The organism is Niallia oryzisoli (genome assembly GCF_036670025.1).
In the GTDB taxonomy this organism is placed as follows: domain Bacteria; phylum Bacillota; class Bacilli; order Bacillales; family Cytobacillaceae; genus Bacillus_BD; species Bacillus_BD oryzisoli.
Window position 1 is genome coordinate 5,503,015 of sequence record NZ_CP137640.1, and the last position, 115,343, is coordinate 5,618,357.

Below are 115,343 nucleotides of genomic sequence, written 5' to 3' on the forward strand. Positions count from 1 at the left end.
TAAGACATTTGAACATTCTTCTGAGACGGTCACAATATAATCTAGTTGACCAAAATATTGCATATCAAGGGCTGGGTCCATCCCTAATTTATTGTAATCATTATGAATAAAACCAATTTTTTTCTTTGCCCTAACCTTTTCAAGGCAGTAATAAATGGGATTCTTTTCTAGATATCCAATCGCTACATCATACTCTTTATTCAGCTGTTTCAAGGATTTTGAAATATATTTCCATACCCTTTGTTCACATCTTGCGTTATTTTCTTCAGTTTTAAAAATAAATCCCGCACCTATTCTTGAAGATGTAATATCTAACCTGCCTTTTTTTAGAGCATCAATAATCGCCGCTTTTATAGGCATATCAAAATATTTAAACTCTAGTGGTTCATCTAATAGATTTACCTGTTCAGGTATTTTATTAAAAAATAACCCTTCATGTTTAAATAAAAGCAAATCCACATTATACACGGTATAGTCAATTGTCTCAAGCAAGGAAATTAATGCCTTCTCGGCACCACCACAGTTTAAATTATTAATGACAAATAATAAATCTTTTTTCATGTATGAACCACCTACTAAATAATCTCATAAAGCTTATTTATTTCATTTTCGGTTCCTAATTGTTCATTAGACAAATTATTTATAAGACTTCGCTTGAGATCTTGTTTTTGTATGAGTCTTTCAATTCCTTCTGATAGACCTTTTTCAGTCATATCTACAATTAGTCCATTTATCTCATTCGTTATTTGGTCTTTTGCTGTTTCATAATTTGTCACAATGATAGGTTTATGAAGGATTTTAGCCTCATCAATTGCAATTGATTTGCCCTCATACCTCGATGGCTGAATATATATATCTCCCATTTTCACATATGGATAGGGGTTTTCTCTTAATCCCAGAAGTATAAAATGATCTTCTAGCCCCTTCTTTCGTATCATTTCTTCTAATCTATCTCTTTCATTCCCTTCCCCTAGAACATGCCATTTTATTTTATAACCTTTATTAACCAATTTTTCACATGCTCTTATAGCAATATCTATCCCTTTTTCGTAGCTTAATCTTGCAATTGTAATTAAACTAGTCTCATTTGGTCCTGCGGACAAAGAGTCTTTAATTGGATTATCTGCTAGTTGATGAATAAGAGTAGGCGAAACGATATTATAGATTACCTTCACCTTATCGTCTATTCCCTTAAAATTTTCATTTAACGATCTAGCACACTCTTCAGAAACAGTGACAATTTGATTTAATTGATTAAAATAAGGCTGATCAAAGTAACCGTCCATACCCGAATTTGTATAGTTCGTGTGTATCCAGCCAATTTTTCTTTTAGATTTCACTTTATCGACAACAAAATAAATAGCTGACTTTTCAAGATAACCTATCGCTGCATCATATTCTTTTTCAAGAACATTTATGGATCTACTTTGATATTTCCAAGTATACTGTTCTGCCCTCGATGTATCTTTAATTGCCCTGTTTTTCAGGGCAAATATAAGTCTTCCTAATGCTAGATGAAATTTATTTTTTTTAATAAATTTACGAACAGCATGATTTAATGGATATTTAAATGTTGTGTAATCCCCGAGAGGTTCAATAACATTTACTTGTTTAGGTAGCAAATTCAGAAAAATACCATTTTTATGAAATAACAATAAATCCACATTATAAGAATTATAATCCACTTGGGATAATAGGTTGACTAAACTCTTCTCCCCACCACCTGCTGATAAACTAGGCATAACAAATAATAGATTTTTCTTCATCATTTTCCTCTACTTATGAAATTAACTCATTAAGGTAGTCTGCTGCCTTATAACACATTTTCTTTATCTTGGGCATAGACTGTTGTAGTTTTTTTCTTATCTCATTTTCTTCACTAACCATCTCATTAAAACTAGAGATTAGCAATTGACTATCAGATATTTGTTCTATCCCAAGAACTAGTTTTTCTTCCCCAAACAAGTCCTTTGCTATTCCTTTTGACTTTACACTATATCCCAATACCATTGTCGGTATACATTGTGAATAAGCAGCAATGGTCGCATGGGTTCTAGCACCTATAAAAAATTTCATTCTAGCAATATATCCCTTATATTGAGTAGCATTGAGGTGATCCGGTAAGATAATTACTCTTCCAGTATCTTTATACATGTCGAAATAATTAGATAAAAGTTGATAATCATTATTTCCATTCTCCATAACATGTGGAGTGAGCGCAATCGTTAGGTTAGTCTCTTTTAATATATGATTGATAAGATCATGAATGGCCACTTTTGATTTTGGATTTTTCCCCTCGACTAATGGACTAAAGTTAAGACCTACTGTATTGCCTTCTTGCCATCCTTTGGGTAACTCTAATTCTTCTTTTTCTAATGTAAATGCAGGATCTGCACATAATTTGACATTATTTAATCCCTTATTTTTTAACATATTATACGTTAACGTTTCACGAGCAAGAATTAAATCAAATAATTTAAGATCATCTAATTTCCTTTCGGACATATCCTCTTCTCCAATTGAACATCCCCATAGGACTAACTTTTTCTTTTGCTGTTTTACCCTTTTATCTATTTCATACCAGCCAGGCTGCTCGCCATAACAGTAATTATCTCCACCAATTGACAAACAAACGTCTACATCCCGTATCCTATTAATGATATTATGATGAATTTTCCGTAATGCATAGGATTCATCCTTAAAGAACTTTACGTTTAACAAGGATATTACCCAGGAAAATGAATATTTTTTTATTTCATTTTTTGATCCATCATAAATTCCATCTAATTGTGTGATCATCTGATCTGTTTCTGGCAGTCCTGAAGCCAAATATATCTTCGTACCATTTATTTTTTCTTTTATTAAGTTAGTAGAAGATCTTACAATTGCTTCACATCCTCTGTTTAAACTCCCATTATGAGCAAACATCATGATATTCATACATAATCCTCCGGTTTATTTATTTCTTAACCTACTATACGAAGTAATGCAGTACAAACCCATAGTCATTTTTTTAAGTATCATTTTTATCAGTAACTTCTCATATCTTCCTAATAAGTGATACTTTTCAGGATAATAAATAATTAATGCCTCTTGCAATTCTTTATTTGAGATCATATCTCGTACATATTGGTACCTTCTTCGAAAAGCTAGATCCTTAGTTGGTGTAAAATAAATATAAATATAAGCTAAGACACTATTTACTAATTTAATAGCCTTAAGTTTTTCAATCTTTTTTTTCTTAATTCTATCTGCAAAAACCCTTGGTAATTCGGATGAATAAACTTCTAGTGCCCGCTTAAAATAGTCCTTTTGTAGAATATCTCTTGTTGCACTTCCCTTTACTTCTCGATAATGATATCCCATATATTCAATGTACTTTACCGTAGCTGCATAACTAAAAGCATCCATATTAAAAATTCCATCTTCACCTAAAGCTACATTGCATGGGAATATAACATTATTATCCTTTATTATCTTTTTCCTATAAATTTTATTCCAAGCAGTATTTAAATTATCTTCCATAATAAAGTGTGGTAAGATCTCTTCTTCTATATAATTTTTATGTAAACGTTTATTAACGGGAAATGGATAACTTGTTATCACCTTATGACCATCCATTTCGCTTTCAAAATTAGATATTACAATATCGCAATCATCTTTAATTGCCGAATTATATAGTCTTTCATACATGTCTTGTTTAATATAATCATCAGCATCAACAAAACCAACATACTCTCCTCTTGCAGCATTTAGTCCATTATTTCTCGCCATGCTGACTCCTTGGTTTTCTTGATTAATGAGGATAATCCGTCTATCCTTTTCCTTAAATTCATTAATTATATAACTGCTACGATCTTTTGACCCGTCATTCACAAAAATAAATTCACATTCTTCAAGTGTCTGATTAATAAGTGATTCAATACATTCGGTAATGTACTTTTCCGCATTGTAAACAGGGATAATAACACTTACTTTTATATCCATATATTGCTCCTATCAGCCAATTAAACTATATAATTTCTTTAGTTCGTCAACATTACTATGATTACAAGTCATATTATGATCAACAAATTTATTTCTTAACTGTTCATTTTTGTATAAATCTTCAATTTCAACCGCAATTGACTCAACACTTAAATCCTCACAAATAATCCCATCTTCCCCATTATCTATTTGGCTAACTGCAGTGGAATAATTTGAAACTATTATAGGCTTGGCTAAGATCTTAGCTTCTGTTACCGTTACCGCTTTTCCTTCATAACGCGAGGGTTGTACGTATAGGTCACATGCTTTCATAAAAGGATATGGATTCGTTTTCTTACCTAATAAAATAAAATTATCATCTAAATTATTCTGCCTAATTAACTCTTTAATCTTTACTTCTTCTCCACCATAACCCACAACATACCAAGAAATATCAGTGTAACCCTTATCCTTTAATAATCTTAAAGCTTTTACAGCTTTATCTATCCCCTTAGCATGTGATAATCTAGCTACAGTTAATAGTTTAAATCGTTTATCATTAACCATTCGATTATCTAATTGTTCCTGGCTCATCTTTTGAATAAATTCCGGTGAAGTAATATTCTCAATAACAGAAACTTTTGATTCTAGATCTTTATATTTTGCAAGGAATGCATTTTTGCATGCTTCAGAGACGGCTATAATATGATCAAACTTTTTCCACATTTTTAAATCCATCTCTATATCCGTTTCAATTATCGAGTAATCCGTATGAATCCAAGCAATTTTTTTTCTCGCCTTTACCTTTTCAGCTACAAAATAATGTGGCCATAAATAACTAATAGCAACGTCGTACTCTTTTTCCATTTTTGGTAAAAATGGAAGAGTATATCTCCACATCATTTGCATTTGATAATATCCAGGCTCAGCTATTTTTGTCCTTTTATGATAGTAGTTAGTATTTACTTTCGCTAAGATTCTTGATAACCCCAGAACAATATAACCTTCTTTAATTGTTTCGCTTATTGACTTTCTAAAGGTTGTGTATTGGGGAATTTCTTCTAATAAGTTGGGCTTACTTGGCAGTAATTTCATAAAGTCCCCTTGATGTCTATATAACATCAGATCTACCTTATAGTTACCGTAATCAAAGCTCTCCAACATATTGATCAAGCTTCTTTCAACTCCCCCAACTTCCATATCAAAAGAGGCGATTAATACTTCCTTCATTATGATCACCTATGTTCTTGAAACTATTTTTCTTAACTTTGCAATATTATTTCCACCGATTACACTTGCTACAGTCTTTTTTACATAACCTTTCATTCTTGCTTTCGGAGGCAGCCAGCTTTTATAAAAATAGTGCATGGCATATGTTTCGTCGGTTTTGAAGGACCGGCAGTTTATATAGTCAAATGGCGAAAAATACGTTTGTGGATAAAACACACCCAAACCATCTATTTCCTGATACTTTCCATCTGGCTTCATGCCTAAACCTTCTAGCATCTTCGTAATAATCGCTACATTGGTTAATTCATTGAAACTCCCATCCTCATGTAAAAACTTCTTGTCAGAATAGGAAACTAGGAACTGTTTAATCAGCTTATTTCCCTTTGCGGCACCAATTGTACTTGTAGCAATAAAGTTCTCCTGCTCAAAACCCCAAAAGGACTCATGATGTAATAAATTATCAAAAGGCTTGAACACTTCCACATCTGTATCCAAGTAAATGCCGCCAATATGATAGAGTGCATGGACTCTGGCATAATCACTAACAAAGGCAAATTTCCCCGCCTCATAGGACTGTCTTACATAGTCATTACAGTTCACATTAAAATTTTGTTCGTTCCACTCTACAATCTCATAATCTCTTAAGTTTTGCTTCCAGCTCTCGATACATTTCTTAACAAGCTCGGGCTTTTCTTTTCCACCAAACCAGCAATAATGAATGATTTTTGGAATCTTAATTGGTGTATTCATGTTTTCCCTCAAGACAACAAGTTTTTGTTTCATCAGTTTGATCGTTTTTCCATTTAATAAACTCGATTAATGTTTTGTATTCTTGAATATGTTCTTTCTTAATACCTGACTTTTTCATTTGTGTAATTAAATCAATCCACTCTTTATCGATCTTTTCTGACTCTACCTTTTCACCGTCTATAATCGTTTTTACATCCACACATAAAACTTGGGCGATTTTTTCGACAAATTGAACAGAAGGATTTTTATTAATGCTTCTTTCTATATTACTTAAATAAGATTTTGCCACATTGGCTCTTTCTGCTAGTTCTGACAATGTTATTCCTTTTTCCTTCCTTAATAAATAAATATTTCTCCCAATCATCCTTTTAACCAACCTTAATTTATATGACTTCATTCAGCGTTTTTGATTCTATACTATTTTTTATACTTTCAATAACCCTCATTTGTTCTTCTTCGGTCATATTTGATCCGGAAGGGAGACAAATTCCTTGATGAAATAATCTTTCCGATACATTTTCCTGATCATTATGTGAATAATGAGTGACTCCATCAAAAAGTGGCTGCATATGGAGCGGCTTCCATACAGGACGAGCTTCAATATTCTTTTCAACCAAATCTTTTAATATGACATCCTTTGAAACTCCTAACTGGGCTTCGTCAATTAACATAGCCGTCAACCAACGATTTGAATAAGTTCCCTCTAACTCCGGCATAAATTGAATCCCTGTTATGGTTGAAAGACAATCATAATAACGTTGAAAAATTGCTCTTCTTGCCTCGACTCTTTCATCTAATACCTCTAATTGACCTCTTCCAACGCCTGCTAGAATATTACTCATCCGATAGTTATAGCCCTTTACACTATGCTGGTAATGCACGGCTTCATCACGTGCTTGTGTGGCTAAGAATCTTGCCTTCTTTATTGCTTCCGCGTCATGTGAAACAAGCATTCCGCCGCCGGACGTGGTAATGATTTTATTTCCATTAAAAGAAAACACTCCAAATTTTCCAAACGTACCGCTAGCTTTCTCTTTATAACGGGCGCCAAGCGACTCCGCTGCATCTTCAATTACCGGAACCTGATAGTGTTCACATAGTGATAACAGTTCATCCATCTTCGCACTTTGGCCATAAAGGTTCACAATAATAACCGCCTTTGGCAACTTTCCTTCAGCTGCAGCATCATTCAAGGCCTTCTCCAGTGCTTGCGGCGACATATTCCAAGTCTCAGGCTCTGAATCAATAAAAACAGGCTCAGCACCTTGATAAACAATCGGGTTTGCACTGGCAATAAAGGTTAAGGTAGAACAAAATACCTGATCACCTTTTTTTACATCTAATAAAGAAAGAGCCAAATGAATCGCTGCCGTACCAGAACTTACCGCCGCAGCTTCATTGACTCCTACATATTGGGCTATTTCTTTTTCAAAGGCATCCACATTCGGTCCGAGTGGGGCAATCCAATTGGATGCAAATGCCTCACGAATATATTTCTGTTCATTCCCGCTCATATGTGGGGAAGACAAAAAGATTCTTTTATTTGACAACCTGTCCACCTCCTATTAATTTCTTACCTACTTTAATCCTTGCCGGGGTTCCTATAGCCGTACAATCATTTGGAATATTTTTAGTAACTGTGGCACCTGCCCCAATCGTGGACCATTTTCCAACCGATATCTGTGGGACGATGGTAGCACCTGCTCCAATATGGACTCCTTCTTCTACCGTGACATTGCCTGTTAAGGTAGCTTTAGGTGAGATATGAGCAAAATCTCCCACTTTTGTATCGTGTTCAATAACGGACCCTGTATTGATAATGGTATGTTTTTGAATTACTGCATCGGCATTCACTACTGCATTCGCCATGACGACAGAGCCGTAACCGATCGTTGCACTTGGACTGATAATGGCTGATGGATGGATTAAGACGGCATAACGAGGATCTAATAGATTTAGACTTTCCACGATCATCTTTCTTACTTTATTATTTCCTATCGCAACCACGAATTTGATATCATCAATATGATCCAGCATGTTCTTTGCTGAAAGCACTCGACCGTATTGAATCCCTTGATGCATATAACTTTGATCATATTTATCATCAAAATAACCAACAATTTCAATTCCTTTTATCGCTTTAACGATATCATGAATAACCTTACTGTGACCGCCTTGACCAATAATAGCTAATTTCATATATGACCCTCTTTTTTATCGACCTTACTTCCCTTAAAAGTTTCCGTTGTGACATGATTAGCCTGATTTATGCCCTCAGATTTAATCACCTTTAAGAAGGTTAATAATAAGATCTTGATATCAAGAAAGAATGTGCGATTTTCCACATACCAAACATCCAATTTAAATTTTTCTTCCCATGTAATAGCATTTCTTCCGTTTACTTGTGCCCATCCTGTCATTCCTGGCCGAACTTGATGCCGCTTTGCTTGTTCCTTTGTATATAAAGGGAGGTATTCCATTAATAAAGGCCTTGGTCCTACCAAACTAAGATCTCCTTTTATCACATTCATTAGCTGCGGCAGCTCATCCAAACTGAACTTTCTCAATAACTTACCAAAAGGAGTTAGCCTAATATCATCAGGCAGCATTCTTCCTTGGGAATCTCTTTGATCAGTCATTGTCCGAAATTTATAAAGATAGAATAGCTTTTCATTTAAACCAGGCCGTTGTTGTTTAAAAATAACCGGTGATCCCAATTTAACTTTTACCAATATTGCGACTATAAAAAGGATCGGAATGGCTAAAGTAAATAATATAATGGAAGAAATGAGGTCAAAACATCTTTTCATGCAAGGCAGCTCCCATTAAACACTTTGACTCTCTTTTTCTCATAAAAAAACCTCGCCTTTACTTAAGCGAGTTTCTTTCATTTCGTTATCTTGATATCCATCCGGATTATTTGATTGCCATCTCCATGCATCTTCACACATTTCATTTATTCCTTTTTCCGCCACCCACCCAAGCTCTTGTTTTGCTTTTGTTGGGTCTGCATAACAAATCGGGATATCACCCGACCTTGGTTCAACGATACGATAAGGAATCGCTCTACCAGATGCTCTTTCAAAGGCAGAGACTATTTCCAACACACTATATCCTTTTCCTGTTCCTAAATTGTAGGCTTCAATTCCAGGTTTCTCTGAAATCTTTTCAAGTGCTTTAAGATGCCCTTTGGCAAGATCTACAACATGAATATAATCTCGAACTCCTGTTCCGTCATCTGTTGGATAATGATTTCCAAAGACACTTAGTTCCTTTAGTTTTCCAACGGCTACTTGTGAAATATATGGCATTAAGTTATTCGGTATGCCACACGGGTCTTCACCTATTAGTCCGCTTGAGTGTGCTCCAATTGGATTGAAATAGCGTAACAGGGCAATATTCCAGCTTGGATCAGATTCATATAAATCTTGGAGAATTTCTTCAATCATCAATTTAGTCCGACCATACGGATTCATCGCAAATAGGTCCGAATCTTCTGTAATTGGAAAGCGTTCTGGTTCACCATAAACAGTGGCGGACGAGCTGAAAACTAACTGTTTTACATCATATTTCTTCATGACTTCGCAGAGAATGACCGTACTAGTAATATTGTTACGATAATACCAAAGTGGAAGATTAACAGATTCTCCAACTGCCTTAAGTCCGGCAAAGTGAATAACTGCTTCTATGTTGTTTTCTTTAAATACCCTTTCCAGTTTTTCCTCGTCCATTAAATCAATCGGATAAATTTTAAAGCTTTTTCCTGTAATTTGTTTTACACGTTTTAATGATTCTTGATTGCTGTTTGAAAAATTATCGACTACGACAACTTCATGGCCTTTGTTTAATAATTCGACGCAGGTGTGGGAACCTATGTAGCCTGCTCCGCCTGTTACAAGGATTTTCATTCAAATGCTCCTTTTATATCTATATTTATTTCATAAAATGAAGTTTTTTAAGTATATTGACTCTATTTCCTTTGTAGTATTTTTAATGTTATATTTTTTCAAATGTTCACTTATAATTCTATTATTATAAGTTTTACTATTGATATATTGATTAATTTTTTTTGCCCAACTTTCAGCATCCTCGTCAAGGGACAAAACTGTACATAATCCTAAGTCTGCCTCTTTTGGAATTGTATTTGATATAAAACAAGGAATTCCTGACGCCTGGGCCTCTATTAAAACTATCCCTAATCCCTCCCATTTGGAGGGAAATAACATAAAATCCATTAGCGATAGAATTTCTGCTACATCATCCCTTGTTCCTAAGAAAGAGATATATCCCTCTAATTCGTATTGGATGACTAACTGTTTAACTTCCTTTTCTAAACTTCCTGTACCAATCCAATAAAGATGTATATTACTTTTAATTTTCTTTAATTCTTTAATTATTTTTACAATAAATAATGGGTTTTTTGGAGGATCAATACGTCCTATCGTAATAAAATTTATTCTGTCTGCATCGAGCTTTAAATTATCTTTTAACTTAGTATGTTTTTTATCACCCGAAAATCTATTTAAATCTATTCCATTAAATATTACTTTACTTTTATTTTCCATCCATTTTAGGTCGTTCATATATTGATTTGCCTCTACTGAGCATCCTATCTTTAAGCTAGAAAATGTACTTATCAATAACTTCATAGTTATATTATATAATTTCTTAAATAAAGGTGTATTCTGGTCAGTTACTGATACGTGCGCATGTGAAATTCTAACAGGTACACCTGCAATGAAGGCAGCCAAAACATTTATTCCATTAAAAAAATCCATATGACTATGAACTACATCAAATGGACCCTCTTTTTTTAGTATTTTTATCAAATTAATGAAATGCTTAATTATTCCAGGTAGACCTTTACCAATTTCAGCTGTCCGATAAATTTTTCCACCATAATCTATTATTCTTTGCTCATGATGCTGCTTCCAATCTGTTGCTAAAGCAAAACTTACATCAAAGTTTTCTTTATTCATATTCTCATACGTATTTAAAACAAAGGTTCCTATACCCTCCGTAGATAATCCAGATGAAATTTGCATGACCTTGATCCTATGTCCCATACATACTCTCCCAATAATCAATATCAAAGTATATTAATTCTTATGAAATGGCAATGTAGAAATATACAAAACTCCTCATCTTTTACCATTTCAAATAATCACTTCTATAAACGATTGCTAGTGATATCACTTGTTCATAAATAAAAAAGATAAAATAACATATTAATATACCATAATATACGAATCTCCTATCCTGTTTGGCCATTAAAACCACTAGCCAGGAAACAAGAATCACACTATAAAGCCCAAAATATATATTAAACCTTGCAAAAATCCAATTTTTTGTCGCAATAATAATAAAAACTACTCCTAAAGTCACTAAATTTACAACATAATCACTTTTCGACCATAGCTCTCGTAACTTTTCCCTCCCAAAAAAAGCTATCACCAACGGAAATGCATTCACAGCAACCCTTAATAAACTGGATCCTCCTTCATTAACACTGCTATAAACTCCATATTTAGTATCCTCAATAGCCGAAAATAATAGTTGGGAAAATTCATTAAACCCAATTACAATTAATACTCCAGCACCCAGAATAATATATGTATCCCTTGTCCATGCCTTTCTTCGAACAATAAAGTAAACAGGAATGAATATTAATGCTGATTGATGAATGGTTGAAGCTAATAAAACAACTAATAAAAACTTTTTAAAGTTTCCGTCTAATAAATATTTGGTTGCTAAAAAAATCATTGCCGCGGCCAAACTCTGTCGGATTCCATTCATAGATACAGTAAATAAGCCTGATGCAATATAAACATACAAACTTATTTCAATCATTCGTGAATATTTATATAAGGCAATAACAATTAGTACGTTTGTGATACACGCCGTTGTAAAAACAAGTAATTGCGGATCTTTTGAAATATTATGCAAAATAATTTGCAATATATTAAAGCCAAATTCATCCTCAAATTTTATGTCTAATAAGCTCGTATCTTTCATTATGGAATAACTATGCATATAAAAAAAAGTATCACCAATATTATTCCTAAGCCCAGAAACTAATACTAATGAAAGCATAGCAATAAAAATCAAGAATTTATTTGGTTTCACATAAGTAATTTCATGTACTGCTGGTTTTGAATAGTACCTTGCGAAAAAGGATGAAATAAAGACGACAAAAAAATTAATCCAAAGGATTTCCATTGTTTAGTAATCCTTTCATTTAACTAATCAATTTTTAATACAGTTGATTTGTCAGTATTCTTTATATAAAAATACAATGCTATTCCAATGGGTGTAGCTAGAAGAGTCGTCCATTTACGTGGCGACTCAAATATAAATTTATAATTATTAATCATCATATTACTAGAGACATAGTGAATGGATTCTCTTAATCTATCTTTATAAGTCGGAGCATATCTCATTGCTGTTTTTCGAAAAAAAGAGAAGCCTTTTGGATTTTTTCGATATTGTTTAATAATATTTAAACTTGACCCATCCGCCAGATATTCTACATGACATAAAACTTCATTCATTAAGAGCAATCGACATTCCTGGTCAATCAAAATATATTTATAGCTTAGCGGACAATATTTTTCCCCATGAAATAAGGGATAGGGTGGAACTTTCTTGGTCAACTCTGTTCGATAAACTAATTTCTTATCACCTTTAACTTTATGTTTTCCATGTAAATCTGATAAAGTGGAAGCTGATAAGTGATTGGGTAGCCGGGTTCCTATAATTTTTCCATCCGGTGTTGCATCTAATCCGACTAATCCAGCATATCTATTACTGCCAAACGCTTTCCAAAATGATACGATCTTCTCAACAGCATCATCGGGCACATAATCGTCTGAATCGATACAAACATTCAATTCCGTATCAATTTTTTCATACGCTGTATTGTGCGCTCCGTGCATTCCTTGATTTTCCTGATAATAATAGCGAATCTTTACTTTATTTTCTGCTATCCAACCATCTACTATTTCTTTTGTATTATCCGTAGAGCCGTCATCAATAATTAGCCATTCAAAATCATTAGATGTCTGTCTAGTAAGACTCTCATAACATTTATGAAGGGTATATGCACGATTAAACGTAGGCGTAAAGACTGTTAGAGTTGGCTTCATCGTGATCTCCCCCATTTTTCATAATAGTGATCAAGCTATTCAGAACTAGTCTGTCAGGTCTAACATATTGATGGTAATAGTTGAAATTATTTACCATCATTTGATATCTATAGTCATCGTCCATTACTAATTTATATATTTGATTGACACATTCTTCAGGTGTTTTGAATGTGAGGTAATTTATACCATTTTGGAAATCCCCGGGTACCTCATAATGCAGTTCTTCCGTTACAATTGCTCTACTAGCGGAAACGTACTCTGCAAACTTCCAACCAATTGACTCATGTAAACCCATAGTAGCTATACAAATGGACGATTCCTTTACTTTCTTTAAATAATTATTTCTTTTCGTTACCGTTTTGTCTTCTATAACAATGTCTGTATAATGTTCATTTGAAAAATTTGATGGTGAAACACCGCCAAAGAATTGCTTTCCAAATTCTTTTCTGCATAATCTAATACATTTTGCACGAACTTCATTAATATAAACACGTTCTTCGCTTTTTGATGGTGGTATATTTAATCCTGCATCTCCTTTTGTGTCCCACAGTCTAGCCATAAAAAGAATTTTAGGATCCCTGTCCTTAATAGGTGCATTTTCAAATGATTCTACATTATAAAGACCGTTATAGTATTCACTAAACGGCAGCATACGGTAAAGCTTTTTTAACTTTTCTTTATTCGGATCGTTACCGGTCGGCACATGGGAAATGTTCCCTCTTATCGTGACCATGTAATTCAATCCAAGTGGATATATCTTATTACTGTATTTCAGCTTTGCATTATACTCCTTACTAAAACTCCTTTTGAAACAAATATCATAATCTATTAAAAGTGTATCCATAAAATTAACGTAATTCTGCCCACTTGTTAATAGATTATCGTATCCATCATTTAAGTCATATAAAACTCGTACTTCATCATTTATAATCACTTCCATCATGTTGTATGGCAGCTTATTTTTATCGTGTTTAGATAATCGTTCAATTTTTAAATCGATAATCCCTTGTCTCTTTAGCATGAGAAACCCAGCAGTTACATGGTAGAGATGAAGTGGAACTTCACCAAGTCTTATACAACATGATATTTTTTGCATTTTATTGCTCCTTCATTTTGAATCCCTAAACCCTCATTATTGTTTCTTTTAGATTGCTAATGAGAAAACTTAAATAATAATCTTGAAGTTCTATAGATGATTTTCGAATATCAAATCCGCTTTTTTGGATATACTCAACTGTATTCTTTCTTTCATGAGTGTTGTCCAAAACCTTCTTTGCCCATGCCTCTGGTGAACTTTTTAGATTTTCATACTGTATTAATCCAGCCCCAATATCAACTTCCGTCGTAATAACATCAGAGATGATACAAGGTAAACCAGCTGCTTGTGCTTCTACTAAGGTTACTGGTAATCCTTCATGTAGGGAAGGAAACAACATAACATCACATGCTTGAAGGAGCTGGTGGACATCACTTCTGACACCTAAAAAAAAGACTTTATCAACCAACCCTAACTCACTGACTTTTCTTTGAATTTCATCCTGCAGAGGACCTTCCCCTACTAATAAAAGATCAGAATAAGGATTCTTTTTTGCAATCTCAGAATAGATATCAATTAGAAAGGAATGGTTTTTCTGATGATTAAATCTTCCTACATGGCCAACAATAAAACTCTCCTCAGGAAGATTTAGCTCTTTTCTTTTCTGCTTTCTAGTTGTTTGTGAGTAGGACAATTTATCACATTCAATTCCATTTTTTAAAATCATTGCCTTACTTGCTTGGTATGAAAACAACCATTTTGCAGCAGAAGTTGAACAGGCTAATAAATGTGTTGCAGAAGCTGCAATATATTTTCCAGCATAGGATTTATATGCTCTAGCTACCGTTCCACCTTCACTACTCGTATTATGACTATGGGCAATCCTAATTTGTATCCCTGCTTTTTTAGCAGCATGGAGTACAAATCCACTCATTTTGTCCATATGTGAATGAACAATATAATAATCCTTGTTTTCTTCAAAAAATTTGTTTAATTCTTTTCTATAACGAAAGTGCCCAATATCAGAAATATAAGGAATCCTATATATCTTTCCTCCTAATTCCCTGATTTCCTCATCAAACACACCCGGCTTACATGTTAAAAAGTCAAACTGCACTTTAGAGCGGTCAATATTGCGGTATAAATTCATAAGAAGTGTTTCAGCACCGCCTCTATTCATATTGACAACAACATGCAATACTCTTAACGGATTATCCACTTCACATCCTCCCTATCTTATATATACGCCTCATAAATATGGCTCTTTTCCTCTAATATCTTATTTGTACTGTATGTCGATTGGATCATTTTTCGACCATTCGAACCTAACATCTTTTTCAATTCTATATCTTTAGCAATTAATTTCATTTTCTTCGCAAACCCTTCAGCATCATGCGGAGGAATAATCCAACCGTTTTTATGATTAACTATCAACTCCCGATGCCCCCTGTTATCCGTAGCAATAACAGGCAACCCGCAGGCCATTGCCTCCATCACATTCACCGGAAGCCCTTCACGAAGACTCGAAGCAACGGCAAGATCAGACATTTTCAATAGATTCTCAATATCATTTCTAAAACCAAGGAAATCGACCATTTTTTCAATCTCCAGTCGTTCCGCTTGTTTTTGACATTCCTCTAGTAAGGGGCCTTTACCAGCTAGTAATAATTTGGCATTTGGAACGTTATCCTTAATCCTCGCAAGAGATTCCAGCAGTAACTGCTGATTCTTATTTTGATTAAATTCCGCTGCATAAAAAAGCAAAAACTCATTCTCACTGTACCCATATTGCAGACGCAGCTGGTTTCTTTGCTCTTCTCCTATCGGTTTGAACCGCTCGGTATCAACCCCGACACCATGAACATGTTCAATTTTCACTGCGGGAAGTCGTTCTTTGGCCAGTTGATAATCTTCCGAATTAATCGTGATCAGACAGTCCGTAAAACGAGCAAGAGTCTTTTCAATTGGATAATAGAGAAGCCAATTGGCTGCAGGTGCTCCTTTACAAAAATGAAATCCGTGGGCTGTATAGATTACCTTCGTACCAGACTTTCTTGCTGCCCTTGATGCTAGGCGGGCTAGGACTCCTCCCATCGGTGTATGACAGTGTATGATTTGATATTGATGCTCATCAATTATTTTTTTCAGCTGTTGATAGGCTAGTAGATTCTTACCTTTAAACGGCGACCGTTCAATCGGAATATTGAACTTTTTATCCGTAAAAGGGAGGTCCATGTCACCAAATGCAGCAACATGGACCTCCCATCCCTGGTCTTTAAACCATTTCATATATGGCAAATGAAAACTGCTGAAATGATAGTCAACAGTCGCACATAACAATACTCTTTTCTGCATTTGGCTCATTCCATTCACCCTATTTGATGAATTCCTTTTCCACGATAGTAGAAAGATAGTTTAATAGATTTTCTCGCAAATCTTCTCTCTGCAGAGCAAATTCAAGTGTCGTCTGGATAAAGCCAAATTTCTCACCAACGTCATAACGGGTTCCTTCAAAATCATATGCATATACAGCTTCATGTTCATTTAAAGCGGCAATGGCATCGGTTAATTGAATTTCACCGCCTGCTCCTGGCTTTTGAGAACCTAATATATCAAATATACGCGGGTTTAGAATATAACGCCCCATAATGGCCAAATTGGATGGCGCATCCTCTTTCTTTGGCTTTTCAACCAGATTCCTAACACTGTGAAAACGATCGCCAATTTTATACCCGTCCACAATTCCATAACGGGAAACTTCTTCTTCATTAACCGTTTGAACACCAAGAACGGACGCATTGTATCGTTCATATTGTTCAATCATTTGCTTCAAGCACGGCTTATCAGCTTGAACAATATCGTCTCCCAATAGAACCGCAAACGGCTCATTTCCAATAAACTTTCGTGCACACCAAATGGCATGTCCTAGCCCTTTCGGTTCCTTCTGGCGAATATAATGAATATCCACCATCTTTGAGGATTTTTGCACTTCATCAAGTAATTGAAATTTCCCTTTTTCAAAGAGATTTTGCTCTAATTCAAATGAATGGTCAAAGTGATCTTCGATCGAACGTTTCCCTTTTCCGGTAACTATAATGATGTCTTCGATTCCAGATTCAATTGCTTCTTCTACAATATATTGAATCGTTGGTTTATCAACGATTGGCAGCATTTCCTTTGGCATAGCCTTTGTCGCCGGCAAAAATCGTGTACCGAGTCCGGCTGCTGGAATAATGGCTTTTCTTACTTTCTTCATTTAAACACTTCCTTTATCTTTATAGCGACAGTACTTTCTCTGATGGTTTTGAAGCCTGCTGATTTGCAAGGTTAAGTAATTTATTTCTTAAAGCTTTTCGATCTAACACTGCATAGGTAGAAATAATTTCATTAATTTCTTCTATATACAATTCAGACGTTTTGCCAATGTAAATCTTCGGAAAGACCTGCTTGTCATTCACTTCATCTTTATTCAATAGTTCCTCAAACAGCTTTTCTCCCGGTCGGATACCGGAGAATTCAATGCCGATTTCCTCTATTGAATTTCCTGACAGCTTGATTAGATTTTTAGCTAGATCGACTATTTTTACAGGCTCGCCCATATCAAGGACAAAAATCTCTCCGCCTCGCGCAAGTGCTCCAGCTTGAATCACAAGCCTTGAAGCCTCCGGAATGGTCATAAAATATCGCACCATATCCGGATGTGTTACCGTTACCGGCCCACCATTTTGAATTTGCTTTTTAAAAAGCGGGATCACGCTGCCCCTGCTTCCGAGTACGTTTCCGAAGCGGACTGCAACAAATTTGGTAGAGCTTGTCCTATCCATATGCTGAATAATCATTTCAGCGAGTCTTTTCGTTGCCCCCATTACACTGGTCGGATTAACAGCTTTGTCTGTTGAAATCATCACAAACGTGCCAACCCCGCTCCAGCTGGCGGACCGGGCAACATTCATTGTGCCGATGATATTGTTTTTTACCGCTTCCTCAGGACTACGTTCCATTAATGGAACATGCTTATGGGCAGCGGCGTGATACACTACATCAGGATGATACGTATCCATAACCAAGGTCATTTTGTCGTAATCCTGCAGGTCGGCAATCTCGGTAATAAATTCAATATTTGTGTCCCGGTATTTCTCTTTTAATTCCATTTCTATGGTATAGATGCTGTTTTCTCCATGACCAAGAAGAATTAATTTACTTGGGTGGAATTGTGTAATTTGCCGACAAATTTCCGAGCCGATTGAGCCTCCCGCACCTGTAACCAGAACCACTTTATCGGTGACATAATCGGAAATCCCTTCACTATCAAGCTTTACTTGTTCCCGTCCAAGTAAATCCTCTACTTGGACATCACGAAACTGGCTTACAGAAATTTTTCCTGTTACAATATCCTCAAGCATCGGCAAGATTTGAGTCTTGGCCGTTGTTTTAGCACATTCTTGAAAAATTTGATTGAGTTCCTTCTTTTTTAAAGATGGGATCGCAATAATGATATTCTCAATATTCAATTCCTCAACCTTTTCCTTAATACTAGGAACCTGGCCTACCACTGGAATCCCTAATATATCAAGGTTTTGTTTTCTCGAATCATCATCAATAAAGCCTACAGGGATAATATCTACTTCTTTATTTTGTAATAACTGCCTTGCAATCATCGTTCCCGCTGCACCTGCACCAATTATTAGCGTTCGTTTTTTATTTTCTGATTTGCTAATAAATGTGTCCCTTGTGACTCGCCAGCAAAAACGCGATCCTCCAATTAATAACATATGTAATGACCACGTGACCGCTAGCAGTCGGAAGAAAACCTCCCCTGCGATTAACTGCTGTACAATGGCTGCCGCGAGAATAGATAGAGTGACAACCTTGAATATGATCACTAATTCACCAATACTGGCATATTCCCATGCTTTGTTATATAAATGGTATCGGAATGAGAAAAAATGATGACTAATAATAATTGCTAAAGAACTTGCGATAACCGGCATCGTGATAACATCAAAAGTAGCATTTACTAAAAAACGGCTGAAAAAGATAACCGTAAATACAATACATGAATCGATAAATATAAATAATGACAGCCTTTTTCGATAACTCATGTTCTCTCTCCTTTTTACTCACTCCAATTTTAGATTTCGCCTCTGAATCGCATAATCAATTAATCTTCTGATCTCTTCCAGCTGCTCTTTCGTCGCATCCTGTTTGATATATCTAACGGCTTTTTTAATAGACTTTGGATAATGATCTAAATTTTTCATGATTAAAACTCCCTTCAATGGTGTTAAAGTAAAGTGCTTAAGGATATGTACTTTTTGAAAGAACACATCCTTAAGCACTTTAATCATAATATTTAGGGCATCTAACCCCTCCTCACATCATACTCTTGACGACGAACGTCTAAGGTTTCTTTCAACCCACAGCATGACCGAGTGCCTCCATTGATAACGGCAAGGAGACATCACCGTTAGTTCGAAATTATTCTTTATAACGAACAAAATAAACAAAAAAATTTGTTACATCTCATTTAAAATAACTCCTGATACGTCTCCTTTAGCAAATTCCAATGCTTTTTTCGCCTCTGCTGCGTCCTCAATTTGGGTATTGCCTTGGGACAGAACTAACAGCACGCCGTCACATTGACTGGCAAATAGCTTTGTATCTGTTAGGTCCAAAACTGGAGCAGAATCGATTATCACAATGTCGTATACTTGAGCGGCTTTTTGCAGCAGTTCTTTCATTGCTTGTGAAGCAAGTAATTCTGCCGGGTTATTCGTAAAAGTTCCACTTGATAATATATCCAATTTCCCTATTTCCGTATTTGTAACAGCTTCTTCAAATTGGGTATTCCCTGTTAGAACTTCTGTTAATCCTCCTGAATTAGGAAGTTTAAAGATTAAGTGTACGGCTGGTCTTCGTAAATTAGCATCGATTAAAAGAACTTTTTCGTCCTGCTGTGCCATCGATACAGCCAGATTAGCAGCGGTCGTTGACTTCCCTTCACCCGATTTAGGTGATGTTATCAGGATCACGGTATGTTTTTTCCCCTCTGTTACAAAATGAACATTGGTCCTAATCGTTCTGAATTCCTCACTAATTTTAGATTCAGGAAAAGTGTAGGTAATTAAATTCCGTTTCCTAGTCCTTTTTAACAGCTTAACCAATTACTCTCACCCCTTGAGCTCTGCTTCTTTTTTGCTGCGGTTCTTCTTTTTCAAGTTCTTTTTATTCATTTTTGATATTGTACCCAATACCGGAACTCCCAAGAATTCATCGACATCATCCTTGGACTTTACTGATTCATCTAATGATTCAAGGAAAAATACAAGTCCAACTCCAGCCACTACACCGAATACTAAACCAATCATGATCATTTTACTTCGATTGTCGTTGATTGGATATGGAACACTCTTCGCTTCCGAAAGAAGTTGAACATCATTAAAGTCTACGATGTTAGGGATTTCTGCTTGAAAGACTTTTGCTGTCGTATTGGCAATTTTAGCAGCCATCTCTGGGTCGGCATATGTCACGCCGATACTTACCACCTTTGATTCGTTAATACTCTGTGCGGTAATCTGCCCAGCTAACGCCTCAGGTGTTGTTTGCAGTTTAAGCTCTTTGACCACTTTTTCCATAATCGTCGGATCCTTCATGATGACTAATAGCGTCTTTTGTTCCTCTGAATCAGCATTAATGATGATTCTTGCTGAGGATTGATACAAAAGTGTAGTTGAAGCAGTACTATAAACGAATCCAATGATGGTGAAAAGAACAGTTAATACAACGACTATCCAATATCGTCTTTTGATTACCTCAAATAATTCCTTTAAATTAATTTCCTTCGCCTTTGACTTTTCCATTATTTGGTTAGTATTGATTTGCCTGTTCATTGAATCACCTTTTGTTGGTATTGAATTATTGAATTTTAATAGTTTTTTTACTATTAATCTTTTGTTCTTTGAAAAGAACGTATAATGTAAAAAAAATGCAACTATCTAATCGCAACTTTTTTACTATGTTTCTCATGTACAAAATACCTAATATTTTGTCATATATAGTAATATAATAGTTCTTTATACAGAACATGTCAATCTATTTTTGAACATTGCAATATTAACTGTTTACTAATAAAGCTTCTGACTGCTTGCCTAATAGCAGGCTAAACAACCCATTGCTGTCCAATGCTAATTGATGAAAAGAGCCATTTTGAACCACTCTGCCTTTATCCAATACAATGACCTGGTCTGCATTTCGTATTGTCGATAAACGATGGGCAATGACAATAATCGTCATTTTCCCCTTAAGCTGCTCAATCGCCTCCTGAATTTTTCTTTCGTTTTCCGTATCAAGTGCGCTTGTTGCTTCATCCAAGACAAGAATCGACGGCTTACGTAAAATGGCACGGGCAAGTACGATACGCTGTCTTTCTCCACCAGATAGTCTGATCCCTCGGTCGCCGATAAGTGTATCGAGACCATTAGGGAGTTTTTTTACGAATTCCGCAGCAGATGCAAATTCGAGTGCTCCCCATACCTCCTCATCGCTAGCATTTGGTTCGATCATCAGTAAATTATCTCGCACTGTTGCATTAAACAAAAAAGGGTCCTGTGGGACATAACTAATCGATCTTCTTAACGAGAATATATTTTCATTTGTTAGTCGTTTTCCGTCTACTAGTACTTCTCCGTCTTCAGGTTGATTTAACCCCATTAGTAAATCGATTAAAGTACTTTTTCCTGCACCGGAAGGACCTACAAATGCAGTCATGTGATTAGACGGAATTTGTACATTGATATCCTTTAGTGCATAAAAGGAATTGTGTTGATTGTAGCGAAAAGACACATTTTTACATTGTAACCCATATTTGATTTGAATAGATTCAAAATTTTTAAAACTTTCCTCACTTAACTCCTTTGCTTCCAAACATTCATTTTGCAAGTTTAGTAGAGCATGAAAGGAAGGGATTAATGATCCCAATTGTTCTAAGTTCGACTGAATTCCACTGACTTTTGGCCATATCCTAGAAAATATGATAATAACTAACATTAATTGGGCTGTCTGCGCTTGAAACATTTTTATGGAGAAGAATACAAATCCTGCAATTAAAAAAGCAGAAACTATTTTATTTATTAATTTTGAGAATGAATTCAATCTAATCAATTCAATTACGTTTTGCTCCATTTTCATGCTTAGGGACTGGATCCAATCCAAATGAATGAGCTCTAACGAATTACTTTTAATATCCTTAATCCCATTAAAATGATCTGTTATACCTGCTAAATAAGCCTTTGATAATTCCACATTTTGATTTCCAATTTCACTTGATTTGCGAATAAATGTTTTAGAAAAGAATATAAGTGCCAGTCCAAATAGGAGAACAGCTATAGTCATTTTTGCTGAAAGCCAAAATGCTAAACCAATTTGTATGAAAGTAAAGACAAGAGATGTCATAAACTGAAGAAACATATACGTTCCACCAGCGACACGTGATAATTCTGTTGTCATAGAATTAATGATATCGGTTTTCCTCTTTTTTAAAAAAAATCCCCAGTTTGCTTGAATCAAATTCTTATATGTTTCATCTCGTAAATGCCGAATAAAACTTTGTTGAATCTTACCGTTTAATATGATTTGATAACGTTGAAAAAGAGCATGACAAATCATGAGTATTACATAGAGACCCAAAATGAATGACAAACTGAGATTTTCAGGGATTCCATTGAATAGATGATTAATCGCTGATAACGGTGAATCGTCTTCTAAGCGAACATCCATCATACCCGAAAAGCTTAGCAAAGGAACCAAAAGAAAAATTCCAACACCCTCAAATAGACTAATTAATACCATTCCAAAGAGGTTAAAGTATAAAGTTTTTCCTGCAAAAGTATGAATTCTCTTTATAAAATACAAAATACTTCTCATTCCACTTCCTCCTATGACAACGCACGCTTTATACTTTTTCGCCAGGCCCAAAGGAAGGGTCTTAATGGAAAATATAAAAATTGCAGGTTTTTTGGTAATGGCAATACTTCCGTATCTTCAGGATAGGGATATAAAAAACTCATAATAAAGAAAAACCTTTGGCGCTTAGACATTAAGGAAAACAAATGACGTTTATGATACATAGCCACATTCTCGGGAACAGGATCTGTATGTAAATTCACCATTTCTTCCAAATAAAATATTGCCGCTTGGGCTAAACGCTCAGACTGATTTACTGATAATAATTGATTCGTTTCTGCAACTATAGGGGTCTTTAGCAGCTGTGATGCTAAAATAAGTGCCTGACCGCCAACATGAGGATACTGATACTTCATTAATAGTTGATAGAGTTTTGACCAATCAAGTTCTTGTTGCACAATCTGATGAATATCTACTAACCAACGCAGACGTGACCATCCATGTCTGGCACCATGTGTAACTAGATATAAAAACAAATCCTCTTTTCCTAAAAAATAAACAGGTGAACTCGTTAAAGAACTGACTCTTTTTCGTTCCCAAAGATCATGAAAGGCAGGCTCCTGTGAAGGACCCGGATTAAGTCTCCAATGAACTTCAAGCTTTACTTTCCTTTGAGGATGAAAAAAAGTAATATGATGATGCCTCCACTTCCAATCGTTTAATACCTTTGAAAAATAATCATCCTTCACATAACCAAGTTTTATGAGAAGGTCTTCCGCCAGATCTAAGTCATGAAGCGGGATAAGAAAATCTAAATCACTTGAAGTACGAAGAGAAATATCCCCATATAAATCGTATGCAATAACCGGTCCCTTTAAAAAAATGGTCCGAATCCCATTCTCGAGAAATAATCGGCTTACCTGCTCCATTTCTCCGCTTAAAGCAAGCATTTGAAACGTATTTATTTTATATTTTTGTTGCAGCTTATTTCTAACATCTTCTGGTATTAAGATTGGATCCATTTGCTTTATTTTTTGATAAACAACCGAATATACACGATGATGCATCGCTAATTCCAGAAATTTATCCCAATCAATATCTGCAAACCATTCTTTTTCCATCCCTTTTAGATCATCAACGGTTTTACAATTCATAATTTCTAGCTGCAATTTCAGTTCTCTCGGTACTTTATCTAAGTTAAGACTATAGCCGTTAGCCATCCTATTCACCTTCAACATTATTTTTGCCGATTCTTTTAGCAAATTTACTAACGACAGTAAACCTCTCCATTACCTCTGCGCCAGTAATATAAAAAGGACCGCTCCGAAGCCAGGCATGTGCGATCAACTTCCCTTGTTCATCTTTGGCAGTTCCTAAATAGAGAGTACTTTCTATTTGACGTCTCTCCAGCATTTTCATAGCAGCTATTGCTTTTACAAGGCATTGGCTTTCCCAAAAGGTGTAGCGGCTCATGATATGGATAGCTTCTGAAATCTTTCTTACTACGACTCTATTAGATTCGTTAACATTTATGGGTGTTTCATTCATAAAAACCCCTAATGTAGGAGCTACTTTAGAAAATGGAACAGCTTTTAGAATACGGGCCCATGCCAAATAAAAAAAAGCCTCTATTAACATACTTTTTGTCTTTTTATCCAAAGCAAAAAAAGTATTCATCTTCTTAAGCACTTTCATATGATTTTTCCCTACTTTTTTATGTTCTTACACAAGTTCAATTAATTTCTCCTCCAACAGTTGCTCTAAAAAGGAAAATACTTGCTGCTCACATTCGGCTTTTTCAACATCATATATATTTATTAATGAAATTACCAATTGATTAATGGTAATTGACTCGGCCATAAGATCCCAAATATTCCCTCCCACATCACCAAAATTATAATATTTTCCGCTCTCTACACTTAACATTACTTTTTCCTCACCCATATTACTCACAATATTCCCCTTAACTTGTCTAACAGATTGTTGAAGGGAAAGAGATTTACTTTTAATCATCTATTCTTCTCCTTTATTTATGGTAGTTAGTATTTTAGAAACTAGCTGTGATGCGCTGAAGCCTGAATTCGGACGCTGCAATTGATACATATCTATTTGCTTTAAAATTTTAGCTGAAGTTTGAAAGTGCCAATCCATTAATCCTGATCTTTGAATAAAGAAATTACGATAAGTATGATAGTAAAATGTATAAAACCGTTTAAGGTTTTCAATTGTGCGAATGGAAATATCCTCTGAGTCTGTTTTTACAAGTTCAACAACGCCTGCTAAGGGTAAAGGATCCGTGATGAAATTAGAGGAAACGGGTACACAAAATTTGTTTTCTCTTCCTAATAAAGATTTATAGTCGTCTGTTTTTATTCCAAAACTGTTTAGACTATCCCGCCATAATTTTTGCTGAGGATAGGAAGGTGTTACATAGGGAATGTCATCTTTTAAAGAAACAGCGATTACATCATCCGTTAAAAGACGAAATCCTCTTTCTATAAAAGCTAAAGCAAGGGTCGATTTGCCTGCACCTGAATCCCCAACAATCGCATAGGCTTTCCCATTAATAGCAATGGCACTACCGTGTAATGGCAATACTTTTCTCTGCATTAATACTGCTCCCATGCATGTCCCTAAGATGATAATTCCTGCAGTATCTTCATCGTATTCTTTTAAAGGTGAAACAGATATTCTTTTCCCATCTTGAACTGCAAAAATAGCAATATCCCAGAATTTATACATCATTAAATTTTCTTGAATGACAAAAACATTGTCTTTTTCTACTAACTCAATCCACTTCTTTGTTAAATCTTTTTTTGTTATGACAATGTCTATATTAGAATCTACTTCTAAACCTAACTGAGGTAATTGTGGTAGAGGAATTTCACTCATTATAGAAAAGCCAAATGCTTTATAAATATTTGTATTATCAACTTTTATCATTTATTTCACTCCACATTTACCTTTGATTCAAATAGCCCTATTTTTGGTAAAGGGCTATTTGATCATTTGGTAAATAAAATTAGCTCATCTGTGCTTCTGACATTGTGCCATCACCATTGTCATGAAGATTAGACAAGTGTTCAGTCCATGCTCCATCATGACTTGTTCCTTTTAGATTCCACATTGTCTTGTTAATATCCAAAACTTCTAATGTTGGTTTTTGCCATGCTTTTTTCATCGTCTCACCTCCTTTCAAAGAAATTTATTAATAAGATAACGATATAGAATGATGCTTCTTATTAATATTTTATAATCTTCATTTGTAATATTCTCTCGAATAGGACCTTCTTTACTTCTGGCTAAGGCAGAAGTAATTTCATAGCCATTAATGTATTCTAATATCCTATTATCTTCACTAAGTTGGTTAACCTCATCTATAAATTTGTCCCAATGCGGAACCATACGATGAATCCAGTCAGCTGCCTGAATCCCTCGAACTTTTTGATTCAATCTAATTTCATCAGGCAGTATGTTCTCGGTAGATCTACGGATGAGCGCACGATCAATCCCATTCATAACATATTGTTCATCAGGGACAGTGAAACAAAAACGAACCACTCTTAAGTCATTAGTAGGATCACGCTTCCAAATCTTATACTTTAGTGATAACTTTGAATAAAGCGTGTTACTTGCGTTAGTAGGAAAAACATTCTCATATGTCCATCTTCTTTGCTCGTTTAAATCTGTTGCAGACACCCATCCAGATTGATCTATTCCATTGTGCTTGAGTTTTTCAAATACCCCTGTTCTTTGAGCAAAATCTTCATTAATCATTTTTGGAAATGTTTCAATTTGTTCACCAGAAACCAATCTATCGATAAATGGAAATGCAATCCTCGTGAGTATAGGGAGATTCCGTAATCTTGCACCGCCAGCCTTTCTGCTATACTGATTTAATTCATGCAATAGTCGGAACCATTTTAGTTTTTTTAAAAGATTGGCATAATAGTAAAGAGCATTTCCCCACGAAATTGATGCATTACCAAAATCCCCATTAAGCAAAACCCCTATATTTTCAACAGATGCTTCCTCAAATGTTCCTTTTAGCCAAAAAGAGTTTTCGATAAACTTATAAGGCATTTCATTTACATCAAGCATTTCATCTATTTCTGTATATGAACTGACCCCTTCAAAATCACAATAATGATCGGCTATTCCCCCAACGTATTCTACCGTCTTTTTAATAAAGGGCCTTTCATCAGGCATTAACCGTTTGGAAGTAAAATCAACAAAATCCTTCGGAGGTATATAACTATACGTATGTAATTGTTTGTTTTCCTTTTTCAATTCTTTAGCAGCAAAGCCAACAACTGCACCAGAATCTAAACCGCCGCTTAAGTGCGAACCCACATTTCGGAATGTTCGTAACTTGGAGTTAACTGACTTCTGAAAAACCTCCTGGAACGCCTCTACATACTCTTCGTCATTCTTTAGTTTTAATTTCTTTTCAGTATAAAAATGACCATATCTGCTAGTATTTAAATTATTTTTTGTTATTGTTACTGAATGAAATGGCTGTACTTGATGGATGTTAAGATATGGAGTCATCTGGGCATCTACTGTATCGATCATTCCTGTAATAGCTAGAAATTCAGCAAGCCACTCTTCATTTAATTTCTTTTCAATATATGGCAAGGTTAACAAAGGCTCGATTGTTGTACAAAAAGCAAACCGTTGATGATCTCTATAATAATAAAGAGTTCGGTACCCTGATGGATCCCGTCCGCCTACCAACTTCTGCTCCCTCTCATCCCAAATCATAAAAGCAAAATCCCCAACCAAATACTTCGGAGCCTCTTCCCCCCATTTATAGTAAGCAAGCAGAATCAACTGACTATCTGGCATCGTCTTCCTTTTATCCCTGCTGACTTGAAGCATTTCAAATAGTTCCTCACGATTATCGATGATGGCATCGGCTGTGATTGTGCACTGTCTTTCAGAGTCATAGAATGGCAGAGGTTCACCGATGGATTCAGGTGTGATCCATTGAGCATGACATCCGAAGAAAGCATGACCGTTCCTCCAGACCCGAATATCGTCTGCAGGAAATTTTTCTAACGTTTGCATCATGCTACTAGTTTCTTCTATTGATATAGACTCTTTGTTGAAGTTAATTATTCCTGCAATCGCGCTCATTGGTTCCTCCATATTTTGACATGCTATGACTCTAATCGATGTTTTTTATGTAATTATTCTTAAATCTAGTTGACTTTTTATATTCAAAACTTCAAAATAAGACATATATTAAATATCAAACATTTTGTTCTCTATAAAGAACATAAATCATATATCTAAAATAACAGAGCTTTTTACCACTGTCAACATAATCTTACAAAAAGTTCAGACTTTTTTACCGATCTTTTAGTCATAGAAGTCAAATCTATCATTTGCTGCGGATTCCTTTTTCAGCTTTTATGATTAAAAAAGACCTAGGAAAACCGCAAAAAACCCGTTAACAATAAATGTTTACGAGTTTTTTAAAGGTACATGCTTCTTAACTACTACTCTATTGAAATAACAGACAGTTTGTCACATTAACCTGGATGATGCAGCCTCTATAAAGTTAGAAATCAAACTTCTGCACAAACTGACAGCCTTCACATGCCCTGCCAATTTGTTTACCGGTCACTGGATCCGTATAGTAGACTTCATCATATCCACAAATCTCACATTCCATCGCATGCAATATTTTTCTTGCCCCTAGCAACGCGTTCAAAAGATACTCAAAATCCATTTCCTTCACCTCTTCGAACCGTTTTCTTTTACTCTATCAAAGATGAATTACGAAGGAAGACGAAACTTGTATGTGCCATTTAAAAAATTAACTACAGCATATTTATCTGAATCTACAATATTTTTATCAAAACTAGTTGTTCTTGGAATTGAGTTGCAGCGGATGATCTATTTTTACAACGACTATAATTCAATTATGATGGTTCTTTTTATAAAAAATCCAAAAGACGTCCAATTAAAATAACCCTATAGCACAACTATCGCTACAAAGCTTCATCTAAAATCAAACTTCAACTAACTCCCGCTCAACCAGCGACACCTCAGGCTCAACCTTACTCAACTTATGCATCGCAATATAACCGCAGTGCGAGCACATCGTGATGGCCGCTGTCATATGGGGGGCCGTTTATTATTTTTATATCATCAAATTCAAGTGGTTCAGGATGCAGTGTGATGTGAGCAAAGCCGTCTTATCCCTCAAATGATCTGTGCTTGCAGCGCGGGCATGGTTCGAATGCACCTAATTTTCCTAATCCGGCGTAGATACTCTCTTTCACTTGCTATTCCTCCTTCACATATGTTACGAATATTTTATCATATTGAAAAATTCTATATTTAATAAAATGGAGATTGTTGCGAAAATAGACATAACATTTTGATAGGATAGAGTGTTACAGTGAGAATACTAACGAAAAGGAGCTGCTATTTATGAATATGAATGCAACGGATCAAGTCCGCTTAACTGGAAAAACAGCCATTATTACAGGGGCCAACAGTGGAATTGGGCTTGAAGCAGCGAAGGATCTTGCCCTTAGGGGTGCTCGGGTGATTATGGCCGTGAGAAACGAAGCAAAGGGTGCAGCCGCAAGAGAAATAATTTTACAGGAGCAACCTCAAGCAAATGTGGAGATTAGGCGGATTGACTTGGCAGACCTCGCGAGTATTCGGACGTTCGCTGAAAAGATCAAAAGTGAGTTGAATTCCCTCGACCTGCTAATCAATAATGCAGGAGTGATGATGCCGCCTCATTCCAAAACAAAGGATGGCTTTGAATTGCAATTCGGCAGTAACCATCTCGGCCATTTTGCCTTAACGGGTCAGCTGCTTCCTTTGCTTAAAAATACACCTGGTTCACGCGTGGTTACAATCAGCAGTCTCGCCCACAAAGGGGCAAAGATACTTTTCGACAACCTAGATGGATCAAAGGGGTATAAGAAGTTTCAATTTTACGGACAAAGCAAGCTGGCGAATCTAATGTTTGCTAAGGAATTGGATAAACGATTGAAAGAGAACCGCCTGGAGGCCATCAGCCTTGCCTGCCATCCCGGCATTTCTTCCACCAATCTGTTCAAGTTTGGAAAAAAAGATGCGCCAAACTTTTTGAAAAGCTTTGCCGGTAGGTTATTGCAGCCAGCTTCAATGGGTGCACTCCCAACCATCTATGCAGCAACCTCTCCATCATTAAAAGGCGGCGAATACATAGGACCAGACGGCAAAAGCCGCCGCAAAGGATACCCTGCTCTAGACACTCCTCATCCAGTTGCAAATGATGAGGATGTTATAAAGAACTTGTGGGAGGTTTCGGAGAAGTTAACTGGGGTTGTATTTGATTTTTCATAGGAAGCAAAGGGACGGTTCTCTTGCTTCCAAAAGGATGAATGCTAGTTTTCAATTTTACAAGTGGATTGATTTTCATTCATAAAAAAACCGCCAGCCTATGTCAAGTACGATCCCTGTACCCACATAGACTGGCGTTTTTTTAAACTTTATCAAGAAAATGACCCCAACAGAACTGCCTCTCAATTAATATCTATCTTCACTCATTGAATAATAGTTTTCGATTAAGTGATAAGCCGCATTTGTAATCGCTTCTGGCAAACTAGCACCGGTTCCGACCGTATCATCAAATTGCACCTCTGAAACCCCGTCAGTATGATACAATATGGATATACAACAGAATATTTTTTATAGCTACAAAAAAGTGATTTTTCAAACAAAATAGCAAAAGAACCGCCCCTCTGCTTCCGAGACAGTTCTTTTGCTCTTTAGTTTATTTCGTTTTGTTTGATAGCCTGATATTTGGTGATATACTCGTCGAGGGTTTGGCTTAATGCGATGGTTTTCATGCTAGCAAGTCCTTCTTGCATGCCAGCTTTGATCATTTTTTCCCGAATTGCATCAATCGCGTTGATTAGGTCATTTTTTTCATCATGAATGGACTTAACTAACATGAACACTGGCCCCTTTTAAGATTATAGTAAAAGCTTCTCTAATATATATATATGTATATCTGAATAATCTATTCTTTCGTTTCTACTAAATTATCATAAAATAGCTTCGAATGAAGGCGAATCTTGTATGCAAAAGAAATAAAAATCACAACATTTACTGTAACATATCTACAAAATTCTTCAATTTTCGTCATAAGCATCGTAATTATGTTGGTAAATCCATTCAAAAACTACCAAAAATGTCACCAAAAGTGTCAGACACAAAAAAAAGACAAATGGGTCACATTTGTCTTTTTACGATGCCTGACACCTGGTTATCAAGCTACAGCTTTGAGGCTAGCTCTTTCTTTTTTGCCGTGAAGCAAGAAGTAGAGAGCAGTGGATACCAAAACGATAATACCTAAAACCTGGTACAACGTACTGTAACTCGTATATGGAATGAAGAATCCTAGCACATAAGGGCCAAATCCAAGTCCTGCGTCTAGAAAAATAAAGAAAGTCGAAGTTGCCAGCCCCATGCGATGGGAAGGAGTCAGCTTCACAGCGATCGCCTGCGTGCATGACTGCATGTTGCCAAATCCAAGACCAATCAGGATACCCGATAGAAGCAACGTCAGGCTGTTATGAGCTGAGCCTAAAAGCAGCAAACCAGCGGTAAAAAGAATAAAAGCTGGGTACATGATAAAGTTTGCCCCTTTTATATCCATTAAGCGGCCTGTGAATGGACGGGAAAGCAAGACCGCAACGGAATAGACAAGAAAGAAGAAACTTGCTGCACTGACTAGATCCATTTCAACAGCATAGAAATTGATAAATGATAGAACACTAGAGTAACAGAAAGCGACAACAAGCGTAATCAGGGCAATCGGAATAGCTTTCGGCTCGATGAAATTGGAAAGTTTGAAGCCTTTTGATTCGGATGTCTTTGCTATGGTCTCCAAGGCCGGAACTTTGACAAAGAACGAGGTAATCAAACTAATGATGCCCAAAACTAGACAAAGACTAAAAATCACTTGAACACTTGTGTGCTGGCTCATATACAGCCCAATGAACGGCCCGATAGCTGTCGCCAATGTAGCACTCATGCTGAAATAGCCGATCCCTTCTCCCTTTCGCTCTGCTGGGATAATCTGCGCCACAATTGTTCCTGTTGCAGTACTCGCAACCCCCAGCGTAATCCCGTGCAATAAACGGGTAATAAGCAGGAAGGTAATACCTATTTGGATAAAATATAGAGTCGTTGCTAATATGTAAAGAATTAATCCAATGATTAGCATACGTTTACGTCCAATTACATCAATGATGCGTCCGACTAACAAGCGGCCAATTAGAGCCCCTACAATAAAAATCCCTGTTACAAGACCGGCCTCACTTGTTGATGCGTGATATTCATTTACTGCATAAATGCCGATAATTACAATTAATAAATAGAACACCAATGTTAACAAAAAGTTGGCGCCCGAAACGATGATAAAATCCTTCGTCCATAATTTCGGTTTATTCACTTTTTCTCTCCTCTCGCTTCATAATATTTTCCTGAATTTTAGGAAGGGTTTCGAACGTAATCATTTGCTCTTCAGCAGTGATCCCCTCCATTACCTGATGTTCCAAATCAGTTATTTTTGTGCGAATTTCCTTGTAGATCTTTTCCCCTAATTCTGTTAACTGTATCACTTTTTCCCGCCGGTCCTTACCAGGAATTTGCTTCACGATCTGCAGCTCTTCCAAACGGTGAACCCTTCTTGTGATTGTCGGCTTTTCAACATTATAGTAGCTGGAAATATCTACTAGTGTTGAAGGCCCGTTATTTTTAATATACAAAATAACCTGCCATAAAGAATAAGAAAGCTGATAAGAACTCATTAATTCATTCAATGTCGTGATTAGCGGGCGGTACAGTCTTAAATAACTCTGAAAAAATCCCTGCAATACTTTCGCTCCTTTCTACGAATACAGTTACTATGGGTAACTATTAGCTATAGTAACTATAAGCAGTTTTTAAGTTAATGTCAATGGTAATATGATTAATATGGTTTGAAATGAATATCCCTTTATAGTCTTTTCAATGTTTATAATCCCATTGATAACCTATGTGTTTGGGATGGAGAATATGAAAAACGAGCCAGGAATCAACCATAGCTCGTTTTGTATTATTGCTTTCGCGATTGAATCAGCTCAATCAACTCAGGATTAAATCCCTTCACAGCACGATCTCCCACGACAGTAACCGGCACACCCAAGAAGCCATATTTCTCCACTTCTCTCTTATGCTCCTCACTAGTCGTGATATCCCTAACCTCAAAAGGAACCCCCTCCGCAGTCAACATCTGCTTCACCACACTGCACTCCACACAATCATCCATCGAATACACAATAACAGGCTTATCCATCATTTCATCCTTTCCGAAGCACGGGGACGGTTCTCTTGCTTCCTACTCGTTCATTTCATTCGTCCACTGGATCCTGACCGGAAGCATAACAAAAGATCCCTTGCTTCAGGTATTAACTTGCACCTTTCTCCAACTATACCACTGTTTATTTACAATTCACCAACAAAAAGGAAGCAGGAGAACCGTCCCTCCGCGTCTAAAGTGAAGTAAAAAAAGCCCTTTGAAGGGCTTTTTTACTTCCAGATAACGGAACCAATAATAACTTCATTGGTGAATCAAAAAAATTTTTAGCAACATCCGCCATAGCCACCAAAGAAGCTAGCTCCAATAATAATCAACAAAATAAACAAAACAATAAGTAAAGCAAATCCACCGCCGTAGCCTGCACCTGCACCTGCGCCCATACTCTCCCCCTCCTTTCTCTAATCCCTAAATAAGATATGTTAAACGAAAAAAAGTGTATGGGCTTGTTTACTTGAAGTGAATATATACCCGCAACAATCAATATCCGATAGCATCGGCCTGAAACTCATGACTTTTCGCTTGAGAGAGGTTTATTCAGCATATTTCATTTCATTTACTTCCTGTATTCTCCAACCCGTTCCATCAAATGTAAGCTTTGACACACTGCCATTTTTAACAATTTCTCCTGACACTTTATTTGCATCAATTTTTTCAAGAATGGCGTTAATGGTAATACCATGGGAAACAACTAAAATATCGCCACCGCCATTTTGATAGGCCTGTTCCGCAATTTCTTTAAATCCTTTGTATGCCCGGTCTGTTAATTCTTGATAACTCTCTGCTTCACCTGATTTATCCAAACATGAAAGGGTATTGATTAACACTTTATATGGATTGTCACTTTTTTTGAAGAACTCCCCTTCATTTCCCATTTGCATATGATCGGCTGCCAGCCTCCAAAGGACACTCATTTTCTCTCCCTCAAATTCCCCGAAATAAACCTCGCGTATTCCTTTGTTTTCGATAGGCTGCAACCCCTTTGCCTTGGTGTGATTTTCCGTTAAAATCAGTTTTGCCGTTTGAATGGCTCTACCACTATCACTCGAATAAGCTGCAACAAAAGATACGTCTGCTAACCCTCTACCCACTCCTATGACCAAATCTTCACCAGAAGGGGTGAGAGGTCCATCAGCCCAACCTTGAGCACGATCATTTTGATTCAAAATCGTTTTCCCATGGCGAACAAGATATATGGTTACGGTTCCAGGTTCATTTTGATTTACTACCTCTTTATTATTTATCGTTACATTCTCTGCATAAATTGGATTTATGAAGGTTGTTAAGCAAATAATAATAACAAACATAAAAGCAATAAAAAGCCTATTTTTCACCTTTCCATTACAACTCCTTTTGATAGAACAAAACGAAATTAAGTATGATATAAGGTATAGTTTGTTCATATTCAATAGAGTTATCCGTAATGGAATTCTTCTCTTTCGAAGCAAAGGGACGGTTCTCTTGCTTCCTCTTGAAAATAGAAGTATTGAACCGTCCCCCTGCTTTTATAAGAACCCCTGCTTTTATCTTTCCTTACTTTCACCTACAAATTGATTCTTTCCTGCACCCATTCCGACAATAAAGATCAGCACGGACACAGCTACTAACAAGAGGAGCGGAGTGGTCCAGCTATTCGTAGCATCGTGCAGATAACCAAACAGGGTTGGGCCCGTTGAAGCAAGCAAATAACCGACGGCTTGAGCCATTCCTGACAATTCAGCTGCTTGCTGTGCATTCCTGGTACGAAGGCCGAAGAAGATCATCGCCAATCCAAAGGAAAATCCTGCCCCAATTCCAAGAATGATAATCCACAAGAGGGTCAAATTCTTGCTGCCATACAGTAAGCCAATGTTTCCAATGAAAAGACTTAAGGCCGTAATGGCCACTAATAAACGTTGGTTAGACATACGACCAGCAAGAATTGGTGCGACAAATGTTACCGGCAGGACGGTGATTTGCATGATTGAAAGCAGCCAGCCGGCTTGGTCTGCGCTCAAGCCTTGTTCTTTTAGCAGCTCTGGCAGCCATGTAACCAGCACGTAAAACACCATCGATTGCAGTCCCATATACAATGTGACCTGCCAAGCAAGCGGGGATCGCCATAGATTCACATGCTGCTCAGCAGTTTGGTGAGAAACAACCGGTGCAAGGCCCGTTCGCCGTTTCATTTGCGGCAGCCAGAATAGAATCGATACGAAGCTCAAAATCCCCCATAATCCTAAAGCCCCCTGCCAGCCATACCCAAATCCAATTGCAACGGGAACACTGATCCCGGACGCGATGGCGCCAAATAAATTCATCGAAATCGAATAAACCCCTGTCATGACGCCGATTTTTTCAGGAAATTCCCGTTTGATCAGACTTGGCAGCAATACATTACCAGCAGCGATGGCCAATCCAAGGACCGCCGTACCGATATATAACGTGGCTACACCGGATATGGAGCGGAGCCCTATCCCGATAGATAGAAAAATAATCGCTACCATTAGTACCCCTTCAGCGCCAAATCTTCGCGCTAACTTTGGAACAAAAGGAGAGAAAAAGGCAAAAGCAAGCAATGGTACCGTGGTGATCATCCCTGCTAATGTGTTCGAAATATGCAGATGATCGCGGATGAGATCAACTAAAGGCCCGACCGAGGTCAAGGGAGCCCGTAGATTAATAGCGATAAAAATAATGCCTACTAGAATCACCCAAGCAGCCTGCGGCTTGGACACTACTTTCGGCTCTTTTTTTATTTGATTGACGACATTCATGCGTTCCCCTCTCTTTGTTAGTAAGTTAAAAATTTTCAGATAAGTATTGGTAAAAAATAAAAGGCTGCGGCGCCTTCCTTGTAGAATTTATTTTACCTTGTTTTTCGTTCATTTAATAGAGAATCGCTCAGAGAAATGAGGGGTATTCAATTGATGCATTTGAAAACCTTGGTGTGAAGCCTCTTCCAGAAATCGATCATTGTGGCTAAAATAAAGGAGACAGAACAATCTGAAAGGAAGCTGACTCTATTATGGAAAAAATCATGTTTATTGAAACTGGGATGGGAATTGACGTACACGGTCAGGATATTACGAAAGCAGCTGTTCGTGCCGTTCAAAATGCGATTCATTTTAATTCAATGCCGGGACTTCGCTCAGTCCTGCCCGGGAACAGCTTGGACAATATGAAGGTGAATGTCAAATTAGCGGTTCCATGCGATAAAGAGAAACTAGACTCTGAGGTTGTAAAAGAAGCTTTGCCATATGGACAAGTCACGATTGAAGTGATGGATGGCGGTATGATGACAACAAGCGGAGTGGTCATCGAGGAAAAAGGAGATAAGAATGATCTAATGTATATTGTTGTCGCTTCGGTTGAGGTTGGGTATTAAGGGATTACATAGTGGGCATGGGTAAAAGTTGTTTGTTACCATGCCCCTTTTTCATTCAGCAGGCAATTTGTGCAAAAAGCCAGCCACTCAAACAACTTCAAAGATTGGAAGCAACTTTCCACCGTCAAAACGGAAGCAACAGAACCGTCCCTCTGCTTCTTAATTCAAATATTCAATAATATAATGTTCCTTATCCAGAACATTTAATTTCATAAATGATATTGTAATAATAGAAACAATTAAAAAAATGAATTGGGGGATTATTGTGATGAAAAAGAAGATTTTTGTCATTCTTGCTTCTCTGTCCATTGCTTTGTCAATCGTTTTATCGTTAGTATCACCAACATCCGCTGCAGCATCATGTCCGGACGAGGGTGTTTTTACTCTTACAAGTGACAGTCAGGGTAACAAGCTTTTTAACGGTTCCCATAAAACGTTTACGGTTACACTGACAAACCCAATCTTCGGTACACCGGTTCCATATGAAACAATAAATGTAACCTTTTTAGAGAACATTAATATTGCCCCAGGTACGCAAAAAAAGGGATACGTTATTAACAGCTCTAATCAATCAGTTACCCCTTACCAAGCAACAGATGGCACAGAAAACGTTGTTACGATCAAAACAAACGAGGCTGGAATAGCAACCTTTACAATTACCGGTGAAAATACTACGGTTACTCCACTTGTATTCTTGGATAGAGGCAGTAAGGCATGGGATTCTAATCCTGATGACAACTCTGTTTATGTCTATGTTTCAGATTACCGTTTTGATGAAGCAACCGAACATTGCGCAAAGGCGAATCCGGTTACTTTTTACCAATTCATGGCGAACCCAAGGGATTATAAATTAATGGACCCTCGTTTAAAAATTTTACCTTATCCATATTACAATGTTGATCCAATCATTATTCCTCATTAATATGGCTTACAAATAGCACATTTTTATAAACCGCTAGAGATGCTAGCGGTTTTTTCTTGGGTCGAAGGGACAGGCACCGTGACCCAGGGTCACGGTGCCTGTCCCTTCGACCCATTAATCGATCATTTATAAAAACTGTTATACAGGTAGACAGCAAGCTGAATTTTCAAGTAATACTCATAATTGTCAAAATCCACTCTTAATATTTCCTCTATTTTTTTATGCAATGATATAGTGTATTTGGGTGAATTTGAAACCCTTTGGCTGTAACCGCCATGGAGCCATTATTATGGACGTAACTAATAAGGTACATAACAGGATAGAACATCATAATCAGAAATAGATACATAAGCTGGCTTTGTTTTCGTACGAAAAAGAACAAATAGGTCCGCAATTACTTTTTCAAAGGTAGAATGATCAACAGGATAACACTTGCCCTCAATGTAATCCGCATAAAAAATCGTCTTTTCCATTAAATGATTCATTTCTATAATGATGGATTTCAACCCCTGTTTTCTATCGATAACCGTGTCAGATGGTTATGTATTTCAGTCCTCTGCAGCAAAAGCCCATTTGTCACTTCAAGCTTAGTTAATAAATAAGTGACTTACCTAGATTTTTCTGAACATCTTCGTGAAGCTGGGCATTATGAATCCCAACAGCAACTTGAGAAGCAAAACTCTGAAGCAGCAAAAGATCTTTCACCAGGCATCTCTTCCCTATCAAAGCGATGAAGAGTCATCACACCAATTCGTTTATCCCCAAACATAGTAGGTACAGACAAAAGAGATTTAATTGTTCTTTCGGACGCACCTGCAGCGTGTAAGATAGTGTAATTATCCTCACTTAAACCTTCCATACTGTCATAAATCTCTTTCGTCGTTCCAATCAATCGAACACAGCCGTCTCTATAGACTTTCCCAACAATGGACTCGCCGACATTTACTCTAAAGGAACGTATTTGCTCATTAAATCCGACGTATGACTTGATGATTAACTTCTTTGAATGCTCTTCGAAAAGTTGGATGAACCCAGCGTCTTCTTATGAAATCAAACAAAAGGTATTGTTAAAAGCAAGATATTAAAGTACACATTATCTAAAATTTCAAATAATTTTATTGTTATGAAACATTTTTTCGTTCTTGTCCATATGATAAAAATACTTTTGATAGATGGTAATGAGTTTATCTAATTTTTGACTAAAGTAAATGGTCCTGTGACTATTCAAACCAGTAGCTGCAGCAGATTGGATCATTTCATTTCTCAAATGGTTGATCCTATGTTCTAATCTATCTATTTCTGTATAATTCTTATGAATTCTCATAGTCACCATTCCATTCTTTTTTAACTGTCAATCTATAACATAAATAATGATTTCATTATTTTTTGACTTCTTATTGGGTTTTCAATGACTTTATTATTTTTTAACAGCTCTATCATCCTTGTATCAATTTAATGTTCAAATTCCCGGCTTGTAGTCAACCTGTGCGGAAAATTCGCCGATTCTTTCGATGTGAATGCGTACAGTATCATCTTTTGTAATAGAAGCGACACGCCTTCAAGTATACCAGCTGTAATAATATCTCCCGGTAACAGTGTCATGACATTGGATGCCTCCTCAAAGAATTTATAGCAATCGTAAATGAGATCACTTGTATTGGCGGATTGTCTAATTTCAACGTTAACCCATAGATTCATTTGCAGTTGATTGGGATTCTCCATTTCGTCCCCTGTTACAATCCATGGACCGATTAGTGTAAAGATTTCGAATGATTTACGCCACGGTCTATGTGTACGTATCAATTCGCAAACCTTGATCATTCAGCACTGAACTTTCCTTATAATCCTGTTATTGGTCGGGAATAAACTAAGGGGAAGAAACTTCTCGGCTGTGCTTGAAGTACATTTTCTTCTACTTCCTCTAAGCTCAACTTGATGCTCGTCTTTAAGATCCAGCACGCCTTGGATAAAGCAGTGCGTACCAACCTGAAAAAGTCTAAAGTTTTTATGCAATGATAATAATATTTTATATTCTAAAAGCCTCTGCTCAAGCAGGAAATAAATCAGTTGTTAAGCTTTTTTTGAAGCATCGTTTCATAATTTTGCCCCATTACAGAACTAACCGGAAGTCCACTTCTAATTGCCGTTGCCATCCTTTCTTCTTTTTCCATGATTTTTTTCGCTTCTTCAATTATCATTTCTGCTTTGGAACATGGAAGAAATACGATTCCGCTTGCATCAGCTAAAACTAGATCATTGGGGAAAACGTCAATCCCCTCTATATTAATCTTTTCATTGAATGACTGTTCTATAAGCCTCCCTCGAGCCGTCGTTGGAACTGAGGAACGAGCGTAAACAGGGAAATCAATCGACTTCATCTCATCAACATCTCGGCAGGCTCCATCAATAATAACACCGCTTATCCCTTTTAACGATGCTGCAATTGCTAAATTACCTCCCCACCCGGCAACTTTGTCTGAAAAATGTTCCACTACAATTACATCTCCATTGGAAGCAGCTTCAATTGCTGCTGTACCCAGATGTCGATTTGAGGTTTGTTCTTGAGTCTTCGGTACAAGTTTTACTGTTACAACTCGGCCAACTATTTTCTTTTGCACAGTTATTTGTCTCATCCCTGTAGCAACTCCATTTACATTTAAAGCATCAAGTGCATCTGAAATAGCACATGAATCCAGATTGCTTAACTGTTTTACTAATTTATCTTCAGTCATTTCTAACCCCTCCTTCCGTCTAAATTGCTCCACAAGGGATAATAATATTATAAAATATCGAAGTTTAAATCTATATTTAATAATATTTGATACTTGCGGATCCTTTTGTAACCACTCTTCCTTCAGCTGTTTCTGCCAAAATATCTAAATCAATCAGTTTTTCTTGCTCATTCTTTTTCTTAGCAATAGCTTTACAGATTACTTTATCCTCAATAAACACCATACCTCTAAACTGGACCTTTAAATTTTTTACAAAACCATTTTCCCCTACAATATCCTTCAAATGCTCTCCCAAAAATCCCATACTAAGCATTCCGTGGGCAATAATTTTTGGTAGCCCTACCTTTAGGGCAGTTTCTTCATCTTGATGAATCATATTAAAGTCACCAGATGCACCTGCATATTTCACTAATTGCACTTTTTCAATAGGCAATTTTTCTAAAATCATCTCTTCATTCAAACTAATTTCTTTCCAAGTTAAGCTCATTCTTATCTCCTACCTTTATCGATTTGTATTGTCAAAACTTTATATAGAAATAAGTTAATAAATTCTATATTAGAAGGCATTATAAGCCAAAAACCTTCCACTCCCAGAGTTTTAGAAAAAGTGAGGCTATCACTCCAAACAACCTTACGTCAATCACAATTCACCTGAATCTTCTGAATAATTATTTGGAGACGAAACTTTACACTCGTGTCCAGTATCGGTGGTATTATCTCGTTTTCTTTTATCGGCGCTGACATAAAGTTACTTCAGCGATTTGGTAAAGTGAACTTTAAAAAAACGAACTTACCAATGACTTAATACTGGAACAAAGGCTTATTCGGCATGACTTCCTTTGTTCCCTTCATTGTTGTTCAACATATAAACAAACCATCAGATTGTTTGTTGAGAGTGATTGCAGTACTACCACTAATTAAGTAGAATTTATTGTGAATTTTCCTTAAGCTAATTGAACACTTTTACATTACCTATCGATGTATAATTGTCGCTCTACTCTTATAGACCAATTGACCATTTTCATCTTCGCCTCTAGTCTCAATAATATAAAATGTCATTAGCTCTTTTCCTTGCCGTTCAAATACATCGACCAACTCACTTCTACACATTAAAATATCTCCTGCAACAAGTGGACGTTCATAATCATACTCTTGTTCTCCATGCAAAGTTCGAGTCAATTCTAAGTTCATACCAGGTTTCGGAAGGTGAAAGGTAGCCGGAAAAGTTGTAGGACATACCAGACTACGGTAGCCTTTTTCTCTTGCATACTCCTCATCGTAATACAAGGGATTGTTAGCACCAATAGCATCTGCAAATTTCCGTACCGCCCCTTTCTCAACCTCTACTTTTGTCCAATCAGTTTTTATGCCAATCAAACTTGTATCTACCATTATATTTCCCCCTTATCTATATATTACTAGTTATCTATATTACTAGTTATCTAGGTTAAAGATCCTCCACTAATGTTAATTACTTCACCAGAAATATAATTTGCTTGTTCACTTACTAAAAAAGCCACTACATTTGCAACATCTTCAGGTTGACCAACTCTTCCAAGAGGTATCATTTTACTTGCTCCTTTTTTAACCTCCTCAAAATCTTTTCCCATCCTTTCAATTGTTGCTCTCGTCATATCCGTTTCAATAAACCCAGGTGCCACACAATTCACATTGATACCGTATCTTCCCAATTCAATAGCAGCTGTTCGAGTTAGAGCTTTTAGAGCTGCTTTTGCGGAAGAATAGTTTGCTTGACCTCTTTTCCCAACTGAGCCTAAACTACTAGTATTTACAATTTTTCCATAATTTTGTTTAACCATAAACTTTTGGACTGCTTTAATCATTAAAAAACTTCCTTTTAAATGGGTATCTAAAACGAGATCCCAATCTTCTTCTTCCATTTGAAAAATAAGTTTATCTCTCGTTACTCCAGCCACATTTATTAATATATCGATTTGTCCATAGTGTTGATTTATTTTATTGACAGCCTCTTCTATTTGGCTTGCTTTTGATACATCACAAGCAACTGCAAGTGCTTCTCCTCCCTTAGATTTAATATAATCTACTGTATTTGCACCATAATCTTCCTTTAAATCAATTACAGCAATTTTAGCTCCTTCTTCTGCTAATCTTTTTGCCACTGCAGCTCCAATCCCTTTTCCCGATCCTGTAACAACTGCTACTCTTCCTTCTAAACTCTTCATTTTATAAATACCTCTCTTTCAATAAATAACAAATTGATCTATGTTTACTAAGTCTTTGTAAAAAACGTAATTATCTTTAAGATTAGATTCCCACTCTATTTCTATCTTAATTTTTGCTTGGTTTCCATCCGTAAATATCCATTGTTGTCTTCCCTTTTTTGATTTCTTCTCGGATCACCTTTTCCAAATCTTCCCTCTTCTTGGCATTATTTAGTACTACAGGTACTTTTTCTTTAGGAATAACGACTACACCATCACTATTACCTACAATTAAATCTCCCGTAGAAATAGTAACCTCTCCAATTTTGATAGGATCATTGATGGTTCCCCCACCTTTTTTTGTCGTTCCCCGAATACATAATCCTCTTGAAAAGACAGGAAAATTCGCTTGAATAATATCATCATAGTCTCTAACACACCCATCGATTACAATACCTTGAATTCCCCGTTCTAGTGCAGCGTGAGTCATTATGTCGCCCCAATACCCCGCTTCATATTCCCTTGAAGTCTCCACAACCAAAACATCACCTGGCCTTGCAAGGGTAATCGCTTCATGAAGCATAAGGTTATCACCTGGAGGGGAGCTTACAGGAAGTGCTGGTCCACAAATACGAAAGTGTTTAGAAATTGGTTTGATCCCTGAAGATAATGCGCCTTTCTTCTCTGAAGCCTCTAAAAGGGTTGCGGGCGAATATGATCTAGCAAGATCGATATACCGCTGTTCAAGGAGTTTTACATCTTTGCTTAGCTTGGCCACATTTACACCTACATTCATTTTTGATTTTACTTTTTATCACGAGGGTTACTACTCTTGTTTTGTTTGCAGTTGGTGATATCCATATTTCTCTCGTGCTAATTTAAGTGGCATACCTTCCATTACGAACTTTCGAATGCCCTCTTCTTTTTCTTCAATTGATTGTGCAATTGCTAGGATTGCTTCTTCATGCTCTTTGTGAATAACTAGGACACCATCATCTGTACCATATATAATATCTCCAGATTTAACTTGCACATTTCCTATTGACACAGCAATGTTATAAGCAGCAGCTTCGACACGGTCTTTTCCTGTACGTATGAATCTCCCTTTACTAAAGATAGGATAATTAACTTCCAGACTGTAATGTATATCACGACAGACACCGTTAATAACGGTACCCTCAATCCCCTTCATATGTGCTACAGAGGTTAAAATATCCCCCCAAACAGTACAGTCAGTGCGACCTTCATTATCTAATACAACAACACTTCCAGGTTGAACATCATCGATAAAGTCCCCAACGTTTCCTTTTTCCTTTCTAACAGGCAAATACTTGACAGTAAATGCACGACCAACCATCTTGTGACCAAAGTTAATTGGAAATATCCCTTTACAAGTGCCGTTTATACCAAGTCGATCCATTGCATCTGAAACAGCTGCAATGGAAACCTTTTTAAACCCTTCAATTATTTCATCCACCATTTTCCCTCCATTTTAAACAAACTGAATTTATCCTTTATATTGAATTTAACAGGAATAACCCTTATTTCTAACTCTTAGTTCACTCTATAATTTGAAAATAGGGCAAGGTCAGATCCTCTTCAATATTTTGATAGACAACAGAAACATCTTTACCAATAGCAACATCTCCCTTTTCATTAGTAAGACGACTAATCATTTTAACCCCTTCATTCAATTGAATAATCCCAACAACATATGGAACTTCATCTTTAAAAGGAGGCATGGCTCGATGTATTACAGTATAACTTTCAATCTTGCCTCGTCCACTTGTCTCTTTCCATGAAATATTTTCCGAATAGCAATGTGGACAAATAATTCTTGGATAAAATATAAATTTTTGACAGTCATTACAATGTTGTAACATAAATTTATGATTTTTCAGTTCCTCCCAAAATACTCTATTATCGTCATCAATTAAAGGTCTTGGTTTACTCAAATTAATCCCTCCCTAACACTAATGTAGACGTAGATGATAAAGTGCCACCAGTACCATTAACTAAAGCAATTTTTGCATTTTCTACTTGTCTCTTCTCACATTCACCACGTAACTGTCTTACCGCTTCAATAATCAAGAAAATACCAAACATACCAGGATGGAGATATGAGAGTCCTCCGCCACTTGTATTTAATGGAAATGACCCTCCCGGAGCAGTGCGTTGTCCACTAACAAATGCCCCGCCTTCACCAGGTTTACAGAAACCGAGTGATTCCAAAGTTAAAATTACTGTGATTGTAAAAGAATCGTATACTTGAACAACATCAATATCATCATGGGTAATTCCAGCCATTTGCATTGCTTGTCGTCCACTTTCTTTAGCACCTGTCACAGTCAAATCATCCATAAATACAACGGAATTATGTGTCTGCTTTTCTCCATGACCAAGTACCCAAACTGGTTTCTTTTTAGCATTAGCAGCAGCTTTTTCAGATGCAACTACCACAGCACCGCCCCCATCAGACATTAAACAGCAATCCAAGAGGTGCAAGGGCTCAGCTATCATCGGAGATTGCAGTACATCCTCGATTGTTATCGGTTCCCTCATTGTTGCTTTTTCATTAAGACATGCCCATTTTCGTGTAGCGACAGCAACTTCCGCTAGTTGTTCTGATGTTGTTCCATATAGATGCATATGCTTCATGGTAGCCAAGGCATAATGACCAACCGGAGTTGGCAATCCAAATGGATCCTCATAAGTTTGAGTAAGGCTGCTCATTGGAGCGGTTCTTTTAGATTTCAAAGTACTCCCATATGTAATAAGAGCTACATCAATCAATCCTGCTTGGATAGCAACTACAGCATGTGCTACATGGGACTCGAATGAAGATCCACCTATATTTGTTCCCCCAGTATACTTTGGTTTAATCCCAAGATATTCAGCTAACATTAGTTGTGGAAAGGCTGCCCAGCTACCTGTTGTATATAAGGCATCTACATCATCCTTCGTAAAACCAGCATCGTCTAAAGCTCGCTTTGCGGCTTGAGCTTGTAATGAAAGTACATTTCTTCCCGGTGTAAACCCGAGATCAGATTCTGCAACTCCTACTACTGCCGCTGTTCTATCAGATCTCATCCAATCAATCCTTTCTTTATAGAAATATTCATATTTACAATTACTAATATTCATAATAAAATGAATATTAGTAATTGTTAGAATATAAACCTTAGAGCTACCTTAATGTTATAAATCTCTCATTAACAATTTGTTCCTTCAAAACATGTTTTTTTACCTTACCAGATGCTGTTTTTGGTAGTTCTTTTAATAAGACTATATGATCTGGTTTTTTATAATCGGCAATTTTATCCTTAATAAATCTTTCAAAATCCTCTATAGTTTCTTTACTATTTTCTTTCACTACTAACGCTGCACAAGATGCTTCTCCAAGAACTGTATTAGGTAATCCAACAATAGCCGCTTCAATTATAGAGGGATGCAAATAAAACAATTCTTCGATTTCTGTAGGGTAAATATTGTATCCCCCACGAATAATCATGTCTTTCTTCCTCCCTACAATTTTCACATAACCATCTTTATTAATTGAAACCAAATCACCTGTATAGAACCAACCATCCTCATCAATCGCTTCCTTAGTTTTATCTGGCAAATTATAATATCCTTTCATTAAACCAGGTGTTTTACATGCAAGTTCTCCAATATCTCCGATCGGTACTTCCCTACGACTATCATTTACTACTTTTAATTCCACTCCTGGTATTGCCTTTCCAACTGTTTCTGCGTGAACAATATCATCATCATCAAAATTGGTATACGTTAGTCCAAGTGAAGTTTCCGTCATTCCGTAACTATTTTGCACAACGCAATTCATCTCTTTTTTTACTCTTCTGATCGTTTCCACCGGGCACGGCGCCCCGGCTATAAAAGCCTTTCTTAAAGAAGTTAAATCATAAGGGTGTGCTGTTAGTTCTTTCAATTCTAGAATATACATGGACGGTACTCCAACATGAACCGTAATTTTTTCTTGTTCGATTAATTGAAGAACTTTTTTTGCGTTAAAAGTTTCTAGAATAACTGCCTTCACTTCATAAAGAACCAAACGAACAATTGCACCTAGCCCCATTACATGAAAATATGGTGCAACGTGTAAAATAACATCATCTTTTTGCATATCATTAACTTCATAACTGTTAATACCGACCGTTAGCATATTATCATGGGTTATCATCACGCCCTTTTGTGTTCCCGTTGTACCTGATGTATATACAATGCAAAATAAATCTTCCTTTACATTAATAGATGGACTAGAATATTTAAGTGAATTGCCAATCTCTAGCATTTCTTGATAACTCATTAATTCCTCATGTTCAAAACGCACTGAAATCAATTGTTGAATTGCAGGATTACGTTTTTTAATAGATAGGAATTGTGCTAGGTGATTGACTTTATCAGCTGTCTCTGTAAAAAACACTACTTTTGCACCAGAATCTTTAAGGATATATTCTGCCTCATTTTCGCGGTAACGAGTATTTAACGGTACGACCACAGCACCAATTTTTGCTACTGCGAATACGATCGTTATGAATTCGTACCACGTTGGTAAACAAATAGCCACCCTGTCGCCCTTCTGTATGCCAATTTGGGCCAATCCAGAAGCTAAATTATTCGATTCATTTAATAGATCTTTATATGATAATCGCCTTACACCATCATAGACTGCTTCTTTCTCAGGCGATGACTCATTCACTCTTTCTAATAATTCTCCTATAGACAAGCCATAACAGGAAGATAGCATTCATTTTCTCCTTTCATTGATACCTGATTCTCTCATACCTCTATTTCAATTCCTCTACCAAAGTATTAATTCCTAAAGATTCATTTAATCCTTGTTTGAAATCCACTCCTTTTTGTAGAGTGACTGCATTGCTTCTTAGTTTCGCTATTTTTTTACTATCAGGTCTTTGAATGTCTTCCCCATTTTCGAAATTACGGGCCCCATCCATTAGGAATCTTCTCATTTGAATAATTGCAATATCACTTGTTCCTAAATATTCACGTGTTCGATCAGGAATACCTCTAGTACTCTCTATTACAGAGGCATCCTGTGCGGCAACACCAGGAATCCCTGTATACGAAACACCAGATGCCTGTAACGTTCGATTAATCATATAATCGTTTTCCATGTTGTAGACAGGTGTAAATGATCCTGGATTCATTTTAGGATGAATTTGATTACCCAATTTCAAATCAGTCACTTCACTATTTGATAGCGGACGGGTTTCATGCCAAGTGATAGCAAATCCAATACTATTTTCATCATCGATTGGTACCCATGCTTGTGCATGTGCTGGTTGGTTATCCCTTCTTGGAATAAGTGTTAAACACGGAGCAATATAATGGGTAGCTCTCCAGTAAACATTTCCATCGTCTAACTCTCTGGCAGCACCTATCAACAACCCATAATCCATTCTATGTGCTTCAATTTTTGGGGCAGTATTGCTTTTTAAAGTATTGGAAAGATCCTTGATTTTATCAAACCCACCAGAATGTAAAAACGATAGATGACTAGAATCCATATTGGCTTCAATCCCTTGGACATAGTTACATTTTTGGTGCCACTTTGTAACCAGACGGTGATTATCAGGAACTCTACCAAATTCATATTCTGGTAATTCAGGTGGTTCCTTTTCAACTCCCATATATGTCCAAATAATTCCACCATACTCTTTACATGGATAGCTCTTTATACATACTTTATCCTTCAACTTCGATTCACTTGGTTCCGATGGAATTTCTACACATTTTCCATCTTTACCAAATTTCCAACCATGAAAGACACAACGGATTCCATTCTCTTCATTTCTTCCATAATAGAAGGATGCATTTCGATGTGGGCAAAACTCTTCAACCAAATTTACTTCACCATCTGTATTTCGATAGGCTACTAAATATTCTCCCAACAATTTCACCCTTACCGGAGGGCAATCTGGAAAAGGTAATTCATCTACATGAAGTGCTGGGATCCAATGATTTCGAAAATATTCTCCCATCGGGGTTCCTGAATTAGTCCTTGTCAACAATTGATTATCTTCTGGTTTTAACATTTAAAAATTCCCTCCTTAATCTATTTCATTTTTTATCTATACATTGAAGATCTATTCTTGCATATTCTTCTTCAGGATTTAGGCTCATTTTTTTCAAAAACTTTATTACATTTATTCTGTAATAGTCTGTAGAAATCATTGCTTTATTGATATTCTATTGTTCCTAATTACCTGCTTTATAGTTTTTACCTTGTTCCAGTACCCAATCTTCTGTTTTTGTGCCTTCTACAGATGTCATTGGAACATCATTCTCTTGCTCGATTTGTGACCAAGGGATGGTATATTCATTTTGCACTTCTGGTACATCTGTTCTTCGACTTTGATAAATACCTATTAAATCGACAAACTTTTCTTGTCCTTTTTTACTTAAATACCAGTTGACAAATAGTTTAGTCGCATTTGGATTTGGTGGGTTTTTTAATACCGCTAATGCAAAAGGTTGATATGTGTTTGCTTTTTCCACACGTAATGTCTGAATATTTTTAACAACACCCTTTTCTTTAAATTCTTCTAATTGAGTTGTATCAATACCAATTACAATCGGATATCGTCCAGTTGCAAACCAGTTGGCAATTTGACGATGATCCTTAACTACTACAGGTTTTCCTTTTTCGAGTAATTCCGTGACGAAGTCTTCGCCTTTTGCACGTGCAAGACCAGTTAATGTAACCGTACTTTGTCCCCTAATAGAGAAGTCGTAACCAACTATTTTTCCTGAATATTCTGATTTTAATAGATCCTCAAATGTCTTTATTTCTCCTTCTGGTATGACATCATTATTAATTAAAATTTGAGGTGATGCTTGGACACCGTAGATATATTGTCCTTCATAATTACTACCTTTTAATGCATCAAAACCTTTTGCAAATCCGCCGTGCCAATTATCATCATTTTTTATATCGGGATTGACAATATATTTGTTCAAATCATCAAATTGTGCGGCCAAGCCTTCTATTTGAACATCTGCTAGATACTTTCCATTATTTTGTTCTTCCCTAAGCTTTACCATTGCATCTGTATATCTCATTCCTATAAAATTAACCTTAATTCCTGGATACTCCTTTTCAAACTCTTCCAATAGAGCTTCGCGGTTTTCAGATGGCCAACCGACAATGCTAATTTTTCCTTCCTTTTTGGCCAATTCATAAAGTTCTTGTTCCCATGCCTCCTTCTTACTATCTACTTTTGTTGATGCTTTGTCTGTTTGAGATTCTACTGTCTTTTGTTGATTTGAACACGCTGTAAACACAAGTAGTAGAATTACTGCTAATAAAATGAACCGTTTTCTTTTCATTATTACGCCCCTTTTATTTTCAGAATGTTTACAATGTTAAGTCTATCATGTGAAGTATATTCTGTATAATATCTATAAAATAAACATTAAATATATTTTATATATAAATATTACAAATATATTACAAATAAACAGTCATCTAATATATTTAAGATTTATCGTAAAATTCTATGAAAAAATGTTAAAGGCATTACAAAACTCGCCATTTCATGGCAATCTATTTTCTAGGCCCATACAAAATAGATGGAATAACAGTAAAAACTAGTATTTTATCTCTTAAATCCCCAAACCTTTTAGTTTAAAAACACGTCAAGACCAAACCTCTTGATAATCCCGCTCTATCATCTGGTTAGTAGTAGGTGATGAAGAGTAGGGAAGAAGGAGAAATACTAGTCTTCAAAAAGGCAGTAATGCGCGATTTAAACAGAAAATAGCGAGGAGCCATATTTAATATATATATTGAATATATAATATGGATATTAGTCTTTAACATCTAGTAGGTGATATGATTAATTTACATACAACATACTAATAAGTTCGGACATGAGATAAACAAAATTTATTTATAACGTCTCTAAAACGATAGTACAAGGTAGTTTAAACTCTTTATAGTTTTAATATTTTCAATATTTTTAATATTTAAAATTTAGTAATTTTATGGAGGTAGAATATGCAACTTACATTAACAGATGAGCAAAAAATGATTCAAGAAACAGTTAGAGAATTCGTTCGAAAAGAGTTAATCCCACTTGAGTTTGAATTTATCCGAAATGAAAGAGAGGGTAAAACAGGAATTTCAAAAGAAAGATATAAAGAAATCCAATTAAAAGGAAAAAAAGCAGGTTTTTGGGGATTATCTACACCCGAAAAATATGGTGGTACAGGTTTAGATTTACTTACGAGAGTTCTCATAAACATCGAATTAGGAAAAACGATTATCCCCTTTCATTTTGGTGGAGATGCCGATAATATCCTATATCATTGCAATGAAGAACAAAAACATAAATACTTATATCCAGTTATTAACGGGGATCGTTTATCCTGTTTTGCATTAACAGAGCCTGGTGCAGGATCCGATGCCAGAAATATTCAAACAACAGCAATAAAGGATGGAAATGAGTGGATTATAAATGGAGAAAAAATCTTTATTACGAATGGAAATGAAGCTGATTTTGCAATCGTTTTCGCTGTAACTGATAAAGGAAAAGGTGGACATGGCGGAGTTACATGTTTTCTAGTTGATCGGGAAATGGGATGGAAATCTGAAAATATTCACACGATTGATGGATGGGATCCAGCCTCCCTAATATTTGATAATGTGCGGGTCCCTGAAGAAAACATCCTTGGCGAAGTAGGACATGGTTTTGAACTCGGCATGAAATGGATTACGAATGGACGAACCATCATTCCTGCTCGAGCTATTGGAATAGCAGAAAGATTGTTACAAATGGGGATTGATCACTCTAAAACACGTATCGCCTTTAATCACCCTATTTCTGAATATCAAGCCATCCAGTGGATGCTGGCAGAATCTGCGGTAGAAATAGAAGCAAGTAAGTGGCTTGTATTTAATGCAGCCTATACTGCTGACATTGGAAAGCCCCCCCAATATAATGCTACAATTGCAAAACTATATGGGTCCAATATGGTCAATCGGGTTGTTGATCGAATTTTACAAATTCACGGTGGGATGGGTTTAACAAAGGAGCTTCCAATTGAATTATGGTATCGTTCCGTTAGAAAATACCGTGTATTTGAAGGTACAGATGAAATATTAAAACGTACAATTGCGCGTAATTTATTATCAGAAAAAGTAAAGGTCGGGAGCTTCTCATAAATTATTGCTGTGAATTTACACAAAAGGCTTTCCCTCTTAAATATTAGAGAGAAAGCCTAAAAAAATTCCTTTGTTATTAATATCTAGTAAAAAATGTTTTAGTTAGCTAACGAATTAGATACTGGTTAGATTCATATATTATATATATCATTTACTAATTTTATTTACAAAAGAAAATTCCTCAATAAATCTACTTGCAACTTTTGACAACATACGCTTTTTAGACCAAATTAATAACGATTCTGCTTGTAACTCTGAATCACTTATATCTAACACCTGAATTTCTTCCTTAGGAAAAAAGTGGAGACTAGAAGATGGCAAAATAGTAGCTCCTATTCCGGTAACTACAAATGAGAGCAACACAAATGAATCTGGGCATTCACAAATAATATTAGGTTTAACACCTACTTTCAAACAATTATTAATGATTGCTTCATAGGCGCCTTCGCCATTGTTTCGATGGATTAACATCAAAGGCATATCATCCAATTCCTTCAATGTAATGGAAGTTCTCCCATTAAATTCCCCCCATTTTTTAGGGATAACTAAAACATATGGTTCTGCCTTTAGCTCTTTTATATTGACATCTATTTCAAACTTTACCGGGGGCCTAATAATTCCTATTTCAATTACCCGTTCTTCTAAATTTTTTGCAATTTGAAAGGGATCCCCTCCTATTATTTTATATGTAACATGAGGATACTTTTCTCTAAATTCATAGATTTTTTTTGAAAAGAATGTCGTTGCAGAAATTCTCATAGCTCCTAATGATAATTCTCCCCTTAATCCTTCACGAGTCTCTTTTATTTCACGCATCGTATCTTCCATTTGATTGATAATACCTTCTGCACGTTTATAAAAAAGTTTTCCAGCATGTGTTAATTCAATCGATCTCCCATTTCGTTCAATAAGCTCAACTCCAAGCTCATCTTCCATTTGTTTTAATTGTTGACTAAGCGGGGGTTGTGCCATATTAAGTTTTTTAGCTGCTCTTGTTATCTGTTTCTCTTTTGCAATAGTTAAAAAGTATCGAAGATGTCGTAAATCCATTATAAATTTCCTCTTCTCCGTTTTAAATTTTTAATATAAAAATTCCAAATCCTTACTATAAATAAATGGTCTCACCCTTTTGGGGCCAGACCGATAAAGAATTATTAATTTCTTAAATAAGAGTTATTTTTATATTAATGAAGACCTTTAGGATGTTTTAATAGAACTTCATTAATATACCTTTTTGCTTTTTCTGTGGTTGTTTGAAATCGATTTACATTGGACGGTCTTAAATCACCATTTTTAACAACCTTGTCATCTCTCCCTATTAATATTTGAAGCAATCTCTCTTTCGGCATCTTCTTCATTGAATGCTCATGTGTTGATAGATTTTCTAATTCATTGGGATCCTTTTTTATATTAAATAACAGCTCTTTTCCATCCTGTTCATACCATATATATTTCCAACTTCCATCTGACACCATAAAGTTACGTTTCTCATCAGCCCCAAACTCACCAAACAAAACCTCACGAACCTTATCCTGTTGCTTTTTCAATAATGGGATTAAGCTTTTCCCATCTAATTCTGGGCATGTAGCCTTGCCAATTTCTAAGCACGTAGGCATGATATCCTGAAGACCAACAGGTGCTCGGCAAACAGTTCCAGGATACCATTCTTCACCAAGGTATTTTTGTTGGTATTCCTGATCTATAAGCGGAATGCTAATTAATGGAACATTACAAGCTCCTTTAAGAAAGTTCGCCTTTTGCCATAAATAATGGTCACCTAAACTGTCTCCGTGATCAGAAGTAAATATAATCCAAGTGTTCGATAACAGATTTTCTTCCAATAGTGTCCCTACAATTCTATTAATTTGTCTATCTACTTGAGTTACTAGGGCCAAAAATGCACGATAAGCCAAATCTTTCTGCTTTTTTCCATGGTTATCTTTGTAATTGTATAAATTAAAGTCATGATAGGCTGAGAAATCGGATGTCCAACCTCCAATATATGGCTCTAACATCTCATCTTTATCATATATATACAAATCCCTCATAAGAGGCGTTAAAGGAGGATGCGGTGCTGTAAAAGATGCCCAAATAAACTGAGGGCGCGTCCAATCACGGTGCTTAATTTCTCTACATGTTTGTTGTCCAATCCATTCTGTTGGATGGAGGTGATCAGGTAAATGCCAAGGAGACATAGCATATTCATTATTGGATATTCCATGTGCAAAAGCCAACCCAGGATATCCTTGATCCGTTAGCCATTGCTCATAGTCATCATATCCTCTGTTTTCTCCGTATGCTTTTCCAAAGCGACGACCTTCTTCACACAATAACATTTGATCAAAACCATAATGACACCTCTCAGGATACATATGACTCTTCCCAATAAGTTTTGTTTGGTACCCAGCATCCCTAAGTTGTTTAGGGAGTGTTTCTGAAACGGGTAATTCAAAGCCGGCCTTGTATTCTTTTATACCATGTGAATGAGCTTCTAGTCCTGTCATTATTGTGGCACGGGAAGGAATACAGATTGGCGTTGGTGAATATGCTTGAGTAAATCTCATGCCTATTCGAGAAAGTAAATCTATATGGGGCGTCTGAGCAATTGGGTGGCCAGAGCACCCAAGAAAATCTTCCCTTAGGTGATCACATGTTATTAATACAATATTTGGTTGCTTCAAATGATTTACCACCTAAAAGCTCCCTCCTTTCCTGCAGGAATTCTCCACGAAGGAATTAAGTAATGAAATAGGCACACATTGCCATAAACATAATGAAAGCGTTGTTAATTTATTTAGGAGTCATATTTACTCCTAATGCTCTTACGATTAGAGCTACCCCAATGGTCAAGACCATAATAATTACACCAACTACAGAAGAAGCTTCATAACTACCGTCTAGCATATACATTAACTGCAATATAGAGAGTGGCATTGTATCATTTGTTGTCAACAACACAATGCTTGCTGTTGATTTTGTTGCAATTGAAAAGCAGAATATCCCTACTGCAATCATGGCTGGTGCAATATTTGGTAACACTATTCTGCGATACGTATACCACCACGAAGCACCGCTTAGCGAAGATGCTTCTTCTAACTCATTCCCCAGTTGTAATAGATTGGATTTAATGATTTGTATACCTGTAGTAATTCCTGTAAAGATTAAAGCAACTAGCAGTATCCCTATGGTTCCATACAAAGGTTGAAAAACTTTGGTACCTAAGAACAACCAAAGCATTCCTAAACTAATAATAATACCCGGAATTGTATATGGGACCCATACAATAAAATCTAATAGATTTCTACCAACGTATTTTGTACGTACTATAATGTATGCAGTTATGGAGTATAACAACATCGAGATAATTGCCATCAATGTCGCGAGAAACAATGTATTTTTTAAAGCTTGTAAAAATGTATCTCGAGTTAGAATTAAATTCCAATTAGCAAGTGTAAATGCGTTATCGATATTAAAAAATCCATACATACTCATAAAAGTACCTACTAATAATGAAAGGAGTGGAATAACAGTCATAATCAATACAATAATTAACATAATTGAAAATACCAACCAACGGAACTTTCCTAATTGAAACTTCTGTGTTTTGAATTTCCCACTTATCGTCGCATGACCACCTCTCCTAGTAATCCATTGTTGTAACACAATCAGTGGAACCATTATTGTTAAAATGACAGATGCCAATGCTGTAGCTGCACCATGCTGTGGATTAGCATCATTGATCATTCGATAGATTTGTGTACTGAAAACATCAATTTTTTCTGGCCCACCTAATATCATTTCAATCTCAAATGCTTCTAAAGAACGAATGATACCTAATATTAAAACAATCAATATAGAAGGTAATAATACGGGAATTATTACTTTCGTAAAGGTTGTGAACATATTAGCACCATTCACACGTGATGCTTCTTCTAAAGAACTATCCATGTTTCGGAAAGCAGGAGTTAATAGAATTACTTTAACAGCAATAGTTCCTGTAACTAGGTGGACCCATACAATCCCTTCCCAGGAAAAAATATTAAACTGAATCCAGCTTAAAAATGGAATCGAAGCAAAAAATTGATTTACCACACCTACGTATGGATCGAATAAGAGAATCCACGACTGAACCAAAGGAAGTGTAGGCATGAAAAAAACAATCCAAAAACTAAATTCTATCCAGCCTCTTCCAGGTAGGTCTGTGCGGGCAATTATCCAGGCAATCACTACAGAAATCGTGATAGAAATTGCCTGTACAGTAAATGTGATCGATAGTGTATTGGTTAATGCAGATAGTAGAGATGGATGAGAAAAAGCTTCTATCCAATTTGTAAGTCCCCAACCCACATCTTGTCCCAATTCACCCTCACGAAAACTATTAATAAAAAGCAGAAGAATCGGATACAATACTAAAAAAGCATATCCTGCAAGCAGAATGGTATAAAATAAATTTTTACCTTGAAAATATACTTCATATGTCGGTGTAAACCAATTGGATTTTGGCTGAGGAAGGCTGTACTCTATTTCTTCTTTTAATTCGGCCATATTGTAATCCCCCGTTTCACTCCTAGGACTATTTCTTGACCTTCATACCATTCATTGGTTTTCGGTAAAAATAAGTGATGTTCATCACCATTCCTTATTTTAATAATTGATTCATATTGGTCTCCAATAAATAATAACTTTTCAATTTGAGCGTGAAATTGCAACTCTGAATGATCTCCTTTACTCATCTGATTTTCAGCTGGTTGAATATTAATATATTCAGCACGGACTGCCATAAAACATTCATCCCCAACTTTCGGATCCACTAAATGATGGTCAGCCGTTTCAAAGTAACCTCCTATTTCGTTCTCTTGTTTGATTTCAATCATCCCGTTACCCCTAACAGCGTTCACTTTCACTCTTAGTTTTAAAGTGCTCCCTAAAAAGTCACGAACAAAAACAGTGTTAGGTTTTTCATATAGCTCCTTAGGTGGTCCTACTTGGTCCTTTCGACCTTTATTCATCATAATAATTTTATCAGCTAAACTAAGTGCTTCCACTTGGTCATGTGTAACTAAAATGACCATTAGGCCTAACCTTTCCTGTAACGTTTTTATTTCAATTCTCATTTGTTCGCGCAACTTTGCGTCCAAATTACTAAATGGTTCATCCAGCAAAAGTAATTTTGGATGAAATACTAAACTCCTTGCAAGAGCAACACGTTGTTGCTGTCCCCCACTTAATTGTGTGGCTTTTTTATCTGCCAGATGACTTAATCCAACCAACTCTAATACACGTTCTACTTCTTCTTTTATTTTTCCCTTTTCATACCTTCTAACTTTTAACGGATAGGCGACATTTTCAAAAACAGTCATATGAGGCCATATTGCATACGATTGAAAAACCATACCCATATCACGTTTGTTAGGTGGGATGAAAACTTTTCGGTCTGGATTATCTAAGACTTTTCCTTGAAAACTAATTTCACCCGAAGAACAGCGTTCTAGACCAGCAATCATTCTCAATGTTGTTGTTTTTCCGCATCCACTTTGCCCCAATATAGCAACAAATTCACCACTCTTCACCTCAAAAGACACCTCATTTACTGCTGTGTCTTCTCCAAACATCTTTGTAACATGATCAAATTTTAAAATTGTATCTACCGACATGAATTCAACCCCATCCCCTGTTTAAACATATTTCCTTGTGAAATACTTACATTTTATTGCCTATTAAAAATAAAAAAAGGAAAGCGCAAATGAATTAATTTCACAGATAAGAAAGAATTGTTGACTATTCATTTTTATCTATTTTTGCACTTTCTTTATATCTACTTTTCTTAATGATCGAAATATAATCATTTAAAGAGTCGTTAATAATCATTTTATTTCCAAGAAACGAAACCCATTCCACATCCTGTTCCTGCCTTACTTCTATATGCAGGGATATAATCTAACACTTTCATTTCAAGGTGTTCTAAAGCTCCTGCACCAACAATCCAATTGCGAATCTCTGAAGTACCTGCATCTAAATAGTTTTCAGGAATGGAGTAAAGCAATTCCATATCTTTATTTTGTAATGCTTTCAATACTTTTCGATCTAATTCTTCATCGACAACAAAGTGACTGAGACCTCCTGATGCAACAACGGCTACTCTTTTCGAACTTTCCCATGATTCAATCGCCTTTCTCAATGCTCTTCCAAATTCAAAACAGCGTCCAATTGTTGGTTGATTTGGGGGGAAATACGTATTTACCATAATAGGTACAATTGGGATGTCTTGATTTTTTTTCATCAATCTCTCATGAGTAAAAATATAAGAATGACCGATTCCCCGTCCCTCTGCCTGATGTGTTAATTGAGCGACATCAAAGCCATCTTTCATCATACTTCTGATAATATGCTCACCTAGTTCAGGGTGACATGGATATTCTTCAACCTTTTCACCAAAATTTGCCCATCTTGCTGGTTCTAGTGATGGAGGTAGTTTTTCTTTCGGAACAACTTGAACACTATCTCCCCAAAAAACTGAAAAGGTTGGCATTCCGTCGTCTAGGAAAAGTTCCCGTTGATCATCGCCAATCACGACTAAAATGTCCGGTTTCATTTCTACTAATTCATCTTGTATTTCAAGAAGTAGATGTTCCCACCTGTCATACTTTTCACTCCATTTTTCTTCTGTAACTTCCGAATGAAAGTCCTCAGACTTTCTAAGTTCTACTAATTCTTCAAATGTATAATATTTTCCACGAAAGTGTTGATCTTTTTTCGCATAATCCCTATCAACATGTAAATGCCACTTGTCTACTGGTGTACTAATATTAGGACTATGGGATGTTGCTAATCCATATATAATTTCAGCCAATCTTCCTTCACTCCCTTTATAAATTTAGGTTATAAACTTTTTTCGCATTTTCGGAGAAGATCATCTTTTTATCATTATCCGTCAACCATTCAATACTTTCGATTATCGGTTTTGTATCATCCATATATCGACCAGTGCTAGGATGCACCGCAGAACCACTACCAGGATTTTCCGTACCAAACATACATCTATCTGTTCCTACCATTTTAAAGAGCAATTCTAATGCGTCTTTTGTGTATAAACATGTATCAAAATATAGTTTTCTGATACTTTCTTCAAATGGTTCTTTATTTGCTCTATAACTTGCCGCCTGAAATCGACCAAATTGATACGGAATTGCCCCTCCAGCATGAGAGATTACTATTTTTAGTGAAGGAAAATCCTTGAAAACGTTTGAATTTAATAACGACATTACAGCAATCGTTTCTTCATTAATAAAATGCAAGCTATAATTCTCTCTTTCTGAAATACAACCAGCCGAATGGATTAGAGCAGGTACATCTAATCCAACTAGCTTTTCATAAAGTGGATACCAATATTCATCACCTAAACCAGGAGGTGTTCCCAATCCCTCATACGGATCAGGGTTGATAGTACAACCAATGAAACCCAATTCTTTAACGCAGCGTTCTAGTTCCTCTAAAGTATTTTCAATCGGTCCCCCCATACTCTGTGGTAGACCAGCGATTCCCATGAATCTCCCGGGAAAAAGTTTGCATACTCTTGCAATCAGGTTATTTGCCTCTTCCGTATACCAATGAATAATCTTTTCAGGTTTAACTGAATGCATTGCACTAAATGGTCTTGGCGATATAAATTGCATTGTTGTCCCTACTTCATTCAATAATTCGATATGAGTTTTCTTAGGTGTTCCTGGTCTAGCTTTCCAGACGGTATTTATTAATGTATCGTCATCCACCTCAACTTTACCTTTACCATGAGAACCTCTGCTAGATAATAATATTGATTGGTATGCATAAAGTTCCGGTGGTGCAACAACATGTCCATGAATATCAATGATCATTTTTTCTCAACCCCTTATTATAGTGAATGGAAACTATTATATTCATTGGTGTACATTTAACTTTTTTGAATATTTTTTGAATATTCTATATCTTCAATCTATCATCAGTATCTCCATATGTAAAATATTCAAAATATATAAATATCATATGTTTTATATATGTTTATTACGTAAATTCCCTCTACTAAAATTTTGTTGGAATATACTGTTTTTGCTAATCCAAAATGACAGAAAGTTGACGATATTGCCTGTCTGGAATTTGCCGAGTATAATGACTTCTTAAATTAATTCTGGAGAAAGGAAAAGACGCCCCCCATTATGTATAACTGCGCTAACAGCTATACGGGAGACGTCCTACATAAAATCACTGTGATTATTGTATGAGATTATGAACTAATTGATAACAATGTAGTTTTTAGTTAGGGGGTGCGGAGAAAACCCCCTGCCCTTGTTGCGGAAAAGGCATAAGAGTTATTGGAACTAGAGATAATTTCACCGCGCTACATAACGTCTGATAATATGTATTAGCGGGATCGCCTGGGAATCGAACCCAGCTGACCTAGCACGCAGGTCACAAACGGTTTTGAAGTTTGCTAGAATCTGTTTTCCTAGTATCTTTATATGCCGTCAATTATTAATAAATCAAGGTTTCATGACTTCTAGTATTTTCTTGAGAAAAGTAATTTTTAAAATTTGGGCACCAAGCATGGCATTAACTTTGCACCTAAAAAATACATTCCTCTCTCCAGTGTAATAGTAATAGATACGTTAGGAACGATTACGTATTTTAATCCTAAGGAGGAAAGCCTATTTAACATTACATATATTGATTGTATAGGAGGCCACCCACAATGTTAGCCTGTCAGCTATGATAATTAAACAGAATTTTAAATACCCAAATAATTCTTTAAAAAGCCGCAAAAGCAGAAATGTGCATCCTTTATACTTGTTATAATAGTTAATCTACTCCTTTATCACGACAATAAGTTTTCTTTATACGAAATAAATTAAAAATATTTTGTTTTTTAAAAAATAGATCATTTATAAAAACTGTTATAGAGGTAGACAGCAAGTTGAATTTTCAAGTAATCCTCATAATTGTCAAAATCTACTCTTAATATTTCCTCTATTTTTTTTATGCGATGATATAGAGTATTTGGGTGAATATGGAGCCCTTTGGCTGTAACCGCCATGGAGCCATTATTATGGACGTAGCTAATAAGAGTGTACAGAAGTTCTTGATATTTCTCCTCATCGGACCATAAAAGGGAAAAGGTTTCGGCTAGGAATGATTCGATCTCACTTGATTGATGATGTAAAAAAAGACGGCCGATCCCCATTTCACGAAAATGGAAAATCCCTTTCTTATTTTGTTTTTTCAAATGAAGAAGGGCTTGTTCGGCTTTATTATGATTTTCCTCCGCTTGCCCAGGATAGTATAGCCCTGTACTAACTCCTGCTCGGGCCTCTATTGTATTTCTTTTGTTCCACCAATCGATGCTGTCCGTAATCACTTTGATGAATCTCGTTTGCTCTCCTTCATGATTGGTAGTGGAAAAAATGATAATTTTGTTGTTATAACTAAATAAAAGGCTGTTTTCCACTGATAAGATTTGTTTGAGACGAGTTAGAAAGGACTGAGTGTCATTTTCAAGTGCATGTGGATCGACATTACCGGATAATTCAATGATTACGGTTTGAATAAAGCTCTGAGTATCAATGCCTAAATCCTTTGCTGCTATTTCGGCTTGAAGAGGATTTTTAATTTTCAAGAATTCATGATACTTTTCAAAGGTTTTTCGATATAAAATATCGGTTCTTGATCTGATTTTCATAATTTCTAGAGCGAGGATAGGAGCACCCTGTTCAATAATTAGACGATCGGTCGGAGATAAGGGCCCGTCTCCCTCTATAATCAGGCAGCCTAAAAAAACCGCTCCCGATCGGATAGGATGTACATAACAGGTTAGATCAACATAATCAGAAATGGAAACATAAGCTGGCTTTGTTTTCGTACGAAAAAGAACAAATAGATCCGCAATTACTTTTTCAAAGGTAGAATGATCACCAGGATAACACTTAACCTCAAGGTAATCCGCATAAATAATCGTCTTTTCCATTAAATGATTCATTTCTATAATGATGGATTTCAACCCTCTGTTTTCTATCGATAACCGTGTCAGATGGTTATGTATTTCAGTCCTCTGCATCAAAATCCCATTTGTATCTTCAAGCTTAGTTAATAAATGAGTGACTTCCCCTAGATTTTTCTGAACCTCTTCGTGAAGCTGGGCATTATGAATCGCTACAGCAACTTGAGAAGCAAAACTCTGAAGCAGCAAAAGATCTCTTTCACTAGGCATCTCTTCCCTATCAAAGCGATGAAGAGTCATCACACCAATTCGTATATCCCCAAACATAATAGGTACAGACAAAAGAGATTTAATCGTTCTTTCAGATGCTCCTGCAACGTGTAAGATATTGTAATTATCCTCACTTAGACCTTCCATACTTTCATAAATTTCTTTCGTCGTTCCAATCAATCGAACACAGCCATCTCTATAGACTTTCCCAACAATGGACTCGCCGACACTTACCCTAAAGGAACGTATTTGCTCATTAAATCCGACGTATGACTTGATGACTAACTTCTTTGAATGCTCATCAAAAAGTTGGATGAACCCAGCGTCTGTGGATCTAAAGATAGCAATTGCGTAATGCATGATTTTCTTCAGTACTTCATCTAATTCTAGAGTTGAGGTGATGACCCGAAAGCTTTCCATAAGGATTTCCATGTCATGCTGTACCCTTAACGCATCCTGATCTAAATGATGAAGCTGTGTTTCCTCTTTCAATATTCTTCCCCCTATGTTGAACTCAACATTTTTATTAGAAAAACGTTGTGTCATTCCACATTGTTTGTTTACTAAATATTTTATAATATTTAGTAAATTAGGAAAAGTTATTTAATTAAAACATTTTCAAAGAAAGGTGAGATTGTAATGAAAGATATAGCATGGAAACAATTGGAGGATAAATTCGAAGACCTTGTTTCGATTCGCCGAAATCTACATATGTATCCAGAATTGTCGTTTGAAGAAATAAAAACCCCAGCGATGGTTGCAGAATTCTTAAAGGATTGTGGTTTGGAAGTAAAAACCGGAGTAGGAGGCCGGGGAGTTACGGCTTTATTACGTGGAGGAAAACCCGGAAAAACGGTTGCACTTCGCGCGGACTTTGATGCGCTTCCAATTGAGGATCAAAAAGAGGTTCCTTACAAATCCAAAATTCCTGGTGTTATGCATGCATGCGGTCATGATATTCATACAGCAGCTCTTCTTGGAACTGCCTATGCACTCAGTAAAGTAAAAGCAGATCTCGCAGGGAATGTACTGTTTATTCACCAGTTTGCCGAAGAAGTCATTCCCGGCGGTGCTAAAGCAATGATTGAAGACGGATGTTTGGATGGGGTCGACGTCGTTTATGGAGCGCATGTACTTTCCACTATTCCCGTTGGACAGATTGGCTATAGGGAGGAGTATTTGATGGCTGCTGGTGACAAGTTTGAAATCCGGATCAAGGGAAAAGGCGGTCACGGCTCTATGCCGCATCTTGCGATTGACCCAGTCCTTGTGGGAAGCCAGATTGTCATGAATCTCCAGCACATTGCAGCAAGCCGCATCAATGCGACAGATCCAACTGTGGTGACCGTCTGCTCGTTCCAAGGAGGAGATCGTTATAATATCATCCCTGATCAAGCGATATTGTCAGGAACAGTTCGAACATTTTCTAAAGAAGCAAGAGAGACAGCGGAAAAGAATATCAAGAACATTGCTGAATCGGCTTGTAAGATGGCGGGGGCAGAATGTGAAGTAGAATACGAATATGGCTATCCTTCCGTTTGGAATCATCCACAGGAAGCGCAGCGTGTAAAACAGGTGGCTGAGATGGTTGCTGGAAAAGAAAATGTTTCAGAAGTTCCTTTACAAATGGCCATGGAAGATTTCGCCTACTATGTCATCGAACGACCAGGAGCCTTCTTCCTAGTAGGAGGCATGAATTCAGAGATTCAGGCAACTTACCCTCATCATCATCCTAAATTTGATGTAGATGAACGCAGTATGCTTCAGATCGGAAAAATGTTTATCTCACTCGTCTTTGATTACTTGAACAGTCCAAGCATACAGGATTCAAATAAAAAGATCATCCAATCTGTTTAATCTTACTTAATAACCCGTATTCGGAAGGAGAATGGTTTTATGAATGAGTTATCAAAAGGAAAAAACAAGAAACATATAATTCTTGCATTGCTTTTTTTAGGATGGTGTTTGTCCTATCTCGATCGAATGGCCATGAATGTCTCGATCGTGGAAATTGCCAAAGAATTTGATCTAAGTCCAGCGGCTCTTGGGGTCGTACTCAGCAGTTTTTTTGCCGGTTATGCATTAATGCAAGTTCCCGGCGGCTGGCTGGCAGATAAATTTGGCTCCAGAAAAATTATAGCTATTTCCATCATCTTTTGGTCAATCTTTACGGTGTTAACTGGTTTTGCTGGGTCGCTTATTTCGATGATTTTCATACGCTTTTTATTTGGTTTGGGAGAAGGCGGCTATCCATCTGCAAGCTCTAAAGCGATAGCAGACAGTTTTCCAAAACAAGAGCGCTCCGGAGCACAAACGATTATGATGTCATCGAATTCGCTTGGAGGGGTCATTGCTCCTTTAATTGCCACGCCTTTATTAGTTTGGATCGGCTGGAGAAATGTCTTTTTCGCCATCGGTGCCCTTGGCATAATCGTAGCCTGGCTGCTATGGCGCTACCTGAAACCTGAAAACATGCAGAGTGAAAGTGATGATAAAGAAGCTGTAAAAAAAGTTCCCTTTAAAGACTTGATGAAAAATCCAACACTGTGGAAGCTTGCCATTATGTGGTTTGGAATGAGCACCTTAATTTGGGGATTAATTTCGTGGATGCCTCTTTATCTGACAGAGGAAAGAGGTCTTAATCTTTTGGCAATGGGAATGCTGACTTCCGTGCCGGCACTTACAGGGGCGATTGGAACAATTGTTGGAGGACGGCTGTATCAAAAGCATTTTAATGGGAGAGAAAAGTACTATGCACCCGTATTTTCCCTTCTAGCGATTTTGTTCTTATATTTGTTATTCAACGCTCCATCAGTTAGTTTGGTCATTACGTATCAAGCATTATGTACAACCTTCCATGGCCTTGTATTTGCCATCATTATGGCCATGCCTCATCAAGTATTTTCGAAAAACGTCATCGGTTCTTCTATCGGATTTATTAATCTCGGGGGTATGATAGGAGCGCTGCTGGCTCCGACCGTTATGGGTATGTTAATTGGAAAATTTAATGGATCATATACAGCAGCTTTTATATATTTAATCGTTTGCGCCACTTTTACCATCTTAGCGGCTGCTAGACTATCTCATTCTTCTAAAAGAAATCAAGATATGCCGATTGAAAAAAGTGTTTAATATTTACGCAAAAAAGATCAAGGCATCCATGGCTTTGGTCTTTTTTGAAATATAAATGATACTGTCAAACATTTAGATAGACTTTGAAATGTATGAGCAATAGTAGGAAGGATGATACAGGTTTGATGTGGGAAATTTTCAATATTATCGGAACGATTGCGTTTGCCATAAGCGGCACCATCGTAGCGATGGAAGAAGAATATGATATTTTAGGAGTTTATATTTTAGGGTTAGCCACAGCCTTTGGCGGCGGTGCCATTCGTAATCTTTTAATCGGAGTACCTATATCCGCCTTATGGGAACAAGGACTGCTTTTTTTAATGGCAATTATCGCCATGACAATTGTATTCATATTTCCAAAACGCACTTTAAAAGAGTGGAGAAAATGGGAACTCTATACAGATGCTGTAGGGCTGGCCGCATTTGCGATTCAAGGTGCTCTTTATGCAACCGAAATGAACCATCCAATCATTGCTGTTATCGTTGCTGCTCTTTTAACGGGTGGTGGCGGCGGAATGGTTCGTGATTTATTAGCTGGAAGAAAACCATTATTATTGCAAGCAGATATATATGGTGTTTGGGCCATGCTAGGAGGCCTAGTGATTGGAATGGGACTTGTAACTCATCCATGGCAATTATATCTATTGTTCAGTATAATAGTTGTTCTGCGGATTTTAACTGTTTTTTATAACTGGAAATTACCTTATCGTTCCGTTAAGGATAATCAGGTGTCTTATAAACAAATGATTTAGCAGCAAAAAAGCTGAAATTTAATCAAACGTCTGTTTAAGAGAGAAAAATAAAAAAAAGACACAAAAGGTTTTCCTCCAATTATAACTTGGAGGAACCCTTTTATGTCTTTTCTATTATATACTTACTTTTGGGTCGAGGGGACAGACACCATGACTCTGGGTCTAGGTGCCTGTCCCCCTGTTCCATTTAATTTTTATAATTTAATACAAACATTAGATAGTTCTGAATAGAATTCAAAGCTGTGAATACCGCCTTCACGGCCAATACCGCTTTGCTTCATTCCGCCAAATGGTGTACGAAGATCGCGAAGGAACCATGTATTTACCCAGATAATTCCGGCTTCTACTTCTCTTGCTACACGGTGAGCACGGCGTAGGTCATTTGTCCAAATCGATGCACTTAATCCATATTCTGTATCATTTACTTGATCAAGTACGTCTTCTTCTGTGTCAAATGGAATGACTGTTACAATCGGTCCAAAGATTTCTTCTTTCACAACACGGCAATTACGGTCAAGACCAGTAATAATCGTAGGCTCTAAATAATAACCTTTTTCTAGGCCTTCAGGACGTTTACCACCAGTTAGAACTTCTCCACCTTCTTCTTTTGCTAGCTCAACATAGCTTAGAACGCGCTCATAGTGATCTTTACTGATCAATGCCCCTACTTTTGTTTGTGGATCGAATGGGTCTCCAACGACTAATTCTTTCGTTTTTGCTACAAATTTTTCAATAAATTCATCATATGCAGAACGTTCTACATAGATTCTAGAACCGCAAAGGCAAACTTCCCCTTGGTTAATAAAACTTGATTTTAACGTTGTTTCAATGACTTCATCAAGGTCAGCATCAGCGAAGATAACATTTGGATTCTTTCCTCCAAGCTCGTAAGAAAGCTTTTTCAATGTATTAGCTGCTGATTTCATAATAGTTTGACCAGTTAATGTTTCACCAGTAAACGTAATCGCATCAACATCTTTATGTTCTGTAAGTGCTGTACCTACCACACCGCCAGAACCATTTACGATATTCACTACGCCATCTGGAACGCCAGCTGCTTTACAAATTTCCCCAATCACAGTTGCCGTTGTCGGAGTTAAGCTTGCTGGCTTGATTACAACCGTATTACCGGCTGCAAGTGCTGGTGCAAGTTTCCAAGTCATTAATAATAAAGGCAGGTTCCAAGGACTGATGATCCCAACAACTCCAACTGGACGACGAACGGAATAGTTGATAGCTGTATCATCTGTTTCATATGCTTCTGTTCCTACAGAACGTAAATAGTCTGCAAAGAAATGGAAGTTATAGGCAGATCTAGAAATATCAACGGCAGTTGACAACCAAATTGGTTTTCCTGTATCTAATGATTCAAGTTGTGCAAGCTCGTCTTTTCTTTCTAAAATAATATCCCCGATTTTACGAATTACCGCAATTCTTTGATCCAATGTAAACTTTTTCCAAGGACCTTTTAGCGCTTTTTTAGCTGCTGCTACTGCTGTATCTACTTCTTCTTGGCCACCTTGTGAAATTTGGCTGATCACTTCTTCTGTTGCAGGGTTAATATTAGCTTTTACCTTCCCTGAAATTGACTGAACATATTCCCCATTAATAAAGTGTAAACTGTCAACGGATTTTACTAAGTTTGCTTGTGTACTCATCTAATCATCCTCCTATACATTTTGAATCAACCCTATGTCTCTATTAATAAAATAATAGATTATTTGATTGATTGATTTTCTAAACTTTAAGAAAAGCTTTTGTTCATTAAAGTGCATATTGATATTGCGTGTACGCTAGTTCACAATATTGACCTGTCTACTATTAAGATGATGGTTAAAGAAGATTTTAAAGATTACAATAATTTTCTTTAAAAGACCAGTAGAGCAGAAATATGTTTACTTTATATTGCTATACTAGTTAATCTACTCCATTATCACAACAAGAAGTTTTCTTTATATGAAACAAACTAAAAATATTTTGATTTTTTTTAATATTTTTAGTTTGTTTCAATCTAAATACTCTCTCACACTTGAGAAACTTTTGACTTTGTGAACGTGATAAGAGGATTCCAGCTGCCGGATGATTGTCCTGCTGCATAATATACTGGGGTCCATTCCTCATCAATGATTCCGAACAGCATGGCTAAATGGCGGCCGCCTGATTCAACTTTTGCAAAGCTTGAATATTGTGGCAGCATTTCATTAGCGGCACGATAATTTTTATTCATCACATATTCAATAAATTGTTTATCCATCGCATGTTCAGATATGGTTGGCATATGATGTCTTCCGCGGACTAAGTTATGTGCAAGAGCACCACTTGAAATGAAAATGACCTTTTTATCCGATTCTTGTAGCACCTTCGCAATGGCTTGGCCCCATTTATGCGTTTCTTCCAAATTAGCAGCTAACGTAACTGATAGGTTAATAACAGGAATATCTTCATTTGGAACAAGATATCGTAAAGGAACAACCGTACCGTAGTCCCACACAAAAAACTCGTCATATACCCCTTCAACGGCAAGTGAGGCATCTTTTCCTGCTTGAACTAATTGGTTGGCTAACTCCTCGTCACCAGGGTAATGATACGGAACATCTTTAATCAAATCCGGTGCTTCTGTTGCCGTAAGAAGGCCTTTATGAACGGGATAACAGTCTACGTAGTGTGCAAAGGTTGACGGCCAGTGACAAGACACTAACACAATCACATCAGGTTTTATTTGAGCAATTTCTTTAGAAACCTCTTTTAAACCATCCACCATCTCCTGCTGAAAGTCAGGTACCTTATCCTCATGGCAAATACTTGGAACATGTGGTACGAGCATACTTAATTCAATTGTCACGAAAAATTCCTCCTCTTTTCTATACTATCTTTTAACTTATAAAATTCGATATAAAATGGTCTGTCTGCTTGAACATGCCTTTATTTTGCAGAAGTGAAAGTTGGTCAATCATTTTTTTCATATCGAAAAATAAAGATGGATTTTATTTATTATTTACTAAAACCTCACCCAATAAAGAATGCGCCCCTTTATCACTGATTTCTATTGGCGGCCATGCACACAAGTCAAATGGATAATCCGATCCCGCAACGACTCGATCTTCACCAACTGTTTTGACAAGAAAATCAATACTATTCTGATCCCAAAGAACGGTGTCGTACCAAAAGCAACGTAAATATTCAGAGGGCGGAGCTTGCAGCTGAGAGGATACAGGTTTCCATTGTTCATAGCCCTTATCTAATCGTCCGATTTGGTAGGGTAGGAAGCCACCTCCATGGGCAAATAATATTTTGAGATTTGGATATTGATCAATGAGTCCACTTAATAGTATATCCGTCGCACAGACCGTTGTTTCCCATGGTATTCCAATCAGGTTAGGCATCATTCTTCTCTTTAACCGAGGGTCTTCGCTTAATAGAGGATGAATGAATAGAATGGCCTTCATCCTATTTGCTTCTTCAAAAAAGGGTTGAAAAAAGGGATCTGATAGCATATGTTGACCAATTCCAGGTCCAATGATGGCACCCTTTAATCCGATATTCATAGCCTCATGTAATACTTGAGCAGCTTTAACCGGATAAGCTAAAGGGACAGTACCAACGGCTGAAAATTTTTCCGGTGTATCTTTTACTAAATCAGCAAGTGCTTGGTTATAGACTCTTGAAATATCTATAGAAATATCTAGAGGAAAATCGTACATAAATAGCTGTGGTATTGGAGAAATTAACGAGTGTGTAACCCCGGTCTTTTCTTGCTCTTGCTGATAGAGTTCTAAATCAATAAATGACTTTTTTAATTCAAATCCCCACTTTTTATTGACAGTAAGAAATTCTTCTTTATTTTTCTCTTTCTTTATCCATTCAGCATGTACTGTTTTTTTATTTTCCTTCAGCCAGTAAAGAACATCTTCGGGGATAAAATGGGTATGAAAATCATACATGTATGTTATTTTTCCTCCTTAGTAAATCTTCTCCCAACGAATAGCAGATACGATAAAGCGCTATTTCTTTTGGATGTCCCATAAGGTATCAGGCATGAACCGTAAATCTAAATCTGCACAAATTTAAAATAGTTACCTGAAACCTTGATTTGGGGCAACCACTTGGCGGGAACACTTTCTCTTAGCTCTTGATCATTTCAAACTGGGCCGCGGTGCCTGTCCCCGTGTCCCGGAACATCTTCTCTTGTATGTACTCTACAGGCATTTGCTGCCCTGTCCACATTTCGAATGCGAGGGCTCCTTGCCAGAGCATCATTCCGAGACCGTTGATGGCTGTTGCTCCGACGGCTTCTGCTTGCTGTAATAGCTTCGATTTAGGAGGGCTATAGATCACGTCTGTTACGATCAGATCAGGACGCAGTACTTGCGGATCATCAATGACGCTTAACCCTTCAAGCGGCTTCATCCCAACGCCTGTAGCATTTGTCAGAATATCACTTGAAGCAATTTCCTTTTTCAATTGTTCTTTATTTTCAAGAGGATATACATTTGCTTTTACAGAAAATTGCTTGATTTCTTCATTAATAATGCGTGCATTTTCAACTGCCTTTGAGTAAAATTCATCCTGACGTGCAAAGATGCTAATTTCAGCAATTCCTTCTACTGCCGATTGAATCGCAATACTCGTGGCAGCACCACCCGAGCCGATTAGGGTCATTTTCTTTCCTCTGATGTCAAACCCATGCTCTTTAAGATTTCTGATATATCCTCTTCCATCTGTATTGTGACCAATGAATCTTCCATTTTCATTGACAACTGTGTTAACGGACCCGGTCAATTTAGCGCTGTCATCAAGCTCATCTAAAAATGGCAGAATTTTTGTTTTATTTGGCATCGAAACATTAAACCCGCGGATATTCAGCGCTTTCATCCCTTTGATGACATCCGCTAATTCTTCATTCCCGACTTCAAACGCCATGTAGGCATAATTTAATCCTAATTTTTTAAAGGCGAGATTATGCATGGTTGGTGATAGGGAATGCCGAATCGGTGTAGCGAATAACCCGATTAATTCCGTTTTTCCGTCTATAACGCCTAAGTTTTGCATTTCTTAAAAACCCCTTTTATTTTCTAAGATCGTAATCAACCTCATTGATATTTGTGTAATATTTTTAAAGCCCTTCTTAATTCAGGAACAGGGATTTGCCCTGGAGCAGACACCTGATTTCCAGCACCAAATGTCGCAGCGGATCCGAAACATTCCCCGGCAAGGCGGCTGATTAAACCTGTTCCTCCCATTGATATCGTGATAATCGGGCGATCGGCATACTCAGTTTTCATTGTGTTCGTTGCCTCTAATAGCGTCATAACATCCTTCACACTCTTCGGCATCACGGCAATTTTAGGAATATGGGCACCAAGCTCCTGCATTTTGTACAGCCTTGTAATAATTTCTTGTTTCGATGGTGTTTTTTCAAAATCATGATTGGACATAATAACATACACACCATTCTCTTCAGCCGTTTCCACTAGCTCTTTCACATAAGCTTCCCCGGTAAAAAGCTCTACATCAACTAAGTCGATTTTCTTTGTCCTTATCGCTGCTTGCAATAATTCAACGTAATAGGAAACAGGAACTTCCTTATTTCCCCCTTCTTTATGGCTTCTAAATGTAAAAAGAAGGAGTTCATCAGATAGGACACTTCGTAAGGTAGAAATCATTTCCTGAACGGTATCAATCTGATCAACATGCTCATAAACATCTACGCGCCATTCAACGATATCCGGTTTTAACGATTTGACCTCATTTATTTCTTTCACAAGTTCTTCCGTTGTGGTACCCATTAATGGAACAATAATTTTCGGTAAACCTTCTCCTAATACAGTCTTGCCAACTGACAGAATTGCCATGTACTTTGACTCCTTTTATCTTGTTGTTAGTTTTGATTGTTAGATCGATCTAACAATCTAGTAAATGACACTATTAACACTCATATATTGCTTCCATTGTTCTAACGATTTACGTAAACATGGGAATCCTTCTCTTCCAAAGTATTCTAAAGAAACAAATCCTGAATACTGTCGTTTTTTCAATTCATCTAGAATGGCGATGTTATCAACATCACCGTCAAGAATAGCTGCTGGTGTGTTTTTATATCGCTCTTGCAAATTGTAGTGATAATTTTTTAAATGGACGTGACTAATATGGGAGTACACCGTATCAAGAACTTGCATCGGATCCTCTTGATCAACGTACAGGTTCGCAGCATCATAAATGAGTTTAATCCTTGGATGATTGATATCCTGTACTAGCTTTTGAATGGATTCAACTGTATCAGCAAAGGAATCATAATGGATTTCAATTGCGACATCTACATCATATAAATCGGCAATTTCAGCAAACTTTTGAAACTCTGTAACGGTTTCGGACCATTGCTCAGGGGATGCATTTCTTGATGCAACATGTCCTGCAAAGGTTCGAATTAAAGGACAATTTAATTGGTGTGCGGCATCTAACAATTTCTTAGCTTGATTGACTTCGCTAATATGCTGCTCGCGGTTCCATAATTTTGAAAAAGTTGTATAAGCACTTATAGACGGAATTTGTATCCCATTGGATTCTAATAACCTAGCTAATTTATCAAGCGGTCCATACTTCTCCTGAAATCTTTCGATATGTTTATTCCATAGCTCAAGACCTTTCACATCTTGATTCATAGGTGTTACCCATTTAATGATTTCATCGATATCCCATTCTTTAAATCCTGTCGTACATAAACTTAGTTTCATGTTTATTTCCTCCTTTTAACTATTAGATCGATCTAATTTTTGTAACCGTTTGCTCATTTCTGTGTTTATATAAATATATATCATACCTTTATAAAATTATTCAACACTAAATTTAAAAATATCCGAATTTTTTTATATATTTTCACTGATTTCCCATTGCCTTACTAGACTAATTAGCAAAGAAGGTCCTGCCTTGGTTACTAATTAGTCATAGCAAGCAACATGGATAGTTCCTCAATTAATTTTCTGTAGAATTCCTAACAATTAGTTCAGGCTGTAAAATAATTCGCTTCTTTTCCCCTTCAGCTTGAGTAATCCTTTGATGCAGAAGATTCGCAGCTGTTTTTCCCGTAAGCTGTGCAAAAGACGAGACCGTGGATAACGGAGGATAAAATATTTCTGCTTCAGGAATATTATCAAAGCCCATAATGGCGATATCTTTACCGGGAGTTAATCCAGCCTCTCTTACCGCTTGCACAACACCAAATGCCACTAGGTCGCTGAAGCAAAAGATAGCAGTAGGGCGATCAGGCTGCGAAAGAAGCTGACGTGCCGCTTCCATACCTCCCTCTCTGGTGGGAAGACTATCGATGACCAAGGATTCGTCCCATTCTATTCCCGCCTGCTGAAAGGCTAATGAATATCCTTCCCATCTCTTAATCCAAGTAGAAGACTTACGGTAGCCTCCTAAAAACGCAATTTTTTTATGACCTTGCTTTATTAAATGCTCTACAGCCATTTTCGAACCAGCTTGATAATCAATTCCAACAAAATCGCAATTGGCTCCTGCCAACTCTCTTACAGCAAGAATGGTCGGAGTTTGTAATTTGTTTAACCGGTTAACAATTTCATCTGAACTTTCTGAAACAGGACAAAGAATAATTCCCCCAACCCGATGTTCAATCATGGTTGAAAGAATTTTATCCTGCTTTTCAACAGAATCAAAGGTTACCCCTAACAACACTGTATAACCAATTTCCTCCAAAGTATGATGAACACCCTTCAGTAGGTCCGAATAGTATGTGTTTGATATATCTGTAATGATGATCCCGATGGTCGTTGAACTCTTCGACCGTAAATTTGCAGCAACCCGATCATAGACATAACCCAATTCTTCCATGGATTTTAAAACCTTTTTACGAGTTTCAGGTGCAATTTTAGGACTGTTTCGAACAATTAACGAAGCCGTTGCACGCGAAACCCCCGCATGCTTGGCCACATCCTGTAACGTTACAGGTTTTTTTCGTGATTGATTCATAGTAAAACCACCAACTTAAATCATTTTGATTATACTACTAGGTTTGTTTTTTGAGAAAAATTGTAAAAACTGGAGAATAAAAATTACGGACTATATTCTCATATTTTATAAGAATATAGTCCGTTTTACAAACTAGTTTTAGCTATAGACTTCGGCAAATAAATTTTAATGCTCAGTAACCAATAAATTTAAAATATTTTAAAAAGTGTTGACAAACCGAAATATGGTTTTTATTATTTAAATTATTAATCAAACCAAAAATGTTTTCTATAGATAACTTTTACTGAAAGCGATTTCTATAGATTACTAAAAAAGTTTGGTGTTTGTTTTAAATTGATTTTTATAATTAGATCGATCTAAAATTTATTAGATCGATCTAAAACTCAATAGTTTATGAAAAAGGAGGGAAAATAAATGATAAATATGTTAAGTGGGAATTCATCCCCACGGCTTTTCAGATATCCAGCATTACTATTAAATTATAGGAAGAAGCTATATAATTAAAACAATAATCCAAAAATTTTAAACAGTCTTTTAGTTATTTAAATAGGCATGTCAGTAACCTTGATACAATTTTACAAATAATGACATAACAGTCTATGGGTCAGAAGCGATGGAATTTGACAACCATGCTGCCATTACATAACTTTCCGAATGATTCGTTATGATCCTTTAAAACTATCGCAATGATTCTGTTTTTTTACAGGTATTATCGATTTTATCTAAATTTGAAGGAGCTAAGTTATGAAAAATAAATATTTATCTACCGCTTTCGGACTCTACCTCAATTATTTCGTTCATGGTATGGCGTTAATTATTATCTCTTTAAACATCGATGTTTTTGCAGAAAAATGGGGGACAAGCGTTGCAGGTGCTGCAGCAGTCGTTTCATCTTTTGGAATTGGGAAAATATTAGCCGTAGCGTTTTCTGGAATCATTTCCGATAAATTTGGGAGAAAAGCATCGATTCTATTAGGAATATCATTCTATCTAGTGTTTGCAATCGGAATTTTATGGAGTCCTACTGCGTCTATTGCTTACTTCTTCGGCATTTTAGCTGGTATTGCGAACTCTTTCTTAGATACAGGTACTTATCCGGCTTTAATGGAAGTTTTCACTAAGAAATCTGGTCCTGCTAATATCATTGTCAAATTTTTCATTCAAGGGGGGCAGTTCTTGCTTCCTATCATCATTGGCTTTCTTGTGGTGCGGGGATTTTGGTATGGATGGAGTTTTACGTTATTGATTGCAATCTTATCGCTCAATTTGATCTTTATGAGTACTCGTAAATTCCCGCCAATGGCTGCCACATCACAAGATATAACCGTGGAAGCAAAAGCACTTGAAAAGAAAGGGAAATTTCATTTTAGCGTGGAAGAGATTTGTATGATTTCCTTTGGCTTTGTTGGGCTAACATTCCTTACCGTATTGGGGCAATGGATAGCGAAGTATGGTACAGAAGTGGTCCATATGAGTGAAAATGCCGGAAGAATGTTAGTCTCTTATGGAAGTATTGGAGCACTCATTTGTGTATTGGTAACGTTCACATTAGGAAACAAGGGAGTGAAGTCTGCCCCTATTATTTTGATATATACCTTCATGACTGCGCTGGTTTCTCTTGTTTTATGGGCATTCCCTTCACCAATGGTTGCAACTGTAGGTGCTTTTTTCTTGGGCTACTTCTCATCTGGCGGACTTATTCAGTTAGGGTTGACTATTTTAGTTGATCATTCAAGTAGAGGAAAAGGGGTTCTTACAAGCCTTTACACGATTTCTGAAGGAATCGCCCAATTTTCAATGCCGATCATCCTAGCAGCCATTTATAAATTTGATATCTCCTATATCTTTATATTAAACGCCTTTGTTGCATTATTTGGATTCACATTAGTTTTAATTGTGTCGATTCGTGACAAACAAAGGAAGGCACAACAAGACATCCGAATAAATGAATCTGCAAGTTAATTAGGTAGTTGGGTCGCGGGGACAGGCACCTTGTTCCACCTGGTGGATCGAGGGTTTGTCCCTTGTTCCATGTGAGTGGGTCGAGGTGCCTGTCCCCCCGTTCCATTATCCTTTAGCTTTTTATTAGTTTGTCGCGGTCGTCGGCTTTCGGGGGTTCTTCCAGCCAGCCGTGTTTGATCATGATGTTGGCTCCGTCTTCGGCGTAGAGGGCTATTTCTGGTAGTAACGATGCATACCTCATACCTAAATCTCTTCTTGGACTTGCGGCGATGGCCATACCAAAATTTCCGATTACTGCTGCAATCATCGCTGACACATGAAACATGATTAACTTATCCGAAAAGATACTCTCCGTTGTATCTGTAACCGCTGAATCCCAACTCATAGGAGCAGGTAAGTCTTCTTTTATTAAAAAATTGCTGAAGATATCTATATATTTCTGCGAAAGCTGCTTCCCTCTTACCAAATATTCTTTTACTTCATCATTCTTAGCAATTTGGGCAAAGCCTGTGATTAAAGCTTTTCCAATGGAATTGGTTTGGACATTTAAAAATAAATGAGTAACTTCCACTGATGTAATAGACCTTTTTTTTCCAAAGAAACCTGCTAGAAAGTGCTGCTTTTCTACAAAATCTACCTTGTCAGGGATAGTAATATAAGGAGGTTTGACAAAGGTCCCCTGCTTCAACATTAAGTCCCGGGTCTGATTCTGGAGCTCTACCCCTTTCTCCAATACACGCCGATGAAAATCAATGACATCCGGACGTGTAGCCAATCCCAACGCGGCACCGTTAGCTGCAATTGCCAAAAGCGCCATTTGATGCATATACATGACGACAAAGGTATCTGAAAAAATTCTTGGTGCATCAGGTGTAACATCTTGATTCGTAAACCCAATTGGTACTGGAAATTCCTCTTTGTTAAAAATATCTTGCTCAATTGCTATATTCTCTTTTGCTGTAGCCAATGCAAATTCGATAATTGGGCGGACTTCCTCATCCTCTACTTTTTCCAAAAAATGCGAGCTGACACAGAGCGCCAATGTGTCATTAATATACTGGGTCCACAGGCTCGACATCTCCGCAGCCGTCAATCTCAACTTCATTTTATCTTCCATGTAAAAATAAAGCCTCCCAAACAATATGCTTTTTAAGCATATTATCCCCCAAATGGAAGAAATTCATTATGGGACAGGGGGACAGGCACTACGACCCTGGGTCGAGGTGCCTGTCCCCTCGACCAATTCCCAAAAATGAAAAATTCCATACTTGTCCGTTTCGGATTTTGCCATCATAGCGTAAAATATACAGACTCTAAATAAGGTGGTGATAGACTATGGACGGAGGAAAACGTTCTAACTTCGCTTTAATCGTAGTACTTTTCATCCTTTTGATTATTATTGGATCTAGTTTTTCAGGAGGATATTAATTCACTAAAATGAATGGACAACCAAAAGAGAACGGATACCTTGGATTGAGGCGTGCTTCGTACGCTTCCTTTTTCTTTCATCTATTTTCGTCGTTTAAGGGTGAAAGTATCGTCCTTTTCCTCTTAAACAAACGTTTGATAGAATTTCATTTATTTGGACAACGAGAACGAGTCAGTTAAAAATACTACCAAAATGTAAAACTGAATCCCTCCATGATTATTTTTTCAAAAATCGAATATGGAAGGTCGTCCCTTCAGAGCCTGAAGTAAAATTGATTTCAGCATGATTTCGTTTGGCGATTGAAAAACAAATCGGCAGGCCTAGACCCGTACCATTTGCTTTGGAGGTGACAAATGGCAGGGATATTTTATCGATTATGTCAGGGGGAATTCCGGCTCCCTCGTCTTTTATCGATAAAACTACATGATCCTGTTCATCGGCTGTCATAATATAGACGGATTTCCCTTTCTCCAACGCATCGAACGAATTATTGACAAAATTCAGCAGCAGCTGTCTCATTTCATTTTTATCAACATAAAGACTAGGAATTTGAGCCAATTTTAAATGAATGAATTTCCCTTCGTTGTTAGCCCTTGTTTCCAGTAATGGATATAGAGTTGTAATAATATGATTAAGATTGCAGTAATCTAATTTATTTGGCGTTTCCTTGGCTAAGTCGAGGAAATTGGTAATAATGTCATTGACACGATTGACCTCGTCAACCATCAAATTCATAATATCATTATATTTTTGTAGGTCCTTATCCTGTAACATTAATTGCAAAAAGCCCTTAATCGTTGTCATCGGATTTCTTACTTCATGGGCAACACCGGCTGCCATCTCAGCGATAATTTTCAGTTGGTCATAATATTTTTGTCTTTTCTCTTCTTCCTTTTTTTGTGTGATATCGTTAAAAATAAGAAACAGGCCGTATTTATTAGGAAATACCCGAATTTCTATCGGTACTTTTGAATACTCTGTAATAATCTCAAAATATTGCGGTATTTGTTCCCTAAACGCCTGCATATATTTCTCGTATACAATCGTTTCTTTATATTTAGGCAGTACATCCCACTGGCATTTGTACATCACTTCATGCTTTGGCTTTTCCAGCAATGCCTCACCAGCCTTATTGATGTATTCAACCTCCATTTTTGAATTTAAAAAACAGCACCCCTCCGAAATATCCTCCAAAATTTCTAACATTTTTTGATTTGATTGGGTATCAATGATCCTCACCACTTTCCCTTTTAATAAAAATAGAATGCAATGATTATATATTTACATAAGATTCGACAAAATACAGCAATTTCCTTTTTTTGCATCTGGGAATCGGGGACAGCCACCTCGACCCTGGTTGATGAGGTACCTTTCCTCGATTCCCAGTATTTTTTACTATTAACATAGTAAATAGTTTTAATTTTATCCCGTTTTAGCATATAATAATACCAATACATTTTTAAGGGGTGAGATGATGGTTAGATATATAGCTTTGATTTTTCTTTTATTGCTATCCAGTTTGTTCTACATTCACGCCCATCATCATAGCCCGATCAATTACGAAAGCCCAACTTTGATGGGCCATGAAAGTCCACATGATGAGCATGACCCAACTACTGACAAGTATAAAGCGATCAGCCTAAATACGATCGTTACCTTGTTGTTATTTCCTTATTTCTGTACAAATGCAAATCCTTTCCGGATTCATCTTATAAGAAAGAAGACGTTATTCACGACTATTTTTTATCAATCGAATTATGTGATCTTCTCTCCTTTAAAGTAAAAAATATTTTATTTTAAAGGAGGAAAAAATAATGATGTGGATGAGATTTTTGATGATTGGTATGTTTTCCCTATCAGCTATTACCCTATTATCCTATCAAGGGATTGAGATCTTTCAAGCCTTTATGGATTATTTCAGAGAAAAGTAAGCAGACGTTACAAAGAGTGTAAGAAATTTTCTTACACTCTTTTGCTGTAAAAAGGATTCCGAGAATTGCTGGGTCAACCTTTTAGCGTTCACCCGTTGCGATTAAATCGGATTAGGTTTTGCAATTACTAGTACAGTTCAAATAGTGGATAACTGAGCTAAATCATCAGAAGAGTTTGAAAAAGGGGGGAATCATCATTTTAATCGAAATGAGTAGACAATTATTTGATTCATTAGAGGATTACCACTTAGTTAGGGCCTGTTTTGATCCCATTATTCCCATGATTCGAGGAAAAGATGCCAGCGTAAAAGAACAGGTATACCACCAATTAAATACCAGCCAGCAAGCATTATTTTTATTCAATGCATATTACAATCATGCCTGTCATTCAACGGAAGAAATGTATTGGTGGAGCGCCTATTATTTTGCACAGCCAAAAACGTGGCAGGAAATCAAAGGAGCACTAAAGTATTTCAAGGCAGCCGAGATGCATGATCTTCTAGAAAAGGTGGAATCTACTTTTATAACGAGAGACTACCCTAAAAAACTAGAACAATTCTCCATTGCTTACAATGATCTTGAAAAGGATATAGAGCTTTTTCAAATATTTCAAGAACACAACAATCATTTTCAAGAAATTTCCCCCGCTACGCTAAAACAAATTGGGTTATATATCCGGAAAAATCCAAATGAGTTCATTCGCCTTGTCTAAAGTAGACATACAGGTTTGGTTTGGAGGGACAGACCTTGACCCGAGTCATGTTGACTATCACTCCGACCCTCTCCCTATAAAACAACTGAAATAATAAACTCACTAACCCATACAATGATAATACTCTGTCCCAACCCGCATACAATCCCTGTTGTGAATCTTAATGTGTTATTACTCATTCGGTATTTCTTTTTCTGCGTCCAGCCATCGATGATCATGGGGAAATTGAGGAGAATCCCCAGCCATAGCGGAAGATTCCACCCGGCAATCAGCAGGATTGGAAAAAATAAATAGCCTGCCAATATTCCGGTGCATCTCGCACATAGAGGCAGAGTATAACCGAAGATGGTTAGACTTCTTGACTTCATTCGGTGACAGGGAACAATCTCAAACACCCGCTGCAGCCTAATCACAATTTGGCCCGCAATCGCAATCAGGACCTGAATCACAATCTGGAAAAACACAGTCACAGTCAGGTGTGCAATCATACTTCTTTCTTTTTTTATTTCTTCCATAATAAATAATGATAAACAACAACATTAAAACTCCAACACCAATACCAATTGATCCAAACAGGACTTCACCTTGAACAAGTAACGTCGTTCCGACAATAAAGGCAATAATCATCCCCGTCAACATAAGAAAAAACATCTATTTCACCCGATTTCTTGATTTGGTATGCATTAAAATCCCTGCTATCAGTAAAAGAACAGGTCCAATCATGAGCCATTTAAAAACACCCGGAGTGGCTCCCAAATATAACGCTAACGGCATCGACCAAACAGAACAAATAATCAGCGTTATGGGCTTAAAAGAAAGACTGGCAAAAATAGCAATGAACATTGGCAGAAAAAACATCATTGTGAACGATACAAGAACATCTAGCTCTGGGCTGGAATGACCATACGGATTATGGAATAAGAAATAACCACAATAAAGAAGGCTTCCGACGGAACCAATCGTACCAATGAGTTTTTCCAACTGCACCGCTGTTCCTCCTTAAAGGGATTTATGCCATATATATTCCATTTGAATTCGTTAAAAACCTTTTTTCTGTATCGACAGGTGTATTTCAAGGTACCTTGTTCCAATTAGGGCTCGAATATAATTCGAAGAGCCAGCCCATCCCATCTCCCACATAAAAAAGCCTGCCCCCACAAGCACTGGAGACAGGCACATCCATTATAAAAATAACTTTTCTAATTCAAGCGGCTCAATGTATTCCCCGTTCTTATAAGCGCGCATGTTGCCGCCGGAAATTTCATCAATCAATACAATTTCTTTATTCTCGCCTACACGGCCGAATTCAAATTTAATATCGTATAACTCAATGTCCTTTTTAGCAAGCTCGTCCTTCACGACGTGGGCAATTTGCTGAGTGAGTGATTTTAATACTTGGTATTCATCCTTAGATAAAATGCCGAGCATATCTAACGCGTCTTCGCTAATTGGCGGATCCTCGCGGTCATCATCCTTTAGAGTTACTTCAACAAAAGCGTCAAGTGCTTGTCCTTCTTCAGCATATAAGCCGTATCTGCGTAAAAAGCTTCCAACCGCTCTAAATCGACAGATCACCTCTAATCCTTTTCCAAACACTTCAGCAGGCTTCACAGTCATCGTTGCTTTTTCAATATCCGCATCAATATAGTGCGTAGGAATGCCTTTTTCCTTTAAAATTTCAAAGAAATGCTTTGTTAAGCGCAACCCTGCACGGCCTGCACCTTCAAGTGTAAGACCAACTGTGTTAGCCCCCGGATCAAATACGCCATCCACACCTGTCACATCGTCCTTAAATTGAAGCAGAAAATTTCCATCCTCTAATTCATATACATTTTTTGTTTTACCAGTATATACAAGCTTCATACAACCATCACTCCCACATATATTTTCGTCACTATTAAACCAACTATTCCTAAAACTCCAAATCTTATTTTAATATAAAATGGAACAGAGGGACAGGCACCGCGACCCAAAATTTTTATTTGGTGGAACGCAGGAACTCCTCCCCGAAATGTTTACATAAAAAAACACTCGTCTAATACGAGTAGTGTTTAATATCGTTACAGTTGGTTCAAATGCTAATATTACCAGGAACCATGGCAGCCTCTTTTTTTATCCTGATTGATCTTAGAAACAAGCCGATTCCAAGAAACAAAACAGTTGCCATGACGCCGCTAATAGGATTTAACCAAAAGTCCTGCCTGCTGTTCATAAAGGTAATAATGCCGCTAGTTGTGACCAAAACGGTTGGAAACGCATCCTCAACGGCATGCATCAACACACATGGCCATACGGATTTGGCCAGACGGTATAGTTCAACATACATAACAGCCCAGCACACCATCAGCACACACCCTGTTAATAGCATTCCTGCCCTTGAAATAGATTCGAAATACTTGTCTGGAAGAAACACCAAGTAATAGGCTGCATGCCACAAAGCCCAAACAAGACCAGAGATGAGGTAAATCAGCCAGTCATTGGTCCTTAATTCCAGAAGTTTCGGCGTCAGATAACCACGCCATGTAAACTCCTCAAAGATATTTTTAATAAAATTACTGCCAACTGAAATAGCAACAAGTGATAAAAAGTTAGACCAGCCAATTGCCGAAAGTTCAATTCCTCCTAAAAGAAAGGCCAACCCAACGGTTATGATGGTAATAAACGGATAAATAGCGAAAGACACGAAATACCACTTCAGGCTGGCTCTAAATCTGGGCTTAATCCCCATATCCTTCCAGTCACGGTGGAAAGCTCTCATTAAGATGGCTGTAAAAAACGGCAGCACGAGCCACAGCAGCATACCCAATGAATTGCCTTCCGGCTGTTCCGGAAGTAAAGAATCAATTAATACACCTAGCCAACCGCTGATCAGGACAACCATAATGAAAATGAGCAAACGATTTCTTTGTTTCGCTTTATTCAGGTTAACCATTTCTGCCTCCCTCTATCATGTTTCAAGTGCTCCGTCTCCATGTCTTGCTTTCCAGATTGACTTGGCATTTGAACACTCTCTACTAAATAGAATTATAGTATGACAGGATTCTATAACGTATGACTTCCAATGCACACAGTGTATTTGAAAATCGGCCGCAATGCTGTCCTGAGCAGATATAAACATGTTCTATTCAGTTTTTTAGTTAATATAATTTGGGAGAGTGCTGTTTTTTATCCAAATCTTTACATTTATTTAAAACGGTACCTAAATGTTCTCATTATAATGGAATCGATGATGATGATAAAATTGCTAAAGTCCTTAAGGAGGAAGTTCTTATGTTTGCAGGACACTTTGGAGTTGCCGCTGCAGTAAAAAGTAAAACCCCGGAACTGCCACTTTGGTCGCTATTGGTCAGCACGCAATTACTTGATATTGCATTTGTTCCATTTAGTTTAGCTAGAGTGGAATCAATAGAGCCAATAGGTGCGGGCGGTTATGGTCAGGTGATGATTTATGCCTTCTACACTCACTCTTTTATAGGTGCACTGTTGTTAAGCACAATAGCAGCGTTACTTGCCGGAGGATTTTGGGGTAAAAAAGCAGGAATGGTGATTGGCGCCGTTAGCTTTAGCCACTGGATTCTTGATTTAATTGTTCATCGGCCGGATATGCCCCTTCTCCCCGGAAACGCAGGGAATTTGCCGCTTTTAGGTTTCGGCCTATGGGAATCCGTTACCGCAAGCTTCCTATTGGAATTTCTCCTGATTGCAGCCGGTTCCTTTTTTTACTTCAAGCACGTACTCCGCACTTCCCCTCCTGAACGAAGAAAAAAAGCCATCACAGCCGGTTGTACTATGACTATCTTTCTCCTTCTCTCTATAGTCATCGGCGCTTTCTAATAGGTCAGAGGTGGGTCGGGGGGACAGGCACCGCGACCCAGAAAAGAACAGTCTTACAGGAGCAGGGTGCAAATTTAACTATGACACATTCATAGTGGAGTATTTAAAAATGGCCCCGGTTTATTACCGGAGCCATTTATTAATTCATTTTATAGGGTTTGTTCAAGCTCAAGCATGACCTGTTGTAGATTTTAGTAGGCAAATTTGGGTCAAGGTGCCTGTCCCTCTGACCCAATTGCTGTTCCTTCGTCTCTATGCAGCTTTCTTCTCAATGATTTCTTCTTGGACTTTCATTTTTTCAATGAAACTTCCGATAATGAGACCGAGTAAACCTGGAATGACCCAGCCAAAGCCGTTTGGTTGGAAAGGGACATGGGATAATAACGCTGACATGGAACCATTTAAAAAGGTGGTGTTGATGATTTCTACTAAGCTAAATAATCCAACAAAACCGATGGTCATGACATAAACAGACCGCTGATTATACGGTAAACGATCATGCAGCAGACCTAAAATGATTAAGGCAATCGCAATTGGATACATTAAACCAAGAATAGGAACAGATACTTTTAAAATTTGTGACAGACCAAGGTTAGCTACAAAGCCGCTGATTAAACATAAAATGATCGACGCTTTTATATATGATAGTTTTGGAAAAATACTCGAGAAATATTGCGCGCATGATGTAATTAGTCCAATACAAACGCTCAGACAGGCTAATGTAAAAATTAACCCTAACACAATCGATCCACTCTGCCCGAACAACTGCTGCAATACGGTACTTAAGACAATCGCTCCATTATCAACTTCTCCTGGAAGCGAAGAAGATGCCCCCAGGTACGCAATAATTAAGTAACACAAAGTTAAAAGCAGTCCGCAGATCAGTCCAAATATCGTTAAATATTTAACCTGCAATGCAGGTCTCGTGATGTTTTTATTTCTAAAAAGATTGATAAAAACAATTCCGTAAACTAAGGCTCCAATCGCATCCATGGTTTGATAGCCATCTAAAAACCCTTGTGAAATAGGATTCTCTTTATAAGATAAAGTGGCATCTGGAAAACTGGAAAGATCCGTAAATAACGCTTTGATAAACACAATAGTAATTAAAATTAATAAAGAAGGGGTTAATATTTTTCCAAAACGGTCTACTAATTTAGACGGCGATTTGGTGAACCAAAAGACAATACTAAAAAATACAATGGTATAAACCAAAAGTCCAATTGGTGACGACTCCATCGTATTTGGTAAAAAAGGCTTTACTCCCATTTCATATGCAAGGCTGCCTGCACGCGGAATAGCAAGTCCAGGTCCAATCGCGAGATAAATGGAAATTGGAAAAATCAGGGCAAAAATAGGATTCACCCGATTGACTAATGTGTCCAATGAACCAGATTTTGCAATTGCGATAATAGCTAGTACTGCAAGACCTGCATCTGAAATAATAAATCCTAGGATCGCTTGCCATACATTCTCGCCGGCAGTATGTCCCAAATAAGCTGGGAAAATTAAATTTCCTGCCCCGAACAGCATGGAAAATAACATAAAGCCAATAAACATAATTTCTCTTTTGGTCAATTTATTCAAACATTTCACCCCTGACTAATTTACTATATTAGAATAGTTTCATTCTATCAGATACCCTCTCAATTGCCTACAAAATTTAAAAACTACCAGTATGTGGGGCTAGGGTCGGGGGGACAGGCACCTCGACCCTGTCTTAGGGGTCAATGGACATAGTTCTGATGCTAATCTCTAAGCTACAACATCATTCTTCTCTATTATTTATCGTAAAAAGAGCCCTTTCTTACTGATTTTAGGTCGATGAACCTGTCCCTCTGTTCCTTTTATTTGTCATCATTCAAATATTTAAAAATATAATGTTGATTATGAGGAAGTTTCTAGTTTTACAAAGGAAATGGAGGATTGTAGTGAAAAAGAGGTTGATGGCCATATTGGCTTCTGTGACGATGGCTTTATCTTTCGCTATGCCGGCTTTCGCTGACACGCCAGAAGGGGATTCAAATAATTCATGTAAATACCAAGGGGACTTTTTTACCATTACAGGAGACAGCCAAGGTAATCAGTTTTTAAATGGATCACCAAAAACGTATACGGTGACTGTAATTCACCCTATAACGAAAAGGCCGATTCAAGATGAAATCATCAATGTTACTTTTTTGGAAAAAATAAATATTGCTCCAGGGACGCAAAAAAACATTTATGTGATTGACCAAGCGAATGGATTCGTGATTCCTTACCAGGCAAATGATGGTACGCAAAATGGCGTTGAAATTTTAACAGATGAAAACGGGACAGCTACCTTCACGATTTCAGGTGAAAATACTGCGGCTACTCCGATCGTTTTCTTTGATGGAAGTGGCCAGGAAGTGGATCCATCAGGAAATGGTGCACTTAGGGAAAGAAATGAGCGCTTTGAGAGTGAGCACGAATTGTGCGCTCAGGCAGATACAGTTTCATTTATCCAAGGTAAAGTCTTCCTAAGGGATTATAAATTAATTGATCCGCGGTATCGAATTCTACAGTATCCTACTGTTATTACTGGAGTTAATCAGGTGGTTAAGACCTATTAGATACGGGGACACACTTTTAATGGTGTGTAAAACAGTTTTCCATGAAATCACGTCTGGCAGCTAATCGTTTAAGCAAAAAGAGCTTTAAGCTCTTTTTTACTTTTCAATCATAAAAATAAAATTTGAAAATATGATTGTACTGCGTAACAAAGGAGGATGAATCGATGAAAATTTCTCAAATCAAGGTTCTAGATAAAGAAAAACATGTGAATGCATGGTTACGGGAATATGACGGTAAGGTAGAAATCGTAAACATATCTATGACTGCATCTATAGATGGCTTTGGTACGGAGGTTTATTATTTGATTCATTATCGCATTGACGAGGAAGAAATAGTTTGACGAAGAACCGCTGGAACGGAGGGGACATGGAACGGAGGGGACAGGCACCTTGACCCAGGGTCGCGGTGCCTGTCCCCGCGACCCACCCGCGGCCCACAAATGTCAACGGAGCCGTTGTATCACACTTTTTGATATTCCCGTGACTCTGGCTATCTGGCTTAAGCTAACATGGTTCAACCTTCTCAGTTCTTCTAGTATGGCATCTCTATCGTTTTTCTTCATTTGCCGGAGTATGTTGCCATTATTCACACCTAATTGACGCAAATGCGCCATTACTTCATCATCCGTTATTCTTATTTTCACCATGTCTTCTAAACATTGATCATCATTAGACTGTTGCATGAAGTCTTTATACATTGTAATGGCCTCACTCCTATCAGAAGAAAACAAATTCAGTCCAAAATCAATGTCCACTAGAGTATCAGGATGGATATACTGATTTGCACTCGTCCAAGTACTCTCAAATACGTCGCTAGCCAGCCCGGCTTTCATCGGGTTTTGATGTATATAGCGAAGGACGGTTAAAAAATAAGCTCGATCTTCAACATTTTCACTTTTATAACGGTCTTGAAACAGGTGCCCAATTCGATTATATTTCGTATTGTACCAATATACATAGCTCGAGCTAATCCGCTTGATCGCTTCCGAAAGGCCTTCCTCTGATTCCTTCATAAGCAAATGTATATGATTATTCATTAAACAGTAGCTGAATATCTGATACTTACTAATAGGTTTATATTTTCTTAACGTCCATACTAGTCTGCCCTTATCCTCATCATCTTTAAAAATAATTTGTCGGTTAACGCCTCTTATCATAACGTGATAGATTCCACTTCGACTTTTCAGCCTAGCTCTTCTTGGCATCTCTCTCACCTCAAACCCAAAATTATTGTTACTATCGTTTACAACAATCGTTTATAATCGTAATCGGGTAGTCCAAATACGTCTCAACAAATAAATCGTAATTTACTTCTATAAACATGTCAAAAATCGATTCTTTAAAATTGAAGGTGTTAAATGAAGGAATATTTCTATTTTTAGTGGAGAAAAAGCGGATTTACAAAATAAAGGCAGGTAAAAATTAAATTTTGGAGTAATTAAAAAAATTGTTGGGTCGAAGGGACAGGCACCGCGACCCCCACTGGGTCATGGTGCTGAGTCCCACTGACTCTCTCTATATTTTAAACTTTTTAATTAAATCATGTAATTCTTCCGCCATTCTAGTTAGGGAGGATGAGGATGCTGCGATTTCTTCCATGGCTGCTACTTGTTCTTCTGTGGAGGCGGACATGTTCTGGGTTCCATCTGCTATTTCCTCTGACACTTTAGCGACAACGGTCATGCTGCTTACCATATCATCTGCTCCAGCGGACAACTGATGAACGGCTGCTGTTACTTCTTGAATTTGAGAAGTAACCTCCTGTACCGCTTCTTCAATCTGTTTAAATGAATTTCCAGCCTCACGGATTAATTGGATTCCATCAGAGACTTTAATGGTCGTATCATCCATCGATTCAACTGTATTATCTGTATCCTTTTTAATTACGGATATCAGTGAAGAAATCTGACGAGCAGACTCAGAGGATTGCTCAGCTAACTTTCGGACTTCATCTGCTACAACGGCAAAACCTCGTCCATGTTCCCCTGCTCTCGCCGCCTCAATGGCTGCATTTAAGGCTAATAGATTGGTTTGATCAGCAATTCCTGTAATCACCCCAATAATCTCATTAATTTGGCCGGAGCGCTCTCCCAATGTTTTTACTTTTTGTGAGAGATGATTTACGGTCTCATTAATATCATCCATATGACAAATAATATTTGTTACGGATTGATTTCCATCAGCAGCCTTCTCTGATGCTTGGACAGATGTTTTTGAAACGATATCTGAATTAACCGCGATTTGCGTGACAAGAGAAGTTAAATCATAGATCGTTTGATCTGTTTCATTCAAACTTTGAACCTGTCTATCCGTTCCAACCGCAACCTCTTGAACCGTTGCAGCAATGAGTTCAGTAGCTTTTGTTGTTTCTTCAGAACTTGCCGATAACTGCTCCGATGCTGCCGCCACCTGCTCCGCATTCATCGATACCTGTCTAATTAATTCTCTTAAATTCCCAATCATTTGGTTAAAAGAAGAAGCCATTTCACCTAATTCATCCCGCGACTTAATCATTATTTCCTGCGTAAGATCAGCCTCACCTTCCGCAATTTCCTTCAAACGTGCATTCATGATTCGAATTGGACGATTGATGGAGCGGATAATTAAAGAAGAAATGAAAATCCCACAGATAATGGATAATAGAACCGTTGCAAATAAAACAGCTGAGCTAATTTTTTTCGTTTCTTCCAGCGATTTTGTTTTTTCATTAATCGCTTCATTTACTTTTAAAATAAAATTCTCAACGCTTGGATCAACTAACCCTTTTCGAATCGTTCTCTGCTCTTCCATATGTAACGCCAGAGCCTCTTCTTCATTCCCATTATGATACGCATCCGCCATTTTTTGATTGGCTTCAAAATACGTTTGTAAGTTCGTTTCTAGTTCATCTAGCGCCTTTTTATCTTGATTGTCCAGTGGTATTTTTTTTACTTCTGAAATATATTGCTTGATCTCTTCTTTTTTATCCTCGATCTCAGCAGTAAATTCATCATTACCAGTAAGAAGAAACGCTCTCTCGTCATTGGAAATTCCCGTAAAACGGTACTCCATTGATTTCATCGTTAATTGTAAGCCTTGAAGTTCTCTAATTACACGTTCTGCGTTACCTGTTACATTCGATTGCAAAATAGCTAAAAATCCTGAAATCAAAATACCAGCCACTAATAAAGAAACTAGTAAAATCAGCTTTGTTTTAATCTTCATAAATACCCTCCCGTTGGGTTGCAGGGACAGGCACCTCGACCCTAGGCCGAAGTGCCTGTCTCTCATATCTTATTATATTTTACAATAATATATCCTTCTTGTGTGTTTTATGATTGAACATTCTGGTTGAATAATGAGAACCAAGGCACCGTATAGCGTCGAGGTGTCTATGACCCTAGTTCCTTTCGCAAAATTGTCAAAGTTAAGCCGATTTATTATATGGAAAAACACAAAACGGGTCACAGGGACAGGCACCTGATATGAACGAAACAGTCAAGCGTCCCACTCAATAACATTTTTTATTATATTTTTGACCAACTTTAAGAAGAGAAGCTATTTTCGGCTTCTTTTCTTTTTGGTTATAAATGAGCCTTTACAGGCTAGGGAATCTTCTTCTCAACCTAATAGCCACCCCTCAATTCATAGAATAGTTGTCAAGTGCTTTCCTTGACGACTACTCTATGAATTGAGACACTGTGTTAGGTTGGGAAGTAGAAACAATTTCCTCCTTTTCGTATTATAAATAGAAGTTAAGAACACGGCACGAAGGCAAAAATCTCTACTGCGGTTAGCACTCTGATATTCGTGGGTTTTCACATTTTATCTTTCCGTATAAAGGACTTTCCACTAACTCGACACGTACATTAGTCTATTTAGACACGGTACAGAGGTACCACGTGGATGATCCTTTCCGGTATTTTTCTTTGCCTTCGAGCCCTGTTCTCAGGAATCTATTTCTCTTTCTAATTTTTTCTTACGAATCTTTTGGTATTAATAGATTTTTTTTAAACCTCAGCTAGATTCTCCACTTCTTGAGTAATTGCCCAAATAAATCCTGCTAATTCTCTTGCTACTGCTGTTACTGCTTTTCCACCTGATTTCCCTCTTGATAAAAGGCGAAAATACTTTTTATGGAGACGATTTTGTGCTTTCCAAGAAATTGCTTGAATACTAGCTGGTTGTCCTTCTTGTCTTCTTTTTAATTCTCCTTTTACGGCAGGTTGATAACGGTAACTCCATGCAGATTCAATTAATAAACGACGAACATGACGGTTCCCAGTTTTTGTAATATTCCCTTGTCTCCTACTATCTCCACTAGAATGTTCACTTGGAATAAGTCCTACATAAGACATAAAGTGTTTGGCCGAAATAAATCTTCTAAATGAACCGATTTCAGCGACCAAGCTTGTTGCGGTTATAATAGCTACTCCTCTTAAAGCTTGAAGTGCTTGTATCATTGGGGCATGAACACCTTCAGTTGCCTGTACCTGTATTTCTTCTTCTAACCGTTTAATTCTTTGTTCAATTTCATAGAGGTGATGAAGATATTCTTTAAAGACAGTCTTCGATGATGAATGTTCAAATTTTAATGTATTTAACCATTCGCGATATTTATGGGTCCAATTTTTAACTCCTTTCGGAGCTCGAATATTATGCCGTAGTAAAAATTTAGTTAATCGATGCTTCGCTCTTAATTCATCCTCTTTAGCATCTTCACGTGCTCGCACTAAATCCCGTAGAATTTCATCTTCTTCAGTTGGTACATATATTGAAGTTAATTCACCTGAACGGAAAAGCTGGGCAAGCCGAATAGAATCCCTACGATCTGTTTTAATACGTTCACCCGGCTTTTTAGGAATTAGAGATGGTGCGATCACTGCGCAATAAATACCCATACTTAGAAACAATCTGTATAATCCATAGCCTGATGAACCAGCTTCATAACAAACTCGAAGAGTTGCAGGATCACCAAGTTTATTAACTAATTTTTTTATATCTTCCACTTTATGGGGAATGACTCCCCAATATCGTGGTTCTCCACGACCTTCTTCTGCAATGGCAACAGCTATTTTTTCCTTATGCACGTCTAAACCAACGTATTTTATGGTATCCTTCATAATAACTAGCTCCTATTCGTATTGTGGCTCTGATTTGGTTTGTTTTTCACAGTAAACATTCTTACCAAATTAACCTACGTTGTTACGAGTAAGGAGCTAGTTTCGTTCATGATAACTCGACCCACTTTTAACCAAACTAACCCAACGCAAAGTCCTTCTAATAAATAAAAAAACCAGGTCCTATCAGCAAAAATTGATGGGACCTGGTTTTTTATTTGGTTGTTCAAACTGATTCGCAGGACCTTTCCTCCAATTCAGCAATCAGACTGGGTCACGGTGCCTGTCCCCTCGACCCAATTTCAGCAATCAGGCTGGGTCGCGGTGCCTGTCCCCCTGTTCCATCTTGCAAGTTTCTACTTTTTTAGACATAATAATTAGAATAGTGTAGAAATATATACGATTGCAGGAAGGAAGTACTAGAATGGGGTTTGGCATCAATGAATAAAAGAACGAGTTCCATTAGGGGGATGATCAGTATTTCGTTTATCATCCTAATGGTAAGTACACTTCTGACCATAGGGTATATTATCTTTTCGAATTGGAAGGAATCGTCGGAAAACATTATTTTAAAAATGGAAAACGCCTCGAGTAGAGATATCCAGAAAAAGATTGAAGAACTAATTTACCTTCCCTATTCGATGAATGCGATGAATCATAATGTAATTGAAAATGGGATTGTCGATATGAATAATAAGGCCGAACGAGATGTCTTTTTTACCAGTATTATGGAATCTAGCAATGAGAATATCTATAGCATCAGCTATGGTTTAGAAAACGGCGATTATTACGGTGCGCGCAGAACCGAAAATGGTAACATCCAACTCTATCGAAGCAATGCTGAAACAAACGGACATTCTTTATATTACTCGATAACGGAGGATTTGACGGAAGGACAGTTTGTCGAGGACTTTGGAGAATTTGATCCCCGTACAAGACTATGGTATCAAATGACCAAAGAAGCGGGGAGGCCGATTTTTTCTCCATTGTACAAGCATTTTATTAAGGATGATCTTGTCCTTACCTCTGCCTATCCGATTTATAATCATGACGGTCAATTTCAAGGCGTACTCGGGACACGGATTACTCTTTCTAGTCTAAACGGCTATTTGAAAGAACTCGTAGCCGATCGGGCTGCAACAGCTTATGTGATTGAAAGAAACACGGGTGAATTAGTGGCAAATTCACTTGATATTCAATCCTTTCAATCTCTTTCTGACGGCACGCTTAAAAGAATTTCAATCGACAGCCTTGAAGACAAAAACGTCCTAGAAGCCTATGAACATTATAAAAATACAGGCGAAACAAAAGTGGTCAAAAAAACAGACGATGGGAACCTTCATATTAAACTAACAGAGTATAAAAAAGACGGAATTGATTGGTTGATCATTACCTCGATCCCAGATAATCAGTTAACAGCCCAAATTAATAAAAACATTCAAGCAGCGATCGTCTTATCCATCATGGCGATGTTTCTTTCAATCATTATCTATAAAAAAGTAACAGATGTTATTTTAACACCTATACACAACTTAATCTGGTCTGCTGAACAATTCTCACAAGGTGCTCTTCTACACAGGGCCAAAATCTACAAGAATGATGAAATCGGGAAGCTGTCCCATGTTTTTAATAACATGGCCGAGCAATTATATAAACATATTAATCATCTAGAAGAAAAGGTAAAAGAACGAACAACCGAAATCGAAAAAGCAAACAGGGAGTTAAACGCGGCAAAAATAGAAGCCGACAAAGCCAATAAAGCCAAAAGTGAATTTTTAGCCAATATGAGCCACGAAATTCGGACACCGTTAAATGCAGTTATTGGTTTAAGCGATCTGCTGCAGGATACGATTAAGGACGAACAACAGCAAAACTATGTCAAAACGATTAATAGTGCTGGGAATAGTTTGCTGCTGATTATTAACGATATTCTCGACCTTTCAAAAATTGAAGCTGGAAAAATGGAAGTACAGTATAAGCCGATCAAGCTTCAAACGATATTTAAAGAAATTGAAATGATCTTCATGCAAGAGGTCAACAGAAAAGAAATTCGTTTATTTGTAGACTTTCCAAATGACATTCCTGAAATCATCCTGTTGGACGAAGTCAGAATGCGGCAAATTTTATTAAATATTGTCGGGAATGCTGTGAAGTTTACAGAGAAAGGGTATGTAAAACTATCCATAAAAGCCATTCCATCTAAAACGGGCAACAAACACTCTGTCGACCTGCGCCTATCTGTTCAAGATACAGGCATCGGTATTCCTGAAACGGAAAGGGAAAGAATATTTGAAGCTTTTACGCAAATTTCAGGACAAAGTATTAAAAAATATGGAGGCACCGGTCTCGGGCTTTCTATTACACAAAAATTAGTAGAATTGATGAACGGGAACATCTCGGTTGAGAGTGAAGTTGGCAAAGGCAGCGTGTTTCATATTGAATTTAAGAATGTCGAAATTGCCACGGATGTTGGATCAGAGTCAAAAGAAGCTGCATACCCTTCTGTTTTGAAACACCAGTATGCAAATACAACCATACTTGTCGTGGATGACATGGAGACGAATCGCTTTTTATTAAAAGAATACCTGTCAAAAGCCGGAATTCGTGTCCTGCTGGCGCAAAATGGAGCAGAAGCACTTCAAGTGTGCAAGTCAGAAGAACCTGATTTAATCATTACAGACCTGTGTATGCCGATGATCGATGGGGTTGAGCTCTCGATGAAACTACGAGAAAACCATCTGACAGCTCATATTCCAGTCATCGCGATAAGCGCTGATCTGCCAAAGGACCATCCATTTGATGGATCTCTCACGAAGCCTGTAACAAGCACCCAGCTATTCGGTGAAATTGCACCCTTCATTCAAAAAGGAGTTGTCGAGCATGACGCAAGTGTTCCTGATCATCAGGAGAAAAGCATCACGCAAGACACCATCACACCTGAAGTATTAGCTGATATTAGGAATCAAATAAATCCGTTATTAAAAAGATTAGAAACCTCCCTCATTATCAGCACGGTAAAAAGGTTAGCCCAGCTGCTAGTCACATTAGGGGAAAAACACCAATTGGAGCTGCTGATAACCAAAGGAAAAGAACTCATGAATCATGCAGAATGCTACGATATTGTTCACATTAAGTTAGCACTAAAACAGATTGAAAAAATACTAGTAAAGGATCATTAATAAATGGAAAATAGAGGTAATAATCTAGTATTAATCGTTGATGATAACCCAAATAATATTAAAGTGTTAGCCACGATCATGGCGGAGTGCGGGTATGAGCTTGGGATTGCCCAGAAGGCCCATGAAGTGTATCAATTTCTTGAAGAAAACATACCAGAGCTCATTTTATTGGACGTTGAGATGCCTGACATCGACGGCTATGAAGTATGCGGAACGCTTCAAGCGGACCCGAAATATAAAGAAATTCCCATCATCTTTTTAACGGTAAAAAGCGAAACAGAAGATATTGTAAAAGGGTTTGAGCTGGGAGCCGTAGATTATATCACGAAGCCTTTTAACAGAAGAGAGCTAATTTCGAGGGTACGGACCCATATATCCCTTAAACGGTCAAAGGATGAATTGGCCCAGAAGAATCAGGAGCTCGAACAGGTTTTACAGGCTAGGAAAAAGCTGGAGGAAGAAAAGGACTTATTAACGCAGAAGCTGCTTCAACACCATGACCTCCTCGAAAAAACTGTTAAGGAGCGGACAAAAGAACTAGCAGCCGCTAATGAGAAGATCAGCAGAATCATCCATAGTATTACAGACGGATTCGCTGCATTGGATAAAAATTGGAACTATATTTATGTCAATGATCATCACGTTTTTCCTGAGTATCTAACAGCAAAGGATGTAATAGGAAAAAACGTGTGGAGTATTTTTCCAAATGCAGTGGATACGTTTTTGTACCAGGAATTCCATCGCGCCATGACAGAAAGGATTGCGGTCCACTTCGAATCCCCTTCCTATCATGATGATTCATGGTTTGCCGTAAATGTTTACCCGTTTGAAGACGGGATCTGCTGTTTTGTTAGGGATATAACTGAAAAGAAAAAATATGAACAGGAAATGAAACGTTTATCAGGACTAGAGTTAATTGGACAAATGGCAGCAGGAATCAGCCATGAAATCCGCAATCCTATGACCACAGTACGCGGATTTTTACAGCTATTAAATGAAAAAAATGAGTTTGGGCAGTTTACTGATTACTTTACACTCATGATCGATGAACTAGACCGTGCGAATGCCATTATTTCAGAATTTCTTTCCATGGGTACGATCAAGACAACCAATCTGGAGAGATTAAATTTAAATTCAATACTATATGATCTAAGTCCTTTACTACATGCGAATGCAAGTAATCAAAATAAAGAAATAATAATGGAAACGAGTGAGATTCCTAGTTTACTATTGAACCGGAATGAAATGCGTCAATTAATCCTGAATCTTTACCGTAATGGCCTAGAAGCCATGGAACCTGGAAAAGAGCTGACAATCAGAACCTACATGGAAAAAGAACAGGTGGTCCTCTCCATCCAGGACCAAGGAGAAGGAATTAAACCAGAAGTGTTAGAAAAATTAGGCACTCCTTTCTTCTCAACAAAAGATAACGGGACCGGATTGGGCCTCGGCGTCTGCTTCGCCATTGCCGCCCGCCACCATGCCACAATCGACATCCAAACCGGAGAAACAGGAACAACCTTCCTCATCAAATTTCCCGGGTCGGAGGGACAGCGGGTCGGGGGGACAGGCACTACGACCCACTTGTCTTCATTTAATACAATAGGTAGTTAAGCTGCCTTATCATAATCTAGCCCCACTAAAGGTACATGTGGGGCTTTTACCTAATTAAGGTTTTAGCTCCTAGTCCTCGTTCCTCTAATTGACCAAGATTCCTAGTTTATTTTCTTTTTAAATACTTTTCGTTAATGATAAGAACTTTTCCGTTCGCAGCTTTTACATATTTTCGATTAATGAATTTATATTTTTCAAATGCAAAATGTCCAAAAATGTAAATTGGCAGGATCATGATCAAGTGAATAACTAGTTGCCGTATCAAGGCGAATTCATTTCCCATGATATAAATCGTCGTAACAGCATGTGCCGCGAGGGTTGTCATTAAGATAATTACCACATTACAAATATGAAAAACAACAACATCCTTTTTTTCGCCAAACATTCGCTCTAGTTCAGATTTAAAATAAAGCGTGATAAATACTGTTATTACAATTACAAAAAAGGAAATCACATATGCAAGAACAGTGTCCATTTGTTAAACCTCCGCTCTTATTATTCCCCTTGATTCTCACCATCGCATTTCCACATATGTGTTAAACCACCTGTAACAAAAAAAGCCGCTAAGGGCTTCTTTTTTCACTCTTTTTAAGGAAGATACTTTATTTTATCTTCAATAATTGTTCTTTCTTTTGGCTGGTTAATTTCCTCTGGATACCCCACACCAAATACACCGATGACATCATAATCATCTGGAACACCTAGAATGTCACGCTTTTGCTGATTATTTCCCATTGATGACCAGAAAGTTCCAACCCCTTCTGCCCATGCGGCTAAGTTAAAATTTTGTACAAAGCATGCTGTAGCCAGAACATTCTCATAGGTTTCAGCTTCTGTGGCACCGTGCTTAGATAAAACAGCAAGTACAACAGGGGCATTCCAGAAATCAGATTTGTGGTTTAACTGTGCTCTTGTCTCCGGACCAACCAAGTAAACTTCCCAAGGTTCAGTCATTCTATGATTGGGAGCCATTGTACCGGCCTGCAGCCATTTGTTGATCTGCTCCATATCGACTGGATCTGATTTGAAGTTCTTTATATTGCGTCGTGAATAAATGATATCTAAGATATCCATAGTAATTCCTCCCCTTTAGTGCTATGTTATTAACAACTGTATACAATCGTATACAAGAAGTCAAATAAATTGTCTGATTACTTATTAAATTACCACCAACATAATAAAACCTTTGGAGATACTCACAACTCCAAAGGTCTTCACAAAGAGAAGATACCAATACCAACTAGGACTCAAGAACGTAGCGCCTATCCCTGCGTTCTGGGGACAGGCACCTTGTCCCAAAGTGCCTGCCACTATGTTCCTCAAAAATTATCATTGTAATCATAGCGAAATCCGTCTTTTTGGGCAGGGGCCTGCCCTTCCATTTGCGAATTGCCGGTTTTATTTTGTAAAGCCTGCGCCTTACCGTTTATTTTATTCGTTTGCTGCTTTTTATTTGTTTTCAAAGAAAAAACCTCCTATCAATTTATCTCACCTATTATCCCTGGAAAGTCCGCTAATTATTCGATTAATGGTATAGATGTGGTACAGAGGGACAGGCACCGCGACCCAGTTTGAAAATATGAACAAATCAAAAGGACAGGTTCCACGTCCGTACGGTATTACATAATCGTACGAAAGTGGAACCTGTCCCTTTTCCTTATTTTACATATTGCATCAGTGTTTCCGGGTCAAAGCCAAGGACCCAATGACCATTTACTTTTGTCTGCGGTACGCCCATTTGTCCAGTTTCCTTGACAAGCTTTTGGGCAGCGACTTGATCTGTCTGCACATTTACTTCATTATAGTTTAATCCTTGTGATTCAAGAAACTGTTTCATCATTGTACAGTACGGACAAGTATTGGTTGAATATACCGTAATATCGTTCATTTTGCATGCCTCCCCATCTTTATACCCTAATAGGTATAGTAAAATATCCTGGCCATGCTGTCAATTATTCAGCCTTCCTTTGTAAAAAAAGAGAATTTTACTGGACTCAACTTATTTTTCCCTATGATTGATAAAAATTAATGCCAGAGTGGCTCTATCTGGCATTGTGTATGGGCACCACTCCCTTTTACCCCTTTGGATTGGGTCGCGGTGCCTGTCCCCCCGACCCATTAATAAGGATCGGCTTTTTGGCTTTTATTTACGGCATCTTTTGTTGCTTCATTCTGCGCTAATGATCCTTGGCCGCCATATTTTGATTTTCCTGCTTCACGTCCAGGGACTTTATTTTCCTGTTTCATTTCTTTCATGACCTTTTCGATTCCTTCTTTTACACGACGGCCATAGTCTTCATCGGCTTGTGTGAAGTGATCGATCATTGCATCTTGAATTCGTTTGTTACATACGGCAAGCGCTTCGGATAGATTTTTGATTAATTCTTCGCGCTCCCAGTCTTCAAAGCTGCGGTAGGTATGTCCCGCCTGCCCGTAGTTGTTCGGGCGATCAATCGGGGCACTCATTGCAGCAGCATTGTACATCGGCTGGTGTGGTGCACGGCCTTCGGTGCTAGCTTCCTTAAAGCCGCCGAGCATGGATGGTTCATAGTTAATATGTGGATTTTCTCCAGACTCTTTCGGATCACGGATATCCATTTGTCCGCGATGCTGGTTCGTGCGAACAGGTGCTTTCGGTGCGTTCACAGGCAATTTTAAATAATTCGCCCCGATCCGATAGCGCTGCGTATCAGAGTAAGAGAAGGTACGGCCCTGCAGCATTTTATCATCTGAAAAATCCATACCATCGACAAGAACCCCTGTACCAAAGGCAGCCTGCTCAATCTCCGCATGAAAATCGACTGGATTTCGGTCAAGAACCATCCGGCCCACCGGCAGCCATGGGAACTTTTCCTCCGGCCAGAGTTTTGTATCATCAAGCGGATCAAAATCGAGCTCAGGATGGTAATCATCTTCCATAATCTGGACAAAAAGCTCCCATTCTGGATAATCCCCGCGTTCAATCGCTTCATACAAATCCTGTGTCGCATGACCGACGTTTTTCGCTTGAATCTCGTTTGCCTCTTCTTGTGTTAAATTACGAATTCCTTGCTTCGGCTCCCAGTGATATTTTACCAGCACAGCCTCACCTTTGGCATTGACCCACTTATAGGTGTTGACACCGGAACCCTGCATGTGGCGGTAGGTTGCGGGAATGCCCCATGGAGAAAATAAAAATGTAATCATATGCGTTGCTTCTGGCGTTCGGGAAACGAAATCAAACATCCGCTCAGGATTCGGCACATTCGAAGCTGGGTCCGCCTTAAACGCATGAATCATATCAGGGAACTTCATCGCATCACGGATAAAGAAAATTTTCAGGTTGTTCCCAACGAGATCCCAGTTGCCATCGTGTTCTTTTCCCAGCACCTGAAAATACTTTCGCGCGCGTATACTTTTCTACTGGTTCATTTCCAACCTTTCCGTATGTTTCAAAATAACCAAAGGCTCCGGACCCTCGTGCGTGTACAACTCGTTCCGGTATCTCTTCACGGTCAAAGTGGGAAATTTTCTCAATGAAATGGTAATTCTCAAGTGTGGCCGGACCGCGATTTCCAATTGTACGTATATTTTGATTATCCGAAACAGGATGCCCCTGCCTTGTCGTTAACGTATCACGTTCCACGTCTTGTCCATTTGAAGCATTAACATTTTTATTCTCTTCCATAACGAAGCCCTCCTTAAACTATTCACTTCTTTCTTTTACCCATTAATGGAAAAATTATACTAACTTGGAACAGGGGGGACAGGCACCGCGACCCATTCGAACTAGAACTAGGGAAAAGGTCCACGCCTAAGTAAATAAAAGAGGACAGTGACCGTTTTTTTCTCTCCGAACAAGGATCTGTATCTTTCCTATGCTCGGATTGGATTGTGGGGCCTGTCCCTTTGTCTCACCGACTCCTGAACCATCTTTTTCTAAGCAGCCAAAAAAGGATACCTGCGGCTAGGATGCTGGCAGAAAGGTAAAAAATGATCTTCTGTGATCGAAAAGGATTCTGATTACTAGGTTCTTTTTCTTCTGCCTTTGAATGTAATAATTTCTTTTCACTATTAGCTTCGTTTTGTTTTGGGTCCTTTTTAGGAAAAATAGTGGAAAGATCAATCGTCTCGAATTCACTCGGATCGGTTGCTTTCTGTTTCTTTGTATCTGTAGAAGTCGAATTTGAGTTTACTTTAGTCTGTTCCTTTGATTCAGTGGTTGGTGTTGGGTCTGGTTTGGAGCTTGATTGTGATTCTGGTTGTTGTGGATTAGTTTCTGGGTTCGGTGTTGGTGCTGGATCTGGTGTTGGCGCGGGTTCTGGTGTTGGCGCAGGTTCTGGTGTTGGTGCAGGCTCTGGTGTTGGCGCAGGTTCTGGTGTTGGTGCAGGTTCTGGTGTTGGCGCAGGTTCTGGTGTTGGTGCAGGCTCTGGTGTTGGCGCAGGTTCTGGTGTTGGTGCGGGTTCTGGTGTTGGTGCGGGTTCTGGTGTTGGTGCGGGTTCTGGTGTTGGTGCGGGTTCTGGTGTTGGCGCAGGTTCTGGTGTAACTATCGGATTTGTAACTGCTGCATAAACTTGTTCAGTCCAACTATTTAACCCAATGTTTCCTAAAATTAACACCATAAATATCATGAAAAAATATAGACTTTTTATGGTGTATATTCTTAATTTCATACACAATTCCCCCGTTTTGATAATTGCATGAATCTTACAATAAAATTCTTCCCCTCCTATTCTGTTCTCGATTACATTATAAAAACGGCTCTTTCGTTATTTTAACAGAACACAGGAAACTAAACCACTTTGATGACCACAGGGACAGGTCTCGCTTAATGATCTATTTTTTTGAAATATCGATAAACCTTTTCAAGCTTTTTCTGCTGATTTCCTTTTGGGCCTTCCATATATCCAAATTCAAAGAACTTGACTTTCTTAATGCCGACAAAATTAAATAAGGCTCTTTTCATGAGAATTTTATGTGAATTGTTCAACCAGAAGAATGGATAATGAGTGGGCCCCTTCATGGTGGATACACATACAACGGACTTCCCTTTCAGAAGCCCCTCTGGGAAATATCCCTTCTTATCTTTATAGGCAAAATTGCTGGCAAATAATTGATCGATATATCCCAACAACATCGCGGGAGGTCTTCCCCACCAAATGGGATAGATAAAAACGATCTTGTCCGCCCACATAATTTGTTTTCTATATTTTTCAATTTCAGGGTCCTTATACATATCACGTCTTCTTTTTTCCTCGTTAAATACTAGCAGCGGATTAAAACCCTCTTCGTATAAATCTAATACCTGTATTTCCTTTATATTGGGATTTTCATTACTTCCTTTTATCACTTTTTGTAAAAAGGCATAATTTAAACTTTTATGATTTGGATATGTAAAAATGATTAGTAGATTCATAGCCCACCTCTTTATTATCATTTGATAACTAAATAGTAACACCATTCACATTAGTTATCAAATGATAATTGTAATTTGATAACAGATTTGTTATTTTGACTAAAAGAGGTGAGTGATTTTGGACAAAAGTGTGCTATTTTTAAAACTTGTTTCATTTACATCTTCTGTTCATCGTGTAAAAAATGAATTAACCATAAATGCGAAGCCCGCTTCTATTTCGCAGGTTCAATATAACATTCTTGAGCATATCGCCGTTAACCAACCTGTGACACCTAGTGAAATTAACGAATGTCAAAATATGTCCATGCCGAACACAAGTCGTGAACTTAGCAAGCTAAAGGAGAAAAACTTAATTGAAAAGATCCACGATGGCACGGATCGACGAAAGCAATATATTCGGCTTACACCAGAAGGAGAATCCCTAATGAAGGAAGCCTTTGCCACCATAGAATCCCGTTTTCTAAAGCGAATTGAACATGCCTCGCAAAAAGATCTAGAACATATCGAACACGCAATCGATATTCTTCAGAGCAAATTGTTTTAATGGATCGCAGGGACAGGTACCGCACCCAGGTGGAACGTTGGCACTGTTCCCCTGTTTTTCTCAACAGACTAAACACGTTGCCTAATCCGATATTTTTCATCCTGTCCCTATGCTTTGGGGCGCACTGTCCTCTTGACCTAATTAAAAAAGCTTACTTAAGAGTAAGCTTATCTTCCGATATAAACACTATCACATGTTCCAGGTTTTGGTTCATAATAACAATGATTTTTAAACTGACCAGAATGTGGTTGACCGTACCATGTTGGAGGGCATGGAGCGTATGGATTAAAATACCACAATGCATATTTCGCTGGGTGATCTCGCCAATACTCCAAATTCTGTCTGGCTAATCTTCTTTCAGAATCTCTTGCTCTTTGATAAAATACATTACCTTTTTGAACAGCTTCAAAGGAGAAATTTCCCCCTTGTACTTGAAAAATCACCTGATTAATGGTTCTCACATCTTTAAAATCTAAACAATCTGCATTCACACGATTTACAATGACATTCCCAACATATAACATTCCCTGTTTTCCTTCACCCTCGGCCTCTGCCCTCATCATCCTCGCCATTAAGTCCACATCCGAACTTCGGTAACTTACTCTTGCCATTTCTTCACCCCCGAAGTAAATAGTATGAAAAATAACCTGCATTCATGTAGACTTTTTAAATTAGACCGCGGGTGTTGGGTCGTGGGGACAGGCACCGCGACCCAATTTCACTCAACCAAACCCCTGGGTCACGGTGCCTGTCCCTGCGTTCCACTCCGACCCGGACAAATTGCACAATGTTTCGTACCTACATATCTTAGATTATTGAAAATTGTTGGAGGAGATGCTGTTGATTATTCATGTTGTTCGCAGTGGGGAAACACTTTGGCAAATTGCCAATCGTTATAATGTGAACATGAATTCGATAATTGACGTAAATGGGCTGCAAAAACCGAACCAGCTGTTGATTGGACAATCAATAGTGATTCCTGTTCCTGGTACATTCCACGTCATTCGATCCGGTGAAACCTTATGGTCAATTTCACAACAATATGGTGTATCTATCCAAACCATTGTTCAAGAAAATCAATTAACAGATCCAAATGTTTTATATCCAGGCACCACTATAAGAATCCCGTCAAGATTACACATCATTCAATCAGGGGAAACGTTATGGGAGATTGCCAACCGTTACGGAACGACTGTTCAAACCATCATTAACGAAAATCAAATCCAAAATCCAAATCTTATTTATCCCGGTATGCAGTTAAGAGTTCCGCCTCGGAAGCCGACGATTGAGGTAAATGCTTATACGTATCAAGGAGACGCGGCAGGTGCCCAGACGATTCATGAACTTGGCCCGCCGCTAACCTACCACAGCCCATTCGCTTACCTTATTAATGAAAAGGGAGATCTTTCTCCTGTAAAAGATGAGTTAATGATTCAAGCTGCTAAATCTGAAGGGGTTGTCCCGATGATGGCAATTACCAACTTCACCTCCACAGCAGCAGGATCTAATCTAGCTCATATTGTTTTATCTAGTCCGTCTTTACGCGAAAAAGTGATAACCAATATGCTTCGAATCATGGAGGAAAAGGGATACAAAGGGGTTAACATTGATTATGAAAATGTGCTTCCTGCTGATCGCGAATTCTACAATCAGTTCCTTCAGGAAACAGTAGACCGCCTGCATCCAAGAGGATATTTTGTCTCGACTGCAGTGGCACCTAAAACGAGCGCCACTCAATCTGGACTGTTGTATGAAGCCCATGATTATGAGGCCCACGGAAGGATTGTCGATTTTGTCGTTCTCATGACATATGAATGGGGTTACCGTCTTGGTCCGCCACAAGCCATCTCTCCAATCAATCAGATGAGACGAGTGGTCGAATATGCCCGTTCCGTTATGCCGGCAGAAAAAATATTCCTAGGGTTTCAGATATATGCAAGAGATTGGCTTCTCCCTCATGTAAAAGGTCAAGAGGCAGAAACTTTCAGCCCGCAGGAAGCTATTAATCGTGCCGTAAAATATGGTGCTGAGATACAATACGATCCTCTCTCCCAATCTCCATATTTCCGTTACGTAGATGAACAAGGTCGAGGACACGAAGTTTGGTTTGAAGACGCCCGAAGCGCTCAGGCAAAATTCAACCTAGCAAAAGAATTTAACCTCAGAGGAATCAGTTACTGGGCACTAGGTTACCCCTACCCGGCAAACTGGACCCTTTTAAGAGATAATTTTAATATTAGAAAATTATAGGGTCACGGAGAGGGTCACGGGGAGGGTCACGGGGAGGTCCCTCTTCCCGTGGTAGTATTTAATTTTAAGTGCCTTCCTTTATTTCTTAAGTATTTTGGACATGTCTATTCGAAAAAAGCTCTGTAGCGTCACTTCTTACAAAACTTTACTTTCCTATGCTCTGGGATACGGTACCTGTCCCTGCGTACCATCTAGATGACATTTTTAATGTATACTAGATTACAATACCTTGTTATTTTAAAGGATTTCAAACAGCGGAAAAGAAAACAAGTTTCTCATTCATTTTTAAATAAAGAATCAGGAGATGATAATTAGATGGAAAAAATAGTGGTTCGTGATGCAGAAAAAGCGATGTACCCTTCCATTCGGGAACAAAGAATCAATGCTTACCGTGAATACATAGAGGTTCTTCCAGCAGACCATTGGAATGCATTGAAAAAATCTATTTCTTCGACTATTGCTGAACAGGAAGAAGTAGAATTAATTGTTGCCTTATCCGGTGAAAAAATGGTTGGAAGCGTTGCTTTATTCCCAACCAAGACAAATGCCTATGAAGGGAATATTGAGGAACTGGACTATCCGGAAATCCGCATGCTTGCCGTAGCCTCAGATGCCAGGGGCCAAGGGGTGGCATCGGCACTGATTTCTGAATGTATAAAACGTACAAAGGTAAAAAGATTCAACAGGATTGGTCTGCATACGGGGGAATTTATGAAAAACGCGATCGATCTATATGAAAAAATGGGATTTCAACGCTTACCCCAATACGACTTTATACCAGCCAATGACGGAATTATTGTAAGAGCGTATCAATTGAAATTTTCCGAACACGAGTAATCCATGGGTCCCGTGTCCCGATTTTGCTTAGCCGTACGAGAACGGGACGAACCCCGTGTACTACAAGCATCTAAAAAGCCCTGTGAGGGAAATCCTTTACAGAGCTTTTTTAGTGATTATAAAGTATCGTTGGAGGATGTCCCCTTATTCCTTTTGATAGATTCGGTACATTACTGCTGCCATTTGTGCTCTTGTTATGGGATCAGCTGGACCAAAGTTTCCATTTGGATATCCCGCCATAATGCCTTCTTGTTTCATGGTTTCTATTGCTGAAAAAGCCCAATAGCTTTTATTTATATCATTGAATTCGCTTGTTTCTGTAGTTGAAACTTGCTGATAAAATCCAGCATTGAAAAACATTTGCGCCATTTGCGCTCTTGTCATGTAGGTTTCCGGCGAAAACTTACCTGTTCCTATGCCGTTCATAACACCGTGCTGAGCCACTCTCGTGATAAAATCTTTCCCCCAAAAGCTGTCAGATACATCACTAAACTGAATGTTTTCACCTGTTGGCTTTAATCCTATAAAGTTACTGATCATCTTAGCTGCTTGCGCCCTTGTTAAATTTTCACCTGGTTTAAATGTCCCATCCGGGTAACCATTTGCCCAGCCCTTTGAAGTAATGAAAGAAATTTCTTCATTAGCCCAATGTCCGACAGTATCCGCGAAGCCTTTCTCGTCGTATTGGTACAAATTCCATTCTTCCATCACTTTAGTTATTGTATTTCGATAATATTCGCCGCCTAAGTGATTGTAACCCGCATCTGCAATTTCATATAAATATTGTTTTGAGGCATCTTCGTTGCTCCAGCCACTATTGATTCGGTCCCTATATTGATTGAGGGCAAATCCATAACGGTAATTCAATAATAAATTACCGGACAAATAATTCACAGCCTCTTCATAAGAGGAGAACTTACGATACCAGTTATCTCTTCTTTTATTTTCGTCATAAATAATGCGATCCCTGCCGTAATCAGCCAAAACAGGAATCGCTTCGTAATCTTCATTTGGTTGTCCTTTTAATTGCCATGCATTAGGTGGATTATATCCCCATGCTTTTATCCCGAAAATATTATTTGCATGGATCGCAATTCTTGTTGTTCCATAACCACTTTCGATAATGGCCATTCCCATGATCGCGCTTGTAGGTGCTCCCCACTTAGCGTTTGCAGCCTTTGCATAAACACCAATTTCATTCACAAATGCTTCTTTTAATTCGATAGAAGGAGTTCCATATATCGATAAATAAGCATTACTGTTTCGACCTAACTCCGCATTTTCAAACGGTAAATAATTAATAGAAGCTGCATGTGTCGTCACTGAATTTACGAGTATCATAGTGAAACACAAAGCAATAACCGAAGCAAATCTTGTTCTACTAACCATCATCAGTGTAATTTCCCCTTTTTATGAATCTTAGAAACTAGTTACCATAACAAGTTTACAAGCTTCATAGGAAAAAGGGCATAAAAATATAAAAATTACTACGTGGTAATTTATTGAAGCGGGCCATTGGTCCTTCATCTCGGTTTAGCTTAACTATGCAGGGTAACGGCCCCTGTTCGCACAACAATACTAGGACGCAGGACTCGTCCTGGGTTAATAAACAAGAACAGGCATGGCGTCCAAAGAAAAAAGGAAAGTCCTATAAGAATACATAATTACTGCAGAACTTTCCTAGTTGGTATTTAATATTGAACTGACTCTCATTTTATTCTCATCTCTCTAATCCTGGGTCAACGGACCTGTCCCCACGTACCTGTTTTAGATAATAATCCGTAATCTCCGGATAATCTTTTACCTCTTCCTTCCCCTTCTCGCTGATTTCATATACACCTCTTTTCACTCTTTCAAACCAACCATAGTAGTTTTTTGTTAAAATGGAAGAGGTTTTCTCTCCAGTTCCTTTTTCCTTTAAGGATTTTGGCGATAAGGGACCAAAACGTTCAAGATAGCATGCAATCTGAATGCAATTTTCTTTATAGGCAGTCATAATTTTGGTTCGACTACTGCCCCCCACATTATAATCAGCACTACGCCCTTCAATCTCTTTCATTAAAGATTCTCGCTTACGCTTGTTTTGTCCCTTGCTTTTACTGCCATTGAACGGCCTAGGATGAAAAAGAATTTCTGCTTTTGTCCCCTTCCCTTGAAAAGAAACCAATATTAACCCGAGCTCTAACCTCTTCACTAAATGGCATTTATCTCTCCATTGCTTAGAATTCAAACGCCCCTTTGGTCTTGGAATTCCAATGTAGACCTGATCGGTTAACCGCTGCCGTTTTGCCGCCTGGATGAGTAAATCAACACTTAATGTCAGCTTCAATTCGACAATCACAAGTTCATCATTTTTCACCGCCGCTATGTCACAATCGTTCACTTCTCCATACACTTCATAATCTTCACGAACAAAATACCTCTGGATCGGTTTATATAAATCTACCTCTTGTAGTTTTCTCGTTTCATTCATATGTCTCACCACTTAAGTTTCTATACTCCTCAAATATCCTGTTAATCTATTATATATGAATGTTCGGGTTTCTAAGCAATATTTAATAAAAGGAAAGGTTTACTTGTGCACCGGGTCGCGGTGCCTGTCCCCGCGACCCACTCCCTCGCCCCACCCTCATTACAATAAAATTCCAGCTTTTTTTTGTGATTTCGACCTTTTTTTCAAAAAGATTTCTATTTGCGAACGTTTTAGAATATTGTTACAATTGTTTATGAAGACTATTGAATATTCAAATATTCTAATAATCAAAACATTATTCAATGTATAAAGACACTGGGGGGTTTCTTTATTTAACATTGAAAATGTAAGCGATTTCGAATAAGGAGCAGCAGAACCGTCCCTCTGCTTCCGAAACAGAATATTTATTACTACTTTATTCCTGGGGGGGGAGTAAAATGTAAGGGTTTTCGTATTCATCTTTGTGGATGAAAAAAGGGGCGTTGAAACGAATTGTTTCTAAAAAATTAGTAAAGGGGAATTCTGTAATGGGAAATCAAACTACTACTTTTATCATCGACAATAAGGCAGAAAACAAATTTTTGGTTAACCGTAAAACTTTTGTCGACCAAGAAATTTTTGAACAGGAACGCGCTAAGATTTTTGAAAAGTGCTGGATTTATGTTGGGCATGAATCTGAAATCAAAAATAATGGCGACTTCCACACTAGAACAGTTGCCGGTAAACCAATTATTTTCACAAGAGATGCAGAAGGTGAAATTCGCGTATTATTAAATACTTGTACTCACCGCGGTTCACTTGTTTGCCGCGGCGATAAAGGAAACTGCAAAACGTTCTTATGTACGTACCATGCCTGGTCATTCAAAAACTCTGGGGAACTTGTTGGTGTTCCGATGGAAAAAGACGGCTATGGTGACAATTTTGACAGAAAAACATTAGATTTACACCGCGTAAGAAATGAAAGCTACAAAGGCTTTGTATTCTGTAACTTTGATGATAATGCGATCAGCCTGGAAGAATATTTAGGCGGAGCAAAGGAATATTTAGATTATGTTGCCGATCAATCCGCTGTAGGTATGGAAGTATTGCCAGGAACACATAAATATGCAATTAGAGCAAACTGGAAGCTATTAGGTGAAAACAGTATCGATGGTTACCATGTTCCTTACAACCATAAAACATATCTTGAATACATCGTTGATGAAGGGCAAGATGCATCAAAAGGACTTTACGGCCAAGGTAAAGCACTTGTAGGCGGCCATGCCGTAATGGAATATGAAGCTCCTTGGGGCCGTCCAATCGCAAAAGCGCAAAATAACTGGGATGACGAAAAGAAAGCACGCATTGCTGCAAAACGTCAAGAGTTAGTTGAGCGCTGCGGTGAAGAAAAGGCTCGTATGATGGCAGATATAAGCAGAAACGTATGGATTTTCCCTAACTTAATCATCAATGACATTGTGTCTGTAACGATTCGTACATGGGATCCAGTAAGCCCAGACTATATGGAAATTAATGCTTGGGCACTCGGACCAGTTGATGAAGATGCGGCTGAAAAAGAATTGAGATTAGATAACTTCTTAACCTTCTTAGGACCAGGCGGTTTCGCAACTCCAGATGATATCGAATCATTAGAAACTGCACAGCTTGGATTCAAAAATACGGTAAAACAAGTTCAATGGTCTGATATTTCAAGAGGTATGGACAAAGAAGTTTCTCCAACGACTGATGAAAAACAAATGAGAGCGTTCTGGAGAAAATATGATCAATTAATGAATGCCGAAGAAAAAGCGGTTCAAGAAACAAACGCATAATATTAGGGAGGGAAAACCATGAGTATTGTAAACGAAAAAATGACTGAAAGAGCAATTGAACAATTCTTATTTAAGGAAGCCGATATGCTTGATGCATGGCAATTAGAAGAATGGCTGCAATTATTTACGGAGGATGGAACATATTCTGTTCCTACTACAGACAATCCTGATGGCGATAGCAAAAACAGCTTATTCTTAATCTCTGACAACTATAGTCGATTAAAAGCACGTGTAAAACGTCTTTCAAATAAATGGGCACACTCAGAAAACCCACGTTCACGCACAAGAAGATTTATTACAAATGTACAAATTGCTGAAGAGGCAGACGGTGAAATCAAATTTACTGCTAACTTCATCGTCTACCGCATGAGATATGGATTTACAGACGCTTATGTTGGTAAATACTACTACACACTAGTAAACCAAAATGGCGAACTAAAAATCAAAGATCGCAAAGCAGTACTTGACCTTGAAGCACTAAGACCACATTCACGGGTTAGTATTATTCTATAAGAGTGGAACGCGGGGACAGGCACAGCGACCCTATTTTCCAGATTCACCAGTAAATATAACTCAATATATAGAAATAACTTAAAAACCGTTTCCCCATATTAACTTCAAAGGAGAGCTCATCCAATTGTGACAGCTCTCCTTTAAGTACTTGACGTAAATACAAGGACAGGAATCATGCCCCAGTGATATCACTTAAATGGGTCGCGGTGCCTGTCCCTCCATCCCTATGATGCCGACTCAATAGATTTTATCAGCTCTTTCATTTTGTTTGCTGACTGTTGTAGAAGTTCTTTTTCTTCTATTGTGAAGTCTAATTGTAATACCTCCCGAACGCCTGAGCGGTCAACGATTGATGGGACACCAAGATAGACATCTGATATTCCATGATAATCGGTCAAAAGCGTGGAGATATTTAGTACAGCTCCTTCATCCCTGAGAATAGCGGTGCAAATCCGATCAAGCGCTAATGCAATGGCATAATAAGTAGAGCCTTTTGTATTGATGATCTGGTAGGCAGCATCTCTTGTGTTTGTGAAAATATATTCTTTTGTGTTCTCTGCCAACTCTATTTCAGAACCGGCAACGTTTGCAAGACTCCACAATGGAACCTCAGAATCACCATGTTCCCCAACGATATGGGCATGAACACTGCGGGGATCAATATTTAGATTTTGTCCGATCAAATAGCGGAAACGTGCACTGTCCAGTAATGTACCGGACCCAATGATTCGTTCCACTGGCCAGCCGGATTTTTTCCAAGAAAAATAACTCATAATATCGACTGGATTTGTGGCTATTAACAGAATCCCATCGTTATTATACTTTAAGACCTCGCCGATGATACTTTCATAAATCCCAATATTCCGCTTCAGCAATTCAACCCGCGACTCTCCTGGCTTTTGTGCAGAACCTGCCGTAATAATGATAATATCCGCGTTCTCACAGTCCTTATAGGAACCTGCCCAAACCGTAGTCCTTCCAATAAACGGCATCCCATGATTCATATCCAATGCATCTCCAATGGCTTTATCCACATTGGCATCTATCAGAACCAGTTCATCCATTCGATGTCTTAGAAGCAGTGTATAGGCTGTAGTAGAACCCACAGCTCCAACGCCAATCACAACAATTTTTGTTTTTTTCATGATAAAAAACACTCCTCGCTAAATATATTAATCTTCTAGGAACGGCTTATTAACGTAGTAATACATCACCGCCATCAAGAGTCCCCCGCCAATTAAATTCCCAATGGTGACTGGGACTAAATTATGTATAACACCCTCCCATGAGATGGAAGCAGGATGATCGACTACGAGCGCAATGGCGAACGTACACATATTGGCAATACTATGTTCATAGCCGGAGATGAAAAAGCAAAAGACAAATAACATCATCGCGAACATCTTCGCACCATTCTCCTGAAAAAACATCGGAATGAAGAAAGCCAAACACACAAGCCAGTTACATAAGATTCCCCGGAAAAACAGTTCTATTGTGGGAACATGCATTTTCTTTTCCACTACACTGAGGAGGAAACCATTCACTGAATGGTCGGCAAACAGCCCCGTCAAGAAGATAAAGCCTGCAAAAACGGCAGCCCCAAGCATATTTCCGAGATAACTGGACATCCAAAGGAGCACCACTTGAACCCATTTTATCTTCCTTCTTAACGCTGCATAGGTATAGTAAAAGGTATTTCCCGTGAACAAATCACCGCCGCCATATGAAATCAATATGATTGCTGCCCCGAAAGTGATAGCAGCCATTGGATAGGTGAAAGGGGAATGCTCTAAATAAAAGTAATTCCCTGTTTTAAAAGCAACGATCACCCCAAAACCAATAAACATACTGGCCAGCGCGGCTCTTGCAAGGTAACGAATGAAACTGTTACGGAAGATTATCAGCTTCTTAAGCGCCAGCTCCTCTATTTTGGATAAACCACTAATTTCCATATACGAACTCTCACCTTCTCATAAACTGCCTACTTTATACCCTTTCTATTAACACCTTCCATATTATTCTTCCCGCTTTCCTATTTATTCATGAGAAACGTGGCTATCCTGTTTCTCACCAGCACCTTTGGAGAAGCAAAAGAACTCAGGCCATGTCAGCACTGAGTTCTAAAGTAAATCAGGAATTATATTTTAGGAATGACATAAGTTTTTAATTGGATTGAGATGTCTCCTCATCTCCCCATCCTTTACAAACATCTACCCACTCTTTTGCGTAGGAATATTGATAGAGTTCATCACAGGTTAGTTCAATGGCGGAGTTATTACTTCCGCATGCTGGGAATAGGGTCTCGAACCGCTTCATAGAGATATCGAGATACACATCTAAATCATTTGCCAATCCAAACGGACAAACGCCGCCAACCCTATGACCAGTTTGCTCGAGCACCTCATCAGCTGAAAGCATTCGGGCCTTAAGCTGAAAGGCATCACGAAATTTCTTATTATCAACCTTTGCATCCCCAGCCGCCACAATTAAGATCGCTTTTTCCCCTTCACCTCTAAATGACAAAGTCTTGGCAATTCTCGCCGGAATGACTCCAATTGTATCAGCAGCCTGTTCAACCGTGGCACTCAATGTGGAAAACTCCATCACATCTTTCTCACGATTCCATTGTTTAAAATGGTTTTTAACACTTTCTAATGACATTTATATACAACCTCCATTGTTATGTAAAAAGAGAACCGCGGGGACAGGTCCCTCGTCCCGCAAGAAAAAACATTGAGAAAGCTGAATCTCTGTACCAGCTCCCTCTTTTTTAATTAAAGCATATCTCCTTTTGTTCTTTATCTATCCCGAACCAGTATGATAAAAACTCGCTTTTTTGTTTTGAGTAATACTTAATGAGAGTTGCACATTGAAACGGTGGGCACCGCGACCCTATTTTATTATTCAAATATACTATCTTTCTATAATTCTCACTTGACACCTCGGAATTGTTTAGGTACTCTTAGATGCATACTTATTAATATACGGAGGATAGAAATCTTGAATTCAGTACTTATTATTATTAATATCGTCATTTTTTTACTTTTATCTGCCGCTTTATTTATGATGCAGAAAAAGCATGTCTCTTTTTCTAAGCGTGTATTCACAGGTTTGGGTTTAGGGATTGTATTTGGATATATCATTCACCTGATATATGGAATGGAGTCGGATGTCACAACGGAGACAATCAGTTGGTTGAGCATTGCCGGAAGCGGCTATGTTAAGCTTTTGCAAATGGTGGTCATGCCACTTGTCTTCATTTCGATTGTGGGAGCTTTTACGAAATTAAAAATCACGAAAAACCTCGGGAAAATCAGTTTCCTTGTGATTGGAATTTTACTAGCAACAACGGGGATTGCGGCAGCCATTGGTATTGGTTCAACCCTTGGATTCGGTCTTGATCACTTTGAGTTAACAGAAGGGGAAGCAGAAGCTGCTCGAAATGCTGAGCTTGTGGAAAAAGTCGATACTGCTGCAAATCTGACCATCCCTCAACAAATTCTTGAGATGATCCCAAGCAATCCGTTTGCTGACTTGACCGGTGCTCGTCCAACCTCAACAATTGCTGTGGTTATCTTTGCGGCGTTCATAGGAGTAGCCTTCATTGGAATTAAACGAAAGCAGCCAGCAGAAGCAGAACTTTTTGCCAAGATTGTAGATTCTCTGTATGCAATTATCATGAGAGTTGTAACACTCGTACTGCGTCTCACTCCATACGGAATTATGGCGTTAATTACAAAAGTTGCAGCAACAAGCAATTATGAAGCAATTGTCAACCTAGGCAAGTTTGTAATTGCTTCATATGTAGCATTGATTCTTATGTTTGTCGTACATTTACTATTACTAATGATGGCAAAATTAAACCCGTCACATTATCTCAAAAAAGCATTTCCTACCTTGGCGTTTGCGTTTACATCACGTTCAAGCGCGGGTGCATTGACATTAAATATTAACAGCCAAGTCAAAGATTTAGGAGTATCTGAAGGGGTTGCTAACTTTGCGGGTCCTTTTAGTCTATCAATCGGTCAAAACGGTTGTGCAGGGATTTACCCAGCGATGCTTGCGATCATGGCAGCACCTGCTGCAGGGATTGATCCTACAAGTATTTCTTTCATCTTAACACTGATTGTCGTGGTCATGATTAGTTCATTCGGCGTTGCCGGTGTCGGTGGAGGAGCAACGTTTGCCTCCTTAATCGTACTTTCCGTCTTGGACCTGCCAGTTGCTATCGTTGGTTTATTAATCTCAGTTGAGCCATTAATTGACATGGGACGTACAGCCCTAAATGTAAGTGGCAGCATGACAACAGGCATCTTAACAAGCAAAATAACAGGCGACTTCGAAGAAGAAGTATACCAAAAACCAGAAATCGCAGAGGCATAAAAGGCAAAATTCACATGGTCTTCGTCAGTATAAAGTAATTTCAAGAATCCGATTAACCTCGTTATAGTAGGTTTTCGGATTCTTTTTTTATGGCCTTATTCACTTGTCCCGAGCTATCACCTTTTGGGTCGGGGAGACAGGCACCGCGACCCAAGTTAACAAAATCGTCACTAATGGCGGTCTTTACAAAAACTTTATCCTATCAAGACAATCCTTTAACACTCCATCGATATTGTTATATTAATAGATTACATAAGGAGAACGATAGAATGATAAAGATGAAGAAATTAATACCGGCTCTTGTTTTATCTACTTCACTTTTAGGGACAACGGTATCCGCTGCTCCACCTGAGCATTCCAATTTTAAAAAAAGGTATATTCCGGTTCAGCTATTGGGAGTGAATGATTTTCACGGACAGCTTGATGTATACCGAACGGTGGGAGGAAGGCAAGTAGGTGGGGCTGAATACTTGGCAGCCTATTTGAAAAAATATCAAGCGGAAGCGAAGAAGAATACATTGATGGTTGAGGTTGGCGATGCTGTTGGTGCAAGTGCACCTACTTCAGCTTTATTGCAGGATGAACCGACAATTGAATTTTTAAATGAATTAGGCTTTGATGTTGGAACAGTTGGAAACCACGAATTTGATGAAGGCGTAGAAGAAATGATGCGTTTAATTTATGGGGGAGAACATGAGGTTACTGGTACCTTTGAAGGGGCAAATTTCCCTATTACAGTGGCAAATGTGATGGATAAAGAAACGGGAGAACATATTCTTCCTCCCTATGTGATTAAAAAAGTGAACGGCATGCCGATTGGATTTATCGGTGTTGTCACAACCGAAACCCCTGATA

Annotated in this window: 110 protein-coding genes and 2 pseudogenes (2 of these 112 only partly in view); 24 read left to right on the top strand and 88 right to left on the bottom strand. The window is 37.7% G+C overall.

Annotated elements, in window-relative coordinates:
- From R4Z09_RS27410 to R4Z09_RS27555, 30 genes are all read right to left on the bottom strand, one after another.
- Positions 1-561, bottom strand: partial view of a glycosyltransferase gene (locus R4Z09_RS27410; RefSeq protein WP_338449832.1) — the start only. Its footprint begins 627 nt before the window's first position; 561 of the gene's 1,188 nt are visible here — the first part of the coding sequence; the start codon lies at positions 559-561; its stop codon lies beyond the left edge, outside the window.
- 14 nt (positions 562-575) lie between these two features.
- On the bottom strand, positions 576-1,766 hold the full coding sequence (locus R4Z09_RS27415) for a glycosyltransferase (RefSeq protein ID WP_338449833.1): 1,191 nt from the start codon (positions 1,764-1,766) through the stop codon (positions 576-578).
- A gap of 13 nt (positions 1,767-1,779) precedes the next feature.
- Complete coding sequence (locus tag R4Z09_RS27420) at positions 1,780-2,940, bottom strand: polysaccharide pyruvyl transferase family protein (protein WP_338449834.1); 1,161 nt, start codon at positions 2,938-2,940, stop codon at positions 1,780-1,782.
- A gap of 15 nt (positions 2,941-2,955) precedes the next feature.
- A complete protein-coding gene (locus tag R4Z09_RS27425; protein ID WP_338449835.1) occupies positions 2,956-3,987 on the bottom strand; it encodes a glycosyltransferase in 1,032 nt (343 codons plus the stop codon).
- A gap of 12 nt (positions 3,988-3,999) precedes the next feature.
- The gene (locus R4Z09_RS27430) at positions 4,000-5,196 is read right to left on the bottom strand and encodes a glycosyltransferase (protein WP_338449836.1); all 1,197 of its coding nucleotides are present in this window, start codon (positions 5,194-5,196) and stop codon (positions 4,000-4,002) included.
- 9 nt (positions 5,197-5,205) lie between these two features.
- A complete protein-coding gene (locus R4Z09_RS27435) occupies positions 5,206-5,946 on the bottom strand; it encodes a glycosyltransferase family 32 protein (RefSeq protein WP_338449837.1) in 741 nt (246 codons plus the stop codon).
- Positions 5,930-6,310 (bottom strand): helix-turn-helix domain-containing protein, encoded by a 381-nt coding sequence (locus R4Z09_RS27440; RefSeq protein WP_338449838.1) that lies wholly within the window; start codon positions 6,308-6,310, stop codon positions 5,930-5,932. The genes R4Z09_RS27435 and R4Z09_RS27440 overlap by 17 nt, the downstream gene beginning before the upstream one ends.
- Positions 6,311-6,329: 19 nt before the next feature.
- On the bottom strand, positions 6,330-7,460 hold the full coding sequence (locus R4Z09_RS27445; RefSeq protein ID WP_338453369.1) for a DegT/DnrJ/EryC1/StrS family aminotransferase: 1,131 nt from the start codon (positions 7,458-7,460) through the stop codon (positions 6,330-6,332).
- A 25-nt stretch (positions 7,461-7,485) separates the two neighbouring features.
- Positions 7,486-8,145 carry an acetyltransferase gene (locus tag R4Z09_RS27450; protein ID WP_338449839.1) on the bottom strand — a complete coding sequence of 220 codons (660 nt, stop codon included), beginning with the start codon at positions 8,143-8,145 and terminating at the stop codon, positions 7,486-7,488.
- Positions 8,142-8,756: a sugar transferase gene (locus tag R4Z09_RS27455; RefSeq protein ID WP_338449840.1), complete on the bottom strand. Its 615-nt coding sequence runs from the start codon at positions 8,754-8,756 to the stop codon at positions 8,142-8,144. The genes R4Z09_RS27450 and R4Z09_RS27455 overlap by 4 nt, the downstream gene beginning before the upstream one ends.
- A 39-nt stretch (positions 8,757-8,795) precedes the next feature.
- On the bottom strand, positions 8,796-9,854 hold the full coding sequence (galE, locus tag R4Z09_RS27460) for a UDP-glucose 4-epimerase GalE (RefSeq protein WP_338449841.1): 1,059 nt from the start codon (positions 9,852-9,854) through the stop codon (positions 8,796-8,798).
- A 30-nt stretch (positions 9,855-9,884) separates the two neighbouring features.
- Positions 9,885-11,012 (bottom strand): glycosyltransferase, encoded by a 1,128-nt coding sequence (locus R4Z09_RS27465; protein ID WP_338449842.1) that lies wholly within the window; start codon positions 11,010-11,012, stop codon positions 9,885-9,887.
- A gap of 82 nt (positions 11,013-11,094) precedes the next feature.
- Positions 11,095-12,165: an EpsG family protein gene (locus R4Z09_RS27470; protein WP_338449843.1), complete on the bottom strand. Its 1,071-nt coding sequence runs from the start codon at positions 12,163-12,165 to the stop codon at positions 11,095-11,097.
- 23 nt (positions 12,166-12,188) lie between these two features.
- Positions 12,189-13,091 (bottom strand): glycosyltransferase family 2 protein, encoded by a 903-nt coding sequence (locus tag R4Z09_RS27475; RefSeq protein WP_338449844.1) that lies wholly within the window; start codon positions 13,089-13,091, stop codon positions 12,189-12,191.
- Positions 13,054-14,187 carry a glycosyltransferase family 1 protein gene (locus R4Z09_RS27480; protein ID WP_338449845.1) on the bottom strand — a complete coding sequence of 378 codons (1,134 nt, stop codon included), beginning with the start codon at positions 14,185-14,187 and terminating at the stop codon, positions 13,054-13,056. The genes R4Z09_RS27475 and R4Z09_RS27480 overlap by 38 nt, the downstream gene beginning before the upstream one ends.
- Positions 14,188-14,212: 25 nt before the next feature.
- A complete protein-coding gene (locus tag R4Z09_RS27485; protein WP_338449846.1) occupies positions 14,213-15,346 on the bottom strand; it encodes a glycosyltransferase family 1 protein in 1,134 nt (377 codons plus the stop codon).
- A 17-nt stretch (positions 15,347-15,363) separates the two neighbouring features.
- A complete protein-coding gene (locus R4Z09_RS27490; protein ID WP_338453370.1) occupies positions 15,364-16,482 on the bottom strand; it encodes a glycosyltransferase family 4 protein in 1,119 nt (372 codons plus the stop codon).
- A gap of 19 nt (positions 16,483-16,501) precedes the next feature.
- Complete coding sequence (gene galU / locus R4Z09_RS27495; RefSeq protein ID WP_338449847.1) at positions 16,502-17,383, bottom strand: UTP--glucose-1-phosphate uridylyltransferase GalU; 882 nt, start codon at positions 17,381-17,383, stop codon at positions 16,502-16,504.
- A 19-nt stretch (positions 17,384-17,402) separates the two neighbouring features.
- Positions 17,403-19,229, bottom strand: coding sequence for a nucleoside-diphosphate sugar epimerase/dehydratase (locus R4Z09_RS27500; RefSeq protein WP_338449848.1), 1,827 nt, complete (start codon positions 19,227-19,229; stop codon positions 17,403-17,405).
- An 18-nt stretch (positions 19,230-19,247) separates the two neighbouring features.
- Positions 19,248-19,388: a hypothetical protein gene (locus R4Z09_RS27505; RefSeq protein ID WP_338449849.1), complete on the bottom strand. Its 141-nt coding sequence runs from the start codon at positions 19,386-19,388 to the stop codon at positions 19,248-19,250.
- Positions 19,389-19,643: 255 nt separating this feature from the next.
- Positions 19,644-20,291, bottom strand: a complete 648-nt coding sequence (locus R4Z09_RS27510) for a CpsD/CapB family tyrosine-protein kinase (RefSeq protein WP_338449850.1) — start codon at positions 20,289-20,291, stop codon at positions 19,644-19,646.
- Positions 20,292-20,297: 6 nt separating this feature from the next.
- The gene (locus R4Z09_RS27515; protein WP_338449851.1) at positions 20,298-21,017 is read right to left on the bottom strand and encodes a YveK family protein; all 720 of its coding nucleotides are present in this window, start codon (positions 21,015-21,017) and stop codon (positions 20,298-20,300) included.
- Between the two features lie 223 nt (positions 21,018-21,240).
- Positions 21,241-23,049 (bottom strand): ABC transporter ATP-binding protein, encoded by a 1,809-nt coding sequence (locus tag R4Z09_RS27520; RefSeq protein WP_338449852.1) that lies wholly within the window; start codon positions 23,047-23,049, stop codon positions 21,241-21,243.
- Between the two features lie 11 nt (positions 23,050-23,060).
- Entirely contained in the window at positions 23,061-24,248 is a 1,188-nt protein-coding gene (locus R4Z09_RS27525) for a nucleotidyltransferase family protein (RefSeq protein ID WP_338449853.1), read from the bottom strand.
- Between the two features lies 1 nt (position 24,249).
- Complete coding sequence (locus tag R4Z09_RS27530) at positions 24,250-24,723, bottom strand: lasso peptide biosynthesis B2 protein (protein ID WP_338449854.1); 474 nt, start codon at positions 24,721-24,723, stop codon at positions 24,250-24,252.
- A 27-nt stretch (positions 24,724-24,750) separates the two neighbouring features.
- Positions 24,751-25,041 (bottom strand): lasso peptide biosynthesis PqqD family chaperone, encoded by a 291-nt coding sequence (locus tag R4Z09_RS27535; RefSeq protein ID WP_338449855.1) that lies wholly within the window; start codon positions 25,039-25,041, stop codon positions 24,751-24,753.
- The gene (locus tag R4Z09_RS27540) at positions 25,042-25,971 is read right to left on the bottom strand and encodes an aldolase (protein ID WP_338449856.1); all 930 of its coding nucleotides are present in this window, start codon (positions 25,969-25,971) and stop codon (positions 25,042-25,044) included. It abuts the gene before it with no gap.
- Between the two features lie 79 nt (positions 25,972-26,050).
- Positions 26,051-26,209, bottom strand: a complete 159-nt coding sequence (locus tag R4Z09_RS27545) for a paeninodin family lasso peptide (protein WP_338449857.1) — start codon at positions 26,207-26,209, stop codon at positions 26,051-26,053.
- Positions 26,210-26,223: 14 nt separating this feature from the next.
- On the bottom strand, positions 26,224-28,167 hold the full coding sequence (locus R4Z09_RS27550) for an asparagine synthase-related protein (RefSeq protein WP_338449858.1): 1,944 nt from the start codon (positions 28,165-28,167) through the stop codon (positions 26,224-26,226).
- Positions 28,168-28,594: 427 nt separating this feature from the next.
- Complete coding sequence (locus R4Z09_RS27555) at positions 28,595-28,765, bottom strand: acyltransferase (protein ID WP_338449859.1); 171 nt, start codon at positions 28,763-28,765, stop codon at positions 28,595-28,597.
- Positions 28,766-29,472: 707 nt separating this feature from the next.
- On the opposite strand from R4Z09_RS27555, the gene R4Z09_RS27560 reads away from it, so the two are divergent.
- Positions 29,473-30,384, top strand: coding sequence for an oxidoreductase (locus R4Z09_RS27560; RefSeq protein ID WP_338449860.1), 912 nt, complete (start codon positions 29,473-29,475; stop codon positions 30,382-30,384).
- A gap of 425 nt (positions 30,385-30,809) precedes the next feature.
- Here the strand turns inward: R4Z09_RS27560 and R4Z09_RS27565 are convergent, their stop codons facing one another.
- The 7 genes from R4Z09_RS27565 to R4Z09_RS27595 form a co-directional block, all read right to left on the bottom strand.
- The gene (locus R4Z09_RS27565) at positions 30,810-30,995 is read right to left on the bottom strand and encodes an aspartyl-phosphate phosphatase Spo0E family protein (protein ID WP_338449861.1); all 186 of its coding nucleotides are present in this window, start codon (positions 30,993-30,995) and stop codon (positions 30,810-30,812) included.
- 317 nt (positions 30,996-31,312) lie between these two features.
- On the bottom strand, positions 31,313-32,500 hold the full coding sequence (locus R4Z09_RS27570) for an MFS transporter (protein ID WP_338449862.1): 1,188 nt from the start codon (positions 32,498-32,500) through the stop codon (positions 31,313-31,315).
- Positions 32,493-32,924 (bottom strand): MarR family transcriptional regulator, encoded by a 432-nt coding sequence (locus R4Z09_RS27575; protein WP_338449863.1) that lies wholly within the window; start codon positions 32,922-32,924, stop codon positions 32,493-32,495. The genes R4Z09_RS27570 and R4Z09_RS27575 overlap by 8 nt, the downstream gene beginning before the upstream one ends.
- Before the next feature lie 221 nt (positions 32,925-33,145).
- Positions 33,146-33,385 carry a glutaredoxin family protein gene (locus tag R4Z09_RS27580; RefSeq protein ID WP_338449864.1) on the bottom strand — a complete coding sequence of 80 codons (240 nt, stop codon included), beginning with the start codon at positions 33,383-33,385 and terminating at the stop codon, positions 33,146-33,148.
- A gap of 287 nt (positions 33,386-33,672) precedes the next feature.
- Complete coding sequence (locus R4Z09_RS27585) at positions 33,673-33,789, bottom strand: YjcZ family sporulation protein (RefSeq protein WP_338449865.1); 117 nt, start codon at positions 33,787-33,789, stop codon at positions 33,673-33,675.
- Between the two features lie 150 nt (positions 33,790-33,939).
- Complete coding sequence (locus R4Z09_RS27590) at positions 33,940-34,740, bottom strand: histidine phosphatase family protein (protein WP_338449866.1); 801 nt, start codon at positions 34,738-34,740, stop codon at positions 33,940-33,942.
- Between the two features lie 189 nt (positions 34,741-34,929).
- On the bottom strand, positions 34,930-36,162 hold the full coding sequence (locus R4Z09_RS27595) for an MFS transporter (RefSeq protein WP_338449867.1): 1,233 nt from the start codon (positions 36,160-36,162) through the stop codon (positions 34,930-34,932).
- Between the two features lie 251 nt (positions 36,163-36,413).
- Between R4Z09_RS27595 and R4Z09_RS27600 the strand changes: the two genes are divergently transcribed.
- Together R4Z09_RS27600 and R4Z09_RS27605 are read left to right on the top strand one after the other, a co-directional pair.
- Positions 36,414-36,773: a Lin0512 family protein gene (locus R4Z09_RS27600; RefSeq protein WP_338449868.1), complete on the top strand. Its 360-nt coding sequence runs from the start codon at positions 36,414-36,416 to the stop codon at positions 36,771-36,773.
- Positions 36,774-37,041: 268 nt separating this feature from the next.
- Positions 37,042-37,695 carry a hypothetical protein gene (locus tag R4Z09_RS27605; protein ID WP_338449869.1) on the top strand — a complete coding sequence of 218 codons (654 nt, stop codon included), beginning with the start codon at positions 37,042-37,044 and terminating at the stop codon, positions 37,693-37,695.
- A 299-nt stretch (positions 37,696-37,994) separates the two neighbouring features.
- Here R4Z09_RS27605 and R4Z09_RS27610 read toward each other — a convergent pair whose 3' ends face one another.
- From R4Z09_RS27610 to R4Z09_RS27675, 14 genes are all read right to left on the bottom strand, one after another.
- Positions 37,995-38,201, bottom strand: a complete 207-nt coding sequence (locus R4Z09_RS27610; RefSeq protein WP_338449870.1) for a hypothetical protein — start codon at positions 38,199-38,201, stop codon at positions 37,995-37,997.
- Positions 38,202-38,800: 599 nt separating this feature from the next.
- The gene (locus tag R4Z09_RS27615; RefSeq protein WP_338449871.1) at positions 38,801-39,028 is read right to left on the bottom strand and encodes an aspartyl-phosphate phosphatase Spo0E family protein; all 228 of its coding nucleotides are present in this window, start codon (positions 39,026-39,028) and stop codon (positions 38,801-38,803) included.
- Between the two features lie 119 nt (positions 39,029-39,147).
- On the bottom strand, positions 39,148-39,516 hold the full coding sequence (locus R4Z09_RS27620) for a fumarylacetoacetate hydrolase family protein (protein WP_338449872.1): 369 nt from the start codon (positions 39,514-39,516) through the stop codon (positions 39,148-39,150).
- Positions 39,517-39,758: 242 nt separating this feature from the next.
- Entirely contained in the window at positions 39,759-40,427 is a 669-nt protein-coding gene (locus tag R4Z09_RS27625) for a hypothetical protein (RefSeq protein WP_338449873.1), read from the bottom strand.
- Positions 40,428-40,503: 76 nt separating this feature from the next.
- Positions 40,504-40,914, bottom strand: a complete 411-nt coding sequence (locus R4Z09_RS27630; RefSeq protein ID WP_338449874.1) for a MaoC/PaaZ C-terminal domain-containing protein — start codon at positions 40,912-40,914, stop codon at positions 40,504-40,506.
- Positions 40,915-41,399: 485 nt separating this feature from the next.
- Complete coding sequence (locus R4Z09_RS27635; RefSeq protein ID WP_338449875.1) at positions 41,400-41,819, bottom strand: MaoC family dehydratase N-terminal domain-containing protein; 420 nt, start codon at positions 41,817-41,819, stop codon at positions 41,400-41,402.
- 50 nt (positions 41,820-41,869) lie between these two features.
- Complete coding sequence (locus R4Z09_RS27640) at positions 41,870-42,631, bottom strand: 3-oxoacyl-ACP reductase FabG (RefSeq protein ID WP_338449876.1); 762 nt, start codon at positions 42,629-42,631, stop codon at positions 41,870-41,872.
- Positions 42,632-42,737: 106 nt separating this feature from the next.
- Entirely contained in the window at positions 42,738-43,406 is a 669-nt protein-coding gene (locus R4Z09_RS27645; protein ID WP_338449877.1) for a 4-carboxy-4-hydroxy-2-oxoadipate aldolase/oxaloacetate decarboxylase, read from the bottom strand.
- A gap of 30 nt (positions 43,407-43,436) precedes the next feature.
- Complete coding sequence (locus tag R4Z09_RS27650) at positions 43,437-44,087, bottom strand: RraA family protein (RefSeq protein WP_338449878.1); 651 nt, start codon at positions 44,085-44,087, stop codon at positions 43,437-43,439.
- An 82-nt stretch (positions 44,088-44,169) separates the two neighbouring features.
- On the bottom strand, positions 44,170-44,565 hold the full coding sequence (locus R4Z09_RS27655) for a Zn-ribbon domain-containing OB-fold protein (RefSeq protein WP_338449879.1): 396 nt from the start codon (positions 44,563-44,565) through the stop codon (positions 44,170-44,172).
- 1 nt (position 44,566) lies between these two features.
- The gene (locus R4Z09_RS27660; protein ID WP_338449880.1) at positions 44,567-45,700 is read right to left on the bottom strand and encodes an acetyl-CoA acetyltransferase; all 1,134 of its coding nucleotides are present in this window, start codon (positions 45,698-45,700) and stop codon (positions 44,567-44,569) included.
- A 97-nt stretch (positions 45,701-45,797) separates the two neighbouring features.
- Positions 45,798-47,378, bottom strand: coding sequence for a class I adenylate-forming enzyme family protein (locus tag R4Z09_RS27665; RefSeq protein WP_338449881.1), 1,581 nt, complete (start codon positions 47,376-47,378; stop codon positions 45,798-45,800).
- Positions 47,379-47,418: 40 nt separating this feature from the next.
- The gene (locus R4Z09_RS27670) at positions 47,419-48,687 is read right to left on the bottom strand and encodes a Rieske 2Fe-2S domain-containing protein (RefSeq protein WP_338449882.1); all 1,269 of its coding nucleotides are present in this window, start codon (positions 48,685-48,687) and stop codon (positions 47,419-47,421) included.
- 163 nt (positions 48,688-48,850) lie between these two features.
- On the bottom strand, positions 48,851-49,981 hold the full coding sequence (locus tag R4Z09_RS27675; protein WP_338449883.1) for an ABC transporter substrate-binding protein: 1,131 nt from the start codon (positions 49,979-49,981) through the stop codon (positions 48,851-48,853).
- Positions 49,982-50,651: 670 nt separating this feature from the next.
- Between R4Z09_RS27675 and R4Z09_RS27680 the strand changes: the two genes are divergently transcribed.
- Entirely contained in the window at positions 50,652-51,818 is a 1,167-nt protein-coding gene (locus R4Z09_RS27680) for an acyl-CoA dehydrogenase family protein (RefSeq protein WP_338449884.1), read from the top strand.
- A gap of 147 nt (positions 51,819-51,965) precedes the next feature.
- Here R4Z09_RS27680 and R4Z09_RS27685 read toward each other — a convergent pair whose 3' ends face one another.
- The 7 genes from R4Z09_RS27685 to R4Z09_RS27715 all read right to left on the bottom strand — a co-directional run bounded on the left by R4Z09_RS27685 (position 51,966) and on the right by R4Z09_RS27715 (position 62,547).
- Positions 51,966-52,868, bottom strand: coding sequence for a LysR family transcriptional regulator (locus R4Z09_RS27685; RefSeq protein WP_338449885.1), 903 nt, complete (start codon positions 52,866-52,868; stop codon positions 51,966-51,968).
- Between the two features lie 134 nt (positions 52,869-53,002).
- Positions 53,003-54,499, bottom strand: coding sequence for a sulfatase-like hydrolase/transferase (locus R4Z09_RS27690; protein WP_338449886.1), 1,497 nt, complete (start codon positions 54,497-54,499; stop codon positions 53,003-53,005).
- Between the two features lie 109 nt (positions 54,500-54,608).
- Positions 54,609-56,363 (bottom strand): iron ABC transporter permease, encoded by a 1,755-nt coding sequence (locus tag R4Z09_RS27695; RefSeq protein WP_338449887.1) that lies wholly within the window; start codon positions 56,361-56,363, stop codon positions 54,609-54,611.
- On the bottom strand, positions 56,351-57,472 hold the full coding sequence (locus R4Z09_RS27700) for an ABC transporter ATP-binding protein (RefSeq protein WP_338449888.1): 1,122 nt from the start codon (positions 57,470-57,472) through the stop codon (positions 56,351-56,353). The genes R4Z09_RS27695 and R4Z09_RS27700 overlap by 13 nt, the downstream gene beginning before the upstream one ends.
- Before the next feature lie 215 nt (positions 57,473-57,687).
- Positions 57,688-58,668 (bottom strand): hypothetical protein, encoded by a 981-nt coding sequence (locus R4Z09_RS27705; RefSeq protein ID WP_338449889.1) that lies wholly within the window; start codon positions 58,666-58,668, stop codon positions 57,688-57,690.
- Positions 58,669-58,684: 16 nt separating this feature from the next.
- Entirely contained in the window at positions 58,685-59,692 is a 1,008-nt protein-coding gene (locus R4Z09_RS27710; RefSeq protein ID WP_338449890.1) for an amidohydrolase family protein, read from the bottom strand.
- A 1,037-nt stretch (positions 59,693-60,729) separates the two neighbouring features.
- Entirely contained in the window at positions 60,730-62,547 is a 1,818-nt protein-coding gene (locus tag R4Z09_RS27715; protein ID WP_338449891.1) for a helix-turn-helix domain-containing protein, read from the bottom strand.
- Between the two features lie 147 nt (positions 62,548-62,694).
- Between R4Z09_RS27715 and R4Z09_RS27720 the strand changes: the two genes are divergently transcribed.
- From R4Z09_RS27720 to R4Z09_RS27730, 3 genes are all read left to right on the top strand, one after another.
- On the top strand, positions 62,695-63,912 hold the full coding sequence (locus tag R4Z09_RS27720; protein ID WP_338449892.1) for an amidohydrolase: 1,218 nt from the start codon (positions 62,695-62,697) through the stop codon (positions 63,910-63,912).
- A gap of 39 nt (positions 63,913-63,951) precedes the next feature.
- Positions 63,952-65,187, top strand: coding sequence for an MFS transporter (locus tag R4Z09_RS27725; protein WP_338449893.1), 1,236 nt, complete (start codon positions 63,952-63,954; stop codon positions 65,185-65,187).
- A 122-nt stretch (positions 65,188-65,309) separates the two neighbouring features.
- Complete coding sequence (locus tag R4Z09_RS27730) at positions 65,310-65,939, top strand: trimeric intracellular cation channel family protein (protein WP_338449894.1); 630 nt, start codon at positions 65,310-65,312, stop codon at positions 65,937-65,939.
- A gap of 194 nt (positions 65,940-66,133) precedes the next feature.
- Here R4Z09_RS27730 and R4Z09_RS27735 read toward each other — a convergent pair whose 3' ends face one another.
- From R4Z09_RS27735 to R4Z09_RS27765, 7 genes are all read right to left on the bottom strand, one after another.
- On the bottom strand, positions 66,134-67,597 hold the full coding sequence (locus R4Z09_RS27735) for an aldehyde dehydrogenase (RefSeq protein WP_338449895.1): 1,464 nt from the start codon (positions 67,595-67,597) through the stop codon (positions 66,134-66,136).
- Positions 67,598-67,962: 365 nt separating this feature from the next.
- The gene (locus tag R4Z09_RS27740; RefSeq protein WP_338449896.1) at positions 67,963-68,781 is read right to left on the bottom strand and encodes an extradiol ring-cleavage dioxygenase; all 819 of its coding nucleotides are present in this window, start codon (positions 68,779-68,781) and stop codon (positions 67,963-67,965) included.
- A gap of 142 nt (positions 68,782-68,923) precedes the next feature.
- Positions 68,924-69,880: an amidohydrolase family protein gene (locus R4Z09_RS27745; RefSeq protein WP_338449897.1), complete on the bottom strand. Its 957-nt coding sequence runs from the start codon at positions 69,878-69,880 to the stop codon at positions 68,924-68,926.
- Between the two features lie 181 nt (positions 69,881-70,061).
- Complete coding sequence (locus tag R4Z09_RS27750; protein WP_338449898.1) at positions 70,062-70,988, bottom strand: shikimate dehydrogenase; 927 nt, start codon at positions 70,986-70,988, stop codon at positions 70,062-70,064.
- A gap of 41 nt (positions 70,989-71,029) precedes the next feature.
- Positions 71,030-71,791 carry a type I 3-dehydroquinate dehydratase gene (aroD, locus tag R4Z09_RS27755; protein ID WP_338449899.1) on the bottom strand — a complete coding sequence of 254 codons (762 nt, stop codon included), beginning with the start codon at positions 71,789-71,791 and terminating at the stop codon, positions 71,030-71,032.
- Between the two features lie 57 nt (positions 71,792-71,848).
- Entirely contained in the window at positions 71,849-72,670 is an 822-nt protein-coding gene (locus R4Z09_RS27760) for a sugar phosphate isomerase/epimerase family protein (protein ID WP_338449900.1), read from the bottom strand.
- 238 nt (positions 72,671-72,908) lie between these two features.
- Positions 72,909-73,928: a LacI family DNA-binding transcriptional regulator gene (locus tag R4Z09_RS27765; RefSeq protein WP_338449901.1), complete on the bottom strand. Its 1,020-nt coding sequence runs from the start codon at positions 73,926-73,928 to the stop codon at positions 72,909-72,911.
- 744 nt (positions 73,929-74,672) lie between these two features.
- Here R4Z09_RS27765 and R4Z09_RS27770 point away from each other — a divergent pair.
- A complete protein-coding gene (locus tag R4Z09_RS27770; protein ID WP_338449902.1) occupies positions 74,673-75,890 on the top strand; it encodes an MFS transporter in 1,218 nt (405 codons plus the stop codon).
- 112 nt (positions 75,891-76,002) lie between these two features.
- Here R4Z09_RS27770 and R4Z09_RS27775 read toward each other — a convergent pair whose 3' ends face one another.
- Complete coding sequence (locus R4Z09_RS27775; RefSeq protein ID WP_338449903.1) at positions 76,003-77,007, bottom strand: DUF3231 family protein; 1,005 nt, start codon at positions 77,005-77,007, stop codon at positions 76,003-76,005.
- A 218-nt stretch (positions 77,008-77,225) separates the two neighbouring features.
- Here R4Z09_RS27775 and R4Z09_RS27780 point away from each other — a divergent pair, with 218 nt between their 5' ends.
- Positions 77,226-77,318: a YjcZ family sporulation protein gene (locus R4Z09_RS27780; RefSeq protein ID WP_338449904.1), complete on the top strand. Its 93-nt coding sequence runs from the start codon at positions 77,226-77,228 to the stop codon at positions 77,316-77,318.
- Positions 77,319-77,535: 217 nt separating this feature from the next.
- On the opposite strand, the gene R4Z09_RS27785 is transcribed toward R4Z09_RS27780, so the two are convergent.
- Positions 77,536-78,558 carry a two-component system sensor histidine kinase NtrB gene (locus R4Z09_RS27785; RefSeq protein WP_338449905.1) on the bottom strand — a complete coding sequence of 341 codons (1,023 nt, stop codon included), beginning with the start codon at positions 78,556-78,558 and terminating at the stop codon, positions 77,536-77,538.
- A 235-nt stretch (positions 78,559-78,793) separates the two neighbouring features.
- On the opposite strand from R4Z09_RS27785, the gene R4Z09_RS27790 reads away from it, so the two are divergent.
- Entirely contained in the window at positions 78,794-79,102 is a 309-nt protein-coding gene (locus R4Z09_RS27790) for a hypothetical protein (protein ID WP_338449906.1), read from the top strand.
- A 323-nt stretch (positions 79,103-79,425) separates the two neighbouring features.
- Positions 79,426-79,962 carry a hypothetical protein gene (locus tag R4Z09_RS27795; protein WP_338449907.1) on the top strand — a complete coding sequence of 179 codons (537 nt, stop codon included), beginning with the start codon at positions 79,426-79,428 and terminating at the stop codon, positions 79,960-79,962.
- 74 nt (positions 79,963-80,036) lie between these two features.
- Here R4Z09_RS27795 and R4Z09_RS27800 read toward each other — a convergent pair whose 3' ends face one another.
- From R4Z09_RS27800 to R4Z09_RS27820, 5 genes are all read right to left on the bottom strand, one after another.
- Positions 80,037-80,375 (bottom strand): DUF2085 domain-containing protein, encoded by a 339-nt coding sequence (locus R4Z09_RS27800; RefSeq protein WP_338449908.1) that lies wholly within the window; start codon positions 80,373-80,375, stop codon positions 80,037-80,039.
- Positions 80,368-80,613 carry a hypothetical protein gene (locus R4Z09_RS27805; RefSeq protein ID WP_338449909.1) on the bottom strand — a complete coding sequence of 82 codons (246 nt, stop codon included), beginning with the start codon at positions 80,611-80,613 and terminating at the stop codon, positions 80,368-80,370. The genes R4Z09_RS27800 and R4Z09_RS27805 overlap by 8 nt, the downstream gene beginning before the upstream one ends.
- Positions 80,614-80,949 (bottom strand): hypothetical protein, encoded by a 336-nt coding sequence (locus R4Z09_RS27810; protein ID WP_338449910.1) that lies wholly within the window; start codon positions 80,947-80,949, stop codon positions 80,614-80,616.
- Between the two features lie 195 nt (positions 80,950-81,144).
- Positions 81,145-81,825 (bottom strand): phosphoribosylaminoimidazolesuccinocarboxamide synthase, encoded by a 681-nt coding sequence (locus R4Z09_RS27815; RefSeq protein WP_338449911.1) that lies wholly within the window; start codon positions 81,823-81,825, stop codon positions 81,145-81,147.
- 208 nt (positions 81,826-82,033) lie between these two features.
- Positions 82,034-82,894 carry a type II CAAX prenyl endopeptidase Rce1 family protein gene (locus tag R4Z09_RS27820; protein ID WP_338449912.1) on the bottom strand — a complete coding sequence of 287 codons (861 nt, stop codon included), beginning with the start codon at positions 82,892-82,894 and terminating at the stop codon, positions 82,034-82,036.
- Positions 82,895-83,232: 338 nt separating this feature from the next.
- On the opposite strand from R4Z09_RS27820, the gene R4Z09_RS27825 reads away from it, so the two are divergent.
- Complete coding sequence (locus R4Z09_RS27825) at positions 83,233-83,796, top strand: permease (protein WP_338449913.1); 564 nt, start codon at positions 83,233-83,235, stop codon at positions 83,794-83,796.
- A gap of 252 nt (positions 83,797-84,048) precedes the next feature.
- Here R4Z09_RS27825 and brnQ read toward each other — a convergent pair whose 3' ends face one another.
- On the bottom strand, positions 84,049-85,383 hold the full coding sequence (brnQ, locus tag R4Z09_RS27830; RefSeq protein WP_338449914.1) for a branched-chain amino acid transport system II carrier protein: 1,335 nt from the start codon (positions 85,381-85,383) through the stop codon (positions 84,049-84,051).
- A gap of 344 nt (positions 85,384-85,727) precedes the next feature.
- Between brnQ and R4Z09_RS27835 the strand changes: the two genes are divergently transcribed.
- Both R4Z09_RS27835 and R4Z09_RS27840 read left to right on the top strand, forming a co-directional pair.
- Positions 85,728-86,390, top strand: coding sequence for a hypothetical protein (locus R4Z09_RS27835; RefSeq protein WP_338449915.1), 663 nt, complete (start codon positions 85,728-85,730; stop codon positions 86,388-86,390).
- Between the two features lie 164 nt (positions 86,391-86,554).
- Positions 86,555-86,731, top strand: coding sequence for a hypothetical protein (locus tag R4Z09_RS27840; RefSeq protein WP_338449916.1), 177 nt, complete (start codon positions 86,555-86,557; stop codon positions 86,729-86,731).
- A gap of 102 nt (positions 86,732-86,833) precedes the next feature.
- On the opposite strand, the gene R4Z09_RS27845 is transcribed toward R4Z09_RS27840, so the two are convergent.
- From R4Z09_RS27845 to R4Z09_RS27855, 3 genes are all read right to left on the bottom strand, one after another.
- On the bottom strand, positions 86,834-87,595 hold the full coding sequence (locus R4Z09_RS27845) for a transposase (RefSeq protein WP_338449917.1): 762 nt from the start codon (positions 87,593-87,595) through the stop codon (positions 86,834-86,836).
- A gap of 310 nt (positions 87,596-87,905) precedes the next feature.
- Positions 87,906-89,594, bottom strand: a complete 1,689-nt coding sequence (locus R4Z09_RS27850; protein ID WP_338449918.1) for a methyl-accepting chemotaxis protein — start codon at positions 89,592-89,594, stop codon at positions 87,906-87,908.
- A gap of 785 nt (positions 89,595-90,379) precedes the next feature.
- A complete protein-coding gene (locus tag R4Z09_RS27855) occupies positions 90,380-91,492 on the bottom strand; it encodes an IS110 family transposase (RefSeq protein ID WP_338449919.1) in 1,113 nt (370 codons plus the stop codon).
- 437 nt (positions 91,493-91,929) lie between these two features.
- On the opposite strand from R4Z09_RS27855, the gene R4Z09_RS27860 reads away from it, so the two are divergent.
- Both R4Z09_RS27860 and R4Z09_RS27865 read left to right on the top strand, forming a co-directional pair.
- On the top strand, positions 91,930-94,668 hold the full coding sequence (locus R4Z09_RS27860) for an ATP-binding protein (protein WP_338449920.1): 2,739 nt from the start codon (positions 91,930-91,932) through the stop codon (positions 94,666-94,668).
- A gap of 39 nt (positions 94,669-94,707) precedes the next feature.
- Positions 94,708-96,282: pseudogene (locus tag R4Z09_RS27865) on the top strand (response regulator); the annotation flags it as partial.
- A gap of 106 nt (positions 96,283-96,388) precedes the next feature.
- Here the strand turns inward: R4Z09_RS27865 and R4Z09_RS27870 are convergent.
- The 5 genes and pseudogenes from R4Z09_RS27870 to R4Z09_RS27890 form a co-directional block, all read right to left on the bottom strand.
- Entirely contained in the window at positions 96,389-96,757 is a 369-nt protein-coding gene (locus R4Z09_RS27870) for a hypothetical protein (RefSeq protein WP_338449921.1), read from the bottom strand.
- 113 nt (positions 96,758-96,870) lie between these two features.
- On the bottom strand, positions 96,871-97,356 hold the full coding sequence (locus R4Z09_RS27875) for a nitroreductase (protein ID WP_338449922.1): 486 nt from the start codon (positions 97,354-97,356) through the stop codon (positions 96,871-96,873).
- Positions 97,357-97,601: 245 nt separating this feature from the next.
- A complete protein-coding gene (locus tag R4Z09_RS27880) occupies positions 97,602-97,745 on the bottom strand; it encodes a hypothetical protein (protein WP_338449923.1) in 144 nt (47 codons plus the stop codon).
- 194 nt (positions 97,746-97,939) lie between these two features.
- Positions 97,940-98,170, bottom strand: coding sequence for a glutaredoxin family protein (locus tag R4Z09_RS27885; protein WP_338449924.1), 231 nt, complete (start codon positions 98,168-98,170; stop codon positions 97,940-97,942).
- 230 nt (positions 98,171-98,400) lie between these two features.
- Positions 98,401-99,949 (bottom strand): annotated as a pseudogene (locus R4Z09_RS27890) (catalase).
- A 425-nt stretch (positions 99,950-100,374) separates the two neighbouring features.
- Between R4Z09_RS27890 and R4Z09_RS27895 the strand changes: the two are divergent.
- Positions 100,375-100,833, top strand: a complete 459-nt coding sequence (locus R4Z09_RS27895) for a hypothetical protein (protein WP_338449925.1) — start codon at positions 100,375-100,377, stop codon at positions 100,831-100,833.
- Positions 100,834-101,089: 256 nt separating this feature from the next.
- On the opposite strand, the gene R4Z09_RS27900 is transcribed toward R4Z09_RS27895, so the two are convergent.
- Positions 101,090-101,677, bottom strand: coding sequence for an NAD(P)H-dependent oxidoreductase (locus R4Z09_RS27900; protein WP_338449926.1), 588 nt, complete (start codon positions 101,675-101,677; stop codon positions 101,090-101,092).
- Positions 101,678-101,795: 118 nt separating this feature from the next.
- Here R4Z09_RS27900 and R4Z09_RS27905 point away from each other — a divergent pair, with 118 nt between their 5' ends.
- Complete coding sequence (locus R4Z09_RS27905; protein ID WP_422392223.1) at positions 101,796-102,221, top strand: MarR family winged helix-turn-helix transcriptional regulator; 426 nt, start codon at positions 101,796-101,798, stop codon at positions 102,219-102,221.
- A gap of 167 nt (positions 102,222-102,388) precedes the next feature.
- On the opposite strand, the gene R4Z09_RS27910 is transcribed toward R4Z09_RS27905, so the two are convergent.
- On the bottom strand, positions 102,389-102,832 hold the full coding sequence (locus R4Z09_RS27910) for a cell wall hydrolase (RefSeq protein WP_338449928.1): 444 nt from the start codon (positions 102,830-102,832) through the stop codon (positions 102,389-102,391).
- 229 nt (positions 102,833-103,061) lie between these two features.
- On the opposite strand from R4Z09_RS27910, the gene R4Z09_RS27915 reads away from it, so the two are divergent.
- Together R4Z09_RS27915 and R4Z09_RS27920 are read left to right on the top strand one after the other, a co-directional pair.
- Positions 103,062-104,471, top strand: coding sequence for a LysM peptidoglycan-binding domain-containing protein (locus R4Z09_RS27915; RefSeq protein ID WP_338449929.1), 1,410 nt, complete (start codon positions 103,062-103,064; stop codon positions 104,469-104,471).
- 315 nt (positions 104,472-104,786) lie between these two features.
- Positions 104,787-105,308, top strand: a complete 522-nt coding sequence (locus R4Z09_RS27920; protein ID WP_338449930.1) for a GNAT family N-acetyltransferase — start codon at positions 104,787-104,789, stop codon at positions 105,306-105,308.
- Positions 105,309-105,452: 144 nt separating this feature from the next.
- On the opposite strand, the gene R4Z09_RS27925 is transcribed toward R4Z09_RS27920, so the two are convergent.
- The gene (locus R4Z09_RS27925; protein ID WP_338449931.1) at positions 105,453-106,700 is read right to left on the bottom strand and encodes an S-layer homology domain-containing protein; all 1,248 of its coding nucleotides are present in this window, start codon (positions 106,698-106,700) and stop codon (positions 105,453-105,455) included.
- A 328-nt stretch (positions 106,701-107,028) separates the two neighbouring features.
- Entirely contained in the window at positions 107,029-107,781 is a 753-nt protein-coding gene (locus R4Z09_RS27930) for a DUF2161 domain-containing phosphodiesterase (RefSeq protein ID WP_338449932.1), read from the bottom strand.
- 527 nt (positions 107,782-108,308) lie between these two features.
- On the opposite strand from R4Z09_RS27930, the gene R4Z09_RS27935 reads away from it, so the two are divergent.
- Positions 108,309-109,592, top strand: coding sequence for an aromatic ring-hydroxylating dioxygenase subunit alpha (locus R4Z09_RS27935; RefSeq protein WP_338449933.1), 1,284 nt, complete (start codon positions 108,309-108,311; stop codon positions 109,590-109,592).
- A gap of 18 nt (positions 109,593-109,610) precedes the next feature.
- Positions 109,611-110,105, top strand: a complete 495-nt coding sequence (locus R4Z09_RS27940) for an aromatic-ring-hydroxylating dioxygenase subunit beta (protein ID WP_338449934.1) — start codon at positions 109,611-109,613, stop codon at positions 110,103-110,105.
- 224 nt (positions 110,106-110,329) lie between these two features.
- On the opposite strand, the gene R4Z09_RS27945 is transcribed toward R4Z09_RS27940, so the two are convergent.
- The 3 genes from R4Z09_RS27945 to R4Z09_RS27955 all read right to left on the bottom strand — a co-directional run bounded on the left by R4Z09_RS27945 (position 110,330) and on the right by R4Z09_RS27955 (position 112,766).
- Positions 110,330-111,250: an L-lactate dehydrogenase gene (locus tag R4Z09_RS27945; RefSeq protein WP_338449935.1), complete on the bottom strand. Its 921-nt coding sequence runs from the start codon at positions 111,248-111,250 to the stop codon at positions 110,330-110,332.
- 27 nt (positions 111,251-111,277) lie between these two features.
- Positions 111,278-112,057 carry a formate/nitrite transporter family protein gene (locus tag R4Z09_RS27950; RefSeq protein ID WP_338449936.1) on the bottom strand — a complete coding sequence of 260 codons (780 nt, stop codon included), beginning with the start codon at positions 112,055-112,057 and terminating at the stop codon, positions 111,278-111,280.
- A gap of 211 nt (positions 112,058-112,268) precedes the next feature.
- Positions 112,269-112,766, bottom strand: coding sequence for a YbaK/EbsC family protein (locus R4Z09_RS27955; RefSeq protein WP_338449937.1), 498 nt, complete (start codon positions 112,764-112,766; stop codon positions 112,269-112,271).
- A gap of 402 nt (positions 112,767-113,168) precedes the next feature.
- Here R4Z09_RS27955 and R4Z09_RS27960 point away from each other — a divergent pair, with 402 nt between their 5' ends.
- Complete coding sequence (locus R4Z09_RS27960; RefSeq protein WP_338453371.1) at positions 113,169-114,488, top strand: L-cystine transporter; 1,320 nt, start codon at positions 113,169-113,171, stop codon at positions 114,486-114,488.
- Positions 114,489-114,766: 278 nt separating this feature from the next.
- Positions 114,767-115,343 carry the beginning of a bifunctional metallophosphatase/5'-nucleotidase gene (locus tag R4Z09_RS27965; protein ID WP_338453372.1) on the top strand. It continues 1,010 nt past the right edge of the window, so the window shows 577 of its 1,587 coding nt (coding positions 1-577); its start codon is at positions 114,767-114,769; its stop codon lies off the right edge, out of view.

Bases quoted from the DNA above. Each gene is read 5' to 3' on its own strand.
- R4Z09_RS27415 (WP_338449833.1), bottom strand. From the start codon at position 1,766: ATGAAGAAAAATCTATTATTTGTTATGCCTAGTTTATCAGCAGGTGGT.
- R4Z09_RS27420 (WP_338449834.1), bottom strand. From the start codon at position 2,940: ATGAATATCATGATGTTTGCTCATAATGGGAGTTTAAACAGAGGATGT.
- R4Z09_RS27425 (WP_338449835.1), bottom strand. From the start codon at position 3,987: ATGGATATAAAAGTAAGTGTTATTATCCCTGTTTACAATGCGGAAAAG.
- R4Z09_RS27430 (WP_338449836.1), bottom strand. From the start codon at position 5,196: ATGAAGGAAGTATTAATCGCCTCTTTTGATATGGAAGTTGGGGGAGTT.
- R4Z09_RS27435 (WP_338449837.1), bottom strand. From the start codon at position 5,946: ATGAATACACCAATTAAGATTCCAAAAATCATTCATTATTGCTGGTTT.
- R4Z09_RS27440 (WP_338449838.1), bottom strand. From the start codon at position 6,310: ATGATTGGGAGAAATATTTATTTATTAAGGAAGGAAAAAGGAATAACA.
- R4Z09_RS27445 (WP_338453369.1), bottom strand. From the start codon at position 7,460: ATGAGCGGGAATGAACAGAAATATATTCGTGAGGCATTTGCATCCAAT.
- R4Z09_RS27450 (WP_338449839.1), bottom strand. From the start codon at position 8,145: ATGAAATTAGCTATTATTGGTCAAGGCGGTCACAGTAAGGTTATTCAT.
- R4Z09_RS27455 (WP_338449840.1), bottom strand. From the start codon at position 8,756: ATGAAAAGATGTTTTGACCTCATTTCTTCCATTATATTATTTACTTTA.
- galE (WP_338449841.1), bottom strand. From the start codon at position 9,854: ATGAAAATCCTTGTAACAGGCGGAGCAGGCTACATAGGTTCCCACACC.
- R4Z09_RS27465 (WP_338449842.1), bottom strand. From the start codon at position 11,012: ATGGGACATAGGATCAAGGTCATGCAAATTTCATCTGGATTATCTACG.
- R4Z09_RS27470 (WP_338449843.1), bottom strand. From the start codon at position 12,165: ATGGAAATCCTTTGGATTAATTTTTTTGTCGTCTTTATTTCATCCTTT.
- R4Z09_RS27475 (WP_338449844.1), bottom strand. From the start codon at position 13,091: ATGAAGCCAACTCTAACAGTCTTTACGCCTACGTTTAATCGTGCATAT.
- R4Z09_RS27480 (WP_338449845.1), bottom strand. From the start codon at position 14,187: ATGCAAAAAATATCATGTTGTATAAGACTTGGTGAAGTTCCACTTCAT.
- R4Z09_RS27490 (WP_338453370.1), bottom strand. From the start codon at position 16,482: ATGCAGAAAAGAGTATTGTTATGTGCGACTGTTGACTATCATTTCAGC.
- galU (WP_338449847.1), bottom strand. From the start codon at position 17,383: ATGAAGAAAGTAAGAAAAGCCATTATTCCAGCAGCCGGACTCGGTACA.
- R4Z09_RS27500 (WP_338449848.1), bottom strand. From the start codon at position 19,229: ATGAGTTATCGAAAAAGGCTGTCATTATTTATATTTATCGATTCATGT.
- R4Z09_RS27505 (WP_338449849.1), bottom strand. From the start codon at position 19,388: ATGAAAAATTTAGATCATTATCCAAAGTCTATTAAAAAAGCCGTTAGA.
- R4Z09_RS27515 (WP_338449851.1), bottom strand. From the start codon at position 21,017: ATGAACAGGCAAATCAATACTAACCAAATAATGGAAAAGTCAAAGGCG.
- R4Z09_RS27520 (WP_338449852.1), bottom strand. From the start codon at position 23,049: ATGAGAAGTATTTTGTATTTTATAAAGAGAATTCATACTTTTGCAGGA.
- R4Z09_RS27525 (WP_338449853.1), bottom strand. From the start codon at position 24,248: ATGGCTAACGGCTATAGTCTTAACTTAGATAAAGTACCGAGAGAACTG.
- R4Z09_RS27530 (WP_338449854.1), bottom strand. From the start codon at position 24,723: ATGAAAGTGCTTAAGAAGATGAATACTTTTTTTGCTTTGGATAAAAAG.
- R4Z09_RS27535 (WP_338449855.1), bottom strand. From the start codon at position 25,041: ATGATTAAAAGTAAATCTCTTTCCCTTCAACAATCTGTTAGACAAGTT.
- R4Z09_RS27540 (WP_338449856.1), bottom strand. From the start codon at position 25,971: ATGATAAAAGTTGATAATACAAATATTTATAAAGCATTTGGCTTTTCT.
- R4Z09_RS27545 (WP_338449857.1), bottom strand. From the start codon at position 26,209: ATGAAAAAAGCATGGCAAAAACCAACATTAGAAGTTTTGGATATTAAC.
- R4Z09_RS27550 (WP_338449858.1), bottom strand. From the start codon at position 28,167: ATGAGCGCGATTGCAGGAATAATTAACTTCAACAAAGAGTCTATATCA.
- R4Z09_RS27555 (WP_338449859.1), bottom strand. From the start codon at position 28,765: ATGGATTTTGAGTATCTTTTGAACGCGTTGCTAGGGGCAAGAAAAATA.
- R4Z09_RS27560 (WP_338449860.1), top strand. From the start codon at position 29,473: ATGAATATGAATGCAACGGATCAAGTCCGCTTAACTGGAAAAACAGCC.
- R4Z09_RS27565 (WP_338449861.1), bottom strand. From the start codon at position 30,995: ATGTTAGTTAAGTCCATTCATGATGAAAAAAATGACCTAATCAACGCG.
- R4Z09_RS27580 (WP_338449864.1), bottom strand. From the start codon at position 33,385: ATGGATAAGCCTGTTATTGTGTATTCGATGGATGATTGTGTGGAGTGC.
- R4Z09_RS27585 (WP_338449865.1), bottom strand. From the start codon at position 33,789: ATGGGCGCAGGTGCAGGTGCAGGCTACGGCGGTGGATTTGCTTTACTT.
- R4Z09_RS27595 (WP_338449867.1), bottom strand. From the start codon at position 36,162: ATGAATGTCGTCAATCAAATAAAAAAAGAGCCGAAAGTAGTGTCCAAG.
- R4Z09_RS27600 (WP_338449868.1), top strand. From the start codon at position 36,414: ATGGAAAAAATCATGTTTATTGAAACTGGGATGGGAATTGACGTACAC.
- R4Z09_RS27605 (WP_338449869.1), top strand. From the start codon at position 37,042: ATGAAAAAGAAGATTTTTGTCATTCTTGCTTCTCTGTCCATTGCTTTG.
- R4Z09_RS27615 (WP_338449871.1), bottom strand. From the start codon at position 39,028: ATGGTGACTATGAGAATTCATAAGAATTATACAGAAATAGATAGATTA.
- R4Z09_RS27620 (WP_338449872.1), bottom strand. From the start codon at position 39,516: ATGATCAAGGTTTGCGAATTGATACGTACACATAGACCGTGGCGTAAA.
- R4Z09_RS27625 (WP_338449873.1), bottom strand. From the start codon at position 40,427: ATGACTGAAGATAAATTAGTAAAACAGTTAAGCAATCTGGATTCATGT.
- R4Z09_RS27630 (WP_338449874.1), bottom strand. From the start codon at position 40,914: ATGAGCTTAACTTGGAAAGAAATTAGTTTGAATGAAGAGATGATTTTA.
- R4Z09_RS27635 (WP_338449875.1), bottom strand. From the start codon at position 41,819: ATGGTAGATACAAGTTTGATTGGCATAAAAACTGATTGGACAAAAGTA.
- R4Z09_RS27640 (WP_338449876.1), bottom strand. From the start codon at position 42,631: ATGAAGAGTTTAGAAGGAAGAGTAGCAGTTGTTACAGGATCGGGAAAA.
- R4Z09_RS27645 (WP_338449877.1), bottom strand. From the start codon at position 43,406: ATGAATGTAGGTGTAAATGTGGCCAAGCTAAGCAAAGATGTAAAACTC.
- R4Z09_RS27660 (WP_338449880.1), bottom strand. From the start codon at position 45,700: ATGAGATCTGATAGAACAGCGGCAGTAGTAGGAGTTGCAGAATCTGAT.
- R4Z09_RS27665 (WP_338449881.1), bottom strand. From the start codon at position 47,378: ATGCTATCTTCCTGTTATGGCTTGTCTATAGGAGAATTATTAGAAAGA.
- R4Z09_RS27670 (WP_338449882.1), bottom strand. From the start codon at position 48,687: ATGTTAAAACCAGAAGATAATCAATTGTTGACAAGGACTAATTCAGGA.
- R4Z09_RS27675 (WP_338449883.1), bottom strand. From the start codon at position 49,981: ATGAAAAGAAAACGGTTCATTTTATTAGCAGTAATTCTACTACTTGTG.
- R4Z09_RS27680 (WP_338449884.1), top strand. From the start codon at position 50,652: ATGCAACTTACATTAACAGATGAGCAAAAAATGATTCAAGAAACAGTT.
- R4Z09_RS27685 (WP_338449885.1), bottom strand. From the start codon at position 52,868: ATGGATTTACGACATCTTCGATACTTTTTAACTATTGCAAAAGAGAAA.
- R4Z09_RS27695 (WP_338449887.1), bottom strand. From the start codon at position 56,363: ATGGCCGAATTAAAAGAAGAAATAGAGTACAGCCTTCCTCAGCCAAAA.
- R4Z09_RS27700 (WP_338449888.1), bottom strand. From the start codon at position 57,472: ATGTCGGTAGATACAATTTTAAAATTTGATCATGTTACAAAGATGTTT.
- R4Z09_RS27710 (WP_338449890.1), bottom strand. From the start codon at position 59,692: ATGATCATTGATATTCATGGACATGTTGTTGCACCACCGGAACTTTAT.
- R4Z09_RS27720 (WP_338449892.1), top strand. From the start codon at position 62,695: ATGAAAGATATAGCATGGAAACAATTGGAGGATAAATTCGAAGACCTT.
- R4Z09_RS27725 (WP_338449893.1), top strand. From the start codon at position 63,952: ATGAATGAGTTATCAAAAGGAAAAAACAAGAAACATATAATTCTTGCA.
- R4Z09_RS27735 (WP_338449895.1), bottom strand. From the start codon at position 67,597: ATGAGTACACAAGCAAACTTAGTAAAATCCGTTGACAGTTTACACTTT.
- R4Z09_RS27745 (WP_338449897.1), bottom strand. From the start codon at position 69,880: ATGTATGATTTTCATACCCATTTTATCCCCGAAGATGTTCTTTACTGG.
- R4Z09_RS27750 (WP_338449898.1), bottom strand. From the start codon at position 70,988: ATGCAAAACTTAGGCGTTATAGACGGAAAAACGGAATTAATCGGGTTA.
- aroD (WP_338449899.1), bottom strand. From the start codon at position 71,791: ATGGCAATTCTGTCAGTTGGCAAGACTGTATTAGGAGAAGGTTTACCG.
- R4Z09_RS27760 (WP_338449900.1), bottom strand. From the start codon at position 72,670: ATGAAACTAAGTTTATGTACGACAGGATTTAAAGAATGGGATATCGAT.
- R4Z09_RS27765 (WP_338449901.1), bottom strand. From the start codon at position 73,928: ATGAATCAATCACGAAAAAAACCTGTAACGTTACAGGATGTGGCCAAG.
- R4Z09_RS27770 (WP_338449902.1), top strand. From the start codon at position 74,673: ATGAAAAATAAATATTTATCTACCGCTTTCGGACTCTACCTCAATTAT.
- R4Z09_RS27775 (WP_338449903.1), bottom strand. From the start codon at position 77,007: ATGGAAGATAAAATGAAGTTGAGATTGACGGCTGCGGAGATGTCGAGC.
- R4Z09_RS27780 (WP_338449904.1), top strand. From the start codon at position 77,226: ATGGACGGAGGAAAACGTTCTAACTTCGCTTTAATCGTAGTACTTTTC.
- R4Z09_RS27790 (WP_338449906.1), top strand. From the start codon at position 78,794: ATGGTTAGATATATAGCTTTGATTTTTCTTTTATTGCTATCCAGTTTG.
- R4Z09_RS27805 (WP_338449909.1), bottom strand. From the start codon at position 80,613: ATGTTTTTTCTTATGTTGACGGGGATGATTATTGCCTTTATTGTCGGA.
- R4Z09_RS27815 (WP_338449911.1), bottom strand. From the start codon at position 81,825: ATGAAGCTTGTATATACTGGTAAAACAAAAAATGTATATGAATTAGAG.
- R4Z09_RS27820 (WP_338449912.1), bottom strand. From the start codon at position 82,894: ATGGTTAACCTGAATAAAGCGAAACAAAGAAATCGTTTGCTCATTTTC.
- R4Z09_RS27825 (WP_338449913.1), top strand. From the start codon at position 83,233: ATGTTTGCAGGACACTTTGGAGTTGCCGCTGCAGTAAAAAGTAAAACC.
- R4Z09_RS27840 (WP_338449916.1), top strand. From the start codon at position 86,555: ATGAAAATTTCTCAAATCAAGGTTCTAGATAAAGAAAAACATGTGAAT.
- R4Z09_RS27845 (WP_338449917.1), bottom strand. From the start codon at position 87,595: ATGCCAAGAAGAGCTAGGCTGAAAAGTCGAAGTGGAATCTATCACGTT.
- R4Z09_RS27850 (WP_338449918.1), bottom strand. From the start codon at position 89,594: ATGAAGATTAAAACAAAGCTGATTTTACTAGTTTCTTTATTAGTGGCT.
- R4Z09_RS27855 (WP_338449919.1), bottom strand. From the start codon at position 91,492: ATGAAGGATACCATAAAATACGTTGGTTTAGACGTGCATAAGGAAAAA.
- R4Z09_RS27860 (WP_338449920.1), top strand. From the start codon at position 91,930: ATGAATAAAAGAACGAGTTCCATTAGGGGGATGATCAGTATTTCGTTT.
- R4Z09_RS27870 (WP_338449921.1), bottom strand. From the start codon at position 96,757: ATGGACACTGTTCTTGCATATGTGATTTCCTTTTTTGTAATTGTAATA.
- R4Z09_RS27875 (WP_338449922.1), bottom strand. From the start codon at position 97,356: ATGGATATCTTAGATATCATTTATTCACGACGCAATATAAAGAACTTC.
- R4Z09_RS27885 (WP_338449924.1), bottom strand. From the start codon at position 98,170: ATGAACGATATTACGGTATATTCAACCAATACTTGTCCGTACTGTACA.
- R4Z09_RS27900 (WP_338449926.1), bottom strand. From the start codon at position 101,677: ATGAATCTACTAATCATTTTTACATATCCAAATCATAAAAGTTTAAAT.
- R4Z09_RS27910 (WP_338449928.1), bottom strand. From the start codon at position 102,832: ATGGCAAGAGTAAGTTACCGAAGTTCGGATGTGGACTTAATGGCGAGG.
- R4Z09_RS27920 (WP_338449930.1), top strand. From the start codon at position 104,787: ATGGAAAAAATAGTGGTTCGTGATGCAGAAAAAGCGATGTACCCTTCC.
- R4Z09_RS27925 (WP_338449931.1), bottom strand. From the start codon at position 106,700: ATGATGGTTAGTAGAACAAGATTTGCTTCGGTTATTGCTTTGTGTTTC.
- R4Z09_RS27930 (WP_338449932.1), bottom strand. From the start codon at position 107,781: ATGAATGAAACGAGAAAACTACAAGAGGTAGATTTATATAAACCGATC.
- R4Z09_RS27935 (WP_338449933.1), top strand. From the start codon at position 108,309: ATGGGAAATCAAACTACTACTTTTATCATCGACAATAAGGCAGAAAAC.
- R4Z09_RS27940 (WP_338449934.1), top strand. From the start codon at position 109,611: ATGAGTATTGTAAACGAAAAAATGACTGAAAGAGCAATTGAACAATTC.
- R4Z09_RS27945 (WP_338449935.1), bottom strand. From the start codon at position 111,250: ATGAAAAAAACAAAAATTGTTGTGATTGGCGTTGGAGCTGTGGGTTCT.
- R4Z09_RS27950 (WP_338449936.1), bottom strand. From the start codon at position 112,057: ATGGAAATTAGTGGTTTATCCAAAATAGAGGAGCTGGCGCTTAAGAAG.
- R4Z09_RS27955 (WP_338449937.1), bottom strand. From the start codon at position 112,766: ATGTCATTAGAAAGTGTTAAAAACCATTTTAAACAATGGAATCGTGAG.
- R4Z09_RS27960 (WP_338453371.1), top strand. From the start codon at position 113,169: ATGATGCAGAAAAAGCATGTCTCTTTTTCTAAGCGTGTATTCACAGGT.